At 69.7% G+C, this 112,382-nt stretch carries 107 protein-coding genes (1 of these 107 running past the window's edge); 64 read left to right on the forward strand and 43 right to left on the reverse strand.

The genetic code is table 11. The annotated features are described in order from the left end of the window. The first annotated feature begins 120 nt into the window (after positions 1–120). The 11 genes from ACFWDI_RS17970 (at position 121) to ACFWDI_RS18020 (ending at position 11,331) form a co-directional block, all read left to right on the forward strand. Positions 121–1,047 (forward strand): ABC transporter permease, encoded by a 927-nt coding sequence (locus ACFWDI_RS17970; protein WP_385305055.1) that lies wholly within the window; start codon positions 121–123, stop codon positions 1,045–1,047. After that, a complete protein-coding gene (locus ACFWDI_RS17975) occupies positions 1,040–2,008 on the forward strand; it encodes an ABC transporter permease (protein ID WP_385305056.1) in 969 nt (322 codons plus the stop codon). Before ACFWDI_RS17970 ends, ACFWDI_RS17975 begins: the two co-directional genes overlap by 8 nt. A gap of 11 nt (positions 2,009–2,019) precedes the next feature. Continuing rightward, on the forward strand, positions 2,020–3,078 hold the full coding sequence (locus ACFWDI_RS17980; protein WP_362686772.1) for an ABC transporter ATP-binding protein: 1,059 nt from the start codon (positions 2,020–2,022) through the stop codon (positions 3,076–3,078). Then, positions 3,071–4,219: a dipeptide ABC transporter ATP-binding protein gene (locus ACFWDI_RS17985; RefSeq protein ID WP_327325866.1), complete on the forward strand. Its 1,149-nt coding sequence runs from the start codon at positions 3,071–3,073 to the stop codon at positions 4,217–4,219. The genes ACFWDI_RS17980 and ACFWDI_RS17985 overlap by 8 nt, the downstream gene beginning before the upstream one ends. A gap of 158 nt (positions 4,220–4,377) precedes the next feature. Continuing rightward, a complete protein-coding gene (locus tag ACFWDI_RS17990) occupies positions 4,378–4,890 on the forward strand; it encodes a SigE family RNA polymerase sigma factor (RefSeq protein WP_385305059.1) in 513 nt (170 codons plus the stop codon). Beyond that, on the forward strand, positions 4,883–5,548 hold the full coding sequence (locus tag ACFWDI_RS17995; RefSeq protein ID WP_385305061.1) for a hypothetical protein: 666 nt from the start codon (positions 4,883–4,885) through the stop codon (positions 5,546–5,548). Before ACFWDI_RS17990 ends, ACFWDI_RS17995 begins: the two co-directional genes overlap by 8 nt. Positions 5,549–5,685: 137 nt before the next feature. Continuing rightward, complete coding sequence (locus ACFWDI_RS18000) at positions 5,686–7,314, forward strand: ABC transporter substrate-binding protein (protein WP_385305063.1); 1,629 nt, start codon at positions 5,686–5,688, stop codon at positions 7,312–7,314. Positions 7,315–7,410: 96 nt separating this feature from the next. Next, positions 7,411–8,334: an ABC transporter permease gene (locus tag ACFWDI_RS18005; RefSeq protein WP_385305065.1), complete on the forward strand. Its 924-nt coding sequence runs from the start codon at positions 7,411–7,413 to the stop codon at positions 8,332–8,334. Further along, on the forward strand, positions 8,327–9,307 hold the full coding sequence (locus tag ACFWDI_RS18010; protein ID WP_385305066.1) for an ABC transporter permease: 981 nt from the start codon (positions 8,327–8,329) through the stop codon (positions 9,305–9,307). Before ACFWDI_RS18005 ends, ACFWDI_RS18010 begins: the two co-directional genes overlap by 8 nt. Positions 9,308–9,317: 10 nt before the next feature. Then, entirely contained in the window at positions 9,318–10,292 is a 975-nt protein-coding gene (locus ACFWDI_RS18015; RefSeq protein WP_385305068.1) for an ABC transporter ATP-binding protein, read from the forward strand. Continuing rightward, complete coding sequence (locus ACFWDI_RS18020; RefSeq protein WP_385305069.1) at positions 10,285–11,331, forward strand: ABC transporter ATP-binding protein; 1,047 nt, start codon at positions 10,285–10,287, stop codon at positions 11,329–11,331. Before ACFWDI_RS18015 ends, ACFWDI_RS18020 begins: the two co-directional genes overlap by 8 nt. A 69-nt stretch (positions 11,332–11,400) precedes the next feature. Here the strand turns inward: ACFWDI_RS18020 and ACFWDI_RS18025 are convergent, their stop codons facing one another. The 5 genes from ACFWDI_RS18025 to ACFWDI_RS18045 form a co-directional block, all read right to left on the reverse strand. After that, positions 11,401–12,516 carry a dipeptide ABC transporter ATP-binding protein gene (locus ACFWDI_RS18025; RefSeq protein ID WP_327325872.1) on the reverse strand — a complete coding sequence of 372 codons (1,116 nt, stop codon included), beginning with the start codon at positions 12,514–12,516 and terminating at the stop codon, positions 11,401–11,403. A 13-nt stretch (positions 12,517–12,529) separates the two neighbouring features. Further along, positions 12,530–13,591 carry an ABC transporter ATP-binding protein gene (locus ACFWDI_RS18030; protein WP_385305071.1) on the reverse strand — a complete coding sequence of 354 codons (1,062 nt, stop codon included), beginning with the start codon at positions 13,589–13,591 and terminating at the stop codon, positions 12,530–12,532. Between the two features lie 14 nt (positions 13,592–13,605). Further along, positions 13,606–14,583, reverse strand: coding sequence for an ABC transporter permease (locus tag ACFWDI_RS18035; protein WP_385305073.1), 978 nt, complete (start codon positions 14,581–14,583; stop codon positions 13,606–13,608). A gap of 81 nt (positions 14,584–14,664) precedes the next feature. Further along, complete coding sequence (locus tag ACFWDI_RS18040; RefSeq protein WP_385305075.1) at positions 14,665–16,455, reverse strand: ABC transporter substrate-binding protein; 1,791 nt, start codon at positions 16,453–16,455, stop codon at positions 14,665–14,667. Positions 16,456–16,509: 54 nt separating this feature from the next. After that, positions 16,510–17,550: an ABC transporter permease gene (locus ACFWDI_RS18045; RefSeq protein WP_385305077.1), complete on the reverse strand. Its 1,041-nt coding sequence runs from the start codon at positions 17,548–17,550 to the stop codon at positions 16,510–16,512. Positions 17,551–17,970: 420 nt separating this feature from the next. On the opposite strand from ACFWDI_RS18045, the gene ACFWDI_RS18050 reads away from it, so the two are divergent. Then, the gene (locus ACFWDI_RS18050; RefSeq protein WP_385305079.1) at positions 17,971–19,053 is read left to right on the forward strand and encodes a hypothetical protein; all 1,083 of its coding nucleotides are present in this window, start codon (positions 17,971–17,973) and stop codon (positions 19,051–19,053) included. 84 nt (positions 19,054–19,137) lie between these two features. On the opposite strand, the gene ACFWDI_RS18055 is transcribed toward ACFWDI_RS18050, so the two are convergent. Beyond that, the gene (locus ACFWDI_RS18055) at positions 19,138–21,276 is read right to left on the reverse strand and encodes an alpha/beta fold hydrolase (protein ID WP_385305080.1); all 2,139 of its coding nucleotides are present in this window, start codon (positions 21,274–21,276) and stop codon (positions 19,138–19,140) included. 156 nt (positions 21,277–21,432) lie between these two features. Here ACFWDI_RS18055 and ACFWDI_RS18060 point away from each other — a divergent pair, with 156 nt between their 5' ends. From ACFWDI_RS18060 to ACFWDI_RS18075, 4 genes are all read left to right on the forward strand, one after another. After that, positions 21,433–21,627, forward strand: coding sequence for a hypothetical protein (locus ACFWDI_RS18060; RefSeq protein ID WP_327325878.1), 195 nt, complete (start codon positions 21,433–21,435; stop codon positions 21,625–21,627). 32 nt (positions 21,628–21,659) lie between these two features. Further along, a complete protein-coding gene (mshB, locus tag ACFWDI_RS18065) occupies positions 21,660–22,550 on the forward strand; it encodes an N-acetyl-1-D-myo-inositol-2-amino-2-deoxy-alpha-D-glucopyranoside deacetylase (protein WP_385305082.1) in 891 nt (296 codons plus the stop codon). Next, positions 22,547–22,969, forward strand: coding sequence for a DUF6113 family protein (locus ACFWDI_RS18070; protein ID WP_385305084.1), 423 nt, complete (start codon positions 22,547–22,549; stop codon positions 22,967–22,969). Before mshB ends, ACFWDI_RS18070 begins: the two co-directional genes overlap by 4 nt. Positions 22,970–23,282: 313 nt before the next feature. Continuing rightward, positions 23,283–25,472 carry a hypothetical protein gene (locus tag ACFWDI_RS18075; RefSeq protein WP_385305085.1) on the forward strand — a complete coding sequence of 730 codons (2,190 nt, stop codon included), beginning with the start codon at positions 23,283–23,285 and terminating at the stop codon, positions 25,470–25,472. 106 nt (positions 25,473–25,578) lie between these two features. On the opposite strand, the gene ACFWDI_RS18080 is transcribed toward ACFWDI_RS18075, so the two are convergent. After that, complete coding sequence (locus ACFWDI_RS18080; protein ID WP_385305087.1) at positions 25,579–26,442, reverse strand: hypothetical protein; 864 nt, start codon at positions 26,440–26,442, stop codon at positions 25,579–25,581. Between the two features lie 249 nt (positions 26,443–26,691). Further along, the gene (locus tag ACFWDI_RS18085; RefSeq protein WP_385305089.1) at positions 26,692–26,916 is read right to left on the reverse strand and encodes a hypothetical protein; all 225 of its coding nucleotides are present in this window, start codon (positions 26,914–26,916) and stop codon (positions 26,692–26,694) included. A 116-nt stretch (positions 26,917–27,032) separates the two neighbouring features. Between ACFWDI_RS18085 and ACFWDI_RS18090 the strand changes: the two genes are divergently transcribed. Continuing rightward, positions 27,033–27,857 carry a Scr1 family TA system antitoxin-like transcriptional regulator gene (locus ACFWDI_RS18090; RefSeq protein WP_385305091.1) on the forward strand — a complete coding sequence of 275 codons (825 nt, stop codon included), beginning with the start codon at positions 27,033–27,035 and terminating at the stop codon, positions 27,855–27,857. After that, the gene (locus tag ACFWDI_RS18095; protein WP_385305093.1) at positions 27,844–28,047 is read left to right on the forward strand and encodes a DUF397 domain-containing protein; all 204 of its coding nucleotides are present in this window, start codon (positions 27,844–27,846) and stop codon (positions 28,045–28,047) included. The genes ACFWDI_RS18090 and ACFWDI_RS18095 overlap by 14 nt, the downstream gene beginning before the upstream one ends. Here the strand turns inward: ACFWDI_RS18095 and ACFWDI_RS18100 are convergent. From ACFWDI_RS18100 to ACFWDI_RS18135, 8 genes are all read right to left on the reverse strand, one after another. Then, on the reverse strand, positions 28,040–28,393 hold the full coding sequence (locus tag ACFWDI_RS18100) for a DUF6193 family natural product biosynthesis protein (RefSeq protein WP_385305095.1): 354 nt from the start codon (positions 28,391–28,393) through the stop codon (positions 28,040–28,042). The genes ACFWDI_RS18095 and ACFWDI_RS18100 overlap by 8 nt on opposite strands. Continuing rightward, entirely contained in the window at positions 28,390–28,743 is a 354-nt protein-coding gene (locus ACFWDI_RS18105) for a DUF6193 family natural product biosynthesis protein (protein WP_385305097.1), read from the reverse strand. The genes ACFWDI_RS18100 and ACFWDI_RS18105 overlap by 4 nt, the downstream gene beginning before the upstream one ends. Beyond that, positions 28,740–29,111, reverse strand: a complete 372-nt coding sequence (locus tag ACFWDI_RS18110; RefSeq protein ID WP_385305099.1) for a DUF6193 family natural product biosynthesis protein — start codon at positions 29,109–29,111, stop codon at positions 28,740–28,742. Before ACFWDI_RS18110 ends, ACFWDI_RS18105 begins: the two co-directional genes overlap by 4 nt. Positions 29,112–29,229: 118 nt before the next feature. Continuing rightward, on the reverse strand, positions 29,230–29,724 hold the full coding sequence (locus tag ACFWDI_RS18115; protein ID WP_385305101.1) for a hypothetical protein: 495 nt from the start codon (positions 29,722–29,724) through the stop codon (positions 29,230–29,232). Between the two features lie 9 nt (positions 29,725–29,733). After that, the gene (locus ACFWDI_RS18120) at positions 29,734–30,750 is read right to left on the reverse strand and encodes a hypothetical protein (RefSeq protein WP_385305103.1); all 1,017 of its coding nucleotides are present in this window, start codon (positions 30,748–30,750) and stop codon (positions 29,734–29,736) included. Positions 30,751–30,855: 105 nt separating this feature from the next. After that, the gene (locus tag ACFWDI_RS18125; protein ID WP_385305104.1) at positions 30,856–31,227 is read right to left on the reverse strand and encodes a DUF6193 family natural product biosynthesis protein; all 372 of its coding nucleotides are present in this window, start codon (positions 31,225–31,227) and stop codon (positions 30,856–30,858) included. Positions 31,228–31,345: 118 nt separating this feature from the next. Further along, a complete protein-coding gene (locus tag ACFWDI_RS18130; protein ID WP_385305106.1) occupies positions 31,346–32,200 on the reverse strand; it encodes a tetratricopeptide repeat protein in 855 nt (284 codons plus the stop codon). 17 nt (positions 32,201–32,217) lie between these two features. Beyond that, the gene (locus ACFWDI_RS18135) at positions 32,218–33,213 is read right to left on the reverse strand and encodes a GNAT family N-acetyltransferase (protein ID WP_385305108.1); all 996 of its coding nucleotides are present in this window, start codon (positions 33,211–33,213) and stop codon (positions 32,218–32,220) included. Between the two features lie 114 nt (positions 33,214–33,327). On the opposite strand from ACFWDI_RS18135, the gene fdxA reads away from it, so the two are divergent. Then, positions 33,328–33,648 carry a ferredoxin gene (fdxA, locus tag ACFWDI_RS18140; RefSeq protein WP_018089397.1) on the forward strand — a complete coding sequence of 107 codons (321 nt, stop codon included), beginning with the start codon at positions 33,328–33,330 and terminating at the stop codon, positions 33,646–33,648. Between the two features lie 115 nt (positions 33,649–33,763). After that, the gene (locus ACFWDI_RS18145) at positions 33,764–34,870 is read left to right on the forward strand and encodes a bifunctional succinyldiaminopimelate transaminase/glutamate-prephenate aminotransferase (protein WP_385305110.1); all 1,107 of its coding nucleotides are present in this window, start codon (positions 33,764–33,766) and stop codon (positions 34,868–34,870) included. Positions 34,871–34,972: 102 nt separating this feature from the next. Here ACFWDI_RS18145 and ACFWDI_RS18150 read toward each other — a convergent pair whose 3' ends face one another. Both ACFWDI_RS18150 and ACFWDI_RS18155 read right to left on the reverse strand, forming a co-directional pair. Further along, a complete protein-coding gene (locus tag ACFWDI_RS18150; RefSeq protein ID WP_385305112.1) occupies positions 34,973–35,419 on the reverse strand; it encodes an ATP-binding protein in 447 nt (148 codons plus the stop codon). 321 nt (positions 35,420–35,740) lie between these two features. Beyond that, a complete protein-coding gene (locus ACFWDI_RS18155) occupies positions 35,741–36,709 on the reverse strand; it encodes a hypothetical protein (protein WP_385305114.1) in 969 nt (322 codons plus the stop codon). 39 nt (positions 36,710–36,748) lie between these two features. Between ACFWDI_RS18155 and dapE the strand changes: the two genes are divergently transcribed. Both dapE and ACFWDI_RS18165 read left to right on the forward strand, forming a co-directional pair. Then, positions 36,749–37,828 carry a succinyl-diaminopimelate desuccinylase gene (gene dapE, locus ACFWDI_RS18160; RefSeq protein ID WP_385305116.1) on the forward strand — a complete coding sequence of 360 codons (1,080 nt, stop codon included), beginning with the start codon at positions 36,749–36,751 and terminating at the stop codon, positions 37,826–37,828. A gap of 79 nt (positions 37,829–37,907) precedes the next feature. Next, positions 37,908–38,675: a TIGR00730 family Rossman fold protein gene (locus ACFWDI_RS18165; protein WP_327325891.1), complete on the forward strand. Its 768-nt coding sequence runs from the start codon at positions 37,908–37,910 to the stop codon at positions 38,673–38,675. 229 nt (positions 38,676–38,904) lie between these two features. Here ACFWDI_RS18165 and folP read toward each other — a convergent pair whose 3' ends face one another. Next, entirely contained in the window at positions 38,905–39,765 is an 861-nt protein-coding gene (gene folP, locus ACFWDI_RS18170; protein ID WP_385305119.1) for a dihydropteroate synthase, read from the reverse strand. Between the two features lie 100 nt (positions 39,766–39,865). Between folP and ACFWDI_RS18175 the strand changes: the two genes are divergently transcribed. Further along, positions 39,866–40,219 carry a DivIVA domain-containing protein gene (locus ACFWDI_RS18175; RefSeq protein ID WP_327325893.1) on the forward strand — a complete coding sequence of 118 codons (354 nt, stop codon included), beginning with the start codon at positions 39,866–39,868 and terminating at the stop codon, positions 40,217–40,219. After that, complete coding sequence (locus tag ACFWDI_RS18180) at positions 40,216–40,818, forward strand: DNA-3-methyladenine glycosylase I (protein ID WP_385305121.1); 603 nt, start codon at positions 40,216–40,218, stop codon at positions 40,816–40,818. The genes ACFWDI_RS18175 and ACFWDI_RS18180 overlap by 4 nt, the downstream gene beginning before the upstream one ends. 16 nt (positions 40,819–40,834) lie before the next feature. On the opposite strand, the gene ACFWDI_RS18185 is transcribed toward ACFWDI_RS18180, so the two are convergent. After that, positions 40,835–41,635: an enoyl-CoA hydratase/isomerase family protein gene (locus ACFWDI_RS18185; RefSeq protein ID WP_385305122.1), complete on the reverse strand. Its 801-nt coding sequence runs from the start codon at positions 41,633–41,635 to the stop codon at positions 40,835–40,837. 300 nt (positions 41,636–41,935) lie between these two features. Between ACFWDI_RS18185 and ACFWDI_RS18190 the strand changes: the two genes are divergently transcribed. Beyond that, positions 41,936–42,103, forward strand: a complete 168-nt coding sequence (locus ACFWDI_RS18190) for a DUF3117 domain-containing protein (protein ID WP_003966491.1) — start codon at positions 41,936–41,938, stop codon at positions 42,101–42,103. A gap of 106 nt (positions 42,104–42,209) precedes the next feature. On the opposite strand, the gene ACFWDI_RS18195 is transcribed toward ACFWDI_RS18190, so the two are convergent. Then, a complete protein-coding gene (locus ACFWDI_RS18195; protein WP_362686687.1) occupies positions 42,210–42,896 on the reverse strand; it encodes an O-methyltransferase in 687 nt (228 codons plus the stop codon). A gap of 121 nt (positions 42,897–43,017) precedes the next feature. Between ACFWDI_RS18195 and sigE the strand changes: the two genes are divergently transcribed. The 5 genes from sigE (at position 43,018) to ACFWDI_RS18220 (ending at position 47,943) form a co-directional block, all read left to right on the forward strand. After that, complete coding sequence (gene sigE, locus ACFWDI_RS18200) at positions 43,018–43,785, forward strand: RNA polymerase sigma factor SigE (RefSeq protein ID WP_385305124.1); 768 nt, start codon at positions 43,018–43,020, stop codon at positions 43,783–43,785. Then, positions 43,782–44,759 carry an anti-sigma factor family protein gene (locus ACFWDI_RS18205; RefSeq protein WP_385305125.1) on the forward strand — a complete coding sequence of 326 codons (978 nt, stop codon included), beginning with the start codon at positions 43,782–43,784 and terminating at the stop codon, positions 44,757–44,759. Before sigE ends, ACFWDI_RS18205 begins: the two co-directional genes overlap by 4 nt. Before the next feature lie 94 nt (positions 44,760–44,853). Beyond that, on the forward strand, positions 44,854–46,548 hold the full coding sequence (locus ACFWDI_RS18210) for a trypsin-like peptidase domain-containing protein (RefSeq protein WP_385305127.1): 1,695 nt from the start codon (positions 44,854–44,856) through the stop codon (positions 46,546–46,548). 139 nt (positions 46,549–46,687) lie between these two features. Continuing rightward, complete coding sequence (locus ACFWDI_RS18215; RefSeq protein ID WP_385305128.1) at positions 46,688–47,134, forward strand: sec-independent translocase; 447 nt, start codon at positions 46,688–46,690, stop codon at positions 47,132–47,134. Between the two features lie 119 nt (positions 47,135–47,253). Next, positions 47,254–47,943, forward strand: coding sequence for a hypothetical protein (locus ACFWDI_RS18220; protein WP_385305129.1), 690 nt, complete (start codon positions 47,254–47,256; stop codon positions 47,941–47,943). A gap of 155 nt (positions 47,944–48,098) precedes the next feature. On the opposite strand, the gene ACFWDI_RS18225 is transcribed toward ACFWDI_RS18220, so the two are convergent. The 3 genes from ACFWDI_RS18225 to ACFWDI_RS18235 are packed head-to-tail and all read right to left on the reverse strand — an operon-like array spanning position 48,099 to position 51,137. Next, on the reverse strand, positions 48,099–49,232 hold the full coding sequence (locus tag ACFWDI_RS18225) for an Mrp/NBP35 family ATP-binding protein (RefSeq protein ID WP_385305131.1): 1,134 nt from the start codon (positions 49,230–49,232) through the stop codon (positions 48,099–48,101). Positions 49,233–49,276: 44 nt separating this feature from the next. Next, positions 49,277–49,816, reverse strand: a complete 540-nt coding sequence (locus ACFWDI_RS18230; protein WP_327328487.1) for a DUF1003 domain-containing protein — start codon at positions 49,814–49,816, stop codon at positions 49,277–49,279. Between the two features lie 43 nt (positions 49,817–49,859). Beyond that, positions 49,860–51,137, reverse strand: a complete 1,278-nt coding sequence (locus ACFWDI_RS18235; RefSeq protein WP_385305132.1) for a magnesium transporter MgtE N-terminal domain-containing protein — start codon at positions 51,135–51,137, stop codon at positions 49,860–49,862. Positions 51,138–51,317: 180 nt separating this feature from the next. Between ACFWDI_RS18235 and ACFWDI_RS18240 the strand changes: the two genes are divergently transcribed. Beyond that, positions 51,318–52,085 carry a hypothetical protein gene (locus ACFWDI_RS18240; RefSeq protein ID WP_385305134.1) on the forward strand — a complete coding sequence of 256 codons (768 nt, stop codon included), beginning with the start codon at positions 51,318–51,320 and terminating at the stop codon, positions 52,083–52,085. A gap of 69 nt (positions 52,086–52,154) precedes the next feature. Here the strand turns inward: ACFWDI_RS18240 and ACFWDI_RS18245 are convergent, their stop codons facing one another. Together ACFWDI_RS18245 and ACFWDI_RS18250 are read right to left on the reverse strand one after the other, a co-directional pair. After that, positions 52,155–52,694, reverse strand: a complete 540-nt coding sequence (locus tag ACFWDI_RS18245; RefSeq protein ID WP_385305135.1) for a hypothetical protein — start codon at positions 52,692–52,694, stop codon at positions 52,155–52,157. Positions 52,695–52,707: 13 nt separating this feature from the next. After that, positions 52,708–53,823: a magnesium and cobalt transport protein CorA gene (locus ACFWDI_RS18250; RefSeq protein WP_385305137.1), complete on the reverse strand. Its 1,116-nt coding sequence runs from the start codon at positions 53,821–53,823 to the stop codon at positions 52,708–52,710. 413 nt (positions 53,824–54,236) lie between these two features. On the opposite strand from ACFWDI_RS18250, the gene ACFWDI_RS18255 reads away from it, so the two are divergent. Then, the gene (locus ACFWDI_RS18255) at positions 54,237–54,833 is read left to right on the forward strand and encodes a suppressor of fused domain protein (protein WP_327325905.1); all 597 of its coding nucleotides are present in this window, start codon (positions 54,237–54,239) and stop codon (positions 54,831–54,833) included. Positions 54,834–54,840: 7 nt separating this feature from the next. Here the strand turns inward: ACFWDI_RS18255 and ACFWDI_RS18260 are convergent, their stop codons facing one another. Next, positions 54,841–56,073 (reverse strand): MFS transporter, encoded by a 1,233-nt coding sequence (locus ACFWDI_RS18260; protein WP_385305139.1) that lies wholly within the window; start codon positions 56,071–56,073, stop codon positions 54,841–54,843. Positions 56,074–56,242: 169 nt separating this feature from the next. On the opposite strand from ACFWDI_RS18260, the gene ACFWDI_RS18265 reads away from it, so the two are divergent. The 3 genes from ACFWDI_RS18265 to ACFWDI_RS18275 all read left to right on the forward strand — a co-directional run bounded on the left by ACFWDI_RS18265 (position 56,243) and on the right by ACFWDI_RS18275 (position 58,524). After that, positions 56,243–56,881 (forward strand): DUF6758 family protein, encoded by a 639-nt coding sequence (locus tag ACFWDI_RS18265; protein WP_327325907.1) that lies wholly within the window; start codon positions 56,243–56,245, stop codon positions 56,879–56,881. 122 nt (positions 56,882–57,003) lie between these two features. Further along, the gene (locus ACFWDI_RS18270) at positions 57,004–57,867 is read left to right on the forward strand and encodes a PHP domain-containing protein (protein ID WP_385305141.1); all 864 of its coding nucleotides are present in this window, start codon (positions 57,004–57,006) and stop codon (positions 57,865–57,867) included. Between the two features lie 51 nt (positions 57,868–57,918). Next, positions 57,919–58,524 (forward strand): MarC family protein, encoded by a 606-nt coding sequence (locus ACFWDI_RS18275; RefSeq protein ID WP_327325909.1) that lies wholly within the window; start codon positions 57,919–57,921, stop codon positions 58,522–58,524. Positions 58,525–58,607: 83 nt separating this feature from the next. On the opposite strand, the gene ACFWDI_RS18280 is transcribed toward ACFWDI_RS18275, so the two are convergent. After that, positions 58,608–58,760 (reverse strand): hypothetical protein, encoded by a 153-nt coding sequence (locus ACFWDI_RS18280; RefSeq protein WP_327325910.1) that lies wholly within the window; start codon positions 58,758–58,760, stop codon positions 58,608–58,610. Positions 58,761–58,933: 173 nt separating this feature from the next. Between ACFWDI_RS18280 and ACFWDI_RS18285 the strand changes: the two genes are divergently transcribed. Beyond that, complete coding sequence (locus tag ACFWDI_RS18285; protein ID WP_385305144.1) at positions 58,934–59,848, forward strand: NYN domain-containing protein; 915 nt, start codon at positions 58,934–58,936, stop codon at positions 59,846–59,848. Here ACFWDI_RS18285 and ACFWDI_RS18290 read toward each other — a convergent pair. Both ACFWDI_RS18290 and ACFWDI_RS18295 read right to left on the reverse strand, forming a co-directional pair. Continuing rightward, positions 59,839–60,678: an alpha/beta fold hydrolase gene (locus ACFWDI_RS18290; protein WP_385305145.1), complete on the reverse strand. Its 840-nt coding sequence runs from the start codon at positions 60,676–60,678 to the stop codon at positions 59,839–59,841. The two genes, ACFWDI_RS18285 and ACFWDI_RS18290, sit on opposite strands and share 10 nt — an antisense overlap. A gap of 121 nt (positions 60,679–60,799) precedes the next feature. Continuing rightward, on the reverse strand, positions 60,800–62,734 hold the full coding sequence (locus ACFWDI_RS18295) for a DEAD/DEAH box helicase (protein WP_385305147.1): 1,935 nt from the start codon (positions 62,732–62,734) through the stop codon (positions 60,800–60,802). A gap of 525 nt (positions 62,735–63,259) precedes the next feature. Here ACFWDI_RS18295 and ACFWDI_RS18300 point away from each other — a divergent pair. Beyond that, positions 63,260–63,985, forward strand: coding sequence for a ferritin-like fold-containing protein (locus tag ACFWDI_RS18300; protein WP_327325914.1), 726 nt, complete (start codon positions 63,260–63,262; stop codon positions 63,983–63,985). A 50-nt stretch (positions 63,986–64,035) separates the two neighbouring features. Here the strand turns inward: ACFWDI_RS18300 and ACFWDI_RS18305 are convergent, their stop codons facing one another. The 4 genes from ACFWDI_RS18305 to ACFWDI_RS18320 form a co-directional block, all read right to left on the reverse strand. Continuing rightward, positions 64,036–64,305, reverse strand: coding sequence for a hypothetical protein (locus tag ACFWDI_RS18305; RefSeq protein WP_327325915.1), 270 nt, complete (start codon positions 64,303–64,305; stop codon positions 64,036–64,038). 155 nt (positions 64,306–64,460) lie between these two features. After that, positions 64,461–64,688 carry a DUF3107 domain-containing protein gene (locus ACFWDI_RS18310; RefSeq protein ID WP_215095436.1) on the reverse strand — a complete coding sequence of 76 codons (228 nt, stop codon included), beginning with the start codon at positions 64,686–64,688 and terminating at the stop codon, positions 64,461–64,463. Positions 64,689–64,818: 130 nt separating this feature from the next. Further along, the gene (locus ACFWDI_RS18315; protein WP_362686631.1) at positions 64,819–65,460 is read right to left on the reverse strand and encodes a TetR/AcrR family transcriptional regulator; all 642 of its coding nucleotides are present in this window, start codon (positions 65,458–65,460) and stop codon (positions 64,819–64,821) included. Between the two features lie 147 nt (positions 65,461–65,607). Continuing rightward, positions 65,608–65,829, reverse strand: coding sequence for a hypothetical protein (locus ACFWDI_RS18320; protein WP_385305150.1), 222 nt, complete (start codon positions 65,827–65,829; stop codon positions 65,608–65,610). A gap of 124 nt (positions 65,830–65,953) precedes the next feature. Between ACFWDI_RS18320 and ACFWDI_RS18325 the strand changes: the two genes are divergently transcribed. From ACFWDI_RS18325 to moeZ, 7 genes are all read left to right on the forward strand, one after another. Continuing rightward, positions 65,954–66,919 (forward strand): alpha/beta fold hydrolase, encoded by a 966-nt coding sequence (locus tag ACFWDI_RS18325; protein ID WP_385305151.1) that lies wholly within the window; start codon positions 65,954–65,956, stop codon positions 66,917–66,919. Between the two features lie 7 nt (positions 66,920–66,926). Then, on the forward strand, positions 66,927–68,240 hold the full coding sequence (locus ACFWDI_RS18330; protein ID WP_385305153.1) for a DUF3152 domain-containing protein: 1,314 nt from the start codon (positions 66,927–66,929) through the stop codon (positions 68,238–68,240). 262 nt (positions 68,241–68,502) lie between these two features. Continuing rightward, on the forward strand, positions 68,503–70,206 hold the full coding sequence (locus ACFWDI_RS18335; protein WP_385305154.1) for a DUF3492 domain-containing protein: 1,704 nt from the start codon (positions 68,503–68,505) through the stop codon (positions 70,204–70,206). Next, entirely contained in the window at positions 70,203–71,501 is a 1,299-nt protein-coding gene (locus ACFWDI_RS18340) for a hypothetical protein (RefSeq protein ID WP_385305155.1), read from the forward strand. Before ACFWDI_RS18335 ends, ACFWDI_RS18340 begins: the two co-directional genes overlap by 4 nt. A gap of 157 nt (positions 71,502–71,658) precedes the next feature. Beyond that, positions 71,659–72,618: an NAD-dependent epimerase/dehydratase family protein gene (locus ACFWDI_RS18345; RefSeq protein WP_385305157.1), complete on the forward strand. Its 960-nt coding sequence runs from the start codon at positions 71,659–71,661 to the stop codon at positions 72,616–72,618. Next, positions 72,606–73,391, forward strand: coding sequence for a spherulation-specific family 4 protein (locus ACFWDI_RS18350; protein ID WP_385305159.1), 786 nt, complete (start codon positions 72,606–72,608; stop codon positions 73,389–73,391). Before ACFWDI_RS18345 ends, ACFWDI_RS18350 begins: the two co-directional genes overlap by 13 nt. A 63-nt stretch (positions 73,392–73,454) precedes the next feature. Beyond that, positions 73,455–74,633 (forward strand): adenylyltransferase/sulfurtransferase MoeZ, encoded by a 1,179-nt coding sequence (gene moeZ, locus ACFWDI_RS18355; protein WP_385305161.1) that lies wholly within the window; start codon positions 73,455–73,457, stop codon positions 74,631–74,633. Between the two features lie 67 nt (positions 74,634–74,700). Here moeZ and ACFWDI_RS18360 read toward each other — a convergent pair whose 3' ends face one another. The 3 genes from ACFWDI_RS18360 to ACFWDI_RS18370 form a co-directional block, all read right to left on the reverse strand. Further along, the gene (locus ACFWDI_RS18360) at positions 74,701–76,296 is read right to left on the reverse strand and encodes an alpha/beta hydrolase (RefSeq protein WP_385305163.1); all 1,596 of its coding nucleotides are present in this window, start codon (positions 76,294–76,296) and stop codon (positions 74,701–74,703) included. Between the two features lie 47 nt (positions 76,297–76,343). Continuing rightward, positions 76,344–77,906, reverse strand: coding sequence for an alpha/beta hydrolase (locus ACFWDI_RS18365; protein WP_385305165.1), 1,563 nt, complete (start codon positions 77,904–77,906; stop codon positions 76,344–76,346). 148 nt (positions 77,907–78,054) lie between these two features. After that, positions 78,055–80,652 (reverse strand): lysylphosphatidylglycerol synthase domain-containing protein, encoded by a 2,598-nt coding sequence (locus ACFWDI_RS18370; protein WP_385305166.1) that lies wholly within the window; start codon positions 80,650–80,652, stop codon positions 78,055–78,057. 449 nt (positions 80,653–81,101) lie between these two features. Between ACFWDI_RS18370 and ACFWDI_RS18375 the strand changes: the two genes are divergently transcribed. The 6 genes from ACFWDI_RS18375 to nudC all read left to right on the forward strand — a co-directional run bounded on the left by ACFWDI_RS18375 (position 81,102) and on the right by nudC (position 92,155). Beyond that, a complete protein-coding gene (locus tag ACFWDI_RS18375; RefSeq protein WP_385305306.1) occupies positions 81,102–81,461 on the forward strand; it encodes an MGMT family protein in 360 nt (119 codons plus the stop codon). Positions 81,462–81,664: 203 nt separating this feature from the next. After that, positions 81,665–85,132, forward strand: coding sequence for an ATP-dependent helicase (locus tag ACFWDI_RS18380; protein WP_385305168.1), 3,468 nt, complete (start codon positions 81,665–81,667; stop codon positions 85,130–85,132). A gap of 121 nt (positions 85,133–85,253) precedes the next feature. Further along, the gene (locus ACFWDI_RS18385) at positions 85,254–86,078 is read left to right on the forward strand and encodes a hypothetical protein (RefSeq protein WP_385305170.1); all 825 of its coding nucleotides are present in this window, start codon (positions 85,254–85,256) and stop codon (positions 86,076–86,078) included. 57 nt (positions 86,079–86,135) lie between these two features. Further along, positions 86,136–89,762 (forward strand): UvrD-helicase domain-containing protein, encoded by a 3,627-nt coding sequence (locus ACFWDI_RS18390; protein WP_385305172.1) that lies wholly within the window; start codon positions 86,136–86,138, stop codon positions 89,760–89,762. Positions 89,763–89,772: 10 nt separating this feature from the next. Continuing rightward, complete coding sequence (locus ACFWDI_RS18395; protein ID WP_385305174.1) at positions 89,773–91,170, forward strand: dipeptidase; 1,398 nt, start codon at positions 89,773–89,775, stop codon at positions 91,168–91,170. A gap of 37 nt (positions 91,171–91,207) precedes the next feature. After that, positions 91,208–92,155: an NAD(+) diphosphatase gene (gene nudC, locus ACFWDI_RS18400; protein ID WP_385305176.1), complete on the forward strand. Its 948-nt coding sequence runs from the start codon at positions 91,208–91,210 to the stop codon at positions 92,153–92,155. Positions 92,156–92,201: 46 nt separating this feature from the next. On the opposite strand, the gene ACFWDI_RS18405 is transcribed toward nudC, so the two are convergent. Further along, complete coding sequence (locus ACFWDI_RS18405; protein ID WP_327325938.1) at positions 92,202–92,444, reverse strand: mycoredoxin; 243 nt, start codon at positions 92,442–92,444, stop codon at positions 92,202–92,204. 120 nt (positions 92,445–92,564) lie between these two features. On the opposite strand from ACFWDI_RS18405, the gene ACFWDI_RS18410 reads away from it, so the two are divergent. From ACFWDI_RS18410 to ACFWDI_RS18430, 5 genes are all read left to right on the forward strand, one after another. After that, on the forward strand, positions 92,565–94,796 hold the full coding sequence (locus tag ACFWDI_RS18410; protein WP_385305178.1) for an ATP-dependent DNA helicase UvrD2: 2,232 nt from the start codon (positions 92,565–92,567) through the stop codon (positions 94,794–94,796). 166 nt (positions 94,797–94,962) lie between these two features. Next, entirely contained in the window at positions 94,963–95,304 is a 342-nt protein-coding gene (locus ACFWDI_RS18415; RefSeq protein ID WP_385305180.1) for a hypothetical protein, read from the forward strand. A gap of 173 nt (positions 95,305–95,477) precedes the next feature. Continuing rightward, entirely contained in the window at positions 95,478–95,846 is a 369-nt protein-coding gene (locus tag ACFWDI_RS18420) for a WhiB family transcriptional regulator (protein WP_327325941.1), read from the forward strand. Next, entirely contained in the window at positions 95,843–96,166 is a 324-nt protein-coding gene (locus ACFWDI_RS18425; protein ID WP_362686554.1) for a hypothetical protein, read from the forward strand. The genes ACFWDI_RS18420 and ACFWDI_RS18425 overlap by 4 nt, the downstream gene beginning before the upstream one ends. Positions 96,167–96,279: 113 nt before the next feature. Next, positions 96,280–96,480: a hypothetical protein gene (locus tag ACFWDI_RS18430; RefSeq protein WP_385305183.1), complete on the forward strand. Its 201-nt coding sequence runs from the start codon at positions 96,280–96,282 to the stop codon at positions 96,478–96,480. 36 nt (positions 96,481–96,516) lie between these two features. Here ACFWDI_RS18430 and ACFWDI_RS18435 read toward each other — a convergent pair whose 3' ends face one another. Continuing rightward, positions 96,517–97,881: an ABC1 kinase family protein gene (locus ACFWDI_RS18435; RefSeq protein WP_385305185.1), complete on the reverse strand. Its 1,365-nt coding sequence runs from the start codon at positions 97,879–97,881 to the stop codon at positions 96,517–96,519. A gap of 65 nt (positions 97,882–97,946) precedes the next feature. Then, a complete protein-coding gene (locus ACFWDI_RS18440) occupies positions 97,947–99,092 on the reverse strand; it encodes a ThiF family adenylyltransferase (protein ID WP_385305187.1) in 1,146 nt (381 codons plus the stop codon). 197 nt (positions 99,093–99,289) lie between these two features. Between ACFWDI_RS18440 and ACFWDI_RS18445 the strand changes: the two genes are divergently transcribed. From ACFWDI_RS18445 to ACFWDI_RS18460, 4 genes are all read left to right on the forward strand, one after another. Then, positions 99,290–99,913, forward strand: coding sequence for a M48 family metallopeptidase (locus tag ACFWDI_RS18445; protein WP_385305189.1), 624 nt, complete (start codon positions 99,290–99,292; stop codon positions 99,911–99,913). Positions 99,914–100,034: 121 nt separating this feature from the next. Next, positions 100,035–101,693, forward strand: coding sequence for a TerD family protein (locus ACFWDI_RS18450; RefSeq protein ID WP_385305190.1), 1,659 nt, complete (start codon positions 100,035–100,037; stop codon positions 101,691–101,693). A 13-nt stretch (positions 101,694–101,706) separates the two neighbouring features. Continuing rightward, the gene (locus ACFWDI_RS18455; RefSeq protein ID WP_385305191.1) at positions 101,707–102,387 is read left to right on the forward strand and encodes an AIM24 family protein; all 681 of its coding nucleotides are present in this window, start codon (positions 101,707–101,709) and stop codon (positions 102,385–102,387) included. Positions 102,388–102,405: 18 nt separating this feature from the next. Next, positions 102,406–103,161 (forward strand): AIM24 family protein, encoded by a 756-nt coding sequence (locus ACFWDI_RS18460; RefSeq protein WP_327325949.1) that lies wholly within the window; start codon positions 102,406–102,408, stop codon positions 103,159–103,161. A 79-nt stretch (positions 103,162–103,240) separates the two neighbouring features. Here ACFWDI_RS18460 and ACFWDI_RS18465 read toward each other — a convergent pair whose 3' ends face one another. After that, a complete protein-coding gene (locus tag ACFWDI_RS18465) occupies positions 103,241–103,789 on the reverse strand; it encodes an NUDIX hydrolase (RefSeq protein WP_385305193.1) in 549 nt (182 codons plus the stop codon). Beyond that, a complete protein-coding gene (locus tag ACFWDI_RS18470) occupies positions 103,786–105,240 on the reverse strand; it encodes a zinc-dependent metalloprotease (protein WP_385305195.1) in 1,455 nt (484 codons plus the stop codon). The genes ACFWDI_RS18465 and ACFWDI_RS18470 overlap by 4 nt, the downstream gene beginning before the upstream one ends. Positions 105,241–105,431: 191 nt before the next feature. Between ACFWDI_RS18470 and ACFWDI_RS18475 the strand changes: the two genes are divergently transcribed. The 4 genes from ACFWDI_RS18475 to ACFWDI_RS18490 all read left to right on the forward strand — a co-directional run bounded on the left by ACFWDI_RS18475 (position 105,432) and on the right by ACFWDI_RS18490 (position 108,639). Further along, a complete protein-coding gene (locus ACFWDI_RS18475) occupies positions 105,432–106,559 on the forward strand; it encodes an SDR family oxidoreductase (protein ID WP_385305197.1) in 1,128 nt (375 codons plus the stop codon). A 134-nt stretch (positions 106,560–106,693) separates the two neighbouring features. Next, complete coding sequence (locus ACFWDI_RS18480) at positions 106,694–107,155, forward strand: molybdenum cofactor biosynthesis protein MoaE (RefSeq protein WP_362686521.1); 462 nt, start codon at positions 106,694–106,696, stop codon at positions 107,153–107,155. A 123-nt stretch (positions 107,156–107,278) separates the two neighbouring features. Further along, complete coding sequence (locus ACFWDI_RS18485; RefSeq protein ID WP_327325954.1) at positions 107,279–107,449, forward strand: hypothetical protein; 171 nt, start codon at positions 107,279–107,281, stop codon at positions 107,447–107,449. A gap of 101 nt (positions 107,450–107,550) precedes the next feature. Next, entirely contained in the window at positions 107,551–108,639 is a 1,089-nt protein-coding gene (locus ACFWDI_RS18490; RefSeq protein ID WP_385305200.1) for a PDZ domain-containing protein, read from the forward strand. A gap of 203 nt (positions 108,640–108,842) precedes the next feature. On the opposite strand, the gene ACFWDI_RS18495 is transcribed toward ACFWDI_RS18490, so the two are convergent. After that, a complete protein-coding gene (locus ACFWDI_RS18495; RefSeq protein WP_385305202.1) occupies positions 108,843–109,400 on the reverse strand; it encodes a PPA1309 family protein in 558 nt (185 codons plus the stop codon). A gap of 137 nt (positions 109,401–109,537) precedes the next feature. Between ACFWDI_RS18495 and ACFWDI_RS18500 the strand changes: the two genes are divergently transcribed. After that, on the forward strand, positions 109,538–112,382 hold the 5' portion of the coding sequence (locus tag ACFWDI_RS18500; RefSeq protein ID WP_385305308.1) for a UPF0182 family protein. The gene runs 62 nt beyond the window's last position; the window shows 2,845 of its 2,907 coding nt (coding positions 1–2,845); its start codon is at positions 109,538–109,540; the stop codon falls past the right edge of the window.

The raw sequence follows: 112,382 nt of genomic DNA on the forward strand, positions 1-112,382 counted from the left end.
CAGTCCGAGAGGAGCGGCGGCACCGGCCCTCCGGCGTAGGCCCGGGGCTCTCCCCCCACACCCCGAGGCGGAGATCACTCTGACACGGCCATCGCCGACCCCTCACGGCATGGAGGCATGATGGGGCGTTACGTCGCAAGGCGACTGCTCCAGATGATCCCGGTATTCATCGGGACCACTCTGTTGATTTTCCTCATGGTCCACATTCTTCCGGGTGACCCCATCCGGGCAATGTGGGGTGACAAGGCGGCAGACCCCGCACAGGTCGCGTCCTTGCGCCATGAGTTCGGGCTCGACCAGCCCATGTGGAAGCAGTACATCGACTACATGGGCAACCTTTTCCAGGGCGACTTCGGCAAGACATTCGGCGGCCGGCCTGTCCTCGACGAGATGTCGCGGGCCTTCCCGGTCACGCTCCGGCTGACCGTCGTGGCGCTCGCCATCGAGATGATCGTCGGCCTCGGCCTCGGCGCCTGGGCCGGTCTGAAGGCCGGCAAGGCCCCGGACACCGGTGTGCTGATCTTCACCCTGATCGTCATCTCGATCCCGGTGTTCATCCTCGGCTACATGGCGCGGTTCCTCTTCGCCGACACTCTCGGCTGGGTGGCACCGAACGTCCAGGACTCCGCGGACGTCACGCAGTTGTTCCTGCCGGGCTTCGTCCTGGCGATGCTCTCCATGGCGTATATCGCACGGCTGACGCGTACGACCTTCGCGGAGAACCTGCGGGCGGACTACATGCGTACCGCTCTCGCCAAGGGTCTGCCGCGGCGCCGCATCGTCGGCGTACATCTGCTGCGGAACTCGCTGATCCCTGTGATCACGTTCCTCGGTACGGACGTCGGAGGCTTCATCGGCGGCGCGGTCGTCACTGAGGGCATCTTCAACGTCCAGGGTGTGGGCAACCTGCTCTACCAGGCGCTCGGACAGCGCGAGGGCTCCACCATCGTCGGTGTCGTCACCGTGTTCGTCCTGGTGATTCTGCTGATCAACCTGCTCGTCGACCTGCTGTACGCGGTCCTGGACCCGAGGATCCGGTATGCCTGACGTGACCAAGGCCGAGGCCGTCGACGCGAGGGTCGACGCCATCGCTCCCCCCAAGGCCGACGCGGCACCCGAGCAGGCCCCCAAGGAATCGCAGGGCAAGCCCCGCGGACTGTGGGGCGACGCCTGGTACGACCTGCGGCACCGGCCCATGTTCTGGCTCTCGGCGACGCTGCTGGTCCTGCTGCTGGTGATCTCGGCCTTCCCGGGCCTGTTCACCAGCGCCGACCCGCGGGCCGGCGATCTGACGCACCACTATCTGACCAAGCCCGAGCTGGGCAAGGTCTTCAGCCCCGAGTGGTTCGGCTACGACATCCAGGGCCGCTCGATCTATGCGCGTGTCGTCTACGGCACCCGCGCCTCGATCCTCGTCGGCCTGGGCGTCACGTTGGCGATCACGGTCTTCGGCGGTCTGATGGGCCTGCTCTCGGGCTACTTCGGTGGCTGGCTCGACTCGATCATCTCCCGTGTCACGGACATCTTCTTCGGTATCCCCTTCCTGCTCGGCGCGATGGTCGTGCTGAACTCGTTCACCGAGCGCAAGGTGTACGTCGTGATCCTGGCGCTGGCCTTCCTCGGCTGGACCTCGATCTGCCGAGTGGCCCGAAGTTCCGTGATCACGGCCAAGCAGGCGGACTATGTGACGGCGGCGCGCGCTCTCGGCGCGGGCACCAGCCGGATGCTGTTCCGCCATGTGCTGCCCAACGCGATCGCTCCCACCATCGTTGTCGCCACCATCTCGCTCGGTGGCTTCATCTCGGCCGAGGCGACCCTGTCCTACCTGGGACTCGGTCTCGCCGACCCGACGATTTCGTGGGGCATCGACATCGCGTCGGGCAGTGAGGAGATCCGTAACAACCCGCATGTGCTGCTCTTCCCGGCCGGCATGCTGAGCCTCACGGTCTTCGCGTTCATCATGCTCGGCGACGCGGTCCGCGACGCCCTCGACCCGAAGTTGCGCTGAGGAGGGCGTACGTGACCATCATCGAAGAAACATCAAGTGTCCCGGCGCCCCGGTCGGGCGACTCGGACGGCACTCCGCTGCTCGAAGTCCGCGATCTGCACGTGGAGTTCCACACCCGCGACGGAGTCGCCAAGGCCGTCAACGGCGTCAACTACAGCGTTGACTCCGGCGAGACCCTGGCCGTACTGGGTGAGTCCGGCTCCGGAAAGTCCGTGACCGCGCAGGCGATCATGGGCATTCTGGACATGCCGCCCGGCAAGATCCCGCAGGGCCAGATCCTGTACCGCGGGCAGGACATGCTCACCATGGGCTACGAGGAGCGGCGGAAGATCCGCGGCCGGAAGATCGCGATGATCTTCCAGGACGCGCTCTCCTCCCTCAACCCCGTGCTCACCGTGGGCTATCAGCTCGGCGAGATGTACCGCGTCCACCAGGGCCTCTCCAAGAAGGAGGCCAAGGCCAAGTCCATCGAGCTGATGGAGCGGGTGAAGATCCCGGCCGCCAGGGCGCGGGTCAACGACTACCCGCACCAGTTCTCCGGCGGTATGCGCCAGCGCATCATGATCGCCATGGCGCTGGCCCTGGAGCCGGACCTGATCATCGCGGACGAGCCGACGACCGCGCTGGACGTCACCGTCCAGGCCCAGGTCATGGATCTGCTCGCGGAGCTGCAGCGCGAGTACAACATGGGCCTGATCCTGATCACCCACGACCTCGGCGTCGTCGCCGACGTCGCGGACAAGATCGCGGTCATGTACGCGGGACGGATCGTCGAGACCGCCCCGGTGAGCGAGCTCTACAAGCGGCCCGCCCACCCGTACACGCGTGGTCTGCTGGACTCGATCCCGCGCCTGGACCAGAAGGGCCAGGAGCTGTACGCGATCAAGGGGCTGCCGCCCAACCTGCTCAAGATTCCGGCCGGTTGTGCGTTCAACCCCCGCTGCCCCAAGGCGGACGACATCTGCCGTACGGAGGTTCCGGCTCTGGTGCCGGTGACCGAGCAGGACGGCAGTGAGCTGCCCGGCCGCGGAAGCGCGTGCCACTTCTGGAAGGAGACGATCCATGGCTGAGTTCAAGAAGACCGACGAGCCCATGGACGCCACCCCGAACGTCACCGAGGTCGAGACCGTCGACGCGCCCACCGAGACGGCGGCCGTGGCGGCGATCGAGGCACCGGTCGAGCGCGGTGAGCCGATCCTTCAGGTGCGCAACCTGGTCAAGCACTTCCCGCTGACCCAGGGCATTCTGTTCAAGCGCCAGGTCGGCGCGGTCAAGGCCGTGGACGGGGTCTCCTTCGACCTCTACCAGGGTGAGACGCTCGGCATCGTCGGCGAGTCCGGCTGTGGCAAGTCCACCGTCGCCAAACTGCTGATGACGCTGGAGACGGCGACCGCCGGCGAGGTCTTCTTCAAGGGCCAGGACATCACCAAGCTGTCCGGGCGCGCGCTGAAGGCGGTCCGCCGGAACATCCAGATGGTGTTCCAGGACCCGTACACCTCGCTGAATCCGCGTATGACGGTCGGCGACATCATCGGTGAGCCCTTCGACATCCACCCCGAGGTGGCTCCGAAGGGCGACCGTCGCAAGAAGGTGCAGGACCTGCTCGACGTCGTCGGGCTCAACCCGGAGTACATCCACCGGTATCCGCACCAGTTCTCCGGCGGTCAGCGCCAGCGCATCGGTATCGCTCGCGGTCTTGCCCTCAACCCCGAGGTCATCATCTGCGACGAGCCGGTCTCGGCCCTGGACGTCTCGGTCCAGGCGCAGGTCATCAACCTGATGGAGAAGCTGCAGGACGAGTTCAACCTCTCCTACATCTTCATCGCCCACGACCTGTCGATCGTCCGGCACATCTCCGACCGGGTCGGCGTGATGTACCTCGGCAAGATGGCCGAGATCGGTACGGACACGCAGATCTACGACCACCCGACGCACCCCTACACCCAGGCGTTGCTGTCGGCGGTCCCGGTCCCGGACCCGGAGCTCAGCAGCGGTCGCGAGCGGATCATTCTCACCGGCGACGTCCCGTCCCCGGCGAACCCGCCGTCCGGCTGCCGTTTCCGCACCCGTTGCTGGAAGGCCGAGGACAAGTGCGCCCAGGAGGTCCCGCTGCTGGCGATCCCCGAGCGTTTCAAGGGTGCTGACACCCCGGCGGCACACGAGTCCGCGTGCCACTTCGCCGAGGAGAAGGACGTCGTCCACGCGGTGTGACGCAGAAGTAAGTGAATGAGGGCGCCCGGACCGGCTGGTCCGGGCGCCCTCTTCTGTGTACGCACGAAAAGTCGTGCGTAACATTCCCCGGACCCCAGACGTGTTCCTTGCAGAAGAGGGAAACGAACGGACCAGCTGACGAGGGACCGGGGGGGAAGATGCCGACGCAGTCGGAGGAGTTTGACGCGTTCTACGTCGCCACGGCCAAGCGCGTGGTCGCGACGGTCTATGCCATGACCGGCGATCTCGCGGAGGCCGAGGACGCCGTGCAGGAGGCGTATGTGCGGGCCTGGCAGCGGTGGGACCGGCTGATGCGTGAGGGGGATCCGCTGCCTTGGGTGCGCACGGTCGCCGTGCGGCTGGCGATCAGCACCTGGCGCAGGACCCGCAACCGCATGCTGGCGCACTTCAGACATGGGCCACAGGCGGATCTTCCCGGGCTGTCGGCGGACCGGGTGGCGTTGATCGGTGCCCTGCGCGAACTGACCGCGGAGCAACGGCAAGTGGTGGTCCTGCACCATCTCCTCGACCTGCCGGTGGAGCAGGTCGCCCGCGAGACGGGCGCCTCAAGCGGCGCCGTACGCACCCGGCTCAGCCGGGCCCGGAAGATCCTCGGCGAGCGGCTCGCCGAGGCCACCGTCCCGTCGGAAAGGGTTGCCAGCCATGGCTGAGGTCGAAGAACTGCTGGACGACGTGACGGTGCGGATGCCGAGCGCCGCGGAGGTACGCGCCCGTGGCGACCGGCGTCGCGTGCGGCTGCGGGCGGGCACGGGTGCGGTCGCCGTGGCGATGGTGGCGGGTATGTCGTGGGCCCTGTTGCCGGGCGGCGGGGGGCCGCAGGAGGTGCGGCCTGCGGGGCCGCCCGCCGCCACGTCGGTCGCCGAGCCGAACCCGTACAAGACGGGAAACGAGTTCAATGGGCTGGCGGATAGTGATGTGCCGCTGTTCACGAAGTGGCACTGGAGGCTGAGCGACGAGCCAGGCAAGGAAGCCGTGCGACTCCCACGCCTGGGCTTCGACGACGCCTGCCCGCAGACGCCGGACACCTCACAGGACAGGCTCGACCAGGTCTCGTACACCGCGCTCTACGAGGGGGACGGCAAGTCCATCGCCCGCCACCGCTATGTCGACTACGCAAACGCCGCCCAGGCGGCCGACGGGCTGCGGCAGCTGACGGACGCGCTCGCCGCATGCGGTCTGGAGCCCCGGGGCAAGGGTGCGGACATGTACTACGCGGGCGACAGTGCAGGCGGTCCATGGCTGCGGGTCGATGTCGATCACGGCAGGGCCTGGATCTCGGTGATCGAAGTGCAGGCCGCCAAGGAGTGACCAGCAAGGACTGACCAGGGGGATTGAGAACCAGAGACTGAGGAGCGGCAAACCCGGAAAGCGGCCATAAAAGTGCGCTGCATACCTACATGGGGTGTATTGGTGCTAAGTCGTACTCAGGACACGGGAGGCACCCCATGCGTGGAGTCACGCACGCCAAAGGGGCCGTATGCGCGGTGGCCGTAGCCCTCGCGGCGGTGGCGTGCGGCGGAGGCAGCAGCGGCGGCGGTGGTGGCGCCGACGGGATCGTGAGCTCCTCCTGGGGCGACCCCCAGAACCCGCTGGAGCCCGCGAACACCAATGAGGTGCAGGGCGGCAAGGTGCTCGACATGCTCTTCCGCGGTCTCAAGAGGTACGACCCGAAGACCGGCGAGGCCAAGGACATGCTCGCCGAGAAGATCGCCACCACGGACTCGGTCAACTTCACCGTCACCGTCAAAGGCGGCTGGACCTTCAGCAACGGTGAGAAGGTCACCGCCAAGTCCTTCGTGGACGCCTGGAACTACGGCGCCAACCTGAAGAACAACCAGAAGAACGCCTACTTCTTCGGCTATATCGACGGCTACGCACAGGTCCACCCGGACAAGGGCACGCCCACCGCCACGACCCTCTCCGGCCTCAAGGTCGTCAACGACACAACCTTCACGGTCAAGCTCTCCCAGAAGTTCTCCACCTGGCCCGACACCCTCGGTTACGCTGCCTTCTCCCCGCTGCCCCAGGCGTTCTTCGACAGCCACGACGCCTGGTTGTCCAAGCCCATCGGCAACGGCCCGTACACCGTCGACTCGTACGCCAAGGGCTCGAAGCTGGCCATGCGCAGATGGGACGGTTACCCGGGCACCGACAAGGCGCAGAACGGCGGCGTCGACCTGAATGTGTACACGGACAACAACACCGCCTACACCGACCTGACCGCGGGCAATCTCGACCTCGTCGACGATGTGCCGGCCTCGCAGCTCAAGAATGTGCAGGCGGACCTCGGCGGCCGGTACATCAACACTCCCGCCGGGATCATCCAGACTCTTGCCTTCCCGTACTACGACAAGGCCTGGAACACCCCGAACGCCGTGAAGGTCCGCCAGGGACTGTCCAGGGCGATCAACCGCCGGCAGATCACCGACACGATCTTCCAGAAGACGCGTACGCCCGCGAAGGACTGGACCTCGCCGGTGCTCGGCGCGGAGGGCGGCTTCAGCGACACCCTGTGCGGTGACGCCTGCGAGTACAACGCGGCCGAGGCGAAGAAGCTGATCACGGAGGGCGGCGGCATCCCCGGCGGCCAGGTGAAGATCTCGTACAACGCGGACAGCGGCTCGCACAAGGAGTGGGTCGACGCCGTCTGCAACAGCATCAACAACGCGCTGGGCAACGACAGGGCATGTGTCGGCAACCCGGTCGGTACGTTCGCCGACTTCCGCAACCAGATCGGGCAGCACAAGATGCCCGGCCCGTTCCGGGCCGGCTGGCAGATGGATTACCCGCTGATCCAGAACTTCCTGCAGCCGCTCTACTACACCAATGCCTCGTCCAACGACGGTCTGTGGAGCAACGCGGAGTTCGACAAGCTCGTCGACGAGGCCAACGCGGAGAGCGACGCGAAGAAGGCCGTGGAGACCTTCCAGAAGGCCGAGGGGGTCGTACGGGACCAGATGGCGGCCATCCCGCTCTGGTACCAGAACGGCAGCGCCGGCTACTCCGAACGTGTCTCGAACGTGGCGCTCAACCCGTTCAGCGTCCCGGTCTACAACGAGATCAAGGTCAAGTGACGGCGAAGGCATCCGGCACGGCGTGCCCGACCGCGCCGGTCCGGCAGCTGTACCGATCTTCCCCGCATTGCGCGACCACGACCCCCGGAGCCCTTCATGGGACGTTATGTGATCCGGCGTCTGCTGCAGATGATCCCGGTCTTCTTCGGTGCCACGCTGCTGATCTTCCTCATGGTGAACGTGATGGGGGACCCCATCGCAGGACTCTGCGGCGAGCGGCAGTGCGACCCGGCGACCGCCGCCCAGCTGCGCAAGGAGTTCGGCCTCGACAAGCCGGTGTGGCAGCAATACCTGACGTACATGGGGAATGTCTTCACCGGCGACTTCGGCACCGCCTTCAACGGACAGCCGGTCACCGAGCTGATGGGCGAGGCCTTCCCGGTCACCATCCGGCTCACAATCGTCGCGATCGTCTTCGAGATGCTGATCGGCATCACGCTCGGTGTGATCACGGGCCTGAAGCGCGGCCGCCCCGTCGACACCGGCGTGCTGCTGCTCACCCTGGTCGTCATCTCCGTCCCGACCTTCGTCACCGGTCTCCTCCTCCAGCTGCTGCTCGGTGTCGAGTGGGGCATCATCAAGCCCGCCGTCTCACCGGAGGCGCCGATCAATGAGCTGATCATCCCCGGTCTTGTGCTCGCTTCGGTCTCGCTCGCCTATGTCACCCGGCTGACCCGGACCTCGATCGCCGAGAACGCCCGCTCCGACTATGTCCGCACCGCGAAGGCGAAGGGTCTGCCCAGGCGCCGGGTGATCAGCCGTCATCTGCTGCGCAACTCACTGATCCCGGTGATCACCTTCATCGGCACCGATGTCGGCGCACTGATGGGCGGCGCGATCGTCACTGAGCGCATCTTCAACATCCATGGCGTCGGCTACCAGCTCTACCAGGGCATCCTGCGCCAGAACACCCAGACCGTCGTGGGCTTCGTGACCGTGCTCGTCATCGTCTTCCTGGAGGCGAATCTGCTGGTCGACCTTCTGTACGCCGTTCTCGACCCGAGGATCCGGTATGCCTGAGCCTCAGTACGACAACGGGGGAGCCATCGCCTCCACCGGCGCCGGCGGTGCGATGGACCTCGCGACCACCGAGGGGGCGACCCTCGAGAAGCTCCCCGGCGGGCCGGAGGGCACCGGGCCTGCCGAGAAGCCGCGCAGCCTCTGGTCCGACGCCTGGCGCGATCTGCGTCGCAACCCCGTCTTCATCATCTCGGGCCTGATCATCCTCTTCCTGGTCTTCATCGCGATCTGGCCCCAGTCGATCGCCACCCAGAATCCGCTCCAGTGCGACCTCGCCAAGGCCCAGCAGGGCTCCCAGCCCGGCCATCCCTTCGGCTTCAACGGGCAGGGCTGCGACGTCTATACGCGTACCGTCTACGGCGCTCGGACCTCGGTCACCGTCGGCGTCTGCGCCACTCTCGGTGTGGCGCTGCTCGGTTCCGCCCTCGGCGGTCTGGCCGGCTTCTTCGGCGGGGCGTCGGACGCGGTCCTCTCCCGGGCCACCGATATCTTCTTCGGCATCCCCGTCGTCCTCGGCGGTCTGGTCCTGCTGTCCGTCGTCACCAGCACCACGGTCTGGCCCGTCATCGGCTTCATGGTGCTGCTGGGCTGGCCGCAGCTCTCCCGTATCGCACGCGGCTCGGTCATCACCGCCAAACAGAACGACTACGTCCAGGCGGCCCGGGCGCTCGGTGCGTCCAACTCCCGGATCCTGCTGCGGCACATCAGCCCCAACGCCATCGCGCCGGTGATCGTCGTGGCGACCATCGCGCTCGGTACCTTCATCGCCCTGGAGGCGACGCTCTCCTACCTCGGGGTGGGGCTGAAGCCGCCGACCGTGTCCTGGGGCATCGATATCTCCTCCGCGTCCCCGTACATCCGCAACGCGCCGCACATGCTGCTCTGGCCGGCCGGCGCGCTGGCGGTCACGGTGCTCGCGTTCATCATGCTCGGCGACGCGGTGCGCGACGCCCTCGACCCCAAGCTGCGCTGAGGAGCCCGCCATGCTGCTCGAAGTGCGTGATCTGCACGTGGAGTTCCGTACCAGGGACGGCGTGGCCAAGGCCGTCAACGGCGTCAACTACACGGTGGACGAAGGCGAGACGCTCGCCGTGCTGGGTGAGTCCGGGTCCGGCAAGTCCGTCACCGCGCAGGCGATCATGGGAATCCTGGACACGCCTCCGGGGAAGATCGCCGGCGGCGAGATCCTCTTCCGGGGGCAGGATCTGCTGCGGCTCAAGGAAGAGGAGCGGCGGAAGATCCGCGGGGCCGGGATGGCCATGATCTTCCAGGACGCTCTCTCGTCCTTGAACCCGGTGCTGAGCGTCGGCGACCAGCTCGGCGAGATGTTCACCGTCCACCGCAAGATGTCGCGCAGGGACGCGCGGGCCACGGCCGTCGAGCTGATGGAGCGGGTGGGCATCCCGGGGGCGAAGGAGCGGGTCGGGCAGTATCCGCACCAGTTCAGCGGCGGTATGCGCCAGCGCATCATGATCGCCATGGCGCTGTCCCTGGAGCCGGACCTGATCATCGCGGACGAGCCGACGACAGCGCTGGACGTCACCGTCCAGGCCCAGGTGATGGATCTGCTGGCCCAGCTCCAGAGCGAGCTGAACATGGGGCTCATCCTGATCACCCACGACCTGGGCGTGGTCGCCGACGTCGCCGACAAGATCGCGGTGATGTACGCGGGCCGGATCGTCGAGACGGCTCCTGTCCACGACATCTACAAGGCCCCGGCCCACCCGTACACCAAGGGCCTGCTGGAGTCGATCCCGCGGCTGGACCAGAAGGGCCGGGAGCTGTACGCGATCAAGGGCCTGCCGCCGAACCTGATGAACATCCCGCCCGGCTGCGCCTTCAACCCGCGCTGTCCGATGGCCCAGGACGTGTGCCGGACCGATGTGCCGCCGCTGTACGAGGTGTCGCAGGACCGCAGGAGCGCCTGCCACTTCTGGCAGGAGACACTCAATGGCTGAGGCGATCCTGGAGGTCCGCGGTCTGGTCAAGCACTATCCGCTCACCCGGGGCATCCTCTTCAAGAAGCAGGTCGGCGCGGTCAGGGCGGTGGACGGCGTCGATCTCGACCTGGTGGCGGGCGAGACGCTCGGCATCGTGGGGGAGTCGGGCTGCGGCAAGTCGACGCTCGCCAGGATGCTGGTGCACCTGGAGCGGCCCACGGCCGGCGCGATCCGGTACCGGGGCGACGACATCACCAAGCTGTCCGGGCGCGCGCTGAAGGCGGTCCGCCGCAACATCCAGATGGTGTTCCAGGACCCGTACACCTCGCTCAATCCACGGATGACGGTCGGCGACATCATCGGTGAGCCGTACGAGATCCATCCCGAGGTGGCGCCCAAGGGGGACCGGCGCCGCAAGGTGCAGGACCTCCTCGATGTCGTCGGGCTCAACCCCGAGTACATCAACCGCTACCCGCACCAGTTCAGCGGCGGCCAGCGGCAGCGCATCGGCATCGCGCGCGGGCTGGCTCTCCAGCCGGAGATCATCGTGGCCGACGAGCCGGTCTCCGCGCTGGACGTCTCCGTGCAGGCGCAGGTCATCAATCTGCTGGACAAGCTGCAGAGCGAATTCAGCCTCAGCTATGTCTTCATCGCACACGACCTGTCGATCGTCCGGCACATCTCGGACCGGGTGGGCGTGATGTATCTGGGGCGGATCGTGGAGATCGGCAAGGACGCGGAGATCTACGACCACCCGACGCATCCCTACACCCAGGCGTTGCTGTCGGCGGTTCCGGTGCCGGACCCGGAGGCGCGTGAGCGCCGGGAGCGGATCATTCTGCACGGCGATGTCCCGTCGCCGGCCCACATCCCGTCGGGCTGCCGTTTCCGTACGCGCTGCTGGAAGGCGCAGGAGCGGTGCGCGCTGGAGGTGCCGCTGCTGGAGGTGCCGGCGGTGTTCCGGCCGGCGAGCGGGCCGACGCGGCATCCGTCGGCCTGCCACTTCGCGGAGGAGAAGCACGTGGTGCCGACGGAGGAGGAGCCGGGCGCCGAGTGACCCGCCCGGGGCCCCGCCTCGTGCGGCTCCGCACCGGCCCCCGCTCCTCGAACGCCTCAGGGCTGAATCTCAGCCCCCGTCCGCCTCCAGGTCCCGCAGCGCCGGGTCCAGGATCACGTCTTCCTCCCGCACTCGCGTCGGCTCCTCCGGGAAGTGGCACGCCGTCAGGTGCCCCTGGTGGTTCCCCTCGATCCGCACCAGCGGCGGCACCTGGGTCGCGCACTGCGTCTGCGCCTTCCAGCAGCGCGTACGGAACCGGCAGCCCGACGGCGGATCGATCGGCGACGGCACGTCGCCCGCCAGCCGGATGCGTTCATGCGCCCGCGCATCCGCCTCGTCGCTCAGCGCCGCCTCCGGGACGGCGGAGAGCAGTGCGTGGGTGTACGGATGCCGTGGTCGGTGGTAGATCGAATCGCGGTCGCCGACCTCCACCACCTTGCCCAGGTACATCACCGCGACCCGTTGCGAGAAGTGCCGTACCACCGCCAGGTCGTGGGCGATGAAGAGGAAGGCGATGCCCAGCTCCCGCTGGAGCTCCTGCAGCAGATTGACGACCTGCGCCTGGATCGAGACATCGAGCGCGGAGACCGGTTCGTCCGCGACGATCAGCTTCGGCTCCAGCGCCAAGGCCCGTGCTACGCCGATGCGTTGGCGCTGGCCGCCGGAGAACTCGTGCGGGAAGCGGTTGTAGTGCTCGGGGTTGAGGCCGACGATCTCCAGCAGCTCGCGGACCCGGCTCTCGCGCCCGCCCTCCGGCCGAACGTTGTTGATCTCCATCGGCCCGGAGATGATCTTTCCGACCGTCTGCCGCGGGTTCAGTGACGAGTAGGGATCCTGGAAGATCATCTGGATCTCGGGGCGTATCGGCGCCAGCTGCTTGCGGTCGGCGTGGCTGATGTCCTGGCCCCGGTAGGTGATCTTCCCCGCGGTTGGTTCAAGGAGACGGGTCAGCAGCCGGCCCGTCGTCGACTTGCCGCAGCCCGACTCGCCGACAAGTCCGAAGCTCTCGCCCGCGTACAGCGTGAGATCGATGCCGTCGACCGCTTGAACCGCCCCGATACGCCGTTTGAACGGAAAACCGGCCATGATCGGGAAGTGCTTCGTCAGCCCTTCCGCCGTCATCAGGACCTCGCCGTCGGAGACAGCCCGGTCACGCGGGGCGGGGATGGTGGCTTCGTGCGCCATGTCGCGTCTCTCCCTACCCCAGCCGGGGCTTGATCTGCTCGATGAAGACGGTTCGCTTCTGCTCGGCCGTGAGGTGGCAGGCGGAGCCCCGCCCCTCGGGCAGCTCCGGCCGTACGTCCTCGCAGGTTGTGCCGCCGACCATGGACGGGAAGCCGCAGCGCGGATGGAACGGGCAGCCCGACGGCGGCGCGAGCAGACTCGGCGGGGCCCCCGGGATCGGCGTCAGCGGCTCCGAGACGTCCGAGCCGAGCCGTGGCATCGACCCCAGCAGGCCCCAGGTGTACGGGTGCTGGGGATCCCGCAGAATCTCGCGTACCGAACCGCGCTCCACCGCCCGGCCGGCGTACATCACCAGCAGATCGTCGGCGATACTGGCGACCACGCCCAGGTCATGGGTGATCAGGATGATCGCCGAGCCGAACTCCTGCTGGAGGTCGCGCAGCAGATCCAGGATCTGCGCCTGCACGGTGACGTCCAGCGCGGTCGTCGGTTCGTCCGCGATCAGCAGCTCCGGATTGCACACCAGCGACATCGCGATCATCGCGCGCTGCCGCATACCTCCGCTGAACTGGTGCGGGTAGTCGTGCGCCCGCAGCTTCGGCTGCGGAATGCCGACCTTCTCCAGCATCTGAACCGCCCGCGCCCACGCCTCCCGCTTGGATGCCCCGGTGTGCTTGCGGTACGGCTCGGAGATCTGCCGGCCGATCGTGTAGTACGGCGAGAGCGCGGTCAGCGAGTCCTGGAAGATCATCGCCGCCTTGTTGCCGCGCAGCCGCTCCAGCGTCCGCTCCCCGGCCCCCGTCATCTCCTGGCCGTCCAGCACGATCTCGCCCCGGGTCTCGGTGAACTTGGGGTCGTGCAGACCGAGGATGGAGAGATTCGTGACGGACTTCCCGGAGCCGGACTCGCCGACGATGCCGAGTGTCCTGCCGCGCTCCAGATCGAAGGAGATCCCGTCGACCGCCTTCACCGTCCCGTCCTCGGTGGAGAAGTGGACGTACAGATCGCGTACGGAGAGAAAGGAGCCGTCGGCGGCGGGCCGGGGCGGCTGATCGGTCTTGGTCAGGGTGGTCATGTGGCTCAGGACTCCTAGGCCAGCCGCACGCGCGGATCGAGCAGGGCGTAGACGGCGTCCACAACGATGTTGAAGAAGACGATGGCCGCGGCGCTGATCAGCATCACGCCCATCAGCATGGGCAGATCGGTGAGCTGCACGGACTGCACCGCAAGGCGTCCGATGCCGTGCAGAGTGAAGGTGACCTCGGTGATCATCGCGCCGCCGAGCAGTGAGCCGAGGTCCATGCCGAAGATGGTCAGGACCGGGGCGACCGCGCCTCGCATGGCGTACCGGAAGAAGACGGTCCGGCGGGCGAGGCCCTTGGCGCGGGCCGCGCGGACATGCTCCTCCTCGAGCTGCTCGGCCATCAACGACCGTGCGAGACGGCTGTAGTTGGCGATGAAGATCATCGAGAGAACCAGCCACGGCAGCATCATCCCGGCGAGCCACCCCGCCGGATCCTCGGTGATCGGAACGTATTCGGGCTGATCCAGCCAGCCGAGGTTGGAGACGAACAGCGCGAGGCAGAGCACGCCGACGAAGTAGATCTGAAGTGACGAGCCGAGCAGCGACAACGAGCTGAAGAACTTGTCGACCCAGGTGCCGCGGCGCGCGGCGGCCAGCAGGCCGATGCCCACTCCGACGAGGAGAAAGACGACCGCGCCGCCGAAGGCCAGCGAGAGTGTGGTCGGGAAGCGGTCGAGGATCGTGCCCCATACCGGTTCCTGATTGACGAACGAGTAGCCGAAGCACGGCGCGTCACAGTGCCCGACGGTGAAGTCACGGCCCGCGAAGATCCCCACCATGAAGTCCCAGTACTGCACCGGGACCGGCTTGTCGAGGCCGAGGTTGCTGTTGATGAGCGCGAGAGCGGCCGGATCGCAGTTCTTCCCGCAGGCCAGCCGGGCGGGCTCGGCGGGCAGCGCGAAGAACAGGAAGAAGGTGACCGCGCTGATCACCAGAAGAATGACGAGAGCGCCGAGCGAGCGGCGGACGAGGAATCTCAGCATGGCTTCGCGGGCTTCCGGGAGAGGGACCGGAGGAGGCTCCCCGCCCGTCGGGGACGGGGAGCCGATCCGATGCGCCGGTGATTACTTGACGTACACGGCGGTCGGGTCCACGGAGCCGTACGGCTCGTGGAACTTCACGCCGCCGATGCCCGAACCCCAGAGCGTGAACAGCCGGTTGTAGAAGATCGGCACCTGCGGCACCTCGTCGGTCAGGATCTTCTGGCTGATCTTGACCCACTCGCTGCCGGCCTGGTCGATGTCGCCGATCTTCTCCGCCTTGGCGATATCACCGTTGACGGCGGGAGAGTTGAGGTGCGAGTAGTTCGCCGAGTCGTCGTAGATGTTCTTGCCGTCGTACAGCGGCGGCACGACCGTCGACGCGGACGGCCAGTCGGCGCCCCACGAGGAGCGGTAGGCGTCGTACTGGTTCTTCACCTTGCCGATCTGCGTGTAGTACGTCGAGGAGTCGAGCTCCTTCTTCTCCACCTTGAAGCCGGCCTTCTCCAGAGCCCGCTCCACGACCACCGCGGAGTTCTGGGCGGGGCCGGTGTTGGCGTAGGCGTAGACGATCGTCCTGCCCTCCGCGCCCGCCTCCTTCAGCAGTGCCTTGGCCTTCTCGGGGTTGCCCGCCGGGTACTTCTTCTTCTCGAACGGGTCGACCGGCTGGTAGCCCTTGAGGGTCGGACCGACCAGCGAGCCCGCGACTTCGCCGGCCTTGACACCGCCGTACTGCTGCAGCACCTGACCCGAGGGCCAGGCCCAGGCCAGTGCCTCACGGACCCGCTTGTCCTTGATGCGGTCCATGTTGAAGCTGACCACGTCGACGTACGGCTGGGTCTTGGTGAGCGACCTCGCCATCGCCTCCTTGTTCTTCAGGACCGTCGAGATCAGCGACGGGTCGACCGCGTTGGTGAAGGTCATACCGGTCTTGTCGGCGCCCTGCTGGGCGACGAGCCGACGGGTGGAGTCCACCCACTGGTGGCCGAAGGTGACCGAGAACTTGTCCACGTACTGGTGGCGTACGGCGTCCGACTTCGGGTCCCAGTTGGTGTTCTTGACGAACTCGACGCTCTTGTCCGGCTTGAAGTTCTGGATCTTGTACGGTCCCGACGCGACCGGCGCCTTGTCGTACTTCTCCTGGGTGTCCTTGGCCGCCGGAACTGCCGTGATGTTCGGCATGGCGACCGCGAACGGCACCTCGGCGCGCGGCTGGGCGAAGTGGAAGACGATGGTCTTGTCGTCCGGCGTCGCCAGCACGCTGTCCGGTAGATGCTTGCCCTTGTACGGGCCGTCCGGCAGCGCCTTCCGGAAGGTCTGGCCGGCTCCGGAGAGCCACTGCTGCAGATACGTCGGGCCGCTCACCTGGTACTTGGCGTACAGCCGCTCGACGCCGTGCCGCACGTCCTTCGAGGTGATCGGCGTACCGTCCTCGAACTTCAGCCCGTCCTTGAGGGTGTACGCCCAGGTCTTGCCACCGTCGGAGGACTTGCCGGTGTCCGTGGCGAGGTCGCCGACCAGCGTCACCTTGCCGGTCTTGTCGTCGATCTTGTACGTGGTGAGCGTCCGGTTGAACAGCGTCTGCATGATCAGCTCGTCGCTGACATAGATCTGGCCGGGGTCCAGATGCTCGAAGGCGTCACGCTGCAGCACGGTGACCGTGCCGCCCGGCTTGGCGCCCGGCAGGTCCGGGGCGGGTCCGGTGGAGTCCTGGGCGGTGCCGATGGTGATGGACTGCTGCTTGAGCTCGGGTTCCTTGGACTGTTTGTCCTTGCTGTCGCCTCCGCCGCCGCTGCTGCACGCGGACAGCACTAGCGCGCCGGCGGCGACCGCGATGGCCGAAATCCGCACTCTTCGCTGAATGGTGGACGTCATGGTCTCCATGCACCTGCCTCGTCGGACGGAACACTCAGTGCCTTGCGACGTGCGTCAACGCTTGGTCTTCGGGTCGATGGCGTCCCGGACCGAGTCCCCGAGCAGGTTGAAGGCGACCACGAAGATCACCATGGCGATGCCCGGGAAGAACATGTACGTGATGTCGCCCTCGTAGAAGTCGGCACCCTTGGCGAACATCCGGCCCCAGTCGGGCGTCGGCTCCACCAGACCCACCCCGAGGAAGGAGAGACCGGCCTCGAGGGTCACGAAGTTGGGCAGCATCAGCGTGGACTGCACCAGGATCGGCGTCGTCACATTCGGCAGCAGCTCCCGGCGGATGATGCGCCACGGCGGAGCGCCGGTGACCTTGGCGGCTTCGATGAACTCCCGTTCGCGCAGGCTCAGTACCGAGGATCTCAGCAACCGCGCCAGCGTCATCCAGCCCAGCAGCCACAGGACGAGCACCAGCGCCGTGACCCGGAAGTAGGTCGGGGTCTCCTTCTGCGGGCTCACGAAGAGCGCGGTGACCACCGGCATGAAGGCGACGAAGAAGAGCTGCTGCGGGAAGGAGAGCAGCAGATCGATGAAGCGGCCCAGGAAGTAGTCGGTACGGCCGCCCATGTATCCGGCCGTCACCCCGACGAGGATTCCCGTGATGGTGGAGAGAACGGTGGCCGCCAGGCCGATCAGCAGCGAGGTCCTGATTCCGTACACCAACTGCATCAGAACGTCGCGGCCCAGCCTCGGCTCGATTCCGAACCAGAATTCACCGTCGGTGCCGCCGTTCGGTTTCATCGGATAGCTGGTGATCGGATCGAGCAGTTCCGGGCGATCGAGGCCGTAGGTGGTGTAAGGGTCCTTTCCGTACAGCCAGCCGATCACCGGGGCGAGCGCCGCCACGAGGAAGAAGAACAGCACGATGTACGCGGAAAGTACGCCCGTACGGTCGCGTTTGAAGCGCCGCCATGCCAACTGGCCCGGGGACCGGCCGACAAGCGTCTGCTCCTCCTTGCTCAGAGCGACAGGGGGCGGTCCGGTCTCGGCGGCCGGGCCGATGGCCGGGTCGGCCGACTCGGCACGGGATGGAATCGTCACGTCTCTTCTCGCCCCCGCAATTCATGACTCACGGTTCATGACTCACGTACCGGCCGCGGACGTTGGTGGACGCCGCTGGTTGAGCGGACTGTGGCAATCGCGGTCTGTGTCAGTCAAGGGCCTGGCGGCGGAAGCTGTGTTGTCCGTGCGCTTCTTGAGCGAAGGTTTTGCAGATCGATCTGCCTACGTGCTTGACGGGTCTTCGGAGTGAGCGACATAGCTCTATAAATGCCCATCAACTTCGTTAACACACAGGCAACTTGACTGTCGCAACTCCGATATACGAACGCGTCACCCTGAACAGCGTACGGCCGTGCGGGTGCCGTAGGCCGGCCGGGGCTCGCCATGTAGTCCCGGCCGGCCGCACGCGCGCCGCGCGGGCCCTTGTTCAAGGGTGCACAGCGATGCAGGATCGCACGTGTGACTCTTACGCGGGGAGCCCGGATCACCGGAGCGGTGCTCTGCGCCGCGCTCGCGCTCATTGTGGCTGCCTGGATCGTCCGGGACCTCACCACGGCCGCCGATCCGCTCGATCTCTGGCGGTACTGGACCGGCAGCCGCCGCAGCGCCGCCTCCACCCCGCTGACGACCACGCTCCAGGACCTGCTGCTGTTCGCGGTGTACGTCACCGTGGCCCTCGCCGCCCTGCGCTCGCCCGTCGCGGCCGCGGCCCTGGTGGCCGCCGGAGTGATCACCCTCGCCGTACGGCTGCCGGGGCTGTGGGTGCTCAGCTCCTCCTGGATGGATCTGCGCTCCGCCGATGAACTGCGCACCCGGGCCCTGTACTGCGCCTTCGCGGCGCTCGGGCTCGGCATCGGACTGATCATCACGGCCGCCGCGGGCCGACGTGCGCCCGGCGCCCCCAACGACTTGTACGCCCGCGACCCGTATGCCCGCGACCCGTATGCCCATGATCCGTACGCCCGAGGCGCATACGCCCACGAGCGGACGCCGACCCGGCCCACCCAGGGTGTCTCGGTGCTCGCCTTTCTGCTGCTGGGCGGATCGGCGGGCGTACTCGCGGCCTGGGAGATCTACACGGCGACCGACTACGCGGGTACGCGCTATCTCGACCGCTTCACCGGCAGCACGTCCGTCCGGCTGCCGCCGCTCGGGACTCCGCCGGGCTGGCTGACCGCGGCGATCGTGGTGCTCGCCCTGGTGGCGGCGGTCGGCGCGCTCTTCCACGCCGTCTTCTCACGGCCGCTGGGGCTGGTCGTCGCGGTGTTCCTGGTGGGCATGGGCGGGACCGGTCTCGACTTCGCCGTACGGAACGAGTTGATGTCTCATCTCGGTGATGTGGGACTCCGGGAGCAACTGCTCGTCGGTTCTTGGCTGTTCGAGCTGGCGGCGGGGGCTGTGCTGCTGCCGGCGCTTGCGCGGCGGGGGGAGGGGGACGCGTCGGGCGGGGGTGCGCCGGCATGGCAGCCGCAGCCGGGTCACGGCCACCCGCAGCCGGGTTACGGCCCACCGCCTCCGCAGACCCCGCCGCCCGGCTGGTAAGCGCAGGCCGGCCCCCGCACCTCAATCGCCGTCGAGGCGTGTCTCGGCCTCCGCCCCGGACCCCGGGGGACAGCCCACCGGCCCCTACCCCTGCGGCCTCAACGACCGCTTGAGGAAGTCCACTTGGAGCAGCAGCAGATTCTCCGCGATCTGCTCCTGCGGCGTCATATGGGTCACTCCGGTCAGCGGCAGTACTTCATGCGGACGGCCCGCCGCCAGCAGCGCCGAGGAGAGCCGCAGGCTGTGTGCCATCACCACATTGTCGTCCGCCAGACCATGGATGATCATCAACGGCCGTGGTGGGTTCTCCGGGGTCGTCAACCCGTCGTCCGTGACGAGTGAGTTGGCCGCGTACACCTCGGGATGCGTCCCCGGATCGCCGAGATAGCGCTCGGTGTAGTGGGTGTCGTACAGCCGGAAATCGGTCACCGGCGCGCCCGCGACCGCCGCATGGAAGACATCCGGGCGGCGCAGCACCGCGAGCGCGGCCAGATAGCCGCCGTACGACCAGCCGCGGATCGCCACCCGGCCGAGATCCAGCGGGAAGGTCCCGGCCAGCGAGTGCAGCGCCTCGATCTGGTCGTCGAGAGTGAGCGGGAAGTTGTCCTTGACCGCCTTCTCCCAGCGCGGGGAGCGTCCCGGAGCGCCCCGGCCGTCCGCGACGATCACCGCGAAGCCCTGGTCGGCGAACCACTGGGAGGTGAGATACGGATTCTGTGCCGCGTACACCCGCTGACCGTGCGGTCCCCCATAGGGGTCCAGCAGGACCGGAAGCGGGCCGTCCGACTCCTGATAGCCGGAGGGGAGCAGGACGGCGCACGGAATCCGGTGGGCGCCCGCCTCGCAGAGCCGCACCCGGGCCTTCAGCACCGGCTGCTCCGCATACGACGGGACGACCGCGACCGGCTTTCCGTCCCGCAGCACCTGCACGGACGCGCCACTCACCTCCGTACGGGACGAAGCCAGCACCGTCACCCCGCCGGAGCGCACCGCCGAGTGCACTCCCGCACCGTCCGAGATCCGCTCGATCCCCAGCTCATTGACCCGGTACACATGGATCTCGCCGGTCTCCGGCTCCGCGGCCTCCTCGCCCGCCGCCGCCGACACCAGGACATCGTTCTCGCCGATGTCCAGCACCGCCCGCAGCTGCAACTGCGCTCCGGTCAGCGCCCGGTCGCCGACCGCGAGCACCCGCGCCCCGCCCTCGTCCGCGATCCGCACCAGACGCCCGTCCGGCGCCCAGGCCGGCACCCCGGGGAAGAGATCGAGCCACACCGGGTCCTCGTCGACATGCACCGTCCGAGTGGCGCCCGACTCCGCGTCCACGGCCAGATACAGCTGGGTCCGCTGGTCCCGGGACTGGACGAGCAGCAGCGGTGCGCCCGCGGACGACCAGTGCACCCGCGCCAGATACGGATAGCGGGTCCGGTCCCAGCTCACCTCCGTACGCTCTCCGTCCAGCGTGAGCAGGAACAGCCGCACCTCGGCGTTGGGCGTCCCCGCCGCCGGATAGGCGACCCGCTCCGGCTCCCGGTCCGGATGCGCGGGATCGGAGATCCACCAGCGCCGTACGTCCCGCTCGTCGACCCGGGCGACCAGCAGCCGGTCCGACTCCGGCGCCCACCAGAAGCCGCGCGAGCGGTCCATCTCCTCGGCCGCGATGAACTCCGCGAGACCGTACGTGGTGTGCTCGTCCTCCGGCTCGGCCAGCGCCCGGTCACCTTCCCCCTCCGCACCGGTCACCCGCAGCGCGCCGCCCGCCACATACGCGATGTGCCGGCCGTCGGGAGACGGCCGAGGGTCGATCACCGGCCCCGGCACCCGCAGTTCGCGCGCGGTCCCGGCCCGCAGCTCAGCCGTGTACAGCCGCCCCGACAGCGCGAACGCCGCCAACTCGACCGCCTGGTCCACCGCATAGCCGACGATGCCCGCCGACCCCTCCCGGCTGCGCTCGCGCCGGGCCCGCTCCTTCGCCGACAGCTTCTCCGCGGCACCGGCGAGCAGCGCGTCCGGATCGGCGGCCAGGCGCTCCTGCGCCTGGCGCCCGTCCGGGTCGAGATCCAGCACCCAGAGCCGCCCCGCCCGGTCGGTCCCGGAGGCCGAACGGAGGAACACCACCCGGGAGCCGTCCGGGGACACGGTGAACGCGCGCGGTGCGCCCAGCGTGAAGCGCTGGGTCCTGGCGTACTGACGCGGGAAGGAGAGCTGCTGCCTCGAGGTCATGTGACCGAACCTAGCGTTCGTGCGCCCCCGTGTGCTGCTGTGCACCGATCGATGCGTTGGTGTGGATAGTTATGATCCGCGGCGCAAGGTGGGTATGAACGTCCTGGCACATGCAACCTGCCCGTCCCGACCGAATATCCGTGGAGGTGAACCGCCGTGGCACTCTCGATTTCGGCGGTGGTGCTGCTGGCGATCGTCGTCTTCCTGCTGGTCCGGAAGTCCGGGCTGAAGGGTGGGCATGCGGCGGTCTGCGTGTTGCTCGGGTTCTATCTCGCAAGCTCGTCCATTGCCCCCACCATCAACGAACTCACCACAAATGTGGCCGGAGTGATCGGTGGTCTCAAGTTCTAGCGCAGCGGGTCCGGCCTCGTAGGCTGTCCCGTATGAAGGATCTTCCCGCCCGTCGTCTGCTCCTGGTGCACGCGCACCCGGACGACGAGTCGATCAACAACGGCGCGACGATGGCCCTGTACGCGGCCGCCGGCGCCCAGGTCACCCTGGTGACCTGCACCCTTGGTGAGGAGGGCGAGGTCATCCCGCCTGACCTCGCCCATCTCGCGCCCGACCGGGAGGACCGGCTGGGCGCTCATCGCGTCGGCGAACTGGCCGCCGCGATGAAGGAGCTGGGCGTCACCGACCACCGCTTCCTGGGTGGTCCCGGCCGGTTCCGCGACTCCGGGATGATGGGCCTGGAGCAGAACCACCGCGAGGGCGCGTTCTGGAACACCGACCCGGACGACGCGGCCCCGTACCTCGTCGGGGTGATCCGTTCCGTGCGTCCGCAGGTGCTGGTGACGTACGACCCGAATGGCGGGTACGGACATCCCGACCACATCCAGGCGCACCGGGTCGCGATGCGCGCCGCCGAGCTGGCCGCCGATCCCGCCTTCCGGCACGACCTCGGCGAGGCGCACACGATCGCCAAGATCTACTGGAACCGGGTGCCGCGCTCGGTGGCCGAGGAGGGCTTCGCCCGGCTCCGCGCTGCCGGCGGGGCGGACTTCCCGGGCATTGCGGCCCTCGACGACATTCCGGGCGTCGTGGACGACTCCGAGATCACCACCGCAATTGACGCCACGGCGTACGCGGAGGAGAAGGCGGCAGCGATGCGGGCCCATGCCACCCAAATCGCCGTGGACGGCCCCTTCTTCGCACTCTCCAACGATCTGGGACAGCCGATCTTCGCGACCGAGTACTACCAGTTGGTGCAGGGCGAGTCCGGCGCACCGCCCGGCGCGCGTGAACACGATCTCTTTGCGGGGGTGCCGGTATGAGTGGATCCGCAGCAGGACGGGACGCACCGGGGGCCTGGCTCGCCCAGTCGCCGAAGCCCGGCCGGATCGCCGCCTACCTCGGACTCGCCGTGCTCGGGGCGCTGGTCGGCATCGCCGGTTCGCTGGTCCAAGGGGCCTGGTTCCCCGGCGGGTTGGTGCTGGCTCTGCTCGCCACGACGAGTCTGTTCTACGGCTCGCTGCGGGCCACCGGGACGCAGCTCGGCGTGCTGGCGCCGGCTGTGGGCTGGCTGCTCGCGATCGTGCTGCTCAGCATCGGCCGCCCGGAGGGCGACGGGGTGTTCTCCGCGGGAGTCGGGCCGCTCGTCTTCATGCTGGGCGGAATGGCGTTGGCTGTGATGTGTGCCACGATGTCGCGGCCCGCGCGACCGGATGGCGGGTCCGGCCGACTCGGTAAGTGAGGGCCCGGCGGAGCAACTCTTCCCGGGTTGTCTGCCTTTCCGGCGTGTACGAGGTCAATGTGCGGTACACCGCGCTCACCTCGGGTGGGACCCCCGGCACGCACCCTGTGCGGCGGGCCCCTATGGTGGGTCGCCCCAAGGGGTGGGAAGCCACTGAACTGACCATGCCCGTACGGTCGGCGGAAATGTCGCTTTCCACAGTCCCGGGGTGTCTGTCGGCAGCGGCCAGTAAGGTGGTGCGCGCCGCCGAGCCGCCCGCAGCAGTTGCTATCCAGTAAGAAACGGGCGGCGAAGCCAACCGGGAGAACCTGCTTTGAGTCGTGAAACTGACAGTTCGTCCTCCGGCCCCCAGGGGCGCGGTGGAGCCGCGTACCCCTCGGGGACACCGCCGTACGGATCCCGCCAGTATCCGTCGCTGCATCCTCCGCAGGACGCTCCGGACGATGCCGCGGAGGTGGCTCCCGAGCCGCAGCCGGACGAGCCCAAGACCGAGACCACGCTGACCACGCGTATCCGGATCAACATCCCGGGTTCGCGGCCGATCCCGCCGGTCGTCATGCGTACGCCGATGAGCGACGTGGACGCCGCCTCGGCCAGACAGGACAGCGAGCGCACGGGCAGCACGCGGCGGCCCGACGTGGCGGAGGAGCCTGCCGCGCCTGCGGCGGAGCCGCCGGCCGAGGAGAAGGCGCCGACCAGCGACTGGTTCGCGCCCCGCAAATCGAGTCCGGCTCCGGGCGCGAACGGGACGGGCACGAATGGGGCGGGTCTGGCGGCATCGGCCGCGCAGCCGTCCGCTCCCGCTTCGCCCGCGGGCCCGGGCGCCGGCGCGAACGGCGGCGGTCCAGGTACCGGTCTCCCGTACTTCTCGGACGGCCAGCAGGGCGGTCCCGGTCAGAGCCGTCCCGGTGTGAACATTCCCGGTCAGGGTGGACCGGCAAGCGGAGGGCCCGGCAGCGGCGGACCCGGAGCGCCGCGCAGTGGCGGCTCGCTCAGCGATCTGGCCGCGAACGCCGACGGCCCGGCCACCGGCCCGAACGGCTTCGCTCCCGGGAGCAGCACGCCTCCGCTGGGCGTACGTTCGCCCGGCGCATCCCTCGGACCCACCGGGCCGACAACGGGACCGGTCACCGGCAGCATGCCGCTCGGCCGGCGCCCCGGCGGTCCGGGCGCTCCCGGTTCCGGCGGTCCCGGTTCCGGTCCCGGTGGCGCGCCCCGGATGTCCGACGACACCGCCGTGCTCACCCCGCAGCAGCCCGCCCCCGAGTTCAGCGGCGGCCATGTCTCGGGTGACACGCTGACCAGCGGCATCCCCGTGGTCCCCGGCGACCACCGCTCGCCGTTCCCACCGCTCGGCAGCCCGCTCTCCGGCCCCGGCACCGGCCCGAACCCGCTGGCGCCCCACAGCGCCGGCCAGCAGGGCTTCGACGAGGGGGACTTCTCCGCACCGGAGTTCCCGGGCGGTCCCGGCGGTGGACCCGGCGGCCCCGCCGGTCCTGTCGTGCCCGCACCCGCCGCCGCCAGGCCCGCTCCCAGCCCCAGGCCCGCGCCCGCCAAGAAGGGCCGCTCCAAACTGGTGCTCGCCGGAGCCGGCGCGGTCGGGCTGCTCGGTATCGCCTACGGCGCCGGCCTGCTGCTCAACCACTCCGACGTACCCAAGAGCACCACGGTGCTCGGCGTCGACATCGGCGGCGGCACCAAGGAAGAGGCGGTCAACAAGCTCGACGCCGCCCTCGGCAAGCGCGCCGCCGGCTCGCTCCAGCTCACAGTGGGCGGCAAGAAGGAGCAGCTCGCCCCGGACAAGGCCGGACTCTCCCTGGACAGTCAGGCCACCGTTCGCGCCGCCGCAGGCAGCGACTACAACCCGGTCTCGGTGATCGGCTCCCTCCTCGGCGCCGAGCGTGTCGCCGAACCGGTGATCCTGGTCGACGAGGAGAAGCTGGGCGTCGCGCTCACCGACCTGGCGGGCGTCTCCGGCTCGGCCACCGAGGGCACGATCAAGTTCGAGCCGGGCAAGGCCGTCGCCGTACCCGGCAAGGCGGGCCAGACGCTGGACGTCGGCCGCTCGATGATCTCGGTCAAGGACGCCTACCGCGCGCAGGTCGAGACCGGCAGGCCGAACGTCGTCCCGCTCCCCGTCGCCACCCGCGAGCCGACCATCACGAAGACCGAGCTCGACCGGGCGATGAAGGACTTCGCCGAGCCCGCGATGTCCGACCTGATCACCATCAAGGCGGGCGGCAAGCAGATCCAGTTCGGACCGGCGAAGTCGCTGCCCAAGATCCTTTCCATGAAGGCGATCGACGGCAAGCTCGTCGAGGTCTACGACAAGAAGGCGATCGAAGACCTCCTGGACGGTGTCTTCGACGGCGTCATGATCACCAAGGGCGACGGCAAGAAGCACCAGCTCTCCGCGGACGACGTCGCCCAGGCCATGGGCACGGCGCTGCGCGGCAAGTCGCCGGCCGAGCGTGTCAGCGAGATAGCGCTCGACCCGAGCTAGCGCGGTCCTCGATCGCCGGACGGCTCAGTCCGAGCCCGTCCGGCGATCGAGGGCGAACCGGCGACACGGGCGACCCGGGGTCCCGGCGCGGGTGGCATCCGCCCGCTCACGGCGTCCACGCCCCTGTCATCGCCGCACGGGCGAGCGCCGCGCCGCGCGTCGCTGGGAGCGGGGCCGCCGGTGTCTCGGCCCGCCCCTGTCGGCACTCGGGGCACAGCTCCTCGTCCGCGACCGGACGGAACAGCCGTGGCTGAGTGTGCTCGCCCCCGCACTCCCGCATCCGCGCGACCCTCGGTTCCGGGGTTACGTCGACGGGCGGCACGTCTCGCAGGACGTACCGCAGCAGGCCACCGGGCCGAGGGATGGGCGTACCCGGCGCGGGCAGGCTGCGTCTGACCCCGGCCCGCAGTGTCTCGGCCGTGTGGCCGCAGGCCAGCCACTGCGCGGCGAGGGCCGCGAGCTCCGGCAGCATTGCCCGGGGTACGCGCAGCCTCCGGTCCAACTCCTGAATCTGCTCCACGACGTGGTGGGCTTCCGTCGGCGCGGCGGGAGGGTTGGAGGTGTTTCCCGGGGGGATCTTCTCTGGGTGACGGCCGACAGCCCGAGCGATCGGCTCACCGGCGGCCGGTTCCCGTACCGTCGGTGAGCCGTCTCGCGCGTGGGCGGCCTCCTCGGCGCTGAGCGGCACGTTGGAGACGAGCTGCCGGGTCCGCCAGCGCCCCCGGTCGGCCTGTTCCCGCCACTCGTGCAGAAAGCCTTCCGCCTTGAGCTGCTGCTTGGCCCGCAGAAAGGCGATCTTCTTGATACCGGCGCGCTCGGCGGTCTTCGACAGCGGCTCGTCGGCGTCCTTCGGCAGCGACAGCTGCCAGGTCAGGAGCCGTACGGCGTCGGAGGACAGGCGCGGATGGCGGATGATCTCGTTCGGTACCTGCGAGAAGAAACGCGCAGGCGCGATAACATGCCGAAGCATTTCGGGTGCCTCCTAGTGGCACTCGTGGTGTAGGCCCTCGTAGCTGGGTGCGAACCAGCGACGGGGGCCGTCTTGCGCTCACCGTACATCAACATCCGTACACGTACGGTCACTTCGAGTGAGTGCATCGAGGGCAGGCGCACGGCGGCCACCGGAGGGCCGAATTGACCGGCGCCGCACCGGGCTTGGGCCGGTACGTGATGCCCGGCCCCCAGGTGCGGCCGCTGTCGCGCGGGATGCGCATGGACATCACCAGTGCCCTCCGTACCGCTCCTGCTTCTGCCGGAGCCACGAGCTGACCTGCGCGGTTTCGTCGTCGGACGCGGCACGCAGATCGGCGGCGCGGATGGTGGCGACGAAGTACACAAACCTGACGCGTCTGTGTTCGCCGTCCACCCCGATGACTTTGCCGGGCCCGTAGACGTCCGTGCCTGTGTGAGCGACGAAGGCTCCTACCGTGTGTGCCGCACCCATAATCTCGCCGATTCCTTAGCTCTCCGTGTCGAATCGCTCACAGGCTGACGCAGGCGGCATTACGCTCGGTAGGGGTTTGCACGTGACAACGCAAGCGTCACAAGGGGGAGTTGCCGATGGCGATCGAGGACAACCCGCAGTCCCGTACGAGGTACGGCGAGGAGCTGAAGCGGCGGCGGGAGGCGGCGGACCTCACCCAGGAGGAGTTGAGCGAACGCGCGGTCATGTCCCGCACGCACATCGCCCACATCGAGGCGGGCCGCCGTAGACCGGACGTGGCGGACGCCCGTCGCCTCGACCAGGTTCTGAAGACGGGCGGCTTCTTCGAGCGGTTTCTCCCGGCGCTGGACGGCAGGGCGGTGGCGGAACACTTCGCGGAGGCCCTGGAGTTCGAGCAGCAGGCGACGGTGATCCGGGAGTACGCGCCCAAGTTGGTGCCGGGCATCCTTCAGACGGAGGCGTACGCGCGAGAGGTTCTGGGTTCTGGCCACCCGCCCAAGAACGCGGAGGAACGTGACAGGCTCCTCGTCACGCGGCTCGAACGCGCCCGCATACTCGACAACTTCGACTCACCTGTGGTGTGGACGATGCTCGACGAGGCGGTGCTGAGACGTCCCGTCGGTGGCCCGGCGGTGATGTGCGAACAGCTCCGTCACATTCTGGCGCTGGGGGACAGCCGCCGCGTCCGCGTGCACGTACTCCCCTTCTCCGTGGGCGCGCACGCCATGCTGGAGGGTTTCGTCTCGCTGATGTGGTTCGACGACCTCCCGCCCATCGCCTACGTGGAGGGCTTGAAGTCGGGCCGGGTCTGGGAAGTGCCGTCCGTGGTGCGGCAATGCCAGGAGGTCTACGATCATGCCCTGGGTGACGCCCTGTCGCACCGCAAGTCCCTGGCCTTGATCAGATCCGTCGCGGAGGAGTACGAGCATGAAGCGCAGTGATCACGCTCCGGCTTGGCGCAAGTCCAGCTACAGCGGCGGGAGCAGTGGCGAATGCCTGGAAGTCGACGACGCCCACCCGACGGCGGTCCCGGTCCGCGACAGCAAGCGCCCCACCGCCCCACCGGTCGCCTTCGGCCACGCTGCCTGGGCCTCCTTCGCCGCCGCTGTCCGGACGGGCGCCCTCAACTAGCGACGTCGCGCGCCGTCCCGACAATTGCCGGACCGCAGCCTTCGGGGAGGTTCGCGACGACGAGCGCGAACGCCTCCTCGACGGTGTTCACCTCACCAAGGCTGCCTATGGATCGGGCCGTTACCTGGTAGCCGCCCCGGACCATGCGATACACCACGGGCACAAAGGACCCCGGATAGTCGGTGCACCGGCTGAGGTACAAGGTGCCGTGGCTGACCATGGGGTACAGCTCCCGCAGCCGGGGCTGTGCGTACGCGGCGCGGACCATGGCCGGGTCGACGAGGCCCTCGTCTTCCTCGAGGTGATACCGCCACTCGGCGGCCACGATCTCCGCGGCGGAGGTCACAGGTCGTCCGCCGTGCCGTCAATGGCAGGGCCACAGCCTTCGGGGAGGTTGGCTGCGATCAGGTCTATCGCCTCCTGCACTGTCTCCGTCTCGCCGAGAACCGTCTTGTCGGACTCGCGGCGCACGCGGTAGCCGCCGACGACCAATTTGCGCATCGTGCCGATGTCGTCGGTCCAGGGGAAGCGGGTGCACCGGCTGAGGTACAAAGTGCCGTGGCTGACCATGGGGAACAGCCCCCGTAGTCGCGGACTCGCGTATGCGGTCCGAGGCACGACGGGGTCGATCAGGTCTTCGTCGTACGTCAGGATGCTCTGCCACTCGGCGGCCACGATCTCTGCGGCGGAGGTCACAGGTCGTCCGCCGTGCCGATGACGGCCGGGCCGCAGCCCTCCGGGAGGCTCGCCACGACCAGCGCGAACGCCTCTTCGAGGGTGGCTGGCTCACCCAGGTTGACTCCGTCGGACTCGCCCACGACCTGGAAGCCGCCGCCAGACAGGCGGTACACCACGGGCACGTCCGCAGGCGCCGGGAACCCGGTGCATCGGTTGAGGTACAGAACGCCATGGCTGACTACGGGGAACAGCACCCGCAGCCGAGGGTGTGCGTATGCGGCGCGGGGCATGGCGGAGTCGATCAGGCCGTCGTCGTATGACAGAACGCTCTGCCACTTGTCGGCCACGATTTCTGCGGCATCCTGGGACGCTTCCTCGTTCGTCATGTGGGGTCACCTCTTGTTCGGCTTGGCGGGGGCAAGTTCCGGGATGTCCGGCATACCGCTGACCGCGAGGGCGCCGCTGCGCACCCCATAGTTTCGCTACATCTTCCCTGAATCCGGTTCAGCCGCTGTTTTCGTAGCGGTAGTCGTAATAGCTTTCGCCTCCGACAAGGACGGAGGTGACATACAGCGGAAGTCCGTCGGAATCACGGGGGACCTCTTGTGAGGTCTGCCGGGTGAATCCCAGCGAGACGCCTGGGATGAGTGGATATTCGACCTGCGACTCGTCGACCGTCCAGCCGCGCTCGACCGCGCGCCGGAAGATTTCGGCGGCGGGCGTCTGGAATACGTCGTCGCCGTCCAGGAGTACTCGCGTACTCGATTCCTTGCCTTCACCCGGCGACCACAGCTCGATGGCCGTGACGCGGTTCCCGTCCTCCAGGAGTACTTGGAAGCCGATTCCGCCGCAGGACGTGGAGATGTTCATGGAGGGCCGGTTCCGACGGCTCCGCACCTTGGGCTCGCCCCAGGGGGACACCGCCGCGAGCGCCTCGTCGAGCGTCATCCTGAGCTGCACGGGCGCCACTCCGCGCGGCGGATCCACGATCAGGTCCATGACCATCACTCACTTCTCGGTCTGCCAGCGGGAAACCTGGTCCTTCGCGACCGTGAGCCATGTGCCGTCACCCAGCGGCAGCGGAGGCAGATCGACCGGCATCGGGTAACGCAATTCGGCCAGCGGACGCAGGGTCCGGGCATCGAGGATGAAGTGCCGTGATTCCTCACCCCACGGGTCTTCCGCTGCCGCAGCAAGAATCCGGTGGTGGTCGAGGAATCCGGGAAGGCCGGCGAAGACCAGTCCGTCGGGGAGCACGGCCTCGGCCTCCGCCGTGACCGGTGCCTGGCTGCCGGGCCGATAGCGGGCCAGGTAGTCCCCGGCGATCGCCATCTTGAGGAAGTCGTCCGCGGCGATGCTGTTGCCGGTGAAGGGTTCGTCCGGTATCCCGACGCCCGTCACGTGCAGCATTCCTTTCTGGAGCGCGACGAGGAAGGAATGTGCGTCGTCCTGGCCCTGGCCCACCGTCAGGAACACCTCGGCTTGGGGCGCGAGGGACTGTTGGAACTCGTACATGGCCGAAGAGGAAGGGAGAACGGTCTCTGCCAGCGGCTTCCCGGTCGCGAGGTCCAGAGCGACGCACAGGTCCCCGGGGTACGTTCTGCCGGGCTCCACGGTGGCCGCGATCGTGGCCAACAGATGGCTACCGGAGGGGTCCGGCGTACACGCCCCGTATCCCATGTTGCGCTCGCTCCAGGCCGCGTGCTCGTACACCCAGCGCACGCCGCCGTCCGCGTCGCACACGGTGATGCGGTGGCGGCCGCTGACCGCCAGGCCCCCGCCGGGGACGGGAGAGCAGTATGCGTGTTCCTCCTCCGGATCGGGTGCGGGCCAGCTTCGCTGCCAGGCGAAGACGGTGTCAGGACCGTCAGCGATCCGGGCGACGCGAATCGCCGCCTCCACCTGCGTGACCAGCCAGTTCGCCCCTTCTCGCACCGACCAGCGGTCGAGCCGACCCTGCGAGGCGCCGAGTCCGGGCAGGTCGTCGCTCGCGGTGAGCTCGGCGGACACTGCTGCGTACTCCATGGTTTCGCTACTTCTTCCTGAGGTAGTTGTCGATCCGGCGGAACCATAGGTAGTGGCTGTCGGGCTCGTAGAGGGCGATCAGCCGGCCGTTGCCTACGGCCGAGATCACAGGTCGTTCGCCGTACCGACGATGGCGGGCCCGCAGCCCTCGGGGAGGTTCGCCACGATCAGTTCTACCGCTTCCTCGACGGTCTCTGTCTCGCCCAGGGTGACTCCGTCCGACAAGCGGATCACCGTGAACCCCCCTCCCGCGCGCGGATATAGCGCCGGGACGTCCCTTGTCCACGGACGCTGGGTGCACCGGCTGAAGTGCAGTGAGCCGTGGGTGATGAGCGGGAAGAGCGTACGTAGTTCGGGCCGGGCGAAAGCGATCCGCGCGAATTCCGGACTAACGAGCTGCTTGTCCTCGGCCAGCACGTGCTGCCACTCGAATGCGACTGTTTCCGCGGCGCTTGAGGCGGAATCATTCTGTGTCATCTGCCGATCCTGCCCTGTCCGATCGCCCGTCTCCGCGTGGACGTCGTACGCGAAGGTCGACGACAGGTAGCCGTCCGGGCCGATCGTGCGGACGACTGGCCCTCAGGACGTCCGGGACTCAGTTCAGCATCGCCCGCGCCACCCGCGCCTTCCGTCTGACCGCCTCCGCCGTCGCCGGATCGACCGCCGCCACCACCTCCGCGTACGCGTCCATCTCCGCCGCCCCTGTCGCGAACTCACCCCGTTCCACGAGCAGTTGGGCCCGTTCGTAGCGCAGCCTCGCCGGATGTGAAGGGAGCAGCAGCGACAGTTCAACCGCCCAGAGTGCGACGTCCGAGCGTTCCGGGCGGACCGCGGCCCAGGCGCGGATGTTGTTCAGGATGCGCACGACCACGTCGACCGGGTCCGCGGGCATCAGCATCGACGGGTCCAGGGGCGCTCCCGTCGCGCCCGCCACCAGCAGTTCCGCGTCCGGGCCGGTCAGCACGCGGCCGCCCGCGAAGGGGTCCGCGAGCACCTGCTCGTGCGGGTCGCCGAAGCCCACCACGAAGTGGCCCGGCAGCGCGACCCCGTACACCGGCGCGCCCGCCCGGCGGGCGACCTCGATCCAGACCACCGAGAGGAGGATCGGCAGGCCCCTGCGGCGGCGCAGTACCTCGTGCAGCAGCGAGGACTCCAGGCGCTGGTAGTCGGCAGGCGAGCCGCCGAAGCCACAGCGGCCGCCCAGGAGCTCCGCCAGCGCCGCAGCCCACGCGCGGGGGCCGACCAGGCCGAAGGGGAGCATGCCGGCGAGCCGGTCCAGTTCGATCTGCGCAGCGTCCAGAACGGCCTCGTCCACGAATGGGTCCGCCTCCGCGCCGACGAGCAGGCACATCAGCGCGAGGTCCGCCCGCTCCGAGCGGGCCTCCTCGGCGAACTGCTGACGCCAGTCGGACGGCCGGCCGGCGGGCCTGCCGGCGGATTTGTCGTGCATACGCGACTCGTACCCGTCTACGCGGATCGGAAGTGGTGGTAGCGGTGATGGGTCGCGAACCCCATCGTTTCGTACAGCGCGCGCGCCCCGCCATTCTCCGTCTCCACCTGCAGCCACGCCGCCGACGCGCCCTCCTCCAGCGCACGCCGCGCCAGCGCGGTCATCACCGTGGTCGCCAGGCCCTGGCGCCGGTACGCCGGGTTCACCTCCACCGCCATGAAGCCCGCCCAGCGGCCGTCGATCACACACCTGCCGATCGCCGCCGGAACCGTCCCCTCACCGGCCACCGTGGCGAACCACACCGACGGGCCGCTGCCCAGCACCCTCAGCACATGTGGTCCGGGCACACCGAAGCGGTGATAGCGCTGCAGCCACGCCTCGTCGAAGGTGCGCGCCAGCCGGACCCGCGCCACATCCGCGTCCAGGTCGCCGATCGGGGCGAGGGCCCCGATCCGTACCTCCGTCGAGACCTCGCGCCGCCAGCCGCGCGCCTCCAGCTCCGCGCAGAGCTCTTCCTGAGCGCCCGCCGCTCCGGTCGCAGCCTGTACATACGCGGGCAGATCCCGCTCCTCGTACCACGCACGCACCCGCGCCAGCGCCTCGTCGAGCGGCAGCCCGGGGTCACCGAGCGCCAGTACAGAATTCGCGCGCCGGGTGAATCCGGCGGACGCCCGCAGTTCCCACTCGCCGAGCCGCTCGCTCTCCATCGGCTGCCAGGCGCGCGCCATGACCCGGGCAAGCTCCTCGAAGTCCGCCGCGGGGCCGCGGCGGCGGGCCGGCGCGGCGGGCACCACCTTGCCCGCGACCAGGGACGATTCCGGGATTCGGACAGTCTCTCCGGTTCGTCGTGTGATCAGCAGCACGCCGTTGTCCCATGATGTGAGAACGCCGACCGTGTCGGTGAACTTCTCGGCCCCGGCCCCGGGGTCGATCAGGCACCTCACGGACACTCGTTTACCCACGTCAACGGGTGTAATACGGACCTCGAGCCGTCCGCCGCCAGTGAATTCCACAGGTCTGCGAGCCCCTCCTGTTCGGATCGTGCCCAGGAACGGAGATACTAGGGGCGGGCATCGACGACGCCGCGCTCCCGCGCAATGCCAGCCCTACCGAGGAGGAACGACAGCGTGACCTACGTCATCGCGCAGCCTTGTGTCGACGTCAAGGACAAGGCGTGCATCGAGGAGTGCCCCGTCGACTGCATCTACGAGGGCTCCAGGTCCTTGTACATCCACCCGGACGAATGCGTCGACTGTGGGGCTTGTGAGCCGGTCTGCCCGGTTGAGGCGATCTTCTACGAGGACGACACCCCGGAGGAGTGGAAGGACTACTACAAGGCGAACGTCGAGTTCTTCGACGAGCTCGGTTCGCCCGGCGGTGCCTCCAAGCTCGGCCTGATCGAGCGCGACCATCCCTTCATCGCAGCGCTGCCGCCGCAGAACCAGTAGTCCGCGGCCCGCTGGTGCGTCGCCCCCGGTCCCGTACGGTTCGTCGTCCGTACGGGACCGAGGTGTTTGACGCCCTCCGCACGAGCCACGCACGAGTACGAGAAAGAGAAGTCCTGTGTCCGCAGCCTCCTCGCGAGTCTCTTCGCGCCTTCCCGTCTTCCCGTGGGACAAGCTCGAGCCGTACAAGGCGACGGCCGCGGCCCACCCCGACGGCATTGTGGACCTCTCCGTCGGCACGCCCGTCGACCCCGTTCCCGAGCTGATCCAGAAGGCGCTCGTCGAGGCCTCCGACTCGCCCGGCTATCCGACGGTGTGGGGGACGGCCGGGCTGCGTGACGCGCTCACCGGCTGGGTCGAGCGGCGGCTCGGCGCGGTCGATGTCGCGCATACGAACGTTCTGCCCGTCGTCGGCTCCAAGGAGCTGGTGGCCTGGCTGCCGACCCAGCTCGGTCTCGGCCCCGGCGACAAGGTCGCCCACCCGCGGCTCGCCTACCCGACGTACGAGGTCGGCGCCCGGCTGGCGCGCGCGGAGGCCGTGGTCTACGACGACCCGACCCAGCTCGACCCCACCGGCCTGAAGCTGCTCTGGCTCAACTCGCCGTCCAACCCCACCGGCCGGGTGCTGGCCAAGGACGAGCTGATCCGTATCGTCGCGTGGGCGCGCGAGCACGGCGTGCTGGTCTTCAGCGACGAGTGCTACCTGGAGCTGGGCTGGGAGGCGGAGCCGGTCTCGGTCCTGCACCCGGACGTCTGCGGCGGTACGTACGAGGGCGTCGTCGCCGTCCACTCGCTCTCCAAGCGCTCCAACCTGGCCGGGTACCGCGCCGCCTTCATCGCGGGCGACGAGAGCGTGCTCGGTGAGCTGCTCCAGATCCGTAAGCACGGCGGGATGATGACCCCGGCGCCGGTGCAGGCCGCCACGGTCGCGGCACTCGGCGACGACACGCATGTCTCGGAGCAGCGGGCGCGGTACGCGGCCCGGCGCGCCGCGCTGCGTACGGCCCTGGAGGCGCACGGCTTCCGGATCGAGCACAGCGAGGCCAGCCTCTATCTGTGGGCGACGCGCGACGAGCCGTGCTGGGAGACGGTGGCGCACCTGGCGGAGCTGGGGATCCTGGTCGCGCCCGGCGACTTCTACGGAACGGCGGGCGAGCGCTTCGTACGCGTGGCGTTCACCGCGACGGACGAGCGGGTCGAGGCCGCGGTCAAGCGCCTCGGCTGAACACCTCTCGGCCGAACGATTCGCGGCTGCGGATGCCTCGGCCGGACATGGGGAAGGGCCCCGGGAGTTCGTACTCCCGGGGCCCTTCCCGTGTGCTGATCGTCAGCCGAGCGGCAGGGACTCCACCGGCAGCTGCTCGGTGGGCAGGCCGCCACCGAGCGAGTCGGTCTGCAGGCTGCTGCCGGCGAGCCGTCCGGTCGCGGTGCCGGCGGCCTTGCCGACGGCGTCACCCGCGCTGCCCGCGGCGTCACCGGCGGCCTTCTGGGCGACGGGGGCCGCCGCCTTGCCCGCCTTGTCGACAGCCTTGCCGGCGGCCGGGACGGTCTGCTCGACCGCGTCGCCACCGGTGTTGCCCGCCAGGTCGGAGGTCTTCTGCGCGGCACCGTCGACAGTGCTGCTGACGCCGTCCGCGTCGAACGCGGTCAGGCCCACGGGGGCCTGCGGAAGGTCCGCGGCGCTTGCGGAGCCGACCGCACCGACCACGGGGGCTGCACCCGCCGCGATGAGCAGCGCGACACGGGCGATCCGACGGGTCAGGGGGAGGGACATGATGCTCCTTGAGGCGAGATGTACGTCTGGAATGGTGCCTGTCCGGTGCTGGTCCAGCAGTGCCGTTCCGGCCTTCGGACGCAGTGACAACTGCTTGGAGGGCGGGAGAAGTTGCGGTGGACCAAGGCAAAGAGTTGGCAATGTGTCGCATTATCGGCTTCGGGTAAAGGTGGGCAAACATTCCATTGCGCAATGGTCTGCCGAATCGTCACTTCCCTTTTGCCGCAAGGGGTTTGAGGGGCTGATCGCTACTGGCGCGAACGCCGGGCCGACACCTTGTCCGGAGGTGACCGGAGTGCCTCGTTCGAGGGATGGCGCGGACTACTGCGCGAGGCGAATTCGGACTTCGCCGGTACGGTAATCCGCGCCGGAAGCCTTGCGGGAGTCCGCCCGGGAACCCGCCGCGCCCGTCTCGGCCGAGGTGGCGCCCGCCGCTCGCCAGCCCTTCCCGGACTCCTTGGCGCTCCACACCCGACCCGCGTACGAGACCTCATCTATGCGCAGCCCGTCCGCCCGCGCCACCGCCCAGTGCGCCAGCTCCCAGCCCCGCTGCGCCGCCCCGCCGCCGTCCGTCCCGATCGTGGACTGCACCGGTACGGACACCTCGCGCGGTGCCGGGGCGCCGCTCCGGCCCGAAGTACCGGCCTTCGGCAGCACCTCGGGACCGAACGCGCGCACCAGCTCGGCCCGCACCTTCGACGCGTCGCCCGCCTCGTTGCCCCCGCCCGTCTCGCAGGTCAGGGCCTGGGTCGCGCGGCCGGTCAGCGCAGCCGCCAGCAGCGTGGCGTCCGGCTCGTGCTTCGCGTACGCCTGCGGGAAGCCGCTGCGCTGCACACGCTGTGCCGCGACAGTCAGCGGCAGCCGCGAGTAGCCGGGGACCTCGGCGAGGTGCTCGTAGAACTTCCCGGAGGCGTAGACGGGGTCGAGGATCTGCCCGGCCGTGCCCCACCCCTTCGACGGACGCTGCTGGAAGAGCCCGAGCGAGTCACGGTCGCCGTGTTCGATATTGCGCAGGCCCGACTCCTGGAGTGCGGTCGCGAGCGCGATGGTGACCGCGCGCTCCGGCATGCCGCGTGTGGTGCCGACCGCGGAGATCGTCGCGGCGTTCGCGGCCTGTTCGGCGCTGAGCTCGTACGTGGAGCCCGCGTCCGTACGCACCGTGCAGCGCGGAGCGCCGCCGCCGGTGACGTACTGCACAACGACATAGCCGATGAGTGCCAGCAGCACGGCGAACGCGGCCGCGATGCGCAGGAGGCGGCCGCGCCGGAGGGGGGAGGCGGTCTCAGGCACGCTGCCCACCGTACTGGAGCCCGCGTTAAGGTCGGAGTCATGCCCGAAACCGTGCTTGACCTCACTCTTGATGCTCCGGCGCTCACCGCCCGCCTGGTCGACTTCCGATCGGTCAGCGGCGAGGAGAAGCCTCTCGCCGACGCGATCGAGCAGGTGCTGCGCGGCCTGCCGCACCTCACCGTCGACCGGTACGGCAACAATGTCGTGGCCCGGACGAACCTCGGGCGCGCCGAGCGGGTCGTGCTGGCCGGGCACATCGACACGGTTCCGATCGCCGACAACGTGCCGTCCCGGCTCGACGAGAACGGCGTGCTGTGGGGCTGCGGAACGAGCGACATGAAGTCGGGCGTGGCCGTACAGCTGCGGATCGCCGCGACCGTCCCCGAGCCGAATCGCGACCTCACCTTCGTCTTCTACGACAACGAAGAGGTCGCCGCACACCTCAACGGTCTGGGGCATGTGGCCGATGCCCATGCCGACTGGCTGGAGGGTGACTTCGCCGTACTGCTCGAGCCGTCCGACGCCCAGGTCGAGGGCGGCTGTCAGGGCACGCTGCGGGTCTTTCTCCGTACGACGGGGGAGCGGGCACACTCCGCGCGCAGCTGGATGGGGTCCAACGCCATTCATGCGGCCGCGCCGATTCTGGCGAAGCTCGCCGCGTACGAGCCGCGCCGGCCGGTGATCGACGGTCTTGAGTACCGGGAGGGGCTCAACGCGGTACGGATCGAGGCGGGCGTCGCCAACAACGTCATCCCCGACGAGTGCACCGTGGTGGTCAACTACCGCTACGCGCCCGACCGGAGCATGGCGGAGGCGGAGGACCATGTCCGCGAGGTCTTCGCCGACTGCGGGGTCGCGGAGTTCATCGTGGACGATCACACGGGCGGCGCGCTGCCCGGCCTCTCGCACCCGGCGGCTGCCGCCTTCATGGCAGCTGTCGGCGGGACGGCTCAGCCCAAGTTCGGCTGGACGGACGTCTCACGCTTCAGCGCGCTCGGCGTGCCCGCGGTCAACTACGGACCCGGCGACGCGCTCTTCGCCCACAAGCGGGACGAGCATGTCGCGGTGGAGAAGATCACCCATTGCGAGAACCGGCTCCGGGACTGGCTCACTGCCTGACCGCCCCGATTTCACCTTTCGTAACGTTCTCCGACCTACCCTGACTCAAAGCAACGATGTGCGGCGGAGGGAGCAGGCCATGGGCGACCCCGAGGGAACCGAGGGAACCGAGGGATTGCGGGCGCTGGGGGAGCAGCGACTGGGACCGGTGCTGCGCCGTAGGGAACAGGTGCAGCCCGGCACCACTGATCAGCGGCTGCTGGACACGGAGGGCGACTCCGAGTGGGTGCATACCGATCCCTGGCGGGTCATGCGCATCCAGTCGGAGTTCGTGGAAGGCTTCGGCGCGCTTGCCGAACTGCCCAGCGCCATCAGCGTGTTCGGCTCGGCCCGTACGGGGCCGGGTACCCCCGAGTACGACGCGGGCGTCCGGATCGGCAGGGCGCTGGTCGACGCCGGCTTCGCGGTGATCACGGGCGGCGGCCCGGGCGCGATGGAGGCGGCGAACAGGGGTGCGCGGGAGGCTCACGGCATCTCGGTGGGCCTCGGCATCGAGCTCCCCTTCGAGCAGGGGCTCAACCAGCACGTCGACATCGGCGTGAACTTCCGCTACTTCTTCGTCCGCAAGACGATGTTCGTGAAGTACGCGCAGGGCTTCGTGGTCCTGCCGGGCGGACTGGGCACGCTGGACGAGCTGTTCGAGGCGCTGACCCTCGTCCAGACCCGCAAGGTCACGCGCTTCCCGATCGTGCTGTTCGGCACGGAGTACTGGAGCGGGCTGGTGGACTGGCTGCGGAACACGGTGGTGGCGCAGGGCAAGGCGTCCGAGAGGGACCTGCTTCTCTTCCACGTGACGGACGACGTGGAGGAGGCGGTGGCGATGGTCACGAAGGAGACGGGGCACTAGGCGCGGCCGCTGCGCGGGGCTGTTCCCCGACCCGCCCCTTGCCGTGCGGCTCCGCCGTGCGGGGAGCGCCGCCGCCCCGGGCCCCGGGCCTCAATCGCCGGACGGGCCGGGACGGGCTTGGGTTCGGGGCGCCGCCCCGCGGACCACGCGCCTCAAGCGCCGGCGGGGCTGAATTTTTCAGCCCCGCCTTGGGCAGCGGGCCTGCAACCCCACCCGCGGCCAACACTCCTTACGCCAGCCCCCGCCTCGCCACCGTCGGTGCCCGGTGGCCCGCGATCGTCGACACCATGTCCAGGACCTGCTTCGTCTCCGCCACCTCATGGACGCGGTAGACCTGCGCGCCCAGCCACGCCGACACCGCCGTCGTCGCCAGCGTGCCGATCACGCGCTCCTTCACCGGCTTGTCGAGCGTCTCGCCGACGAAGTCCTTGTTCGACAGGGAGACCAGCACCGGCCAGCCCGTCTCCGTCATCTCCCCGAGCCTGCGTGTCGCTTCCAGGCTGTGCCTGGTGTTCTTCCCGAAGTCATGGCCCGGGTCGATCATGATCCCGTCCCTGCGGACGCCCAGCTCAACCGCCCGCTCCGCCAGCGAGACCGTCACTCGCAGAATGTCCGCCATCACATCGTCGTACGCGATCCGGTGCGGCCGTGTCCGCGGCTCCGCGCCGCCCGCGTGCGTGCACACCAGACCCGCTCCGTACCGCGCGGCGACCTCCGCCAGCTTCGGGTCCACCCCGCCCCACGCGTCGTTCAGCACATCCGCGCCCGCCTCGCAGACCGCCTCACCCACGTCGTGCCGCCAGGTGTCGACGCTGATGACGACATCCGGATGCCGTCTGCGCACCTCGGCCACGAATCCGACCGTGCGCCGCGCCTCCTCCTCGGCCGTCACCTCCTCGCCGGGACCGGCCTTCACCCCGCCGATGTCGATGATGGCAGCACCCTCTGACACCGCCTGCTCGACGCGGGCGAGCGCGGGCTCGTCCCGGAACGTGGCGCCCTGGTCGTAGAAGGAGTCCGGCGTCCGGTTCACGATCGCCATGATCACCGGCTCGTGCGCGTCGAATTCGCGCCGTCCCAGCCGCAGCATCAGCGGTTTCCTCCTCAGGTCCGTCGCCTGCGACCCTAACTCTCAGACTGTCGTGGCACGATCAGCACCGGACAGTTTCCGCTTGGGGAGAGGCTCGCTCGTGTTCTTGTTCTTGCTGATCGCGATGGTCGTGGTCGTCGCCGCGGTCACCCTCGCCGTGGTCGGCGGCGGCGACAGTGCGGCCCTGCCCGAGGTGGCCCCGGAGCAGCTGGTGGACCCGCTGCCGGTCAGCCGCCCGGTCGGCCGTGCGGACGTCGAGGCGGTCCGGCTGCCGGTCTCGCCCCGCGGCTACCGGATGGCGGACGTGGACGAGGTGCTGAGCCGCCTCGGTGCGGAGCTCGCCGAGCGGGACGCCCGTATCGCCGAGCTGGAGTCGGCGCTGGCCGGCGCGCAGGCCCGTGCGGTGGGCGGCCCCGACCTGTTCACCAAGCCGGGCGAGGAGCGCGACCAGTGACCGGCGAGGCCGTACCCGGGCCCGACGGGAAGCTGCGCTGCCCGTGGGGCCTGTCCACGGCCGACTACGTCACGTACCACGACGAGGAGTGGGGCCGTCCGGTCCACGGCGACGACGCACTGTTCGAACGCCTCTGCCTGGAGGCCTTCCAGTCCGGCCTGTCCTGGATCACCATCCTGCGCCGCCGCGAGGGTTTCCGTGCCGCCTTCGACGACTTCAAGATCGCATCCGTGGCGGCGTACACCGACGCCGACGAGGAGCGACTCCTCGCCGACGCCGGGATCATCCGCAACCGCGCCAAGATCGAGGCGACGCTCGCCAACGCGCGCGTGCTCGCCGACTGGCCGGCCGGTGAGCTGGACACGCTGATCTGGTCGTACGCCCCGGATCCCGCGAAGCGACCGGCCCCGCGCACGATCGCCGACGTCCCCGCGGTCACCGACCAGTCCACGGCGCTGGCGAAGGCCCTCAAGAAGCGCGGCCTGCGCTTCATCGGACCCACCACGGCGTACGCGCTGATGCAGGCATGCGGTCTCGTCGACGACCACCTGAGCGGCTGTGTCGTCCGCGGAGCCGGCTCCCGGGGCTCCCGGCCCTAGGCGCCCCCAGGGGCGCCTAGCGGCCGAGGTACTTCGGCTTCTCCTTGGCGATGAACGCCTGGACAGCGATCGTGTGGTCCTCCGACGCGCCCGCCCTCGCCTGGAGCTCGTCCTCCTTGCCCAGCGTCTCGCTGAGCGTGTGACCCGCGCCGTACGCCAGGGACTCCTTGAGCGCCGCGTACGCCACGGTCGGGCCCTCGGCCAGCGCACGGGCCACCGCGACGGCCTCGGCGGCCAGGTCGGCGGCGGGGACCAGCTTGTTCGCGATGCCCAGCTCGTACGCCTCCTGCGCGGAGAACGAGCGAGGGAACAGCAGCAGGTCGGCGGCGCGGCTCTGGCCGATCAGCCGGGGCAGCGTCCACGAGACCCCGGAGTCGGCGGTCAGCGCGACACCCGCGAAGGAGGTCGTGAACTTGGCGTTGTCGGCGACGACGCGGTAGTCCGCGGCGAGGGCGAAGCCGAGGCCCGCGCCTGCCGCCACGCCGTTGACCCCGGCCACGACCGGCTTGGGCATCTCGGTGAGCGCCCGCACGATGGGGTTGTAGTGCTCCCGCACGGTGTTCATGGTGCGGCCGGTGCCGTGCTCCCGGTCCTCCGCGAGCAGGGAGATGTGCTCCTTGAGGTCCTGGCCCACGCAGAAGGCGCGCCCGGACGCGGTGAGCAGTACCGCGCGTACGGCGGGATCTGCGGCGGCTGCCTGGGCCGAGTCCCGGAGAGCGACCTTGGCCTCGGTGTTCATCGCGTTCATGGCCTCGGGCCGATTGATCGTGATCGTCGCGAGTCCGTCGCTCACCTCGTACAGCACGGAGTCGGCCATGGCAGGTCCCCTTTACGGCTCAAGAGTGGTGTTCAGGCTCAGCATGGCGGAGATCGTCGGGGGCGAACATGTGACCTGCGTCAAACAATCTTCCGCTTCGGGCCCGTGGGCGGCGGCGAAGTATCGCAGGCGGATCGCCGCTTTGAGTGGTTTTGAGAGAGCGCGTTGCACAAGCGATGCCGACTGATGTTGGTCATCGGGTCCCGCCATGCGGGATAATGACCTGGAAGCAATGTGTTCGATGCCGGTGACACCTGGGTTGTCGGCTGCGATGAGCTGGTTTCAGGAAGGGGAACGAGCATGGCGGCCATGAAGCCGCGGACGGGCGACGGCCCGCTCGAGGTGACCAAGGAGGGGCGGGGCATCGTCATGCGCGTTCCGCTCGAAGGCGGCGGTCGGCTTGTGGTCGAGCTGACTCCGGACGAAGCCGATGCCCTCGGCGACGCCCTGAAGAAGGTCGTCGGCTGACGCGGGAAGCGCACACACTTTTCACTGCCCCGGCACTCATGGTGCCGGGGCAGTGCTGTGTTCGGGGGCTCGGTTCGCATGGCCCGGCCTGCCGGGGCGGGGCCGGTCAGCCGCGGCGGACCGCGCAGAGCAGGCCGTCGCCCACCGGCAGCAGCGAGGGCAGCAGCTCCTGGCTCTCCCGCACCGCGCGCAGCAGCTCGCGAAGTCGTACGACTTCCGCCGGCTGCGCCGCCGAGTCCACCGTGCGACCGTCCGCGAAAACGCCCTCGAAGCAGACAAGACCGCCTGGTCGCAGCAGGCGCAACGATTCAGCGAGATAGTCCAGCGACTCCATGCGGTCGCCGTCGCAGAAGACGAGGTCGTAGCCGCCGTCCGCGAGCCGCGGCAGTACGTCGAGGGCGCGGCCGGGGATGAAACGCGCCCGGTTCCCGGCAAAGCCGGCCGCGCGGAAGGCCTGCTTGGCGAACTGCTGCCGGTCCGGCTCCGGATCCACCGTCGTCAGTACGCCGTCGGGCCGCATGCCCTGCAACAGATAGATCCCGGAGACACCGGTCCCGGTACCGATTTCGGCCACCGCTTTCGCGTCAGCCGTGGCAGCGAGCAGTCGCAGCGCTGCGCCGGTGCCTGGTGACACCGAGGGGAGCCCCGACTCGCGGGCCCGGTCGCGGGCCCAGCGGAGCGTGTCGTCCTCGGCGACAAAGGCGTCGGCGAACGCCCAGCTCGTCTGCCGGTTGGCGGTAATGACCCTCTCCTGTCCCCGTAGTTGGCGCGACGCTGACTGTATCCGCTGCACCGGGAACCCGCAGATGGGACCAGGCGTTATGGGAGACAGGGGGAAGCGCATGGATCAGGGCCGGAAGCAGGACCCAAATTCGCGTAAAGATTCTTATCCGGAGCTAACGGGCGAGGTGGCTATGGTAGGGGCTCCGCTGGACACCACCAGAGCCGACAGGGGAGGTGCGGCTGCACCTGCGGATCGGAGAGGAGTGCTGAGGCGCTTTCTCAGGTCAACGGGTGAGCCGAGATCCGTGACCTACATTGCTGACCGTTCCCGCTCCACCGACTCCGCAGCTACCGCGACCTTCGCATCGGATGCGGAATCGCAGGCGTGGACGCCTCCCACCTGGGAGGAGATCGTCAGCACGCACAGCGGCCGGGTCTACCGCCTCGCCTACCGGCTGACGGGCAACCAGCACGACGCCGAGGACCTCACGCAGGAAGTCTTCGTCCGCGTCTTCCGCTCGCTGTCGACGTACACGCCCGGCACCTTTGAGGGCTGGCTGCACCGCATCACCACGAACCTCTTCCTGGACATGGTCCGCCGTAAGCAGCGCATCCGTTTCGACGCGCTCGGCGACGACGCGGCAGAGCGGCTGCCCAGCCGCGAGCCGTCTCCGCAGCAGGTCTTCAACGACACCCACTTCGACGCGGATGTGCAGCAGGCGCTGGACACCCTCGCGCCGGAGTTCCGCGCCGCCGTGGTGCTCTGTGACATCGAGGGGCTCTCGTACGAGGAGATCGCCGCGACGCTGGGCGTGAAGCTCGGCACGGTCCGCAGCCGGATCCACCGCGGCCGGTCGCATCTGCGCAAGGCCCTGCAGCACCGTTCCCCGGAGGCTCGTGCCGAGCAGCGCACGCTGGCGGGTGCGGTCGGCCTGGCAGGAGAGGGCGGACCGGCGTGAGTGGCTCGAGTCCCACCCCCGCGGAGCAGCACCTGGGGGACCGGCTGGCCGCGCTGATCGACGGCGAGCTGAAACACGATGCCCGCGACCGGGTGCTGGCCCATCTGGCGACCTGTCCCAAGTGCAAGGCCGAGGCCGACGCCCACCGCCGGCTGAAGAACGTCTTCGCGCAAACCGCTCCGCCGCCGCCCTCCGAAGGGCTGCTCGCGCGGCTCCAAGGACTGCCCGCAGGACCCGGAGGTGACGACGACCGCTCGGGGGGACCTTTCGACGGGGGGCGGCTCGCCAATGGCGTCTTCAACGCGCTGAATCCCTCCGCGAAGCCCGGACGCGACTCCCGCACGTCCCGGACGGAGACCTTCGGCTACGTACCGGCGGGCGCGCACGCGACCGTGCTTCCCGGCTCCGGCGGCGGCTTCCGGATCCATGACGTGGGTCGTACGGACGCGGAGCGCTCACCCTGGCTCGGCCGGAGGTTCGTCTTCGCGGCGGCCAGCGCGGTGTCTTTCGCTGCGATCGCCCTCGGCGGAGCGATTCCGCTGGACGCCTCGGTGCAGGCAGGTCCCAGGGGCGAGGGCGCGGGGAACAACGTCACACCGCTGCGCGCCGTGACCCCGACCACGGGCAACACCGGAGTGAACAGCGGAACGAACAACGGCGCGGGCACCAGGGCGACCCCCAGGGGCACGGAGGCCGACCGCCGGCGCAGCGGTGGCAACGGCCTGGCCAGGTCGGACAACCGGCCGGTCATCGCCGCGGCACCCAGCCTGCTGGCCCCGGCGGCGCCGCTGAACCACCCGTTTTCCGCCTCGATACTGACCGGTACCTCGTCCTCCCTGTCCCCGCTGATACGTCCCACGGGCTCGGCGTTCCAGCTCGCCACCGCTCCCGGGTTCAACCCGTCGACCACGCCTGTCCCCACCCATCTCGCCGCACCGACCCAGCCTTCTCGGCCCCTCTCGTCCCGGCGCTGACCAGGTCCCTGCACGGTGATTCGCAAACCTGGTTGAATCCTCTGAGGGGTGCCCCAGGAGGGTGCCGCAGTGGTCGGCAGTTTGCGGGGAGAGCATGGACGACGGGAAGCCCACCGGGCCGAAGGCGAAGTGGTGGAGCCGGCCCAGTGCGGGACGTACGACTCACTCCGAGCCGGAGGCGCCGGCACCGGCGCACCAGGAGACCGAGGTGACGACGGAACTGTCTCCGGTGCAGACCTCGGTGCAGGCCCCCGTGCCCGTGCCGCGGGACGCCGAGACGGCCGTCGACCCGGTGCCCGCGGCCCAGCCCGCAGCGGAACAGAGTCGGCCGCAGCCCCTGCACGCGCCCGATGCGTACAGCACCCCGCCCTACGGCGGGCCCGGGCCATGGGCGCCGGCCCCTCCCGTACAGCGGCCGATGCCGACTCCGGCGCAGGGCACACCCGTACCGCCGGCGTACCCCGCGCAGAACGGAACACCGGCCGGTGGGGGCACCGGCGGCGGATATGCGCCGCCGCCCCAGGCCCCGTCCCCCCAGCAGCCGCACGCCCAGCCTCAGCCGCACCCCCACCCCCAGCCCCAGGAGCGGCCGCAGCCGCTGCCCTCGCTGTGGCTGCAGTACGACCCGTGGAGCACCCCCGGGCAGCCGCTGACCCACGTCGGTGAGCCCGTCAAGAAGAAGCGCCGACGCGGATCGCTGCTGGTCGGGGCGGTCCTGCTCGCGCTCGTCGCCGGTGTTGTCGGCGGCGGCATAGGCGCGTACATCGAGCGCAACGGCGGCATCACCAGCGTCGAACTCCCGCAGGCCGCCAAGGGCAACGGCAACCGCGCGCCCGACAGCGTTGCCGGTATCGCCGCCAGCGCCCTGCCGAGCGTTGTCACCCTCCATGTCAGCGGCGGCGGCGAACAGGGCACCGGCACCGGATTCGTACTCGACCAGCAGGGCCACATCCTCACCAACAACCATGTCGTCGACCCGGCAGGCTCCTCGGGTGAGATCTCGGTCACCTTCAGCGGCGGTGAGACCGCCAGGGCGACGCTCGTCGGCAAGGACAGTGGCTACGACCTCGCCGTCGTCAAGGTCTCCGGTGTCTCCGGCCTCAAGCCGCTGCCCCTCGGCAACTCCGACAACGTCCAGGTGGGTGACCCGGTCGTCGCCATCGGCGCGCCGTTCGATCTCCAGAACACCGTGACCTCCGGCATCATCAGCGCCAAGGAGCGCCCCATCACCGCGGGCGGCGAGAAGGGCGACGGCAGTGATGTCAGCTATGTCGACGCGCTGCAGACCGACGCCCCGATAAACCCCGGCAACTCCGGCGGCCCGCTGGTGGACACCAAGGCCCGTGTCATCGGCATCAACAGCGCGATCCGGGCCGCGGACAGCGGCACGGACACCCAAGGAGGCCAGGCCGGTTCGATCGGACTCGGCTTCGCGATCCCCATCAACCAGGGCAAGCGCGTCGCCGAAGAGCTGATCAACACCGGTAAGGCCACCCACCCGGTGATCGGCGTCAGCCTTGACATGAAGTACACCGGCGACGGCGCACGCGTCGGCGACAAGGGCAAGGACGGCTCCGCGTCGGTCAGCAAGAACGGCCCCGGCGCCAAGGCGGGCATCAAGGCGGGCGACATCATCACCAAGATCGACGGCCAGCGGGTGCACAGCGGCGAGGAGCTGATCGTCAAGATCCGCGCCCACCGCCCCGGTGACCGGCTGGAGCTGACGGTGGTTCGCGCCGGTCGTGAACGGAAGATGACGCTGACACTCGGCTCCGCGGACGGCACATGACGGCCGGTCGAACGGCCGCCGGACGGCGCGGCGCAGCGCCCATCGGAAGGTACCGCGCAGACAGTTTCGGCGGGTAACGTGGATCGGGCCCGGACCCCATCCGACCTGGCGGGCCGCAGAGAACACGAGGAGCAGCAGGGTGTTCAACGACATAGGCGCACTGGAGCTGGTGGCGCTCGTGGTGCTCGCCGTGCTCATCTTCGGCCCCGACAAGCTGCCGAAGGTCATCCAGGACGCCTCACGGTTCATCCGGAAGGTCCGCGAGTTCTCCGAAAGCGCAAAGCAGGACATTCGTAGCGAACTGGGGCCGGAGTTCAAGGACTTCGAGTTCGAGGACCTCAATCCCAAGACGTTCATCCGCAAGCAGCTGGACGAGAACGAGGATCTGAAGGACCTCAAGGAGCTGCGCAGCAGCTTCGACCTCAAGAAAGAGATGAACGAGGTCGCGGACGCGGTGCACGGCAACGAATCCGCGGCCTCGGTCCCGGCCGCCGTCAACGGCTCGCCCGGCACCCCCGACCTGCTCAAGAAGCGCGAAAACGTCGATCGGGACGAGCGACCGCCCTTCGACGCAGACGCGACCTGAGTACCGTCAATCCCTGCGAGCCGGGACAGGGTGGTTATTCTCCATCTGTCCGGACGTGAGGACGCCCGAGGGGGGCGGGTCCGCTCCGGGCCTCGGAGACAGAGGAGGCGGCCGGGTAGATGGAGACGACAAGTCGGCTAGCGGCGCAAGGAACGGTCAGCGATTCTCCTGCGCCCGGCGGGGAGAACCCGCTCACGACGCAGCGGGTGACAGCGGCTCAGCGTGTGGTCGACGGATTTCTGCGTGCGACCTTCCCCTGGTACGGACTGGACGAGGCCTTCACCGGCCCGCGCCGGCTGATGCAGGTGGGTACCGCGGCGGACGGCACGGTCCAGCACGGCTCCATGGGCCACGGCGACGAGCCGTCGATACGGTCGGACGCGGGCGGCCCGGACAAGGAGCGCTTCGCTGTCGTCGTCACCGTGGCTGCCAGCCCGGTACGGCACACCGGCGACGGCACGGGCGTACTGGACGCCACCACGGTCTCCTCCGCGGCCTGGCTGGCCGGCTCGGGGCTGCTGGCCCACACCTGGCCCGGTCAGCTCGACCACTCGCTGCGCGACAACTGGCTGGACCAGCAGACCGAGACCGCCTTCGAGCTCGCCGACGATCTGGCGGGACCGGCCTGGTTGATGCTCTCGCTGCCCGTCGACGGTGTGCCGACGCCCTTCCACTACCGCGAGTCGGAGTTCGGCTGGGTGCTCGCCGGCTCGACCGGGGCCGGGGTGCACGTCGGCGCGTACGGGCGCGGCATGAGCGCGTACGGGCTGGGCTTCTCGGCGGTCCAGAACCTCGGCGCGTACGTCTAGAGCGTCGGGCTGGAAGGTCGGGCTGGAAGGTCGGGCCTACGCCGAAGGGGCGCCGCTCATGAGCGGCGCCCCTTCGCACTGCGCGTACCGTGCGGGCCGGAGGTCGGGTTGTGCGCACCCGTTCCGCTGAGCGGAACGAATGCCCACGACCTTCCTCAGAACTTATTGCGCGGGGTGATCCCCAGCGACATGCCCGACAGCCCGCGCGCGCGTCCGCCGAGCTTCCCCGCGATCGTGCGCAGCGCGGCGCCCGCCGGTGAGTCCGGGTCGGTGATCACGATGGGCTTGCCCTCGTCGCCGCCCTCCCGCAGCCGTACGTCGATCGGGATGGAGCCCAGCACCGGCACATTGGCGCCGGTCGTCTTCGTCAGGCCCTCGGCGACCCGCTGGCCACCGCCGCTGCCGAAGACGTCGACCATTTCGTCGCAGTGCGGGCACGGCAGGCCCGACATGTTCTCGACGACGCCCACGATCTTCTGGTGGGTCTGTACGGCGATCGAGCCGGCCCGCTCGGCGACCTCGGCCGCGGCCTGCTGCGGGGTGGTCACCACGAGGATCTCTGCGTTCGGTACCAGCTGCGCCACCGAGATGGCGATGTCACCGGTCCCCGGCGGCAGGTCGAGCAGCAGCACGTCCAGGTCGCCCCAGTACACATCCGCGAGGAACTGCTGCAGTGCGCGGTGCAGCATCGGGCCGCGCCACACCACCGGCGCGTTGCCCGGGGTGAACATCCCGATCGAGATGACCTTCACGCCGTTCGCCGACGGCGGCATGATCATGTTCTCGACCTGGGTCGGACGGCCGTCCACACCCAGCATCCGCGGCACGCTGTGTCCGTAGATGTCGGCGTCGACGACACCGACCTTCAGTCCGTCGGCGGCCATCGCCGCCGCCAGGTTCACGGTGACGGAGGACTTGCCGACGCCGCCCTTGCCCGACGCCACCGCGTACACCCTGGTCAGCGAGCCGGGCTTGGCGAAGGGCACCTCGCGCTCGGCGGTGCCGCCGCGCAGCGAGCTCGCGAGCTCCTTCCGCTGTTCGTCGCTCATCACATCCAGCGTGACGTCGACGCGCGTGACGCCCTCGAGGCGCGCGACCGCGTCGGTCACATTCTTGGTGATCGTCTCGCGCATTGGACAGCCGGAGACGGTGAGATACACCGTGACGGCGACCGTGCCGTCCGCCCCGATCCCGACCGATTTGACCATGCCGAGTTCGGTGATCGGTCGGTTGATCTCGGGGTCGTTCACCGTCGCCAGTGCTTCAAGCACCGCGTCTTCCGTAGCCATACGGACGATGGTACGGCGCCGACTCCCACCCCCGGAAAGAGCGATCAGCGGTCGCCTTCGTCACTCTCGCGCGCGGGCTCCTGCGGGAATAGGCGCCGCTCGTCCAGATCCTTGATCAGATCCTGGAATTCGGAGCGGATCCAGTCGCGGGTGGCGACCTCGCCGAGCCCCATCCGAAGCGCCGCGATCTCCCGTGTGAGGTATTCGGTGTCCGCGATCGACCGCTCGTTCTGCTTGCGCTCCTGCTCACGAGTGACCCGGTCCCGGTCGTCCTGCCGGTTCTGCGCCAGCAGGATCAGCGGGGCTGCGTACGAGGCCTGGAGCGACAGCATCAGCGTCAGAAAGATGAACGGGTACGGGTCGAAACGCAGATCCCCGGGGGCGGAGATGTTCCAGACGACCCACATGATGATGATCAGCGTCATCCAGACCAGGAACCGGCCGGTTCCCAGGAAGCGCGCGATCCGCTCCGAGAACCGGCCGAAGGCCTCGGGGTCGTACTCCGGCAGCAGACTGCGCCGTGGCGCGCGGGGCTGATCGAGCCGGACCCGGTGGCGCGGCGCCGCACTCGCCCCGGCGGGCATGCGCTCCTTCTGCTCGCTGCGATCGGTCAGCCCGTCGCTGCCGCTACCCATGGGCGGACTCCTCGTGGGCGGCCTCCTCGAACTCCGTCTCCCGCCAGTCCTCCGGCAGCAGATGGTCGAGTACGTCGTCGACGGTGACCGCCCCCAGCAGCGAACCGCTCTCGTCGACGACCGGCGCCGCCACCATGTTGTACGCGGCGAGATAGCTGGTGACCGCGGGCAGCGCGGTGCCCGGCGCGAGCGGCGGCAGATCGCTCTCCACGATCGAGCTGACCAGCGTGAACGGCGGGTCCCGCAGCAGCCGCTGGAAGTGCACCGTGCCCAGGTACTTGCCGGTCGGCGTCTCGTCCGGCGGCCGGCAGACGTACACCTGCGCGGCGAGCGCGGGGGACAGGTCCTGCTGGCGTACGCGCGCCAAGGCGTCCGCGACCGTCGCGTCGGGTCGCAGCACGATCGGCTCGGTGGTCATCAGGCCGCCCGCCGTCCGCTCCTCGTACGACAGCAGCCGCCGTACGTCCGCCGCGTCGTCGGGCCGCATCAGCGCCAGCAGCCGCTCCTTGTCCTCCTCCGGCAGCTCGGACAGCAGGTCGGCCGCGTCGTCCGGGTCCATGGCCTCCAGGACGTCCGCCGCGCGCTCCTCCTTGAGCTTGCCGAGGATCTCCACCTGGTCGTCGTCCGGCAGCTCCTCCAGTACGTCCGCGAGCCGGTCGTCGTCGAGGGCCGCGGCCACCTCGGCGCGCCGCTTCGGCGAGAGGTGGTGCAGCACATTGGCGAGGTCGGCGGGGCGCAGCTGCTCGAAGGTCGCGAGCAGGCTCTCGGCGCCCTGCCCGTGCTCCTCCAGCGAGAAGCCGGTGACCGCCGACCACTCGACGGTCAGTGTCTCGCCCTTGCGGCGCAGCGCCCCCGGCTTGCCCTTCCGTACGAAGACCTTGTCGATCTCCCAGTCACGACGGGCCGGCAGCTGCTGGATGGAGACATCGAGGACCGTGGCCTCCTCGCCGCTCTCCACCAGTCGCACGCGCCGGTCCAGCAGCTCGCCGAGCACCAGCCGCTCGGTCGGGCGCTGCTCGAAGCGCCGCATGTTGAGTACGCCCGTGGTGATGACCTGGCCCGACTCGACGCCGGTGACCCGGGTCATCGGGAGGAAGATCCGGCGGCGGCTGAGTACCTCGACGACCATGCCGAGCAGCCGCGGCGGACGGCGGCCGACGCGCAGCATCGCCACCAGATCGCGGACGCGGCCCACCTGGTCGCCCTGGGGGTCGAAGACGGGCACGCCGGCGAGGTGCGAGACAAAGATCCGAGGGGCGCCTGCTGCCATGTTGCGCGCCTCCTTTTTGCCCGCGAATGCTGCCGTTCAGGGGCTTCAGGCTAGCCCGTGCCGTTCCGTGGCGCCCTGGCTGGCGTCCGTACGGCTCTCTGAGGATCGATGTGCTCAGCACAGGTACGCTGCGGTCTGCCAGCCATGACTCACGACTCGCAGATGAGAGGCAGTGCGCTTGTGACTCCCCTCCCCCTGGCCGCCCGAGCCCGCCGGGCCGCGCTCTCGGTGGCGCTCTGCGCCGGGCTGACCGCGGCGCTCACGGCATGCAGCGGCGAGGATCCGGACGCGGGGACCAACGGCGTCGGAAAGCTGTCCGCGACCGAGATCGAGACGAAGGCACGCGACGCCTCGCACGCGGCGGCGTCGGTACGGCTCTCGGGCACGCTGGTCAGCAAGGGCGGCACGTACAAGCTGAACATGCGGCTCAAGCACGACGGCGGCACCGGCTCCGTCACGTCGAAGGACAACACCTTCGAACTGCTGCGGGTCGGCGACGCGCTCTTCCTGAAGGCCGACGCGGGCTTCTGGAGCCATGCGGACGCCAAGGACAAGGAGAAGCCGAGCAAGACCGACACGGAGGCGGCGGGCAAGCTCGACGACATGTACGTGAAGGTGCCGGAGGGCGACCCGGCGTACAAGCAGTTCCGCGTCTTCACGGACATGGATGTGCTGCTCGAGGGCCTGCTGGGGATGCAGGGCAAGCTCAGCAAAGGCGACCGGACCGAGGTGGGCGGTGTACGAACCATCAAGGTCATCGGCGGCGAGGGTGAGGGCGGCACGCTGGATGTCTCGCTGGAGGGCAAGCCGTATCCTCTGCAGTTCGCACGGGCGGGCGGCGCGGGTGTGCTGACGCTGGCGGACTGGGACAGGGACTTCACGCTGGCGGCGCCGGAGAAGGACGAGATGGTCGACTACGGCGGCCAGCTGCCGAAGACCAGCGACTAGCTGTTTCCCGGGGTTCCGCCGCGGACCCCGGTCCTCAATCGCCGGACGGGCTGGATTTTCCAGCCCGTCCTAACCGCGCCTCTTCTTGCGCTTCAGGAGCAGACGCGGCAACGCCGCCGGTGCGGGCTGACGCGTCGTCGCCGACGTCGGCAGCGGTACGGCCGCCCCCGAAGTGTCCGGCAGGTCCGTGATCGCGTTCTGCGGCTCGAGGCGCAGCACCCGGCACTCGCGGGCCCAGCGCTCCGTCATCTGCTCCGCGTCCGGCGCGTTCAGGCGCTTGCCCTTGAGTTCGGCGACAGCCCCCTCCCACTCCTCGGAGTGCGGGACGAGTTCGCTCACCGACGCCGTCCAGACGACCAGCCGGCCGCCCTTGTCCTTGCTGCGGACGGTGACCTCGGCCGTTCCGCCGGCCGTCAGCTGCGGCAGTGGCTGCTCGCCGGGGCCGTCGCCGACGATATGCGCGGCACCTTCGTGCCACACGTGCCACAGCGCCCGTTGGGGGCCCTCGCCGCGCACCCAGATGAGGCCGGACTTCTTGGTGGCCTCCTCGACGAGCGCCTGGCCGAGCAGTGGGGTCTCCCCAGCGAAGCGAGCGGAACTGTCTGTCATGCCCGCAGCCTATCTACAGCCAGCCGTTGCGCTTCAGGGTGCGGTGGATCGCGAGACAGACGCCGATGATGCCGGTGAGCACCATGGGGTAGCCGTACTTCCAGTGCAGCTCGGGCATGTGGTCGAAGTTCATGCCGTACACGCCGCACACCGCCGTCGGCACGGCGATGATCGCCGCCCAGGAGGTGATCTTGCGCATGTCCTCGTTCTGCGCGACCGTCGCCTGCGCCAGATTCGCCTGGAGGATGGAGTTCAGCAGCTCGTCGAAGCCGATGACCTCCTCCTGTACCCGGGCGAGGTGGTCGGCGACATCGCGGAAGTACTTCTGGATGTCCGGGTCGACCAGCCGCATCGGACGCTCGCTCAGCAGCTGCATCGGCCGCAGCAGCGGGGACACGGCCCGCTTGAACTCCAGCACCTCGCGCTTGAGCTGGTAGATCCGGCCGGCGTCGCTGCCGCGCGGGCTGCCTTTCGCGGGCGCGGAGAAGACATCGATCTCCACCTCGTCGATGTCGTCCTGCACGGCCGCGGCCACCGCGATGTACCCGTCGACCACATGGTCGGCGATGGAGTGCAGCACCGCGGACGGCCCTTTGGCGAGCAGCTCGGTGTCCTCCTCCAGCCGGTGCCGGAGTGCCCGCAGCGAGCCCTTGCCGCCGTGCCGCACCGTGATGACGAAGTCCCGGCCGGTGAAGCACATCACCTCGCCGGTCTCGACGACCTCGCTGGTCGCGGTGAGCTCGGCGTGCTCCACGTAGTGGATCGTCTTGAAGACGGTGAACAGCGTGTCGTCGTACCGCTCCAGCTTGGGCCGCTGGTGGGCGTGGACTGCGTCCTCGACGGCCAGCGGGTGCAGCCCGAACTCCGCTGCGATACCGGCGAATTCGGCCTCCGTCGGCTCATGCAGCCCGATCCATGCGAAGCCGCCGCTGTCACGCACCCGCAGCATGGCCTCGTGCGGCGTCTGGCAGGTCGCGTTCTCCAGCCGCTTTCCGTCGCGGTAGACCGCGCAGTCGACGACTGCGCTGGAGGCGGACGGATCACGAGTGGTGTCGTACGTGCTGTACGGGGCATTGCTCTTGCGCAGGGACGGACGGACCGCTGCACGCAGGTCACGGATCATCGACATGGCTGGCTCCTTCACGGAGAGGCCGTCGGCGAGTGGCGTGGCACAGCCCGGAATGAGGACGTGATGCATACGTCCGCAAAGCGGGCGGCACCGCGGGATCGCGGTGACGGCGTTCGCTACAGACAGGCAAAAACGAAGTGCTCTTCCGTCGTGCGAAATGCCGTGGGCCCCGTGCGGGAAGGCCTCAGATCACAGAGGAATGGTGCCGTGCGGAAGAGCGGTTGGTACTGACCGGTCGACTTCGATCCACCGCAGCCCCACCTCCTCCTGCCGGTCCCCCGTAGGGGATGACGTGTCGTCGGGACTTGAGAGCAACGCTTCTGCGTGCCGTCCCGACCAGCGGCCAAGACTATCAGCCGACTGGGGGCCAATCCCTTCGTTTGCCCATTCCTTACGCGCTTTATGCTCGCGACATGGAAGAAGTTCTTGCTCTGGTCGAGGCCAGGCTGCGCACGGCACTTGGCGAACCGGACGCGCGCGCCGCGGTGACATTCCTCGGTACGGACCGCATCGAGGTGCTCCGCTTCCTGGACCGGGACGGTGACGGGGCCATCGTGCGCTACGCCACCCTCGGCATGTCCGCGCATCCGATGACGGACCCCACCGCGGCCCTCGCCGACCCGGTGAAGGGCCCGCGCGCGGAGCTGGTCCTGTCCGTACGGGCCGGGGTCGCCGACACCGACAAGGTGCTCCGTACGCTCGCTGTACTGGCCGCGTCACCGCAGGTCGAGGGCGTGGTCGTGGCACCGGGCGCCTCGCTGGACGTCGGTGATCCGCTCTGGCCGTCCGCACCGTTCAGCTCGGTGCTCGTCGCGGAGCCGGGCGGTCTGGTTGCGGACCTGGAGCTGGACGAGCCGATGGATCCGGTGCACTTCCTGCCGCTGTTGCCGATGACGTCCAACGAGGCCGCGTGGAAGCGGGTGCACGGCGCGCAGGAACTCCAGGAGCGGTGGCTGACGCACGGTACGGACCTGCGCGATCCGCTGCGCAGGTCCGTAACTCTCGACTGAGGCCAGGCTAGTTGGCGAAGGCCGTCACGCCGTCCTGGGTGGCGTGGACGGGCTGGAGCTGCTCCGCCTCGCGGCGCAGCGAGGCGCGCCGTACCCGGACGATGCCCGCGCCGATCACGGCCGCGACCGCCGCGACCACAAACGGGATGTGGATGTTGCTCCACTCCTCGATCTTCGGTGCGAAGTAGGGCGCGGCGGCCGCGGCGAACCAGCGGACGAAGTTGTAGCCCGCGCTGGCCACCGGCCGCGGCGCGTCCGAGACGCCCAGCGCCAGCTCGGTGAACACGGTGTTGTTCAGGCCGATGAAGGCGCCGGAGACGACCGTTCCGACGACGGCCACGGTGTGGTTCCCGTATCCGATGACCAGCAGGTCGACGGCGAGCAGCAGCAGCGAGCCGCCGAGCACCTTGAGCGACCCGAAGCGCGCCTGCAGCCGTGGCGCCACCAGTACGGAGAAGACCGCGAGCAGCACACCCCAGGCGAAGAACACCGCGCCCGACGTGTACGGCGTCATGTTCAGCACGAACGGCGTGAAGGCCAGCACGGTGAAGAACGCGTAGTTGTAGAAGAAGGCCGAGGCGGCTGCGGAGGCCAGGCCGCCGTGTCCGAGCGCCCTCACCGGGTCGAGCAGCGAGGTCTTGCGCGCGGGCTTCGGCTGCTCCTTGAGGAAGGCGGTGATGCACAGGATGCCGATCGCCATCAGGGCTGCGGTGCCGAAGAAGGGGTACCGCCAACTGGCGTTGCCGAGCAGCGCGCCGAGCAGCGGTCCGCATGCCATGCCGAGGCCGAGCGCCGACTCGTAGAGCAGGATCGCCGCGGCGCTCCCGCCGGCCGCCGCGCCGACGATGACGGCGAGCGAGGTCGAGACGAAGAGTGCGTTGCCAAGGCCCCAGCCGGCCCGGAAGCCGACGAGTTCGCCGACGGAGCCGGAGGTGCCGGAGAGCGCGGCGAAGACGATGACGAGCGCGAGCCCGGCGAGCAGGGTCTTCCTGCCGCCGATACGGCTGGAGACGAAGCCGGTGACGAGCATCGCGACCGCGGTGATCAGGAAGTACGAGGTGAACAGCAGCGAGACCTGACTGGGCGTCGCGTCCAGGCCCTTGGCGATGGACGGCAGGATCGGGTCCACCAGGCCGATCCCCATGAAGGCGACGACGGACGCGCCAGCCGTGGCCCAGACGGCCTTCGGCTGACGCAGGATGCTGGTGGCTCCCTCGTCGAACGGATCCTCTCCGCGCATGGACGACTCCTCTGTTTCTCTGCTTCTCCGATGGGTCGTTGCGATATACAAACAATAAATTAGAGAGACTAACGAATGCAAGCTACATCTACTTTTGGCTGATGAGGGCACACGCCGGACGGGTGATCGTCCTTGACGCGGCGACGGCCGGAGAGGACCGTTGGGCGCTATGAGGGGCGAACCCAGTTGCCCGAAGTGCGGTGGCCGGGTGAGGGCGCCCGGTCTCTTTGCCGACTCGTGGCAGTGCGATGTGCACGGAGCCGTGCACCCGCTGCAGCCGGTGATCCCGCCAAGCGTCGAGGCCCTCGGTGTGGTCGTGCACCGCGCGAAAGTCCCCGTATGGATGCCCTGGCCGCTACCCGTCGGCTGGCTCTTCACCGGTGTCGCGTACGCGGGGGACGACCGCAGTGGAGGCCGCGCCACGGCCGTGGCCTGCTCGGGGCCCGGCCCGCTCGGCGGAATCGGTGAGCTGCTGCTGGTCGCCGAGGAGCTGGGCGTCGGCCTCGGCGCGCGCTACGCCGGGATCGACGGACCCGATCCGGGCCCGCACATCTGCGTCGACAAACCACCGCAGGCCAAGCTCCTCGCCGCCGGCCGCCCCACCCCCCTGTGGCATGTGTCCGACGCTCCCGAGGACCGCGCGGTGTTCGCGGGCGAGGCGCGCGGGCTGTGGCTGTGGGCGATCGTCTGGCCGGAGCAGTCCGGGCTGTTGATGTACGACGAGCTGGTGCTGACGGATCTGCGGGACTTGGGCGCCGAGATGGAACTGCTGCCCTGCGGGGCGCTGTCGCCGCGGCTTCTCTCGTAGGCCGCTCTCCCAGTGCGCTCTCGTAGTCCACGGGTGCGGCTTCTGCCGTGAACCAGGGCTGTTCGGATCCCCGATACACTTGACCGTCCCCTGTCCGTCTGCCGTCCCTGGAGTCACGCGTCGTGCGCATCGATCTGCACACCCACTCCACGGCATCGGACGGTACGGACACCCCCGCCGAGCTGGTGCGCAACGCCGCCGCGGCCGGGCTGGACGTCGTCGCACTCACCGACCACGACACCACGCGCGGTCACGCCGAGGCGATCGCCGCGCTCCCGGAGAGCGTGACTCTGGTCACCGGTGCCGAACTCTCCTGCCGTATCGACGGCGTGAGCCTGCATCTGCTGGCGTACCTCTTCGACGCCGACGAACCCGAGCTGCTGCGCGAGCGTGAGCTCGTACGGGACGACCGGGTGCCGCGCGCCCGGGCGATGGTGGCCAAGCTCCAGGAGCTGGGCGTTCCCATCGAGTGGTCCCAGGTGGCCCGTATCGCCGGAGACGGCTCGGTCGGCCGCCCGCACATCGCCTCGGCGCTCGTCGAACTCGGCGTCGTACCCACCGTCTCCGACGCCTTCACGCCCGAGTGGATCGCCGACGGCGGCCGTGCGCACATCACCAAGCACGAACTCGACCCCTTCACGGCGGTCCGCCTGGTCAAGGCCGCCGGTGGTGTCACCGTTTTCGCGCACCCGCTCGCCGTCCAGCGCGGCCGCACGGTGCCCGAGTCCGCAATAGCCGAACTCGCCGCGTGCGGCCTCGACGGCATCGAGGTCGACCACATGGACCATGACGCCCCGACGCGTGTCCGGCTGCGCGGCCTCGCCGCCGACCTGGGTCTGCTGGCCACCGGATCCAGCGACTACCACGGCAGCCGCAAGACCTGTGTGCTCGGCGAGTACACCACCGACCCGGAGATCTACGGCGAGATCACGCGCCGCGCGACCGGCGCCTTCCCGGTGCCGGGCGCCGGCGGAAGCCGCTCGTAGCTCCTCGACCACACCCCTCTGTACGACCCCTCTTCGCGCTAGGCCCTCACTGTGTTCGACGCTGCCATTTTCGGCTCTCTCTTCCTCACTCTTTTTGTGATCATGGATCCCCCGGGGATCACCCCGATCTTTCTCGCGCTCACCTCGGGCCGCCCTGCCAAGGTGCAGCGCCGCATGGCCTGGCAGGCGGTGGCCGTCGCCTTCGGCGTGATCACCGTCTTCGGCATTCTCGGTCAGCAGATCCTGGACTATCTGCATGTCTCCGTGCCCGCGCTGATGATCGCGGGCGGTCTGCTCCTGCTGCTCATCGCGCTCGACCTGCTGACCGGCAAGAACGACGAGCCCAAGCAGACCAAGGACGTCAATGTCGCGCTGGTGCCGCTGGGCATGCCGCTGCTGGCCGGTCCCGGTGCGATCGTTTCGGTGATCCTGGCCGTGCAGCACGCGGACGGCGTCACGCAGCAGGTCTCGGTATGGGCGGCGATCGTCGCGATGCATGCGGTGCTCTGGCTGACGATGCGCTACTCGCTGCTGATCATCCGCCTGATCAAGGACGGCGGTGTGGTGCTGGTGACCCGGCTCGCGGGCATGATGCTCTCCGCGATCGCCGTGCAGCAGATCATCAACGGCATCACCCAGGTCATCCAGGGAGCCTGAGCGCCTGGTGCCGAACGCACTGCGCCCCCGTACGGATCATCCGTACGGGGGCGCAGTGCGTCACATCACAACGTCGTCAAGCGTTACGAGGCCGTGGAATCGGCCGGTCGGATATAGATGCGCTGGCCGATCGAAGCGGCCTGCTGCACGATCCTGTTGACGGAGGCGGCGTCTACGACGGTGCTGTCCACGGCGGTGCCGTCGACGTCGTCGAGTCGCATGATCTCGAAGCGCATGGCTTCTCCCTTCGTCTGATCCTCCTGCTGGAGAACTGATGGCGACGGATGCCCGTCTGTGTTCTGTACGTGTTCAACGGTATGCACCCTGCAAACATTCCCTACGCTAAGGAAATTTTTTGGATGCCTAACTACTGGCGGGTAGTGGCTCGGCCACGGAGAATGAGCACCGTATGAATGAGCACCGTGTAGATGACGCAGAGACCACTGACATCAGGGCCCGCCTGGAGCGCACCAATGAGCTCCTGCAGCGGATGCTCGCCGAGGTCGCGAAGACCCCTTCTACCCATGCCATCTTCGTGGACGCAGGTTACGTCTATGCTGCGGCCGGGTTGCTTGTCGCGGGCACCGAGGACCGGCGCTCCTTCGACCTGGACGCGGAGGGGCTGATCGAGGCCTTCATCGACAAGGCCCGCACGATCTTCGCGGACAGCAGGCTGCTGCGGGTCTACTGGTACGACGGGGCCCGGCGCCGTATCCACACCCCCGAGCAGCAGTCCATAGCGGAACTGCCCGACGTCAAGGTGCGCCTCGGCAACCTCAACGCGAACAACCAGCAGAAGGGCGTCGACTCACTCATACGCACGGATCTGGAGTCGCTCGCCCGGCACCGCGCGATCAGCGACGCGGCGCTCGTCGGCGGTGACGAGGACCTGGTCTCGGCGGTCGAGGCGGCCCAGGGGTACGGGGCGCGGGTCCATCTGTGGGGCATCGAGGCCTCCGAGGGGCGCAATCAGGCGGAGCCGCTGCTGTGGGAGGTGGACAGCCAGCGGACGTTCGACCTGGACTTCTGCCGGCCGTACATCACGCGCCGCCCGGTCACGACGTACGAGAACGAGGGCGCGCCGCCGCCGTCACGGGACGAGGTGCGCTTCGTGGGCGCGCAGATCGCTGCGACATGGCTGGCGGAACGGGGCCGGGAGGCGATGGCGGAGCTGCTGCCGGGTCACCCGTATCTGCCGGGCCCGGTGGACCAGGACCTGCTGATCGAGGCCGAGAAGGTGCTGCAGCGGTCGCTGCGGGGGCATGCGGTGCTGCGGCGGGCGCTGCGGGACGGTTTCTGGCAGCACCTTCAGGCTCAGTACTGATCCCAGAAGCCGGCGATGGCTGCGGCTGTCTCGAGGGGGCGGTCGGTGTTCGGTGAGTGCTCGGCGCCCGTGATGACCGTCCGGTGGGCGCCCAGGCGCTGCGCCATCGCGTCGAGAAGTGGCACGGGCCAGGTGTCGTCCCGTTCGCCGGACATCACATGCTTGGGCAGCGGCTGTACGGCGGCGAGCTCGGCGACCCTGTCCGGTTCGACGGTCAGCAGGCGGCCGGTGGCGATCAGTTGGGCCGGATTGTGGCGCAGCCAGCGGCGGCGGAGATCCTCGCCGTCGGTCTCGGCGTCCTCCGGCGGATCGAGCGCCTTCATCGCCTCCCAGACCTGGTCCATCCCCATCACCGAGAGAGCGTCGCTCAGCAGCTTGACCTTCTGCTGCTGGGCCGGGGCGATCTGGGCGGGGCCGGAGGACAGGAGCGTGAGTGTGGTGAACGGGGCGGCGTCGAGGAGAACGGCGGCGCGCGCGATCTGACCGCCGAGGGAGTGCCCGAGGAGATGCACGGGCCCGCCGACGGCTTCGGCCTGGGCGAGTACGTCCTGGGCCAACTCGCCCTGGGCGTACGCCTGTTGGTCGTCGGATCCATCGGTCTCGTACTGTCCGCGCCCGTCGACGGCGACACTGCGGTAGCCGGCCTCGGCGAGAGGCTCCAGCAGCGCGATGAAGTCCTCCTTGCTCCCGGTGAACCCGGGCAGGAGCAGGGCGGTGCCCAAGACGTCACCGACGGGCTGCGCGTCGAGCACGGCGAAGGTGCCGCGTGCGGTGGCGAGCGCGCGGGGGCGGGCGCAGGGGGGCGGGGTGAAGGTGGGCGGCCGGCTCATGCGACGAGGCTAACGGGGGCGGGTCGGTTGCGGCGCTCCGGGCGCGGGTTACGGGGTTGTTCCAAGACGCCGATGGCCCGGCTCCCCTAGTGGGGGCCGGGCCATCTGGGCTGCTGGTGCGTCAGCTTTCGGGCTGGGCAGCCTTCGTCGTGCGGGTGCGGCGGCGGGGCTTGGTCTCCGGCTCGGCCTCGACCTCGGTCGCCACTGCCTCGACGGTGTCCACGGCCTTCGCAGCGCGCGTCCGGCGGCGGGGCTTCGCCTCGGCCTCCGTGCCGACAGCCTCGACCGTGTCGACGGCCTTGGCCACGCGGGTGCGGCGGCGGGGCTTGGTCTCCGGCTCGGCCTCGACCTCGGTCGCCACTGCCTCGACGGTGTCCACGCCCTTCGCAGCGCGCGTCCGGCGGCGGGGCTTCGCCTCGGCCTCCGTGCCGACAGCCTCGACCGTGTCGACGGCCTTCGCGGCACGGGTGCGGCGACGCGGCTTGGTCTCCGGCTCGGCCTCGACCTCGGTAGCGACCTCAGCCGCCTCAACCGTGTCGACCGCCTTCGCGGCACGGGTGCGGCGACGAGGCTTCGGCTCCTCCGGGACCTCGACATCGGTGAACTCGACGGTCTCCACGACAGCCGTCGCCTCGGCCGCGGCCGGCGCTCCCACTCGGGTGCGGCGGCGACGGCGCGGGGTACGCGGCTCCGTCGAAGGCTCCGCGGACTCCGGCGCGGCCGTGTCCGTCACCGTCGTCGTCGGCTCGACGCCGTCCGGCGTCGACCCGCCGCGCGTGCGGCGGCGCTGGCGCGGCGTGCGGGTACGGGCAGGGCGCTCCTCGTGAACCGGGGCCGACGACGCCGACTTGCGGCCGCGGCCGCCCGTCTCGCCCAGGTCCTCGACCTCCTCGGCGCGCAGACCCGCACGGGTCCGCTCGGCACGGGGCAGTACGCCCTTCGTGCCGGCCGGGATGTTCAGCTGCTCGTACAGGTGCGGCGACGTGGAGTACGTCTCGACCGGGTCGGGGAATTTCAGGTCCAGCGCCTTGTTGATCAGCTGCCAGCGCGGGATGTCGTCCCAGTCGACCAGCGTGATCGCGATGCCCTTGGCGCCCGCGCGGCCGGTGCGGCCGACACGGTGGAGGAACGTCTTCTCGTCCTCGGGCGACTGGTAGTTGATGACGTGCGTGACGCCTTCGACGTCGATACCACGCGCCGCGACGTCCGTGCAGACGAGGACGTCGACCTTGCCGTTGCGGAAGGCCCGCAGCGCCTGCTCACGCGCGCCCTGGCCCAGGTCGCCGTGGACCGCGCCGGAGGCGAAGCCGCGACGCTCGAGCTGCTCGGCGATGTCCGCCGCAGTCCGCTTCGTACGGCAGAAGATCATCGCGAGCCCGCGGCCTTCGGCCTGCAGTATGCGCGAGACCAGCTCCGGCTTGTCCATGGAGTGGGCCCGGAAGACGTGCTGCGTGGTGTTGGCGACGGTCGCGCCCTCGTCGTCCGGCGAGGTGGCGCGGATATGCGTCGGCTGCGACATGTAGCGACGGGCGAGGCCGATGACCGCACCCGGCATGGTCGCCGAGAACAGCATGGTCTGGCGCTTGGCCGGCAGCATGTTGATGATCTTCTCGACGTCGGGCAGGAAGCCCAGGTCGAGCATCTCGTCGGCCTCGTCGAGGACGAGCGCGCGCACATGCGAGAGGTCGAGCTTGCGCTGGCCGGCCAGGTCGAGCAGACGGCCGGGGGTGCCGACGATCACATCGACGCCCTTGCGGAGCGCTTCGACCTGGGGCTCGTACGCACGGCCGCCGTAGATCGCGAGAACGCGGACGTTACGGACCTTGCCGGCGGTCAGCAGGTCATTGGTGACCTGCTGGCACAGCTCGCGGGTGGGGACGACCACCAGCGCCTGCGGGGCGTCGGTCAGCTGCTCGGGCTGCGCCCGGCCGGCCTCGACGTCCGCGGGGACGGTGACACGCTCCAGCAGCGGCAGACCGAAACCGAGCGTCTTGCCGGTGCCGGTCTTGGCCTGGCCGATGACATCGGTGCCGGAGAGCGCGACGGGGAGCGTCATCTCCTGGATGGGGAACGGGGTAAGGATGCCGACGGCTTCGAGGGCCTCGGCGGTCTCGGGAAGGATCCCAAGATCCCGGAAAGTCGTGGGCTGCGTAGTCAGGGTGTTGCCTCTTCTGTGAGACGCGGCATGAGGCGAACGAATGGGGGTCGTACCGCACCTGGGTACTGGGCCGGCCGTGGATTGGCCGGATGGCGCGGGACCACTGCCTTCGCTCGAGCGCTCGTGCCGCTGAGGGGGCCCCTCATCTGCGGTCGTACGCAACTGTGCGCACGGTCCGCGCGGAGGGCGGTCGGGGCGGAGCCGATCGGGCCACCGACCGGGCATCCTCAAGGGGGCTCTGGGGGAGCAAATCCCCCAGTCATACACTGGGATCGCCCGCCGAGTAGCTAAAACGCTCGACAGGCGCATTACCACTGTACCCCGGAATCGCGCATGTGTGTTGGGTGAATTCGTAGGAACCGCGCTGCGGACGTGGCTGACCAGGCCCTTCCGCCTCACGATGAGCGGGCTATTGTGCGCTTCATGGAGACGCCTGACAACGCCACTGAACCCACCGGAATCGCCGCCCAGGACTGGGCCACGGCGTCCGCAGACCCCCAGTACCGCGCCGCCGTCGTGGATCTGCTGGGCGCGCTTGCCTACGGCGAGCTGGCAGCCTTCGAGCGGCTCGCCGAGGACGCCAAGCTCGCGCCGACGCTGGGCGACAAGGCCGAGCTGGCAAAGATGGCCTCCGCCGAGTTCCACCACTTCGAGCAGCTGCGCGACCGCCTCACCTCCATCGACGCCGAGCCGACCGCCGCGATGGAGCCGTTCGCCCAGGCCCTGGACGACTTCCACCGCCAGACCGCGCCGTCCGACTGGCTGGAGGGCCTGGTCAAGGCCTACGTCGGCGACTCGATCGCCAGCGACTTCTACCGTGAGGTCGCGGCCCGGCTGGACACCGACACCCGCGCCCTGGTGCTTGCGGTGCTCGACGACACAGGTCACGGCAACTTCGCGGTCGAGAAGGTCCGAGCCGCGATCGAGGCCGAGCCGCGGGTCGGCGGACGGCTGGCGCTGTGGGCACGCCGCCTGATGGGCGAGGCGCTCTCGCAGGCGCAGCGGGTGGTGGCGGACCGCGACGCGCTCTCCACGATGCTGGTGGGCGGTGTGGCGGGCGGCTTCGACCTCGCGGAGGTGGGCCGGATGTTCTCCCGGATCACCGAGGCGCACACCAAGCGGATGGCGGCCCTGGGCCTCGCGGCCTAGCCTCCGCCCCTACGGTTTCCCCGGCGGCGTCGGCGGCCGGTCGTGCGGACTCAGAAAGGGAACGCGCGACGGAGCCGCCGCGTTGACGGCCGGATCAGCAGCGAGAGCAGTACGGCTCCGATCGCCACCGCGCCCACCAGCGTCGCCAGTGTGTGGCCGGGACCGAGCGCGGCATGCGTCACATAGCCGCCGAAGAGGGCGCCGAGCGTGCCTGTGGCGAAGACCACACGGCGTGCCGGGAGACGTTCGGACAGGTGACGGGCAGCGGCCCAGGCGAGGGCGAGTCCGAGCAGGACTGAACCGAGCGTTTCCAAGAGCACTGCTGATCACCTCACGGACGCCGGTGCAGGCAAAACGGTCGTAGCCCGTATTACCCGGCGCCCGTGGAAAACAACCCTCCCGGGACAGCGGAAGAGGGCCCGGCGGGGGATTTCCCGCCGGGCCCTCTTCTCACGCTCCAGTCGCTTGCGACGCCCTACAGTGCGCCGAAGCCCACGCGCCGCGTCGCCGGCTCGCCGATCTCGACGTACGCGATCCGGTCGGCCGGTACGAGGACCTTGCGGCCCTTGTCGTCCGAGAGACTGAGCAGCTGCGCCTTGCCGGCCAGCGCATCGCCGACCGCGCGCTCGACCTCCTCGGCGGACTGCCCGCTCTCCAGAACGATCTCCCGGGGCGCGTGCTGCACGCCGATCTTGACCTCCACGGCTATGTCCCTCCGAACGGTCAGGGTGTTGCGCGGTCAGCCGCGCTGTACGCAGCACACATTAGCCCGGCGAGGGGACGCGGCAGGCGTCCCCGGGAAACGCCAGGAGCGAACACTCCCCGGTCCCCGGTCAGTGCTGCTCGGTGCCGTGCAGCGGGAAGCCCGCGATGCCCCGCCACGCCAGCGACGTCAGCAGCTGCACCGCCGTGTCCCGCGGGATGCCGGAGCTGCTGGAGAGCCAGTAGCGGGCGACCACCTGGGAGACGCCGCCGAGGCCGACGGCCAGCAGCATGGACTCTTCCTTGGACAGGCCCGTGTCCTCGGCGATGACGTCGGAGATCGCCTCCGCGCACTGCAGCGAGACCCGGTCCACGCGCTCGCGCACCGCGGGCTCGTTCGTCAGGTCCGACTCGAAGACCAGCCGGAAGGCCCCGCCCTCGTCCTCGACGTACGCGAAATAGGCGTCCATCGTCGCGGCGACGCGCAGTTTGTTGTCGGTCGTCGACGCAAGCGCCGTACGGACCGAGAGCAGCAGCGACTCGCAGTGCTGGTCGAGCAGCGCCAGATAGAGCTCGAGTTTGCCCGGGAAGTGCTGGTAGAGCACGGGCTTGCTGACGCCGGCCCGCTCGGCGATGTCGTCCATGGCGGCCGCGTGATAGCCCTGAGCCACGAAAACTTCCTGGGCAGCGCCCAGAAGCTGGTTCCTGCGGGCTCGGCGTGGCAGGCGCGTGCCCCGCGGGCGCGCTGCCTCTGTCTGCTCGATGGCTGTCACGCCGCCTCCCAAAAAATTGTTCCTTGCGCGCTGTGCGCCGCGCCGCCATCGTACTTTTGGGTAACCCGGCTGTGCGTGGTGCGGACGCAGAATTTCACGGACCGGACAGTCGCGGTAGCTCCCGATTCAGGGGCAAAGAGGGGCAGGTCACCGGTAGTCGTCCTCGTCGAGGGCGACGATGCGGGCCTGTTCCGCGGCATCGGCCTCATTTGCGGAGTCCAGGTCGACGATGTCCACATGGTCGTCGTCGTCGTCGGGCAGCACATCCGCGAGCTGCTCGGCCGCGTCGGCTTCGGGAACCTCTTCGTCGAGCACTGCCTCCTGGTCGTTTGCATCGAAGGTATCCGGGTCTGTGGGGTCGACAGACATGCGGCACCGCTTTCCATGGATAGTGCCCTTCCTACGAGCGTAGGAGGTACTCATTCATGACGCTACGCGGTGTGTGACGCCGAACACACGATCCAGTGTGTGATCGTCTCGTAACATTGCCCGCATGTCTTCGACCGAGCTGCCGGGAGTACGCGCCGTCAACGCCGCCGTGGCCCCCAAGGTCGCGACCGTCCGGGTCGCGGAGGGCGAGGAGCTGCGCTCCGCGACGCTGCCCGGACTGACGCTCACCGTCAGATCCAGGCCGCCGACGCGCTCCGGCCTCGCGCCCGCGCTGTATGTGCACGGGCTCGGCGGCTCCTCGCTGAACTGGTCGGCGCTGATGCCGCTGCTCGAAGACATCCTGGACGGTGAGGCGATCGACCTGCCCGGTTTCGGGGACTCCCCGCCGCCGGACGACGGCAACTACTCCCTCACCGCCCACGCCAGAGCGGTGATCCGCTATCTGGACGCCCGGGGCCGCGGCCCCGTACATCTCCTCGGAAACTCCCTGGGCGGAGCGGTCTCCACCCGTGTCGCGGCCGTCCGGCCCGATCTGGTGCGCACGCTCACGCTCGTCTCGCCCGCGCTGCCGGAGCTCCGCGTGCAGCGCTCCGCCGTGCCCACCGCGCTGATGGCACTGCCCGGGTGCGCCTCGCTGTTCGGCAGACTGACCAAGGACTGGACGGCCGAGCAGCGCACCAAAGGCGTGATGGCGCTCTGCTACGGGGACCCCTCGCGGGTCGACGACGAAGGGCTGCGCAACGCTGTGGAGGAGATGGAGCGGCGTATGCGCCTCCCGTACTTCTGGGATGCGACGACTCGTTCCGCGCGCGGCATTGTCGACGCGTACACCTTGGGTGGACAGCACGGGCTGTGGCGGCAGGCGGAGCGGGTGCTCGCGCCGACGCTGCTTGTTTACGGGGGGCGGGATCAGCTCGTCTCGTACCGTATGGCGCGCAAGGCAGCGGCGGCCTTCCGGGATTCCCGGCTGTTGACGCTCCCGGACGCCGGACATGTTGCCATGATGGAGTACCCGGAAACGGTCGCTCAGGCTTTCCGGGAACTGCTGAACGACTGCGACAGGAGCTGATCCGGGGGTGGGACGACACAGCCGCAAAGGCCCCGCGCCCAAGGGCTCCGACTCCGGAAGCGGCGCCGGTATACCCGGCCCCGGAGTATCCGGCACCGGCGAGTGGGAAGCCGTGGGTTCGAGCCCCGGCAGTGGACGGCGCAGACGCAACGCCGCGCCCGGTGCTGAACAGCATGGCTCCTCCGGCTACGGCATGCCGCAGGCCCGCGGCGGACACCCCGAGCAGCATGAAGCGGGCGGTGGCTGGGGCGTACCGCAGCAACGGTACGGGGACCGGCAGGGCGGCGGCCGGCAGCGGGTGCAGACGCCGGTGCCGCCGCCGCGGACGACCGCCTCGGGAGCGGCCCGGATACCGGGCCCGCGACGGGAGTTCGTCGAGGCCTTCGAACAGCCCCGGCCCGCAACCGGCCAGGAGCCCGCCCCGTACGCCTCCGTCACCGAACGGGGCGACGAGCCGGATCAGGCCACCGGAGCCGCGACCGAAGCGAGCGAGGAGAGGCCGGCCAAGGGCGGCAAGGGGCGCGCCTTCACCGGCATCGCGGCCGCCGCGGTGACCACGGTGCTCGCGGTCGTCGTGGCCGGCCACGTCACCTCGGACGGTCCGGAGAAGCCGAGCGCACAGGCCGCGGGCAAGGACCGTGCGGGGGCGGAGAGCCCGGCATCCCGCTCGAACGGTCGGCAGGCGCCGCCCGACGGCGCGGTGAAACCCGCGGTCCCTGCCGCGTACGAGCAGCTGATGGCCGCCCGGTTCCCGATCAACCCCAAACTGACGGCGACGGGTGACTTCGAGGCGGTGCCCGGCTTCGACAAGGCGCCGGGCAAGGGTCGCAGGATCCGCTACCGGGTGGATGTCGAAAAGGGCCTCGGTCTGGACGGCGCGCTGTTCGCCAAGGCGGTCCAGCAGACCCTGAACGACGACCGGAGCTGGGCGCACGGCGGGGAGATGACCTTCGAGCGGATCTCGTCGGGGGAGCCGGAATTCGTGATCACGCTCGCCAGTCCCGGGACCACGGCGACCTGGTGCGCCAAATCCGGTCTGGACACGAGCGTCGACAACGTCAGTTGTGATTCGGCGTCGACCGACCGCGTGATGATCAATGCGTACCGGTGGGCTCAGGGCTCGGCGACATACGGCGACGAGGCGATGTTCACCTACCGGCAGATGCTCATCAACCACGAGGTCGGGCACCGGCTCGGGCACGGTCATGTGAACTGCCGCACGCCGGGCTCGCTCGCGCCTGTCATGCAGCAGCAGACCAAATCCCTCGACATCGACGGGATCAAGTGCCGGCCCAACCCCTGGGTGCATCCCGGCGGTTGAGCCCGGAGTGCGAGACGGGCGTCTCGTATCCGGCCCGCGCCACCGCACGTCAAGGAGCTGGCCGCAGCCTGACACTCCGTAACTGAATCGCCCCGTAGCGCGACTGAACGCTACCGGGGTGGGAAAGTTACGTGCATTCACCCCTTCCGGTGGCGTGATGGACAACCGTCCGTCGCGTCACTGGCGTATCCGCTTACCGTCGTCCCGCTGTGAGCCGCCGGACCAACGGCGGCCGCCCACAAGGGAGATCGGGGGTGCGCTGGTGCGGATCGGACTGCTTACGGACGGTGGTTATCCATATGCGACGGGTGAGTCCAGGCTGTGGTGCGACCGGCTTGTGCGCGGGCTCGCGCAGCACGAGTTCGACGTCTACGCGCTGAGCCGCAGCGCCCAGCAGGAGGACCACGGCTGGATCCAGCTCCCGCCGCAGGTGCAGCGGGTGCGCACGGCCCCGCTGTGGGCGCCCGAGGACGACGGACATACATACGGACGGCGCGAACGACGCCGCTTCGTCGGCCATTTCAAGGAGCTCGCCACCGCCGTCTGCGCGGAGGGCGAGGGGCAGGGCGAAGGATTCGCCGACGCGCTGTACGGACTCGCCGAACTGGCGCGTGAACGCGGCGGGCTCTACGCCGCACTCCGCTCCGAACTCGCCGTGCGTGTCCTCGAATCCGCCTGCCGCGCCCCCGGCGCGCGCCGCACCGTGCACGCCGCCACCGTCCCCGACTACCTCGCCTTCGTCGACCAGCTGGAGCGCGCTCTGCGCCCGCTCTCGCTCGACTGGTACGGCGCTGACTGCCTCGGCGCGGTCGACCTGTGCCACGCCGCGTCCGGCGGCTCCGCCGCCCTGCCCGGCCTGCTGGCCAAACGCTTCTTCGGCGTCCCACTGCTGGTCACCGAGTACGGCGTACAACTGCGCGCGCACTACCTCGCCGCGAGGGACGGCGAGCTGACCGCGCCCGTACGGGCCCTGCTCGCGGCCTTCCAGGGCCGACTGGCCGCCGAGGTGTACCGGCAGGCGTCCGTCATCACGCCCGGCAATACGCATGCGCGCCGCTGGCAGGAGAAGTGCGGCGCCGACCGAGCCAAGTTGCGGACCGTCTACCCCGGCATGGAGGTGGACCGTTTCGCGGCGGTCGGGGAACCGGTGGGGGAGGCCGCGGGGGAGGGCGACGGCAGCAGCGACCCGCACACCCTCGTCTGGGTCGGCCGGATCGAGCCCGCCAAGGACCTCATCGCACTGCTGCATGCTTTCGCGGAAGTGCGCAAGGAGGAGCCTCAGGCACGGTTGCGGCTCTTCGGCGCGCCGGTGCAGGGGCCGGAGGCCAGGACCTATCTCGCCCACTGCAAGGCGCTGGCCGCCCAGCTCTTCCCCGACGAGGCGGCCGACGCGCACGCCGTCGGCGACAACCCGGTCTCCTTCGAGGAGATCGGCGGACCCGAGGCGCCCGAGCTGGCCGACGCGTACGCCTCCGGCGGAGTCGTCGTCCTGTCCAGTGTCGTCGAGGGCTTCCCGATCAGCCTGGTCGAGGCGATGTTCTGCGGCCGCGCGACGGTCTCCACGGACGTCGGCGCGGTCGTCGAAGTCATCGGCGGTACAGGGCTTGTGGTGCCCCCGCGCAATCCGAGGGCCCTCGCGGAAGCCTGCCTCGCGCTGCTGCGCGACCCCGAGCGCCGTGAACGGCTCGGCGCGGCCGCCCGGGCCCGCGCGCTCGAGCTCTTCACGATCGAGCAGAACCTGACGGCATTTCGCGGCATTTACCTGGAGCTGCTCTCGCACTCCCCGGTACAGCGGGAGGCGGTGAACGCGGACGGTGAGCCGCTGCCCTTCGCCCGTCCCGCCGAGGCGTATGTGCCGTGTCACTGGACGGGCGGCGGCACCGCGTCGGGCGCCCGCACCCCGCGCTGGGCGGACCGGCCGCGGCTCGTCGGCGCGCTGACCACCGCGAAGGAGGCACGCGCATGAGTACGTCCCGAAGTACGTCCCGAAGTACGCCACCCGGTGCGTCCCGCAGTGCGTTCCGTATCGCCGCGGGCGCAGCCGCCGACGAACGCGGATCACCCGTCGGTGCGAGCGGCTGGGACACCCACTCGGCGGCCCACTCGGACAACCAACAGGAGACCCTGCTCGCCGAAGTCCGGGCGGACGGGCCCGCGAAGACGCGCAAGCCCGCAGCCCGCCGCGGCCCCGCCGACCCCGTCAAGGCGCTCATGCACCGCCACCGGGAGCTGTGCGAACGGGCCGTCGACCCCCTGGAGATCGCCGCCGGTCTCGAGGCGCACGGCGTCACCGACCGGACCGCCGCCCGCTTCCGCCACCGGGACGTCTTCTCGCTCGCCGAGGAGCTGTACGCGCGCGTGCCGCGCGGAGGGGAATCGACACAGGCCGCCGAACGTCCGGCGCGCGCCGCCGGTCCGAGCGCCGGACGACGGCCCGGCCGCGCCGGACACGCACTCCTCACACTGCTGCCGGGCGCCGTCTGCGCCCTCGCCGTCGCCATGCAGTCCATGGAGCCCATAGAGGTTGCGGAAGGCACGGTCCGGCTCGCGGCAGGGGCAGTGGGCGTGTCCGGAGTCGCCGTCGCCCTCGCGCTCTGCCTGCGCCGCGGACCGCTGCGCGCCGAGGGACGCACCGTCCCCGCCGTACGCCTGTGGACACTCTGGCTGCTCGGGTACGCGGTGTACGGCGAAGGGGTGCAGGCCCAGCTCATCGGCGGCGGTCCCGACGCTTCCTGGCCCATGACCACGGCCCCGCTCGTCGGACTCGCACTCGCCGTCGCCCCCGCGGCCTGGTGCGCGCACCTCTTCTCCGTACAGGCGCGGCGCAGGCTCGACGGCAGCCGTGGACTCGAGGAGTTCGCCTCCGGCGCGCGTCCGCTGCTCCTCGGCGTCGTCGCGCTGTACGTCTGTGCCCTGACCACGCTCCTCGTGCTCACCGGCCTCGTCCTCCCTCACAAGGCCCTCGTCCCCGCCGTCGCCCTCGGCACCCTGCTCTTCCTCGCGCGTCTGCTCATCGTCCACGGCTTCCCCGATTCCGCCGCCGCCGGACTCGCCGCCGCCTGCGCCGTCGAAGTCGCCGCCCCCGCCCTCCTGCTGGCCGGACGCCTCCCTGGCTGCGGCTTCCTGGCGAGGCCGGTCGAGGCGGTAGTCGGAGCCTGGGGCACCGGAGCCGTACCCGCTCTCGCCTGCGGCGCCGCCGCCCTCGGACTGCTGGCCCACGCCACCGCGGCGCTGTCCCGGGCCTCGGCGCACAGCGTCTGAACCTGCTGCGGGGCCGACATCGCGTGCGTACCCGACATCGCGGGCCCACCCGATTCCAGCACCCAGTACTGCATTGACAGCAACATCCCTAAGGAGAAAGCGACATGACCCCCCTACCCCCAGCTCCGGCCCGTCGGCACCGAGGGGCGGCCGCGCGATGAGGGTGCTACTGCTCGGTGCCAATGGATTCCTCGGCCGCTTCGTCGCCGACCGGCTGCTCGCCGACCCTGCCGTGCACCTCACGGCCCTCGGGCGCGGCGACGACGCCGACGTACGCTTCGACCTCGCCGGCGGCAGCCCGGGCGCGCTCACCCGCTTCCTCGGCGCCGTCCACCCCGGGGTCGTCATCAACTGCGCCGGCGCCACCCGCGGCGGCGCCCGCGAACTGACCCGCCACAACACCGTCGCCGTCGCCACCGTCTGCGAGGCCCTGCGCCGCAGCGGTTGCGGCGCCCGGCTCGTCCAGCTCGGCTGCGCCGCGGAGTACGGGCCGTCCCAACAGGGATCGTCGACGGCGGAGGACGCGATCCCGCGTCCCGGCGGCCCGTACGGAGTGAGCAAGCTCGCCGCCACCGAGCTGGTGCTCGGGGCCGGCCTGGACGCCGTCGTACTCCGCGTCTTCTCGCCCATCGGCCCCGGCACCCCGGCAGGATCCCCGCTCGGCCGCCTCGCCGAGGCGATGCGCCGCGCCATGCAGTCCGGCGACGGCGAGCTGAAGCTCAGCGGCCTCGGTGTGCAGCGCGACTTCGTCGACGTACGGGACGTGGCGCGCGCCGTGCACGCCGCCTCGCTCTCCGCCGCGCAGGGCGTGGTCAACATCGGTACGGGACGTGCCGTACGGCTGAGGGACGCGGCCGCCGTCCTCGCCCGGGTCGCCGGCTACGCCGGTGGACTGCACGAGCTGGACGCGCCGTCGGGCCGGCCCCCCATCGGCGCCCCGCGCACCGAATCCGTACTGGACCACCTGTCCGTGCCCCCGGCGCCGTACCCCGACGGCTGTGGCGGCTGGCAGCAGGCGGATGTGCGCACCGCCCGCGACCGGCTCGGCTGGCGACCCCGTATCAACCTCGAGGAGTCCCTCGCCGACATCTGGATGGAGGCGGCATGCCGCATCTGACCAGCACGGACGCCCAGCTCACGACCGCAGCGAGGGAGGTCCCCCCGGACGAAGTCTGGGGGAGGCTCGGCTTCGGCATCCCCGGCTACGCCCACCCGCTGCTCGCCCCCGTCGAATGGGCCGGACTGACCCGGCCGGGAACGCCGTTGCACTGGGTGGTCCTCAATGTCGACGACGGCCCCGGAGACCGTCCCGACCCGCACTGTCTGGAGGCCGCGGGCAGGCTGCGCAACGCGGGCGTACGCGTCCTCGGCCATCTCGACCTGGCACACGGCTCGCGATCATTCGGCGATCTCGTCTCCGACGCGCACCGCTTTCTCGAGTGGTACCAGGTCGACGGCTTCCTGCTGGACCGCTGCCCGACGGGCCGTGCAGACCTGCACGCGGTGCGGCGTACGACGGCGACGCTCGAGGCGGTCCTCGACGGCGGGCATCTGGTGCTCGGGCACGGCTCGCACCCGTATCCCGGCTACGCGGAGGTCGCCGACCAGCTGGTCACCTTCTCCGGGCCATGGACCGACTACCGCTGGTCGCAGGTGGCGGAGTGGACGGCGGACCACCCGCCGGAGCGCTTTGTGCACTTCGTCCACGGCGTGCCGCGGACCCGCCTGGAGGAGGCCACGCGTATCGCCCGCTGGCAGGGCGCCGGGACGATCTTCTTCACCGACCGTACCGGCGGCAAGGGCCGAAGTGAACATAACGGAGCATTCGAGGCGCTGCCCGGCTACTGGGACGAAATCGTCTCGCAGATCGGACCGGGTGTCTCGGAATGAGAGGGGGCGTGGCAGTGTTACGGGGAGAACCACCGTACTGACTTACCGACCAACGGAGTCCCCGTGTCGCTGCCACCCCTGGTCGAGCCAGCTGCTGAGCTCACCGTCGACGAGGTCCGCAGGTACTCCCGCCACCTGATCATCCCCGATGTCGGGATGGACGGGCAGAAGCGGCTGAAGAACGCCAAGGTGCTCGCCGTCGGCGCGGGCGGTCTGGGCTCGCCTGCCCTCATGTACCTGGCCGCCGCCGGTGTCGGCACGCTCGGCATCGTGGAGTTCGACGAGGTCGACGAGTCGAACCTGCAGCGCCAGATCATCCACAGCCAGGCCGACATCGGCCGCTCCAAGGCCGAGTCCGCCAGGGACTCGGTGCTCGGCATCAACCCGTACGTGAATGTGATCCTCCACGAAGAGCGGCTCGAGGCCGAGAACGTGATGGAGATCTTCAGCCAGTACGACCTGATCGTCGACGGCACGGACAACTTCGCGACCCGTTACCTGGTCAATGACGCGTGCGTGCTGCTGAACAAGCCGTACGTCTGGGGCTCGATCTACCGCTTCGACGGCCAGGCCTCCGTCTTCTGGTCCGAGCACGGGCCCTGCTACCGCTGCCTCTACCCGGAGCCCCCGCCGCCGGGCATGGTCCCGAGCTGCGCCGAGGGCGGCGTACTCGGTGTGCTCTGCGCGTCCATCGGCTCCATCCAGGTCACCGAGGCGATCAAGGTCCTGACCGGGGTCGGCGACCCGCTGGTCGGCCGGCTGATGATCTACGACGCCCTGGAGATGCAGTACCGCCAGGTCAAGGTCCGCAAGGACCCGGACTGCGCGGTCTGCGGCGAGAACCCCACCGTCACCGAGCTCATCGACTACGAGGCCTTCTGCGGCGTCGTGTCCGAGGAGGCCCAGGAGGCGGCGCTCGGTTCGACGATCACTCCCAAGCAGCTCAAGGAGTGGATCGACGACGGCGAGAACATCGACATCATCGATGTCCGCGAGGTCAACGAGTACGAGATCGTCTCGATCCCCGGCGCCAGGCTGATCCCCAAGAACGAGTTCCTGATGGGCACCGCCCTCCAGGACCTTCCGCAGGACAAGCGCATCGTCCTGCACTGCAAGACGGGTGTCCGCAGTGCGGAGGTCCTCGCGGTGCTCAAGTCCGCGGGCTTCGCGGACGCGGTGCACGTCGGCGGCGGCGTCATCGGCTGGGTCAACCAGATCGAGCCGGACAAGCCGATCTACTGAGGCTCGCAGCTGTGCGGGAGGGCCCTGGACCGGAGTGCCGGTCCGGGGCCCTTCGCGGTGCCGGCTGCTACGAGCAGGTCTTGCCGTTCGCCGGGACCTTGCCGTCCAGGAGATACGCGTCCACTGTGCCGGTCACGCAGGCGCCATTGCCGTACGCGCCGTGCCCCTCGCCCTTGTTGGTGAGCAGCACCCCGACGCCCGCGCCCAGCTCGTCCACCATCCGCTTCGCGCCCTCGTACGGGGTCGCGGGGTCGCCCGTGGTGCCGACGACCAGGATCGGAGCCGCGCCCTCGGCGGCTGCCTCGGGAGTGTCCGACTCGCCCGGCACCGGCCAGTCCGCGCACCATCCCGCCAGGTCCCAGGCCAGATACGGGCCGAAGACCGGCGACACCTTGGTGAACTCGGCCAGATGACGCGATGTGACCTCGGCGGCGGTCACCCGGCCCTTGGTGTCCGCGCAGGATATGGCGCGCTGTGAGTGGTCCTGGGTGCTGTAGTGGCCTTTCTCGTCACGGCTGTTGTAGGCCTCCGCCATCAGCAGAAGACGGGTGCCGTCACCGTTCTCCGCCTCGTTCAGCCCCCTGGTGAGGTATTCCCAGTTGTCCTTGGAGTACAGCGGGAAGACGATCCCGGTGAGCGCCAGGCTCTGGGTGAGCGTGCGCCCCTTGTCGGTGGGCAGCGGCTTGCGGTCCAGCTTGCCGAGCAGTTTGACCACGCGCGCGGTGCCGTCCTGCGCGCTGATGCCGCGGCTCTTGAAGTAGTTCTCCAGGGCGCGCTGGAAGCCCTGCGCCTGGCCTCGCGAATGCGCGGCGTAGTCGGCGGTGGGATCGACCACCGCGTCCAGGACGAGTCGTCCGACGTTCTTCGGGAACAAGTGGGCGTAGGTGCCGCCCAGTTCGGTGCCGTAGGAGAAGCCGAGGTAGTTCAGCTTGTCGTCGCCGAGGACCTGGCGCATCAGGTCCATGTCGCGGGCGGCGTTGGCCGTGCCGACATGCGGCAGCACCCGCCCGGACTTCTTGGCGCAGCCCGCGCCGAAGGCCTTGGCGTCGTCGAGGTACGCCTTCTCCTCCGCGGGTGTGTCGGGGGTGAAGTCCAGCCTGTGCGCTGCCTCGATCTCCTGGTCGCCCCGGCAGGTCACCTCGGAGCTCTCCGCCACGCCGCGCGGATCGAAGCTGACCAGGTCGTAACGGCTGTGCAGCTTCTTGAACTGATCGGCCGAGCCGGGCAGTCCGGAGACACCCGAGCCTCCGGGACCGCCGAAGTTGAAGAGGAGTGAACCGATCCGCTTGGACCGGTCCTCGGCCTTCGAGCGGATCAGAGCGATCCCGATCGTCTCGCCCGTCGGCTTCTTGTAGTCGAGCGGGGCCTTGAGCCGGGCGCACTGCCACTCATTGCCCGGCGCCTTCGCGTAGCTGCCCTCCGCCTTCACGGGCGCCGCGCAGCGCTGCCAGTCGAGCTTCTGGCCGGTGAGGGTGGCGGGCAGGACCGGCTCGCCCGGCCTGCCCGGGGCGGCCTTGCCCGGGGCGGTCCGGGAGGCCGAGGGCTTGGCGGTGTTCTTGCCGTCGGCCCCTGCCGCGTCCGTACCGCTGTCACAGCCGGTGATGGCGCCGGCCGCCAGCACCGCCGCAGCGGCCAGCGCCCCCGCCCGTACCCGCGTCGTCATGGATGCCCCCCCGGGCTTCGAAGATAGTTTCGACATCCTATGCGGGCCTACTGACACACCGTTCCGGCGGCGGGAGCCTTGCCGTCCAGGAGGTAGGTGTTCACTGCCTTCTGCACACACTTGTTGCCGCTGTTGTACGCGCCGTGGCCCTCGCCCTTGTACGTGAGCTCGATGCCGACGCCCTTGCCGAGCGCCTCGGCCATCGCCTTCGTGCCCGGGTACGGCGTGGCCGGGTCACCGGTGTTGCCGACGAGGACGATGGGGGCAGAGCCCGGGGCGGAGACATCCGGCGTGCTCCACATGCCGGGCACCGGCCACTCACTGCAGCCCATCAGGCCCCAGCCCATGGTGTCGCCGAAGACCGGCGACGCCTCGCGGAACTGAGGCAGCTTCGCCCTGGCCTGCTCCAGGGTGAAGCGGTCCTTGTAGTCGACACAGTTGATGGCCGAGTTGGCCGCCTGGATATTGCTGTAGTCGCCGTTCTCGCTGCGTCCGTTCAAGGCGTCGGACAGTGCGAGCAGCAGCGCGCCGTTGCCTCCGTCGGCCTCGTCGAGACCCTGCTCCAGCAACGGCCAGTACTCCGTGGAGTAGAGGGTCTGCGCGATGCCGTTGGTGGCTTCGGTCTGGGTCAGCTTGCGGTCGCCGCTGCCGGTGATCGGCTGCTTGTCGAGCTTCTTGAGGAGGGCGATGATCCATTCCTGGATCTCCTGCGGTGTCGAGCCGGGGATGGGGCACTTGTCGCCGCGGGCCACGCAGTCCTTGGCCCAGTCGGTGAGGGCCAGTTGGAAGCCCTTGGCCTGGCCCAGCGCGCTCTGCTCCGAGGTCGCGGTCGGGTCGACGACGGCGTCGAGAACGGCTCGGCCCACGTTCTTCGGATACAAGTGCGCGTACACGCCGCCGAGTTCGGTGCCGTACGAGATCCCGAAGTAGGAGAGCTTCTTGTCACCGAGGACCTGGCGCATCAGGTCCATGTCGCGGGCGGCATTGGTGGTGCCCACATACGGGAGCTCGTTGCCGGAGTTCTTCTTGCAGGCGCCCGCGAAGGACTTCAGATTCTCGACGAGGGTCTTCTCCTCGGCGGCGTCGTCGGGGGTCCAGTCCTGAGCGAAGTACGCGTCGAGCTGTCGGTCGTCCTCGCACTCCACGCCGACGCTGCGACCGACCCCGCGCGGGTCGAAGCTCACCAGGTCGTAGCGGGTGCGCAGGGTCTCGAAGTCCGCGGCGACGGAGGGCAGCGTGCTGACCCCGGAGCCGCCGGGACCACCGAAGTTGAAGATGAGGGAGCCGATCCGCTTGCTTTTGTCGAGCGCCTCGGCGCGGATCAGGGCCAGCTCGATGGTCTCGCCGTCCGGCTCGGCGTAGTCGAGCGGGACGTCCATGAAGGAGCACTCCCAGGTGGTGCCGCCGGGCAGCGGCGAGGGCTGGGTCCCGCCGCCCTCGGCCTCCGAGGGGGGCGGGCACTTCTGCCAGTCCAGCGTCTGTGAGGCGAGATCCTCCGTCCGGTCCTGCTCCGTCTTCTTGTCGCTGCTGTCGGAACAGCCGGCGGCCAGCAGTACGGTGGCGGAGGCGGCGAGTGCGACAGCGCGCAAGGCGGCGGAAGTGGTCGGCATGCCGTCATCGTCCGCCGCGAGCGCCCCGGCCGCGCGGGACGGCGGTCCATGCGGGTGGCGACGGAGCGTAGCCGCGGCAGGGCGGCCATGTGGGTGGCGACGGAGGGTTCGCGCGGCGGGTCGGCCGTGCGCGGACCGCCCGGCCCGGCTAGAGCGCGCCCTTGCGGGTGAGGTGGTTGAAGGCGAACCACCCCGGCAGCACGGGCAGCCAGAGCGTCATCATCCGGTACAGCAGGACCGCCGGCGCCGCGACCTCCTTCGGCACACCGGCCAGGACCAGACCGAAGGTCAGCGCGCCCTCGACCGCGCCCACACCGCCCGGCGTCGGTGCCGCCGAGCCCAGTGCGTTGCCCGCCAGGAACACCACGGCGATGCTGGCGTAGCTCAGCGGCTGGTGGCCGTTGTCGAAGGCCCGGATCGACGCGTCCAGACACATCACGAACACACCGGTCAGCAGCAGCATCCCGCCGATGCCGGTGAGCAGCTTCCCCGGCCGCTGCAGTACGTCGAGCATGCGCGGCACCACACCGGCGAACAGCGAGCGCAGCCGCGTCGAGACGAACTTCCGCAGGAACGGGATCGCGGTCACCACCAGCACCAGCACGGCGACCGTCAGCAGACCCGCGATCACCGTCCTCGACGGCGTGAACGACGCCGTTCGCTCCGTACCGGTCAGATAGCCGAAGGAGAGCAGCAGCAGGATGTGTGCGCCGAGGCCGAAGAGCTGTGAGGCGCCGACACTGGCCACGGCGAGACCGGGCCGTACGCCCGAGCGCTGGAGGAAGCGGGTGTTCAGCGCGACGCCGCCGACCGCCGCCGGGGCGACGATCTTGACGAAGGACCCGGCGACCTGCGCGACCACGGTCCGCAGGAAGCCGACCCGCTCCGGCACGAAGCCCAGCAGGCTCATCGCCGCCGCGAAGTAGCTGACCGCGGAGAAGGCGACGGCCACCACCACCCAGCGCCAGTCGGCCTGCCGGAAGACCGTGCCGAAGTCGATGCCGGCGAGCTGCGAGAGCAGGAAGTACGCGGCGACCGCGCCGGCGATGAAGCTGATGAGCGTACGCGGCCTGATCCGCTCGAGACGGACCGGCTCGACCGGTGCCTGCGGTCTGATCAGCAGCACCTGCCGACGGATCTGGGAGAGCAGATCCTCCTCGCGCGCCTCGTCCATGGCTTCGTCCATGGCCTTCTTGTCGGCCTGCTTCTCCGCCCGTTCCGACTTGCGTGCGGCCTTGCGGTCGTCGGCCGACGCTTCCTCCGCCGCCTCTTCCGTACGAGCCCGTTTGGTGGCGGCGGACGCCTCGAGCACCGCATCCCGCTCACGCTGCGACCGCTCGCGGGCCAGCTTGCGCAGTGTCGCCCGGGTGGAGCGGCTCAGCGCGATCGGCTGGAGCAGCGGCAGACAGTCGGCGATCGCGTCCGGACCGAGCACCTCGACCGCGGTGGCCACCGCACGCGCGGCACCCACCCGCAGCCCGATCGTGGTGAGCAGCTGCGCGATGTCCATGCGCAGCACCACATCGCCCGCCGCGATCTCGCCGCCGCGCAGATCCGTCAGGATCACCTTGCCGGAACGATCCACCAGAATCGCGTCGCCGGTCAGCCTCCGGTGCGCGATACGCCGCGACTGGAGCGCCTTCACCTGCCGCCAGGCCCCGCGCACCACATCGTCGGTGATCTCGTCGTCCGTCAGGGAGTCCAGGGAACGCCCGCCCAGGTGCTCGTACACCAGCATCACGGCGTCCGGACCGAGTTCCGAGGTGGCGATCAGCTTGGGGGCATTGGCTCCGGCGGCGATCGCCGCGTACGCCAGCAGCGCCTCCTGCTCCAGCGCCTGGCGCAGCGACTGGATGGAGCGGCGGGTGGTGATGGAGCGCAGCGTCAGTCGTCGCCACACCCGGTAGAAGAAGCCCTGCGCCTGCTGCTCGCGGTCGACGACGGTGACATCGAGCGGCGCGCCCTCCTCCAGCGTGACCAGATAGCGGCGGCCGCGGTCGCCCTGCTCGGCGGAGTCGGGAACGTCCTCGGAGCGCATCGCGGTGACCGGGCGGAAACCGACATGGCGCAGACCGGCCAGCAGGGTCTGGCCGGTGGGCCGTACGTTCGGCGAGCCGACGGTGTACAGCGTGCCGTACGCGACGGTCCAGCCGAGCAGCACGGTGAGGATGATCGAGAACGGGGTGGTGTATCCGGCGACCAGCATCGCGAAGGCGTCGAGCAGCAGCACCACCCACAGCACCACTCGCCAGCGCGGCCGCCGGGCCATCCCCACGGCCGTCATATAGGCGATCACGGGCGCGAGATAGCCATGCACCGGATCGGTCAGCCCGCCGCCGCTCTGCGCCTGGGTCAGCGCGTCCTGGAGTGTGCCGGGCGCGGCCTTGGCGACCCAGAGATCGGTGGCGAGGGTGACGCCGTGCGCGAGGACGGCGGCGAGGACGCCGTCCGCGATCCGCAGCCCGTCCCGTTTGACCAGCCGCTCGATCGCGAAGGCGACGGGGACGAGCAGTACGGCGATGCTGGACGCCAGCCCGGCGATCTTGACCAGCAGGTCAGGGGCCTGCCCGGTGCCCTTGTTGATGTCCTGCTCGAGACCGGAGGTGGTGCCGTGGGCGAAGGCGGCGACGGCGAGCACCACGGCGATCGCCAGGATGCCGATGAGCAGCCGCAGCAGATCGGAGGGGCGGTGGACGCGGGCGGCGAGCAGTGGTTCGTCCCCGGATACCCGGTCGACGCTGGTCACGTCCGTGACGTCGGTCGCCCTGGTCGAACCGGTCGCCCCTTTCGCCCCGGTGGAATCGACGGATCCTTTCGCCCCGGTCGAATCGACGGATCCTTTCGCCCCGGTGGAATCGACGGATCCTTTCGCCCCGGTCGAATCGGCCGATCCTTTCGCCCCGGTCGGATCGCTCGCGTCGCCCTGCGGAGCGGGCGCTTCCGGGTACGACTCGGACTCAGGGGTGCTTGCCGCCTTCGGAGGCTGCACGCCCTGCTCCTTCGCCGTCTCGGTCTCTTCTTGATCTCGTATCACCAGTCACCGCCCGCATGATGGTGGCACGACCGGACGGCAGAGGGGGGCATCAGGGTGCATCGCGGGGACTTGAGGCACGTGAGATACGCCCCTCTGCCTCTCCGGTCCCACTCCCTCCACTGTGCCTGCTGTCGGAGGCGTTGTCGGTGGCGTGCGGCAGGATGGGCCGGATGGACGAGCTGCCGGAGTACGCGGAGCGGGTGCTTGAGGTCGCCGAGCTGATCCCGCCCGGCCGGGTGATGACGTACGGAGATGTCGCGGAGTGGCTCGGGCAGGGCGGGCCGCGCCAGGTGGGCCGGGTGATGGCGCTGTACGGAGGCGCCGTGCCCTGGTGGCGCGTGGTGCGCTCGGACGGCACGCTGCTGCCCGGGCACGAGCTGCGCGCCCTGGCGCGGTACCGCACGGAGGGCACGCCGCTGCGCGAGGCCTCGCGAAGTGCAGAAGGCCATGTGCCACGGCTCGACATGAAGCGCGCGCGATGGGACGGCGAAGGTGGTGCGGGCGGCAGCGCTCACATATGACAGCTTCGGCCGATCGGTGGCACCAGGGGCGCGCCGGGGGCTGTACGGCGTACGAAGACCGTACGGAGCCCCGGTGCGCGGCTGACTCACTGCGTCCCCGCCCCGCGCTGGCGTAGCGTCGTCGGCGCGCGGCACGAACCGCTCCACCCGCGGCACGAACCGCTCCATCACCACCAGCACACCCACCAGGACCGGCGATCCACGTGAGCTCCTCCTCCACCACCGGGCGTACGACGTACCAGCAACAGGTACGGCGGCGGACCTCGGGCGCGTACCGACTGGTGCGTACCCCGCCGGGCCCGGTGCATCCCCCTCTCCTGGACGCAACTCAGCGCGCGGTGGTTGACCACGGTCACGGTCCGTTGCTCGTTCTGGCAGGCCCGGGCACCGGCAAGACGACGACGCTGGTGGAGGCGGTGGCCGCGCGGGTCGCGAAGGGGGTGGATCCGGAGCGGATCCTGGTCCTCACCTTCAGCCGCAAGGCGGCGGTGGAGCTGCGGGACCGGATGGCGCTGCGGCTGGGTGGTGCGCAGGGGCCGCAGGCGACGACCTTCCACTCCTTCTGCTACGCACTGGTCCGCGCCCACCAGGACGCGGATCTGTTCTCCGAGCCGCTGCGGCTGCTGTCGGGTCCCGAGCAGGACGTCGCCGTACGCGAACTGCTGGCGGGCCAGCTCGGCCTGGAGGCCGAGGGGCTGGTGCGCAATCACTGGCCGGACGAGCTGCGGGCGTGCCTCACGACGCGTGGTTTCGCGGACGAGGTACGGGCGGTGCTGGCCCGGAGCCGGGAACTGGGCCTCGGCCCCGACTCCCTGGCCCGCTTCGCGGCCCGCACCGGCCGTCCCGACTGGGGGGCGGCCGCGTCTTTCCTCGCGGAGTATCTGGACGTCCTGGACATGCAAGGGGTCCTCGACTACGCGGAACTGGTGCACCGCGCGGTCCTGCTGGCCGAACGGACCGGGTCCCCGTACGACGTGCCGCACCCCTCGTCCCTCTTCCCGTACGACGCGGTGTTCGTGGACGAGTACCAGGACACGGACCCGGCCCAGGTGCGGCTGCTCCAGGCGCTGGCCGGCCAGGGCCGGACGCTGGTGGCCTTCGGCGACCCGGACCAGTCGATCTACGCCTTCCGCGGCGCGGACGTGAACGGCATCCTCGACTTCCCGGACGCCTTCCGGCACGCGGACGGCAGACCCTCTCAGGTGTCGGTCCTGACCACGTCGCGTCGCAGCGGGTCGGGTCTGCTGGCGGCGACCCGGCTGCTGACCCGGCGGATGCCACTGCCCCGCCTCCCGTCGGAGAAGGCCCGCGCCCACCGGGAGCCGGCGCCGGTCCGCGAGGGCGGGCAGGTGGAGACGTACACCTTCCCGACGGCGTCGACGGAACTCGACAACATCGCCGACATCCTGCGCCGCGCCCATCTGGAGGAGGGCGTCCCGTGGAACGACATGGCGGTCCTGGTCCGCGCGGGTGGCCGCACCATCCCCTCGGTCCGCCGCGCGCTGACGTCGGCGGGCGTCCCGCTGGAGATCGACGGCGACGACGTCCCACTGCGCCACGAACCGGCCGTATCGCCGCTACTGACGGCCCTGCGCACGGCGGCAACGGCCGCGCTGCGGGGCCCGGCGGGACCGCGGGAGGGGACTGCGGAGGCCTCCGGTTCCGCCGGGGCACCACCGGCGGATGCGGATGCGGATGCGGACGCGGCGCCGGATGCGGGTTCGACACCGGATGCGGATGCGGATGCGGCGCCGGGTGCCGAGGCGTTCGAAACTGAGCCCCCCGCCCCCTGGCTCACCACCGAGACCGCTCTCACCCTGCTCACCTCGCCCCTCGGCGGGATGGACGCCGCCGACCTCCGGCGGCTCGGCCGCGCCCTCCGTGACGAGGAGCGCGCCGGTGGCAACCGCGTGCCACCGCCCTCCGACCAGCTCCTCGCCCGCGCACTTGCCGAGCCCGAGCGCCTCGTCGCGCACGACCCCGCGTACGCCCGCGGCGCCCAGCGGATCGGCGCACTCCTGCGCAAGGCGCGCGAGCTCCTCGAAGGCGGCGGCACCGCCGAAGAGGCCCTCTGGGAGCTCTGGGACGGCACCCCCTGGCCGCAGCGACTCGAGCGCGCAGCTCTCCGCGGCGGCGCGGCCGGCCGTAACGCCGACCGCGACCTCGACGCCGTCTGCGCCCTCTTCGACACCGCGGCCCGCGCAGAGGAGCGCACCGGCGGCCGCGGCGCCCTCAACTTCCTCGAAGAGGTCGAGGCCCAGGACATCGCCGCCGACACCCTCGCCAAGAGAAGCGTGCGCCCCGATGCCGTACGCCTGATGACCGCCCACCGTTCCAAGGGCCTCGAGTGGAGCCTGGTCGTCGTCGCCGGTGTGCAGGAGGGCCTGTGGCCGGACCTCCGCCGCCGCGGCTCGCTCCTCGAGGCCGACCGCATCGGTCACGACGGCCTCGCCGAGCCGCTCACCCCCGGCGCCCTCCTCGCCGAGGAGCGCCGGCTCTTCTACGTCGCCGCCACCCGCGCCCGCGACCGCCTCGTCGTCACTGCCGTCAAGGCCCCCGCCGACGACGGCGACCAGCCCTCCCGCTTCCTCACCGAGCTGGGCGTGGAGCCCAAGGACATCACCGGCCGCCCGCGCCGCCCCCTCGCCGTCGCCGCGCTCGTTGCCGAACTGCGCGCCACCACCGTCGACCCGCAGGCGACGGACGCGCTGCGGGACGCCGCCGCCCGCCGCCTCGCCCGCCTCGCCGCGCTCACCGACGACGAGGGCCAGCCGCTCGTACCGGCCGCGCACCCCTACCGCTGGTGGGGCCTGTACGAGCCGACGCAGAGCCAGATCCCGCTCCGGGACCGGAACCAGCCCGTCACCCTCTCCGGCAGCGCACTGGACCAGCTCGCCAACACCTGCGCGCTCCAGTGGTTCCTCGGGCGCGAGGTCAAGGCTGACGCACCCGCCACCGCCGCCCAGGGCTTCGGCAACGTCGTCCACGTACTCGCGGACGAGGTCGCCTCCGGACAGACCCCCGCCGACCTCGCCGTTCTCATGGAGCGCCTCGACTCGGTCTGGAACGCGCTCGTCTTCGACGCTCCCTGGAAGTCGCAGCAGGAGAAGGAGCACGCGCGCGTGGCGCTCGAACGCTTCCTGCGCTGGCACGTCATGGACCGCGGCGGTCGCGGCGGCCGCGCCCCCGCCGCCACCGAGCACGACTTCGACGTGACGCTCGAGGCGGGGGAGTACGAGGTACGGATCCGGGGCTCCATGGACCGCGTCGAGGAGGACGCCGAAGGACGCGCGTATGTCGTCGACTTCAAGACCGGCAAGCAGACACCCACCAGGGACGAGGTCGCTGCCCACCCCCAACTCGCCGTCTACCAGCTCGCGGTGCGCGAAGGGGCGCTCGACGAGGCCTTCGACGGCCGTCGCCCGGAACCCGGCGGCGCCGAACTCGTACAGCTGCGCCAGCCCGCCGCCAAGAAGGACGGCGGAGACGGCCTCCCCAAGATCCAGGCCCAGGAACCCCTGAGCGGCGCATGGGTCGGTGATCTGCTCGCCACCGCCGCCGGACGCGTACTCGACGAGCGCTTCACCCCGTCCACCGGGCAGCACTGCACCCACTGCACCTTCCGCGCCTCGTGCAGCGCACAGCCGGAGGGACGCCAAATCGTCGAGTGACCGCCGCCGACGTTCGGTGTGGTGGTCCATGTGGTCCATCTCACGTCGGCTCCCTGCATCCAAATGAGGTCCGCGACAGTCGCATAAAGGTGCGATAAGCAGGATCTACAGGGAGAGACACATGGCAGCCAATCGGAAGTTCCTGGTTTCGGCGATGGTCTGTGCGACCGCGATCGCCGGACTGGCGGGCTGCTCCAAGGACACCAAGGCCAAGGGCGACTCCGAGGAGAAGGCGAAGGAGCCGGCGGCCGCCACGACCTCGAAGGCTCCGGTGGACCCGTTCGCCGGCCTCACCGCCGACCAGATCGGCGACAAGGCCCTCACGGCCACGAAGGCCGCCCAGTCCATCCGGATGGCGGGCCGGATCAAGAGCGACGGCGAGCAGCTGACCGTCGACTTCGCGGTCGACACCAAGGGCGCCTGTACGGGCAAGATGGGCGTGAAGGCCGGCAAGGCCGAGCTCCTCCAGGCCAACAAGGTCATGTACATGAAGGGCGACGAGAAGTTCTGGCGCGCCTCGATGAGCGAGGACGGCTCGTCCGGCAAGGAGACCGACAGCGTCGTCGAGCTGATGAAGGGCCGCTGGATGAAGATGCCGGCGGGCAGCTCCGGCGACATGGACGGTGTCTGCGACCTCAAAGCCATGATCGCCGACATGGACAAGGACAAGTCGGAGCGCAAGGGCATGACCAAGGGCCCCGACGCCGAGGTCGACGGTCAGGCCACGGCGACCGTGGTGAAGAAGGCGGCCAACGGCGAGACGACGACCATGTACGTGGCCAAGGAGGGCGAGCCCTACCTGCTCAAGGTCGTCAAGGTCGGCGGCGACGAGCCCGGCACGATGGTCTTCAGCGACTACAACAAGCCGGTGAATGCCGTGGCTCCGCCGGCCGACCAGGTCGTCGACCTGGAGAAGCTGGGCGCGGGCTCCGGCAACGGAGCCTGACGCGGTTGAGGCCGAGGGGGACCACCGCTGTCAGTGGTCCCCATTAGCCTCTCTGAGGTGACCCCACGCATCACCGACCCCGAGCAGCTCAAAGAGCTCCTCGGTATCCCCTTCACCCCGGAGCAGACGGCCTGCATCACCGCGCCGCCCGCCCCGCAGGTCATCGTGGCCGGAGCCGGTTCGGGGAAGACAACGGTGATGGCGGCGCGGGTGGTGTGGCTCGTCGGGACCGGCCAGGTCGCGCCGGAGCAGGTCCTCGGCCTCACCTTCACCAACAAGGCCGCGGGCGAGCTCGCCGAGCGCGTCCGCAAAGCTCTCGTACGGGCCGGGGTGACGGACCCCGACGCCATCGACCCCGACAATCCGCCGGGCGAGCCCCGAATCTCCACGTACCACGCCTTCGCCGGACAGCTCCTCACCGACCACGGACTGCGCATAGGCCTGGAGCCGACCGCGCGTCTGCTCGCCGACGCCACCCGCTACCAGCTCGCCGCGCGTGTGCTGCGCGAGGCGCCGGGGCCGTACCCCTCGCTGACCAAGTCCTTCCCGTCCCTGGTCAGCGACCTGCTGGCACTCGACGCGGAGCTCGCGGAGCATCTCGTACGGCCCGAGCAGCTCGGCGCGTACGACGCCGAGCTGCTGAGCACGCTGGAGAGCGCCCGGCTCAGCAACGCCGAGCTGCGCAAGGTCCCCGAGGCGGCCGCCGCACGCCGTGAGCTGCTCGAACTGACCGTCCGCTACCGCGAGGCCAAACGAGCCCGCGACCTCCTCGACTTCGGCGACCAGATCGCCCTCTCGGCCGAGCTCGCGCTCACCAGGCCCGAGGTCGGCACCATCCTGCGGGACGAATTCCGGGTCGTCCTCCTCGATGAGTACCAGGACACGTCCGTGGCTCAACGGCTGCTGCTGTCCGGCCTGTTCGGGCAGGGCACCGGCCATGCCGTGACCGCGGTCGGCGACCCCTGCCAGGCGATCTACGGCTGGCGCGGCGCCTCCGTGGCCAACCTGGACGACTTCCCTGCGCACTTCGCGTACGCCGACGGCCGCCCCGCCACCCGCTTCTCGCTCAGCGAGAACCGCCGCAGCGGCGGCCGCCTCCTCGACCTCGCCAACGGCCTCGCCGAGCCTCTGCGCGCCATGCACGAAGGCGTCGAGGCGCTGCGGCCCGCCCCCGGCGCCGAGCGCGACGGCATCGTCCGCTGCGCCCTGCTGTCCACGCACGCGGAAGAGATCGAGTGGCTCGCCGACTCCATCGCCCACCTCGTGCGTACGGGCAAGGAGCCCGGCGAGATCGCCGTCCTGTGCCGTACGGCGGGCGACTTCGCCGAGATCCAGGGCGCGCTGGTTGCCAGGGACGTCCCGGTCGAGGTCGTCGGCCTGTCCGGGCTGCTGCACCTCCCCGAGGTCGCCGACCTGGTCGCGATGTGCGAGGTCCTGCAGGATCCGGGCGCCAACGCCTCTCTCGTACGTCTGCTCACCGGACCGCGCTGGCGGATCGGCCCGCGCGACCTGGCGCTGCTGGGCCGCCGGGCCCGGCTGCTGGTCCACCGCACCTCGTCCGACGAGAAGGACCCGGACGAGCGACTGGCCGCCGCCGTCGAGGGCACCGACCCGGCCGAGGTCATCTCGCTCGCCGACGCGCTCGACACATTCCTGGAGTCGGCCGGCGGGGAGGACGACGGCCTGCCCTTCTCCACGGAGGCCCGGGTCCGCTTCGCCCGCCTCGCCGCCGAACTGCGCGACCTGCGCCGTTCGCTCGCCGACCCCTTGATGGACGTACTGCACCGGGTCCTGACCACCACCGGCCTCGAGGTCGAACTCTCCGCCTCACCGCACGCCCTGGCCGCCCGCCGCCGCGAGACTCTGGCCAACTTCCTTGACACGGCGGCCGGATTCGCGGCGCTGGACGGGGAGGCGACGCTGCTCGCCTTCCTCGCCTTCCTGCGTACCGCCGCGCAGTACGAGAAGGGCCTGGACAACGCCCTGCCGGGAGGCGAGAACACGGTCAAGGTCCTGACGGCCCACAAGTCCAAGGGCCTGGAGTGGGATGTCGTGGCGGTCCCGGGCCTGGTCGCCAAACACTTCCCGAACGACCAGGCGCGCGAGGCCTGGACCTCCCAGTCCAAGGTCCTCCCGCATGCGCTGCGGGGCGACGCGACGACCCTCCCGGACGTCCCGTCCTGGGATGCGAAGGGGCTCAGGTCCTTCAAGGAGTCGATGAAGGACCACCAGCACACCGAGGAACTGCGCCTCGGCTACGTCACGTTCACCCGCCCCCGCTCGCTGCTCCTCGGCTCGGCCCACTGGTGGGGTCCGACCCAGAAGCGCCGACGCGGCCCTTCGGCGTTCCTCCAGGCGCTGTACGACCACTGCGCGGAGGGCTTCGGCGAGATCGAGGTCTGGGCGGACGAGCCCGAGGAAGACGCGGAGAACCCGGCGCTGCACGCGACGACGGCGTCGCAGGCCTGGCCGCTCCCTCTGGACGCCGCATCCCTGACCCGCCGCCGCGCCGCAGCGGACACGGTGCTCTCCTATCTGGCCAATGCGTCGGCGGATGCCTTTGAGGAACCCCCGCCGCCGGACGGGCCCCTGGACGAGCCCTTGGACGGGCCCCTGGACCGCGACCCCGTGGATCTGCCGGACTGGGACGACTGGGAGCCGGAGCCGGAGCCGGAGCCGTTCCGGGAGGGCGACGACGACCACGGTCATGAGCCGGACCCGTGGCACGACACCGTTGTCCCGGCTCAGAGGGGCCACCGCGAAGCCGGCGCCGGGGGTGTGGGGGCGTCAGTTCCCCTGTCCACCACCCCTGGGGGGCCTGGAGGCCTGCCCCCGGTTTTGGGAAGGGGCGGGGTGGGGGACATCCCCCCGCACCCCGAAGACGCCCGCACCATCGCCTCCTGGGACCGGGACCTCGACGCCCTCGCCGGCGAGCTCCGCCGCACCCGCGCCACCGTCCGTGACGTCCTCGTACCGCACTCCCTCTCCGCCTCGCAGCTGCTGCGCATCGCCGCCGACCCCGACGGCTTCGCCCAGGAGCTGGCCCGCCCCATGCCGCGCCCCCCGCAGCCCGCCGCCCGCCGCGGCACAAGGTTCCACGCCTGGGTGGAGTCGCGGTTCGAGGAGCTCCCGCTGCCGATGCTCGGCCCCGACGAGCTTCCCGGCGGCGACGCGGACGACCCCGAGATCGCGGACGAGCACGACCTCGCCGCGCTCAAGGAGGCCTTCGAGCGCACCCCGTACGCCCACCGCACCCCGTACCGCGTCGAGGCTCCGTTCCAGCTCACTCTCGCCGGCCGTGTCATCCGGGGCCGTATCGACGCCGTCTACCGAACCGACCCGGGCGACGGCGACGGCAAGGGAAACGGCAACGGCGTCGACGGCGAACCGTACATAGGCGAACCGCACATATACGGCAAGACGCACAGGGACGGCGTGCCGCACACGTACGAAATCGTCGACTGGAAAACCAGCCGCACCCGCACCGCCGACCCTCTCCAGCTCGCCGTCTACCGCCTCGCCTGGGCCGAGCAGCACGACCTCCCCCTCGAAGCCGTCAACGCCGCGTTCGTCTACGTACGCAGCGGAGAGATCGTCCGCCCCGGCGCCCTCCCCGGCCGAGCCGAGCTGGAGCGCATCCTGCTGGGCGAGACGGCCGGTGGGACAGCCACCGGAGCCCGTTAGGCTCGAGTGCATGAGCGACACCCCGGACAGCGCCGTCCGTACGTACATCAATCAGCACAGCGCCGCCTTCCTCGACGACCTCGCCGACTGGCTGCGCATCCCGTCCGTATCGGCCCAGCCCGACCACGACGCGGACGTACGGCGCAGCGCCGACTGGCTCGCGGCCAAACTCAAGGAGACCGGCTTCCCGGTCGTCGAGGTCTGGCCCACGCCCGGCGCCCCCGCGGTCTTCGCCGAGTGGCCGTCCGGCGAACCGGACGCGCCCACCGTCCTGGTCTACGGCCACCACGACGTCCAGCCCGCCGCCCGCGAGGACGGCTGGCACACCGACCCGTTCGAGCCGCAGATCGTCGACGGCCGGATGTACGGCCGCGGCGCGGCGGACGACAAGGGCCAGGTCTTCTTCCACACCCTGGGCGTACGGGCCCATCTCGCCGCTACCGGCCGCACCGCCCCCGCGGTCAATCTCAAGCTGCTGATCGAGGGCGAGGAGGAGTCCGGCTCCCCGAACTTCCGCGCTCTCGTCGAGACCGCCGCCGCCCGCCTCGCCGCCGACGCGGTGATCGTGTCCGACACCGGTATGTGGTCCGAGACGACCCCCACCGTCTGCACCGGCATGCGTGGCCTCGCGGACTGCGAGATCGCGCTGTACGGCCCCGACCAGGACATCCACTCCGGTTCGTTCGGCGGCGCCGTGCCCAATCCGGCCACCGTCGCCGCCCGCCTCGTCGCCGCACTGCACGACGATGACGAACACGTCACGATCCCCGGCTTCTACGACGGCATCGCGCCGCTCACCGACGCGGAGCGCGAACTCTTCGCCGAGCTCCCCTTCGACGAGGCGTCGTGGCTGAACACCGCCAAGTCGCGCGGCACCCTCGGCGAGGCCGGCTACTCCACCCTGGAGCGCATCTGGGCCCGCCCGACCGCCGAACTCAACGGCATCGGCGGCGGTTACCAAGGCCCCGGCGGCAAGACGATCATTCCGTCCTCCGCCCGGCTGAAGCTCACGTTCCGCCTTGTCGCGGGCCAGGAACCGGAGAAGGTGGAGCAGGCCATCGGTGACTGGGTCGCGTCCCGCGTCCCGGCGGGCATCCGCCATGAGGTCACCTTCGCGGCGTCGACCCGCCCCTGTCTGACCCCGCTGGACCACCCCGCGCTCCAGTCGGTCGTACGAGCCATGGGCCGCGCCTTCGACGGACAGAAGATCCGCTTCACCCGCGAGGGCGGCTCCGGCCCCGCAGCCGACCTCCAGGACGTGCTGGACGCTCCCGTCCTCTTCCTGGGCATCTCCGTACCGTCCGACGGCTGGCACGCGCCCAACGAAAAGGTCGAACTGGACCTGCTCCTCAAGGGCGTGGAGACGACCGCCCACCTGTGGGGCGATCTCGCCGCCGCACTCCGCTGACCTGAACCCAATCCACCCGGGGGAGTTGGAAATAACTGTGAGCACCATCAGTAACGGCACCACGCACCGCTCGATCGGACTCACCGCGCCGAGCGGTATCGACCGCGAGGCGCACCACCGCCTCGACGAGGCCTGGCTGGCGGCAGCGTGGAGCCACCCGTCGACCCGGGTCTTCGTGGTCTCCGGCGGTCAGGCGCTGATCGACGACACCCCCGACGGCCGCACCGAACTCGTCATGACGCCCGCTTTCGAGGCTCCTGTCACCGAGACCCACCGCTACTTCCTGGGGACGGACGAGGAGGGGGTGCGCTACTTCGCGCTCCAGAAGGACGCCCTGCCGGGACGCATGGACCAGTCGGCCCGCCCGGCCGGACTGCGCGAAGCCGGACTGCTGCTCTCGCAGCGCGACGCGGGCCTGCTGGTACATGCGGTCGCGCTGGAGAACTGGCAGCGGCTGCACCGTTTCTGCTCACGCTGCGGCGAGCGCACGGTCATCGCGGCCGCGGGCCACATCCGGCGCTGCCAGGCTTGCGGAGCGGAGCACTACCCCCGTACCGACCCTGCTGTGATCATGCTCGTCACCGACGAGGAGGACCGCGCGCTGCTGGGCCGGCAGGTGCACTGGCCGGAGGGTCGCTTCTCGACGCTCGCCGGCTTCGTGGAGCCCGGCGAGTCGATCGAGCAGTCCGTGCGCCGCGAGGTCTGGGAGGAGGCGGGCGTCACGGTCGGCGAGGTCGAGTACATCGCCAGCCAGCCCTGGCCGTTCCCGTCCAGCCTGATGCTGGGCTTCATGGCGCGGGCGACGTCCTCCGAGATCAATGTGGACGGCGAAGAGATCCACGAGGCGCGCTGGTTCTCACGGGAAGACCTGCGGGCCGCATTCGAGTCCGGGGAGGTGCTGCCTCCCTACGGGATCTCGATTGCGGCCCGTCTCATCGAGCTCTGGTACGGCAAGCCGCTGCCGAAGCCCGGAGATGTCGCCTAGCCGACCGGCCGGGCTCTGTGTCCACCTGCTCGGACGGTCTGTCTGCTCAGACGCTGATCTTCTGCTTGACCTGGGCCAGCGAGGGGTTGGTCAGCGTCGAACCGTCCGCGAAGAGCACGGTCGGAACGGTCTGGTTACCCCCGTTGGCCTTCTCGACGAAGGCCGCGGAGTGCGGGTCCTGCTCGATGTTGATCTCGGTGTACGCGATGCCCTCGCGGTCCATCTGGCTCTTCAGCCGACGGCAGTAGCCGCACCACGTCGTGCTGTACATCGTCACAGTCCCCTGCATCGTCCCTGCGCTCCTCTGTTCGTCCCGCCAGATCTCGCCGGCTCTCGCTCGATGCGTGTTCGCACCGCGTAAGTGAACGTACGTGACCTGGCCACCATTCCCGCATTAGTACGACTGCTCTTGCCCCCCTGTGGACAACGGCCGCACCCATCTCCGCCGACCTGGCAGCATGGCGGTGTGACAGCAGCAACGCACTCCTCTCTTTTCCCACAGGTCCCCGAGTCGGCGGACGCGGTGCTCGACGGGCTCGACCCCGAGCAGCGCGAGGTCGCGACGGCCCTGCACGGTCCGGTGTGCGTGCTGGCAGGAGCCGGCACGGGCAAGACGCGCGCGATCACCCACCGCATCGCGTACGGCGTCCGCGCGGGGATACTCCAGCCCGCCAGTGTGCTGGCCGTCACTTTCACCAACCGCGCCGCGGGCGAGATGCGTGGGCGGCTGCGGCAGCTCGGCGCGGGCGGCGTCCAGGCGCGTACGTTCCACTCCGCCGCGCTGCGCCAGCTCCAGTACTTCTGGCCGAAAGTCGTCGGTGGCGAGCTGCCCCGCCTCCTCGAGCGCAAGATCCAGCTGGTCGCCGAGGCCGCCGCCCGTTGCCGTATCCGGCTCGACCGCAATGAGCTGCGCGACGTCACGAGCGAGATCGAGTGGGCCAAGGTCACCCAGACCGTGCCCGCCGACTACCCGGCCGCGGTCGCCAAGTCGCACCGCGACGCCCCGCGCGATCCGGCCGAGATCAGCCAGGTCTACGGGATGTACGAGCAGCTCAAGCGCGACCGCTCGGTGATCGACTTCGAGGATGTGCTGCTGCTCACGGTCGGCATCCTCCAGGACCGGCATGACATCGCCGACCAGATCCGCCGCCAGTACCACCACTTCGTGGTGGACGAGTACCAGGACGTCAGTCCGCTCCAGCAGAGGCTCCTCGACCTGTGGCTCGGGGACCGCGACAGCCTCTGCGTCGTCGGCGACGCCAGCCAGACGATCTACTCCTTCACCGGCGCCACCCCCGACCATCTGCTGAACTTCCGCACCCGCCACCCCGGCGCGACCATGGTCAAGCTGGTCCGCGACTACCGCTCCACGCCCCAGGTCGTCCATCTGGCCAACGGTCTGCTCAGCCAGGCGCGCGGCCGGGCCGCCGAGCACCGCCTCGAACTGATCTCTCAGCGCGAGGCCGGCCCCGATCCCGCCTACACGGAGTACGCGGACGAGCCGGCCGAGGCCGAGGGCACCGCCCGCCGTATCCGCGATCTCATCGCCTCGGGCGTCCCGGCCGGCGAGATCGCCGTGCTCTACCGGATCAACGCCCAGTCGGAGGTCTACGAGCAGGCGCTGGCCGACGCCGGAGTGCCCTACCAGCTGCGCGGCGCCGAGCGCTTCTTCGACCGGCCCGAGGTACGGGAAGCGGGAGTGGCCCTGCGCGGTGCCGCCCGCGCCGGTGGCAACGACTCGCTGCTCGACGACGCCGAGGGCCTGCCCGCTCAGGTCCGGGCAGTGCTCTCCACCAAGGGCTGGACCACCGAGCCACCTGCCGGATCGGGAGCGGTGCGCGACCGCTGGGAGTCCCTGGCCGCGCTGGTCCGCCTCGCCGAGGACTATGTACGGGTCAAGCCCGAGGCGACCCTCGCCGATCTGGTGGCCGAGCTGGACGAGCGCGCCGCTGCCCAGCACGCCCCCACCGTCCAGGGCGTCACTCTTGCCTCGCTCCACTCGGCGAAGGGCCTGGAGTGGGACGCCGTGTTCCTGGTCGGTCTCACCGAGGGCATGATGCCCATCACCTACGCCAAGACGGACGAGCAGGTCGAGGAGGAGCGCCGACTGCTCTACGTCGGCGTCACCCGTGCCCGTCTCCATCTCTCCCTGTCCTGGGCGCTGTCCCGCTCGCCCGGGGGCCGCGCCTCGCGCCGCCCCACCCGGTTCCTGAACGGGATGCGTCCCGGCTCGGCGGCCCCCGGTGCCCGCGGCGCGGGCGGTGCCGGTGGCATCGAGCGCGGCAGCGGCAGTCGGCGCAAGCGGCGCGGGCCCGTCCTGTGTCGCGTCTGCGGCAAGACGCTCACCGACGCGGGCGAGATGAAACTGATGCGTTGTGAGGACTGCCCCTCCGACATGGACGAGGCGCTGTACGAGCGCTTGCGCGAGTGGCGCTCGGAGCAGGCGAAGGAGCTGGGCCAGCCCGCGTACTGCGTGTTCACCGACAAGACGCTGATGGCGATCGCCGAGGCCGTGCCGGACAGTGAGGGCGAGCTGGCCGGGATCTCCGGGGTCGGCGGTCGCAAGCTCGAGCGCTTCGGAGCCGATGTGCTGACCATCTGCGCAGGTCAGGAAGTTGGAGGAGACGACGAGGAGGACTGATACAAACTCGTCGAAAAAATAGTTTGCGCCCGCCCCAGCAATCCCCATAGGTTCTTAACCACGGGAACAGCGAGCTTCTCTGAAGCCCTGTCCTCGTGCTGTACTTATACGAATACGCGCGATCGGCCCCGGCCGGTCCTCTAGACGCCGAGAGGAGGCGATTCCAGTGATCAGCATCAAGACCAGCTTCGTCAGCACCGCCAAAATGACCGATCGCTCGGTCGCCTCCGCCTGCTCGCTCGGCTTCTCCGCGGCGTTCAACGGCACCGGTGTGTCCGGCATTTCTGCCGCGCTTCCTGTGGCCGGCCTGGGCGGTCTCCCCGTCCTGGAGCGCAATGAGCGACCGACCAAGGCACTGGAAGCAGGAGTAGCAGCGGCAAAGGCTCGGGCCTATGCCTCTGCGGCGGCCAGTGCCGAAACCCAGAAGCAGACGAAGCAGCACCGCACGACGCAGCACCACACGATGTGGGCCTTCCGTGGGCTCGAACCCTGGAGTGATCCAGCCTGATTCAGAATCAGGCCGGCGCCTTCAGGGCCGCGGAACCCCACCCGGGATCCGCGGCCCTTCTGTTTTCCCTAAAGCGGGACGACAGGGCGAAGGGGCCTCGGGGCACGCAACACCCGGTACCAGCCGCCACCCGGCCAACAGGCCGGAACGACCAGACGAGGAACGACACCACCGTGCAACTCGAAGCGCACGCCCCGTCCGTACCGCCTTCCGAGACGATCCCCCCGCCCGCCCTCACGGAGGACTCCACCTTGACTCCGCTCACTGCGCTCTCCGCGCTCGATGACGCCATCGAGGCCCTCGGCGTACCCGTCCCCTGCCGTTCCTACGACCCGGAGGTCTTCTTCGCCGAGTCGCCGGCTGATGTCGAGTACGCCAAGTCCCTCTGCCGTACCTGCCCGCTGATGGAGGCCTGCCTCGCGGGTGCCAAGGAGCGGCGTGAGCCGTGGGGCGTCTGGGGCGGCGAGCTCTTCGTCCAGGGCGTGGTCGTCGCCCGCAAGCGGCCGCGTGGTCGCCCGCGCAAGAACCCGGTTGCGGCATGAACGCCATCGGAACCATCGACCGCCCCGTCACGCACGATCCCCAGAAGCTGGCCCCAATGACCTCTTCCACGAGCGAGCCGTCAGGCTCCGCCACCCCAGCCGTCACCACCATCGGCGCGAACGCCTCGCGTCAGAACAGGACCCGTGAGATGCAACTCATCCCAGAAGCCATGGCGCGTGCGCATATGCACGAGCGCCTTCGGGAAGCCGACGCGGAACGCCTGGCCGTTCGCCTGGTCGCCGCCCGGCGGATGCAGCGCCGCGCCGAGCGTGTGTCGATGCGCGCCCGCCGCGCACTGGCCATGGCCGTCATGCACTGACCGCACAAGAGCACTGCACGACAGACACTGACCCGCGGGGGCCGGTCCGAACGGACCGGCCCCCGCGGTGCGTTGTCCCGGTGGCCGGTCCCTTACGGGGTTATCGTCACCAGGTGGACCAGCAGCAGACTTCTCATCCTGCACAGCCGGGTTCCGAGAGCATCGTGTGCTCCCACTGCGGCGCGACCGCCGAGGGACCACCGCCCACCTGGACCTGCTCCGTGGAGAACGGCAGCCGTCACTACTTCTGCGACGACTGCGCACGCGCCAACATCAGGGCGATCGAGGGCAGGCTCGACTCAGCCTGGTGGTGACGACCGGGTGCCGCAGTGTGGCGCGGCGGCGGTCGCTCAGGCCTGAGCTCCGACCGCCGTGCTGTCCTCCTCGTCCTGCGGCAGGAACCCGGGCAGCCACGATTCGAGTTCGTCCCGCAGCCGCACGGTCGCGTTCAGCTGGCACAGCACCCCGATCGTGCTCAGCGTCACCCGGTGTATCAGCAGATACGACGGCGGCAGATTGAGCTGCTTGCCCAGCTGATGCGCGGGGGAGCGGATGTCGGCGATCCGGGCTGCCTGGTTGCGCATCCAGCTCCTGGTGAAGGTGAACTCCTCGGCCTCCGCCGGCTCGATGATCGGCAGCAGGTAGTCCAGCACCGAGTCCGGGTCGAGCTCTATGGACTCCTTGACGAAGCCCGCCTCGCACAGCAGCTCGTAGACCGCCTCGGCTTCGCTCTCGAGTGTCATCCGCAGACAGTCGCCGATGGTCTGCGGCAGCCCGCCGGGCAGCCGGTCCACGGTGCCGAAGTCCAGCACGCCGAGCCGCCAGCCCTCGCCGTCCTCCTCCGGGAGCAGCCGGAAGTTCCCCGGGTGCGGATCCGCGTGCAGCAGTCCCGTACGGGCCGGGCCCGAGAAGAGGAAGCGGGCCAGCAACTGCCCCGCGCGGTTCCGCTGCTCGGTCGTGCCGTCGGCGATCACCTCGGCCAGCGGTATCCCGTCGATCCACTCGGTCACCAGCACCTGGTCGCACTGGTGCACCACATCGGGCACCAGCACATCGGGATCGTTCGCGAACTCCGCCGCATGCTCCCGCTGCGCCTGCGCCTCCAGCTCGTAGTCCAGCTCCTCCGACACCCGGTCGCGGAGCTCGGCGATCAGCGGCTTGATGTCCATCCCCGGAATCAGCGGCCCCAGCAGCCGGGCGAACCGGCTGAGCTGCGTCAGGTCGGAGAGCAGCGCATCCCCCGCCCCCGGGTACTGCACCTTCACCGCGACCTCGCGCCCGTCGTGCCACACCGCCCGGTGTACCTGGCCGATGGACGCGGCGGCCGACGGCTTGTCCTCGAACTTCAGGAACAGCTCCCGCCACTCCTCGCCCAGCCGCTCGTCCAGGACCGCGTGGACCGTACGCGTCGGCATCGGGGGCGCCGCGTCCTGAAGCTTGGTCAGGGCCGCGCGATAGGGGCCCGCGATCTCCTCGGGGAGGGCCGACTCGAAGACGGACATGGCCTGCCCGAACTTCATCGCACCGCCCTTGAGCTCGCCGAGCACCTTGAACAGCTGCTCCGCCGTGCGCTGTTGCAGCTCCCGGGCCACGATCTCCGCGGACTTGCCGCCGATCCGCTTACCCAGACCCCAAGTGGCACGGCCCGCGATGCCCAGTGGCAGCGCGGCCAACTTGGCGGTCCGGGTGACCGCCTTCCGGGGAAGATCAGACATGCGCCCCTCCAAATCCCAGACTGCCGTGCCGCGTGTGCCGTACAGCATTGCTTCGTTGACGGCGGTTACCCGGCCATTGTCTCGTGCGGCGGCCCGATCCCCGAGGTGTGCTCCCTCTCACTCTTCCCATCCGCACTGCAGACACAGTCGAGGTGCGGGGTGACCGTCTCTGATCGCCAGTCAAGCAGAGGCAGTGAAGCCTCCCAGCGCGCCCCGGTGCTCGCGGGCAGCTCCCCGTCGAGAAACGACAGCGCGTGCGCCGCCGTCATCCCTGCCACGGCCGTGGCCAGAGCGACATCGCAGGCCGGCACAGCTCTCCGGCGGACCGAGCGCCACTGTGCCAGCAGCCTGGGCCGCGCCGGGTCGCGCTCCGCCCTGCCCAACTCCAGACACCCGGCACAGGCCGTGCCGCCGGGCAGCACCAGCGGACCCACCACACCGGTCCCCTCGACAACTCCCGCATACAGATGGGGTGTCCCGGTGGCGATCCAGTCCTCGGCTGCGGCTGGATCGGGGGCATAGGCCGCCAGGCCGTCCCGTGGCGCGACGATGACCAGGGAGAGACCGGGCTCAGCGCACTCCGCGGCCCCTGCCGACTCGGCCGCGCGCGGCGGACGGTCGGGCGCGGACCGCCGCACCAGCTGCCGGGCCGCCGCGTCCCGCCGCTCACCGACCGCCTTCGTCGGCAGCCCGCCGGGCGCCACGTCCCACGGCTCAGTACATCCGCCGTCCAGCACCTCCACCCGGCCCACACCGGCCGCCGAGAGCACCGCGGCGACCGTCGCACCGACCCGTCCCGCGCCCCGGACCTGGACACGTATGGCCCGCCGCGCTGCCAGGCGCCGTATCCCGCCGCCCGGTTCCGAATGGACCACGGAGAGCGACGCCAGGTCGGGGCGCAGCCGGTCAAGGGCGCCGACCCGTTTCCGTAGCGCATCGGCCGCCGGGCCGCCTGCCGTCGGATCGTCGAGCAGCCCCGCCGCCGTCAACCGGTTCACCAGAGCGTCCAATTGTCCTTCCGGCAGACCTATCGACCGCGCCTCCTGGCGCAGCCACGGCAATCCCCGCGTCCCGTCGAGCAGCTCGATCAGGGCACCTGTCGCGGTGTCCACCGGACCGACCATCACCGCATGCGCGGGTGTCGCCCCGAATTGCACGGTCTGTCGCTCTCGCCATGCCCGCCGCAAGGCAGGCTTCACCGTCGGATGCATATTCGCTTCCCCCGTTGATCCGTCGTCCGGCCTCTCCACTGAACTGTTGTCAGAATGCCCGGCGGCGTCGACGAGTGTGAAAAGTTATCCACAGGTGCGGGCATTAGTCGTTCAAATGGTGCACGCCATGGAGTGGATCAAGCTCGAACCGTCCCGGAGGCGGGACTTCCTCCTCTGGCAGCGGGTAACGTCGGGGCGTGTCCGTCGACCCTTCCCCTCGCCTCGCTGGGGAGACCCCACCGCACAGCGCCGGAAGCCAACAGCGCAGCGCGACAAGCCACCCGCCCCGCGGATCGGGGACGAGTGCGGTCGAGGTCCGCAGGAGCGCCCGGCGCAGCAGAACGGTCTCGGCCTACCGGGAGGGTGACCGGACCATCGTCCTCATCCCCGCCAGGATGTCGGAGGCGGAGGAGCAGCGCTGGGTCAGCGTGATGCTCGACAAGCTCGCAGCGCAGGAGAGCAAGCGGATCCTCGGTGACACCGAACTTGCCGAGCGTGCCGAGCGATTGTCCGCCCAGTACTTCGACGGACGCGCAAGACCGACATCCGTGCGATGGGTGACGAATCAGAACACCCGCTGGGGCTCCTGCACTCCGGCGGAGGGCAGCATCCGCCTGTCACACCGCCTGCAGGGGATGCCGGAGTATGTCGTCGACTACGTGCTCGTCCATGAGCTGGCCCATCTGCTCGTGCCCGGCCACGGCCCGCGGTTCTGGCGGCTGCTGGAGGCGTACCCCCGCACCGAGCGGGCCAAGGGTTATCTCGAAGGCGTCGTCGCAGCCGACCGGCTGCCGCATCTGCCCGCCGCACGCGGAGAGTGACCGGCGGGAGCGACCGCCGACGGTCCTGTACCGAATGTGTACCGGCTTGGCTCAATGTCGGCCCCAGCAGTTAGCCTGGCGCGACGCAGTCACATTTCGGGATGGGGGACGGTCGTTACGCATGGCCAGGGAATTCCAACGCGGCCACAAGGCCAAGATCAGTGATCTCACGCCGGGAACGGATCTGTACGTAGGTGTGCAGATCGCCGCTCCTGGGCTGACCTTCGACATCAGCTGCTTCGGACTCGACGCCAACGAGCAGCTTTCGGACGACCGGTACTTCATTTTCTTCAACCAGCCGAAGTCACCCGAGGAGTCCATCCAGCTGCTCGGCGCGCAGTCCGGTGACACCGAGTCATTTCGCGTCACTCTGGACCGTATCCCGGCGAACATCCACCGACTCTCCTTCACCGCGACCATCGACGGTGCCGGGCAGATGTCTCAGGTCGGCCCCGGGTACATCCGTATCGTCGCGGGCGGCGAGGAGGTCGTCCGGTACGCCTTCAACGGTTCGGAGTTCTCCACCGAGCGCGCCGTGATGCTGGGCGACTTCTACCTGAAGGACGTGTGGCGCTTCGCCGCCGTCGGCCAGGGCTTCGACGGTGGCCTCGACGCGCTGCTGAAGAACTTCGGCGGCGAGGTCGCCGAGGAGCCACCGGCCGCGCAGCCACCGCAGGGTGCCGCGCCCTCGTTCGCGCCGCCCGCGCAGGCCACAGCGCCCGCCCCGGCGTTCGGCGCACCGCAGGCGCCTCAGATACCGCAGGCTCCTCAAGCACCGCAGCCGGCCCCCTCCTTCGGTGCTCCCGCAGTCCAGGCGCCCGCCCCTCAGCAGAACCCGCAGATGCATGCGGCGCCGACCATCGCGGCTCCGATGACCCCGCACGGCGGCACCGTACCCCCGCCGCCGGCTGCCCCGTCCCCGTACGGACAGCTGCCTCAGCAGCCGCAGTACGGCCAGGTCCCGGGGCAGATGCCGGGTCAGGTCCCGGGCCAGGCCCCGCAGCCGGGCGTGCCGTCGCCGTACGGACAGCAGGCCCCGTCCCCGTACGGACAGCAGCCTCCCGGCATGCCCCCCCAGGGCGTCCCGCAGGGCGTTCCCCAGGGAGTCCCGCAGGCCGGCGCCGGCCTGCAGGCCGCCCTCCAGCCCTACCGCGAGACTCCCACCGGCCAGCGCTGGACCCCGCAGAACCAGCAGCTCATGCGGGTCGATCTGACCATGGGTGGCACGCCGGTCCTCGCCCGCCAGGGCAGCATGGTGATGTACCAGGGCAAGGTCGATTTCAGCTACAAGGGTGCTGGTTTCGCCGGCCGGATCGTCGGCAATGCGACCGGCCAGGAGATGCAGCTGATGCGCTGCAGCGGCCGCGGCCAGATCTTCCTCGCCGAGAACGGTTCTCATCTGCACTCCATCGAGCTGCAGGGCGACGGCATCTGCGTCTCCGCGGAGAACGTCCTCGCCTTCGACGAGTCGCTGCAGCACGAGGTCCGCAGGATCGAGGGCCACGGCATCCCCGGCGGCGCCCTGTTCACCATGATGTTCCAGGGCACGGGCACGGTCATCGTGAAGACCCACGGCATCCCCGTGGTCCTGCCGGTCACGCCGACGACGTTCGCCGACTGCAATGCGGTCGTCGCCTGGTCGGCCGCGTCCCAGGTGATCCTCTCCAGCCAGGTCCGGCTGCGCCGCAACGCGTACCCGGGACACAGCGGAGAGACCATCAACCTCCAGTTCCGGGGCGCCCCCGGCAACTTCATCGTCGTCCAGCCGTACGAGGTCTGAGGGAGCCCGAAGAATGAACCAGCAACTCGCGGGCTTCGCCCCGACCCCGATCGCGGCCCGGATGGAGAACCACGGCCGCTCCATGCTCAAGGTCGCCATGGCCACCGGCCAGGACCTGTACGCACGCACCGGCTCGATGGTCGCCTACGAAGGCTTCGTCCAGTACGAGCCGAACCCGCCCGCCGTCCGCCAGATCGCCTCCCAGTGGGTGACCGGCGAGGGCGCGCCCATCATGAAGTGCTCCGGAGACGGACTGCTCTACCTCGCCGACTACGCCGCGGACGTCGTCGTCATCAACCTCAACAACGACTCGCTCTCGGTCAACGGCACCAATCTGCTGGCCTTCGACGCGCACCTGCAGTGGGGCGTCCAGCGGGTCAAGGGCATGGCCAAATTCGCCGGCCAGGGCCTGTGGAACGTCGAGGTCGCGGGCACCGGCTGGGTGGCCCTCACCTCGCGCGGTACGCCGATCGTCGTCGACTGCGGCCGTGGCGAGGACGAGACGTATGTCGACCCGGACGCCCTCGTGGCCTGGTCCCCGAACCTCAAGGTGAAGGGCAAGCGCAGCTTCAAGGCCTCCTCGCTGATCGGGCGGGGCAGCGGAGAGGCCTACCAGATGGGCTTCTCGGGCCAGGGCATCGTCGTCGTACAGCCGAGTGAGGACAGTACCGACCGCCTGCGGATCCGGAACTGAGGGGGAGGAGTACACATCATGCAGAGTCCGCTCTTCAGCTACACCGAACAGCAGTCCCAGGACCGGTACATCGTGCAGAACCCGCAGTTGCTGCGGGTCTCGCTCACCGGCCATGACGACGTCCTCGCCCGCAAGGGCGCCATGGTCGCGTACCAGGGGCTGATGGACTTCGACGGCGAGTACCAGTCGAACAACCAGCGGCGAGCCCGTGCCAACACCGGTGAGGGCCTGGACCTGATGCGCTGCTCCGGGCAGGGCACGGTCTACCTTGCCAACCTCGCGCAGTACATCCATGTCGTGGACGTCGACCAGGACGGCATGACGGTCGACAGCGCCTATGTCCTGGCGCTCGACTCCACGCTGCACACCGAGGTCATCGCGGTGGACAGTCAGTACGGCATCTCCGGCTCCGGGAAGTACCAGCTCAATATCTCCGGCCGGGGCAAGGTCGCGCTGATGACCTCGGGCCAGCCGCTGATGATGCAGGTCACGCCGGACAAGTACGTCAATGTGGACGCCGACGCGATCGTCGCCTGGTCCTCCGCGCTGCGGGTGCAGATGCAGGCGCAGACACACTCCTCCGGCGTACGGCGGAGGCGCGGCAACACCGGCGAGGGCTGGGAGCTCAGCTTCCTCGGCCAGGGCTTCGCCCTGGTGCAGCCCAGTGAGGTCATGCCGCCGCAGAGTGCGGAGATCGGACAGGGCCTGCGCGCCCAGTACGGCATGGGCCAGCAAGGGGCCCACGCTCAGAACCAGAACAACGCCTGGAACTGACACGCACCAGGCACACAGGTAAGGGGCAGCCTCAAAAGAGGCCGCCCCTTACTCATGCCCCCTTACCCAAGCCTCGTACTCATGCCTCGTACTCATGAACTGCTCGCGACAGCGCCGCGCGGGTACGCTCAAGCAGCCGTACGACCGACTCGTCGGCCACACCCGCCACCTCGTCGTACGCGAACCAGCGCAGATCCAGCGACTCCTCGCTGATCTCCTCGACCGCCCCGGCCGGAGCCAGCGCTGCGTACTGCACATCGAGATGCCAGTGACAGGGCGCCGGAATCGCATGCCGGTCCAGCCGCACAGGACCACCGGGCAGCAGGGTCAGCCCCTGGATCCCGGACTCCTCCGTGGCTTCGCGCAGCGCGGCCAGAGCCAGTGTCGCGTCAACCGGTTCGCAGTGGCCGCCCATCTGCAGCCACATGCCGAGCTTCTTGTGCAGGGTCAGCAGCACCCGGCCGCGCTCCGCGTCGATCACCAGCGCGCTCGCCGTGACATGCCCGGCCTCGCAGGCCTTCCACATTCCGTCCGGGTGCGCCGCCAGATGGTCCAGGTAGACCTGGCGCAGCTCCTCCTGGTCCTCGTAGCTCTTCAGTACGAGTACGGCGTCGTCGTGCAGGCTCACTGGTCCTTGTCGTCCTTGTCGCCCTCGTCGTCCTGGGTGCTCTTCTCGACGTCGTCCTTGTCGAGATTCGGCTTGCTGCCACCGCCCGCGGCCTCCCCGAGCATCTTGTCCAGCTCCGAGAAGTCGAGCTGCTCATGGTGGACGAAGCCGTCCGGATCGTCCAGGTCGGTGGCCGTCGGCAGCATGTCAGGGTGCTCCCACAGCCCGTCGCGCCCGTCCACGCCCCGTGCGTCGGTGAGCGAGGCCCACAGCCGCGAGGCGTCCCGGAGTCGGCGCGGACGCAGCTGAAGACCGATCAGCGTCGCGAATGTCTGCTCGGCGGGACCGCCGGAGGCCCGGCGCCTGCGCAGCGTCTCGCGCAGGGCGTCCGCCGACGTCAGACGGGTCGAGGCCGCCTCGTGCACCACCGCGTCGACCCAGCCCTCGACCAGCGCGAGCGCGGTCTCCAGACGGGCCAGCGCCGCCTTCTGCTCCGCGGTGTCCTCCGGCTGGAACATGCCCTGCTGGAGAGCGTCCTGCAGCTGCTCGGGATGCGTCGGGTCGAACTGGCCGACCACGTCCTCCAGCTTGCTGGTGTCGACCTTGATGCCGCGGGCGTAACCCTCGACCGCGCCGAACAGATGCGAGCGCAGCCACGGCACATGGGCGAAGAGCCGCTGGTGGGCGGCCTCGCGCAGGGCCAGATACAGCCGCACCTCTTCCTTCGGCACGCCGAGGTCCTTGCCGAACACCTCGATGTTCAACGGCAGCAGCGCGGCCTTGCCGGCCGGGCCGAGCGGCAGGCCGATATCGGTCGAGCCGACCACCTCGCCCGCGAGCACACCGACGGCCTGCCCGATCTGCTGGCCGAACATCGCGCCGCCCATGGAGCGCATCATTCCGATCAGCGGGCCCGCCATGGCCTGCATCTCCTCGGGCAGCACATCACCCATGGCCAGGCCGACACGCTCGGCGACCGGGTCGACGAGCTGCTGCCACGCCGGGAGCGTCGCCTCGACCCACTCGGCACGGCTCCACGCCACGGCGGTGTTCGCACCGGAGGGCAGCGAGGTCGCTCCGTCCAGCCACAGGTCGGCGAGCCGCACGGCCTCCTCTACCGCGGTGCGCTCGGCCGGGCCCACGCTCTCGTCCTTGGTGCCGTCCGGAGTGCCCTGCGAGACCGTCTGACGCGCGATCTGCTTGGCCATGTCCCAGTTCACGGGACCGCCCTCGTAGCTCAGCATCTGGCCGAGCTGCTGGAAGGCCGCGCCCAGGTCGTTCGGGTTCAGCGAACCGAACATCGCGGCGAACGGATTGTCCCCGCCGCCCTCACCGGTACCGAACCCGAAAGGATTGGGCGGGAACTGCCCGCCGGAGCCCTGGCCACCTCCGGCGGGATCCTTCTTCTTGCCCTCGTCGCCGTTCTCCGGCTCCTCCGGCGGAAGGCCGAATCCGAATGGGGTGTCACTCACGGGTTTCCTCGGCTCGTAGGGCCGCCGGCTTCCTGCCGACGGCGACTGCCCGACAACACCACCCAGCGTAGACATCCGGGCCGCATATGGGCTCGGTGCTCCGCCGACTCTTGGCCTGCGGCAGGATGGACGCCACCTGGTACGCACGCGTCATTCGCGTACGTACTGAAGACAACCGCTGGAGACGCCTGGTGAGTTCCCCAGATCCGCAGGTTCGCGCAGCGCGAAACCACTCAACCCCGGCCTCGGGCCGCGGGTCCAACGGCCGTGGTCCCGTCGTCGCGGTCACCGGCGCCGCCTCGGGCGTCGGCGATCTGCTTGTCCGGCGGCTGGCCGCGTCCGAGGAGATCAAGCAGGTCGTCGCCATCGACGAGCGCCGGGGCGAGGTCTCCGAGGCGCAGTGGCACATCCTCGACGTACGTGACCCGGCCATCGCGGAGAAGCTGCGCGGCGCCGACGTGGTGGTGCACCTGGCCCTCGATCTCGACCTGGAGACCGACTCGGCCGCCCGTACGGCGTACAACGTGCGCGGTACACAGACCGTCCTGACCGCCGCCGCGGCGGCCGGCGTCCACCGGGTCGTCCTGTGCACCTCGGCGATGGTCTACGGGGCGCTGCCTGACAACGACATCCCGCTCTCCGAGGACGCGGAGCTGCGCGCCACCGCCGAGGCCACGGGCGTCGGCGATCTGCTGGAGATCGAGCGCCTGGGCCGCCGGGCACCGCGCGCCCACCCCGGGCTCAACGTCACGGTGGTAAGACCCGCCGTCCTGGTGGGCGGTACTGACACCGCGCTCACCCGCTACTTCGAGTCGCCGCGACTGCTCGTGGTCGCCGGATCGCGTCCCACCTGGCAGTTCTGCCATGTCGAGGACCTGGTGAGCGCGCTCGAGTACGCGGCACTGGAGAAGGTCGACGGGGAGCTCGCGGTCGGCTGCGACGGCTGGCTGGAGCAGGAGGAGGTCGAGGAGCTCAGCGGCATCCGCCGGATGGAGCTGCCCTCGGCGGTCGCCCTGGGTGCCGCGGCCCGGCTCCACCGGATCGGCCTGACCCCGTCCCCGGCGGGGGACCTGGCGTACACCATGCACCCCTGGGTGGTCAGTGTGAGCCGGCTCCACGACGCGGGCTGGCGACCTGAGTGGACCAACGAGGAGGTCCTGGCCGCGCTGCTCGAGGAGGTGGAGGGCCGCCACACCGTCGCGGGCCGCCGCCTGGGCCGCAAGGACGCCACGGCGGCCGGTGCGGCCGGTGCGACGGTCGCGCTGCTCGGCACGGCGGCCCTGGTGCGGCGTGCCCGTAAGGCGCGGCGCCGTATCTAACCACCTGCGGAGCCGCCTGCGAGCCGCCCGCGTGCCGTCTGCGGGCCGTCTGTAGGAGGCTCCAAGGCGGCGCGCCCCCGACCGGTCGAAAGAGCTATTCCGCGTTGTCAGTGCGGTGCGGCACGATGGAAGGCATGGCAAGCACGTACGACCACCCCGGCGAGCAAGCGGCGGAAGACCCCATCCGGCTGCTGGCGATCCGCGACACCCCGCTCTCCGTCGACGAGGTCTTCGCGGCCGTCGGCGACGACGCGACGGGCGGCACCGCGCTGTTCGTCGGCACCGTGCGCAACCACGACAGTGGCGCCGATGTCGACACCCTTGGGTACTCCTGCCATCCCACGGCCGAGGCCGAGATGCGCCGGATCGCGGAGAAGGTCGCGGTGGAATTCCCCGTTCGGGCGCTTGCCGCCGTCCACCGTGTGGGTGACTTGGAGGTCGGAGATCTGGCGGTCGTGGTCGCCGTGTCATGCCCTCATCGCGGGGAAGCCTTCGAGGCCTGCAGGAAGCTGATCGACGACCTCAAGCACGAGGTCCCGATCTGGAAGCACCAGAAGTTCTCCGACGGTACGGAGGAGTGGGTCGGGGCCTGCTGAAACCCTGACGGAGCTCAAGCACCCCGATTTGCGTAACCGCCCCCCTGCCATGAGCGTTGGACTGGCAGATGGCTAATCTGCTGATCACTCAGTTGGGTTTGCTCATGGGGTAGGGAGGTCGTGATGGCAGCACTCGCTTGGTTGCTGATTCCGCTTTTCGCTGCCGTCGGTGCTGCGATATGGGGAAGCTGGGCTTCACGGAACCGGACGACCGGGGATGTGGCCGAGCTTGCCGGATATGCGCGGTTTCGCGACGCGATGGAGAAAACAGACTCCGGTTCTGATGCCGCATGACCCGGGTATGACCCGGCCGCCGACCGTACGCAGTTGCCAAGTCGCCACGTACGGACCGGCCCCGACGGTGGTCTGACAGACCCGTCCCGTACTGTCGTTCCATGCCACGCCGCACCGCGACGATGCTCGCCTCCACCCTCATTTTCATCGCGCTGCTCTGCGCAGGGGTGTTCATCCCAGTGCCGTACTCGGAGTTGTCGCCCGGGCCGACGGTGAACACCCTGGGCGCGGCCGGTGGAGAGCCGGTGCTGCAGATCTCCGGCCGCAAGACATACCCGACCACCGGTCACCTCAACATGACCACGGTCAGGGTCACCGGTGCGGACTACAAGATGAACATCGTCGAGGCGGTCTACGGCTGGCTGGCCCACGACAACGTGGTGGTGCCGCACGACACGCTCTACCCGGACGGGAAGACGGAAGAGCAGTCCACGCAGGAGAACGCCGAGGAATTCACCCAGTCGCAGGAGAGCGCGAAGGTTGCCGCGCTGGAGCAGCTGAAGATCCCGGTGAAGTCGCGGGTCGTGGTCTCCACGGTGCTCAAGAACACGCCTTCGGAGAACCGGCTGCATGCGGGTGACGTCATCCGGGCCGTGGACGGCACGCCGGTGAAGGAGCCGGCCGACGTCGCCAAGCTGGTCGTGAAGCACAAGCCCGGCGAGGACGTCGCCTTCACGATCGTGCCGGCGAAGGATGCGGCCGCGGCGGAGAAGGCCGGGAAGGAGCCCCGGACCACCGAGAAGGTCACGATCACCACGGTGAAGTCGGCCAAGGGCGACCGGGCGATCGTCGGCATCCAGGCCGGGACCGACCACACGTTCCCGTTCACCGTCAACATCAACCTGGCGGATGTGGGCGGCCCGAGTGCGGGCCTGATGTTCGCCCTCGGCATCGTCGACAAACTCACGCCGCAGGATCTGACGGGCGGGAAGTTCGTCGCGGGCACGGGGACGATCGACGACAAGGGCAAGGTCGGGCCGATCGGCGGCATCGAGATGAAACTGGTCGGCGCGCGGAACGCCGGGGCGGAGTACTTCTTGACGCCCGGTGACAACTGCGCGGCGGCGGCGTCGGACATCCCGGACGGACTGACGCTGGTGAAGGTGAACACGATCGCCGATGCGACGACGTCGCTGCAGAAGATCAAGTCGGGGAACACGACGGGGCTGCCGGGCTGCGCGGCGAGCTGAGGCCGGGGGCGCTTCGTCCGGACGCCCCTTCCCGAACCTGCCCCGCCCCTTCCCGAAGCTGGGGGGAAGCCTCCCAGAGCCCCTGAGCGCACGTGCTGCGCCCAGCTCCCGGCCCTGACCCGCGGCCGGGGCCCCGCCCCTGCAGCAGACCGCCGTACCCGATCCCTCACGATCCGGTACGGCGGTGCCATCAACAGTCGTCGTTACGCCTCGAACGTCGCCGCAAGCGCCTCCGCCAGGCCCGGCACCAGGTCCGAGCCCGTCAGGACCTCCGTGGGGGAGTCCTTTTCGCGCAGGCGTACCGCCGACTCGCGGGTGCCGTCGCGCAGGACCGCCACTGTCATGCGGACCTCCTGTCGGTTCGGGTGGGCGGCGACCCACTTGGTGAGGGCTGCTTCGTCGAGGCCGTCCGGGACGGAGGACTCCGCTGACGGTGGGAGCATCAGGCGCTCCACCGTCAGCGCGCAGCCGGCCACGGCCTCCGGCCAGGCGATCGTGGCGAGAAACTCGTCCAGCGCCTTCCCGGCGGGGATTTCGTCCTGCTCGATCGGGGTGAGCGGCGCAGCCGCCTCGTCGCCGTCGAGGCCGAGCTGGGCCGCGAGGCCCGGCTCCTGGGAGCGCAGGTGGGCGGTGTCGACGAGTGCGAAGAGCCTGGCCGGCTGGTCCCAGCCGAGCCCTGATGCGTACTCGTCGATTTCGAGCACGGCGCGGGTGAGCGGGGTCGCGGCCATCGGGGGGCCGGAAGAGGAAACGTTGGACATGGCCAATATCCTGCCTCCTTCCGGGCCCGGGACGGGAACTAGGTAAAGCCTTAGTAAGTTGCATCAGTGGGCTCTACGATCGCGGGGCCCGTTTTCACACGACCGCGAACTTCGAGGTGCGCACGTTGGCTTTCCAGATGCCGGACCGCGGCGGAGGCCCGACCGGGCCACGGATCAGAGTGGGCCGGCCGTCCCGGCGTGTCCGCACCCTGCTCATGACACTGGGCGTGCTGGCCGTGCTGGCCATGGCTTTCGTCATGTTCGCCGGGTTCTGGACCGACTGGCTCTGGTACCGCTCGGTCAACTACTCCTCCGTCTTCACCACCACCCTGTGGACCAAGATCGGGCTGTTCGCGGTCTTCGGGCTGCTGATGGCCACAACCGTCGGCGTGAACATCTGGCTCGCGCACCGGCTGCGGCCGCCGCTGAGCGCCATGTCGCTGGAGCAGCAGAGTCTTGACCGCTACCGGATGGGCATCGCCCCGTACAAGAAGTGGGTGCTCCTCGCGATCACCGCTCTTGTCGGGCTGATCGCCGGAGCCTCCGCCACCGGTCAGTGGCGCACCTGGCTGATGTGGGTCAATGGCGTCTCCTTCGGCCAGAAGGACCCGCAGTTCCATATGGACGTGTCGTTCTACGCGTTCGATCTGCCCTGGTACCGGTTCATGCTCGGCTTCGGCTTCGCGGCCGCCGTGCTCTCGCTGATCGCCGCCGCGCTGACCCACTATCTGTACGGCGGACTGCGCATCACCAGCCCCGGCGCGCGGGCGACGGGCGCGGCCACCGGTCACCTTTCGGTGCTGCTCGGTGTCTTTGTCTCGCTCAAGGCCGTCGCGTACTGGCTCGACCGGTACGGCCTTGCGGTGAAGTCCAGCGACTTCAAGGCCACCGGCAACTGGACGGGTCTGCGCTACGTCGACGCCAACGCCTACCTCCCGGCGAAGACGATCCTCTTCTGCATCGCGGTCATCTGCGCCCTGCTCTTCTTCGCGACGCTCTGGCGCCGGACTTGGCAGCTGCCGGTGATCGGCTTCGGGCTGATGGTCCTGTCGGCGATCCTCATCGGCGGCCTCTACCCGGCGATCGTGCAGAAGTTCCAGGTCCAGCCGAACGAGCAGGCCAAGGAAAGCCCGTACATCAAGAAAAACATCGAGGCCACGCGGCACGCGTACGGAATCGACAACGCCAACCCGGAGGACTACTCCGGCAAGGGCGACCCCAAGCGGAAGGCCCAGCAGCGCGCCGATGCCCCCACGGCGGCCAGCTACCGCCTGGTCGACTCGAACGTCGTCTCGCCCGCCTTCCAGCAGCTCCAGCAGGAGCGCAAGTACTACCAGTTCCCCGCGACTCTGGACGTCGACCGGTACCCCGGAACCGACGGCAAGCCGCAGGACACGGTCATCGGTCTGCGTGAGCTCAACATCAAGGGCATCCAGAAGCGCAACTGGATCAACGACCACTTCACGTACACCCACGGCTACGGCGCGATCGCGGCCAAGGGCACGAACACCATCACGGACCCGGACAAGGGCACCGTGGGCTCGCCCGACTTCACCGAGTCCGGGCTGCCGACCAGCGGCCAGCTCGGCACGTACGAGCAGCGGATCTACTACGGCGAGAAGACCGAGCAGTACTCCATCGTCGGTGGCCCGCAGAAGGAGCTCGACTACGAGAAGAACGGCGAGGAGACCACCAGTTACAAGGGCAAGGGCGGGGTCGACCTCTCCAGCCCGCTGAACCGCGCCGCGTACGCCGTCGCCTTCAGCGAGCCGCAGATCCTCTACTCGGGAGCAGTCGGCGAGGGCTCGCGGATTCTCTACAACCGCACGCCCAAGGAGCGCGTCGAGGCGGTCGCGCCCTGGCTGACCATTGACGGCGACGCCTACCCGGCGGTCGTCGACCACCGCATCCAGTGGATCGTGGACGCGTACACCACGACCAACGGCTATCCCTACGCCTCCCGTACGACGCTGGGGGACACCACCGCCGACTCGCTGACCACCAATCAGCGTGCGGTCGTCGCGCAGCAGAACCAGGTCAACTACATCCGCAACTCGGTGAAGGCCACCGTCGACGCGTACGACGGCACGGTCAACCTGTACCAGTGGGACACCAAGGACCCGGTGCTGAAGACCTGGATGAAGGCGTTCCCCGGCACGGTGAAGGCGAAGGACAAGATCTCGCCCGACCTCAAGGCCCATCTGCGGTACCCGCAGGACATGTTCAAGGTGCAGCGCGAGCTGCTCACCCGGTACCACGTCACCGAGCCCGAGCAGTTCTACAGCGGCAGTGACGCCTGGCAGGTGCCGGACGACCCGACGAACAAGGACACCAGTGCCGTTCCGCCGTACTACCTGAGCCTCAAGATGCCCGGGGACAAGGCGCAGAAGTTCTCTCTGACGACGACGTTCACGCCGGCCGGACGCCCCAACCTGGGTGCGTTCATGGCGGTCGACGCCGATGCCAACAGCGACAAGTACGGCACGATACGGCTGTTGAGAGTCACCGAGACGGTGCAGGGTCCACAACAGGTGCAGAGTGAGCTCAACGGTGTGCCGGAGGTCGCGACCTTCGTCAGGGACCTCAGGGGCACCGACTCCGACATCGAGTACGGCAACCTGCTGACGGTGCCGCTGGACGGCGGTTTCCTCTATATCGAGCCGGTGTACGCACGAGGCGGCAGCGCGAACTATCCGCTGCTGAAGAAGGTCGCTGTCGCCTACGGCGGAGGCAAACCGGTCTTCAAGGACAGCCTCACGGAGGCGCTCAACGCGGTCTTCGAGCAGAACGTCGCCGAGCCACCGACGACGACACCGCCACCGGGCGACACCACCAAGCCGCCGCCGGCGACCGGTGACGCCGCGTTGAAGGCCGCCATCGCGGACGCCCAGAAGGCGTACGACGATGCCCAGGCGGCACTCGACAAGAAGCCGACGGACTGGCAGGCGTACGGCAAGGCGCAGGCTGCCCTGCAGGACGCGC

The organism is Streptomyces sp. NPDC060064, assembly GCF_042736455.1.
Taxonomy (GTDB): Bacteria; Actinomycetota; Actinomycetes; order Streptomycetales; family Streptomycetaceae; genus Streptomyces.

Bases quoted from the DNA above. Each gene is read 5' to 3' on its own strand.
- ACFWDI_RS17970 (WP_385305055.1), top strand. From the start codon at position 121: ATGGGGCGTTACGTCGCAAGGCGACTGCTCCAGATGATCCCGGTATTC.
- ACFWDI_RS17975 (WP_385305056.1), top strand. From the start codon at position 1,040: ATGCCTGACGTGACCAAGGCCGAGGCCGTCGACGCGAGGGTCGACGCC.
- ACFWDI_RS17985 (WP_327325866.1), top strand. From the start codon at position 3,071: ATGGCTGAGTTCAAGAAGACCGACGAGCCCATGGACGCCACCCCGAAC.
- ACFWDI_RS17990 (WP_385305059.1), top strand. From the start codon at position 4,378: ATGCCGACGCAGTCGGAGGAGTTTGACGCGTTCTACGTCGCCACGGCC.
- ACFWDI_RS17995 (WP_385305061.1), top strand. From the start codon at position 4,883: ATGGCTGAGGTCGAAGAACTGCTGGACGACGTGACGGTGCGGATGCCG.
- ACFWDI_RS18000 (WP_385305063.1), top strand. From the start codon at position 5,686: ATGCGTGGAGTCACGCACGCCAAAGGGGCCGTATGCGCGGTGGCCGTA.
- ACFWDI_RS18005 (WP_385305065.1), top strand. From the start codon at position 7,411: ATGGGACGTTATGTGATCCGGCGTCTGCTGCAGATGATCCCGGTCTTC.
- ACFWDI_RS18010 (WP_385305066.1), top strand. From the start codon at position 8,327: ATGCCTGAGCCTCAGTACGACAACGGGGGAGCCATCGCCTCCACCGGC.
- ACFWDI_RS18015 (WP_385305068.1), top strand. From the start codon at position 9,318: ATGCTGCTCGAAGTGCGTGATCTGCACGTGGAGTTCCGTACCAGGGAC.
- ACFWDI_RS18020 (WP_385305069.1), top strand. From the start codon at position 10,285: ATGGCTGAGGCGATCCTGGAGGTCCGCGGTCTGGTCAAGCACTATCCG.
- ACFWDI_RS18025 (WP_327325872.1), bottom strand. From the start codon at position 12,516: ATGGCGCACGAAGCCACCATCCCCGCCCCGCGTGACCGGGCTGTCTCC.
- ACFWDI_RS18030 (WP_385305071.1), bottom strand. From the start codon at position 13,591: ATGACCACCCTGACCAAGACCGATCAGCCGCCCCGGCCCGCCGCCGAC.
- ACFWDI_RS18035 (WP_385305073.1), bottom strand. From the start codon at position 14,583: ATGCTGAGATTCCTCGTCCGCCGCTCGCTCGGCGCTCTCGTCATTCTT.
- ACFWDI_RS18040 (WP_385305075.1), bottom strand. From the start codon at position 16,455: ATGACGTCCACCATTCAGCGAAGAGTGCGGATTTCGGCCATCGCGGTC.
- ACFWDI_RS18055 (WP_385305080.1), bottom strand. From the start codon at position 21,276: ATGACCTCGAGGCAGCAGCTCTCCTTCCCGCGTCAGTACGCCAGGACC.
- mshB (WP_385305082.1), top strand. From the start codon at position 21,660: ATGAAGGATCTTCCCGCCCGTCGTCTGCTCCTGGTGCACGCGCACCCG.
- ACFWDI_RS18070 (WP_385305084.1), top strand. From the start codon at position 22,547: ATGAGTGGATCCGCAGCAGGACGGGACGCACCGGGGGCCTGGCTCGCC.
- ACFWDI_RS18080 (WP_385305087.1), bottom strand. From the start codon at position 26,442: ATGCTTCGGCATGTTATCGCGCCTGCGCGTTTCTTCTCGCAGGTACCG.
- ACFWDI_RS18085 (WP_385305089.1), bottom strand. From the start codon at position 26,916: ATGGGTGCGGCACACACGGTAGGAGCCTTCGTCGCTCACACAGGCACG.
- ACFWDI_RS18090 (WP_385305091.1), top strand. From the start codon at position 27,033: ATGGCGATCGAGGACAACCCGCAGTCCCGTACGAGGTACGGCGAGGAG.
- ACFWDI_RS18095 (WP_385305093.1), top strand. From the start codon at position 27,844: ATGAAGCGCAGTGATCACGCTCCGGCTTGGCGCAAGTCCAGCTACAGC.
- ACFWDI_RS18110 (WP_385305099.1), bottom strand. From the start codon at position 29,111: ATGACGAACGAGGAAGCGTCCCAGGATGCCGCAGAAATCGTGGCCGAC.
- ACFWDI_RS18115 (WP_385305101.1), bottom strand. From the start codon at position 29,724: ATGGACCTGATCGTGGATCCGCCGCGCGGAGTGGCGCCCGTGCAGCTC.
- ACFWDI_RS18120 (WP_385305103.1), bottom strand. From the start codon at position 30,750: ATGGAGTACGCAGCAGTGTCCGCCGAGCTCACCGCGAGCGACGACCTG.
- ACFWDI_RS18125 (WP_385305104.1), bottom strand. From the start codon at position 31,227: ATGACACAGAATGATTCCGCCTCAAGCGCCGCGGAAACAGTCGCATTC.
- ACFWDI_RS18130 (WP_385305106.1), bottom strand. From the start codon at position 32,200: ATGCACGACAAATCCGCCGGCAGGCCCGCCGGCCGGCCGTCCGACTGG.
- ACFWDI_RS18150 (WP_385305112.1), bottom strand. From the start codon at position 35,419: ATGTCCCTCCCCCTGACCCGTCGGATCGCCCGTGTCGCGCTGCTCATC.
- dapE (WP_385305116.1), top strand. From the start codon at position 36,749: ATGCCCGAAACCGTGCTTGACCTCACTCTTGATGCTCCGGCGCTCACC.
- ACFWDI_RS18165 (WP_327325891.1), top strand. From the start codon at position 37,908: ATGGGCGACCCCGAGGGAACCGAGGGAACCGAGGGATTGCGGGCGCTG.
- folP (WP_385305119.1), bottom strand. From the start codon at position 39,765: ATGCTGCGGCTGGGACGGCGCGAATTCGACGCGCACGAGCCGGTGATC.
- ACFWDI_RS18185 (WP_385305122.1), bottom strand. From the start codon at position 41,635: ATGGCCGACTCCGTGCTGTACGAGGTGAGCGACGGACTCGCGACGATC.
- ACFWDI_RS18190 (WP_003966491.1), top strand. From the start codon at position 41,936: ATGGCGGCCATGAAGCCGCGGACGGGCGACGGCCCGCTCGAGGTGACC.
- sigE (WP_385305124.1), top strand. From the start codon at position 43,018: ATGGTAGGGGCTCCGCTGGACACCACCAGAGCCGACAGGGGAGGTGCG.
- ACFWDI_RS18210 (WP_385305127.1), top strand. From the start codon at position 44,854: ATGGACGACGGGAAGCCCACCGGGCCGAAGGCGAAGTGGTGGAGCCGG.
- ACFWDI_RS18220 (WP_385305129.1), top strand. From the start codon at position 47,254: ATGGAGACGACAAGTCGGCTAGCGGCGCAAGGAACGGTCAGCGATTCT.
- ACFWDI_RS18225 (WP_385305131.1), bottom strand. From the start codon at position 49,232: ATGGCTACGGAAGACGCGGTGCTTGAAGCACTGGCGACGGTGAACGAC.
- ACFWDI_RS18230 (WP_327328487.1), bottom strand. From the start codon at position 49,816: ATGCCCGCCGGGGCGAGTGCGGCGCCGCGCCACCGGGTCCGGCTCGAT.
- ACFWDI_RS18235 (WP_385305132.1), bottom strand. From the start codon at position 51,137: ATGGCAGCAGGCGCCCCTCGGATCTTTGTCTCGCACCTCGCCGGCGTG.
- ACFWDI_RS18245 (WP_385305135.1), bottom strand. From the start codon at position 52,694: ATGACAGACAGTTCCGCTCGCTTCGCTGGGGAGACCCCACTGCTCGGC.
- ACFWDI_RS18250 (WP_385305137.1), bottom strand. From the start codon at position 53,823: ATGTCGATGATCCGTGACCTGCGTGCAGCGGTCCGTCCGTCCCTGCGC.
- ACFWDI_RS18255 (WP_327325905.1), top strand. From the start codon at position 54,237: ATGGAAGAAGTTCTTGCTCTGGTCGAGGCCAGGCTGCGCACGGCACTT.
- ACFWDI_RS18260 (WP_385305139.1), bottom strand. From the start codon at position 56,073: ATGCGCGGAGAGGATCCGTTCGACGAGGGAGCCACCAGCATCCTGCGT.
- ACFWDI_RS18265 (WP_327325907.1), top strand. From the start codon at position 56,243: ATGAGGGGCGAACCCAGTTGCCCGAAGTGCGGTGGCCGGGTGAGGGCG.
- ACFWDI_RS18280 (WP_327325910.1), bottom strand. From the start codon at position 58,760: ATGCGCTTCGAGATCATGCGACTCGACGACGTCGACGGCACCGCCGTG.
- ACFWDI_RS18285 (WP_385305144.1), top strand. From the start codon at position 58,934: ATGAATGAGCACCGTGTAGATGACGCAGAGACCACTGACATCAGGGCC.
- ACFWDI_RS18290 (WP_385305145.1), bottom strand. From the start codon at position 60,678: ATGAGCCGGCCGCCCACCTTCACCCCGCCCCCCTGCGCCCGCCCCCGC.
- ACFWDI_RS18295 (WP_385305147.1), bottom strand. From the start codon at position 62,734: ATGACGCTCCCCGTCGCGCTCTCCGGCACCGATGTCATCGGCCAGGCC.
- ACFWDI_RS18300 (WP_327325914.1), top strand. From the start codon at position 63,260: ATGGAGACGCCTGACAACGCCACTGAACCCACCGGAATCGCCGCCCAG.
- ACFWDI_RS18320 (WP_385305150.1), bottom strand. From the start codon at position 65,829: ATGTCTGTCGACCCCACAGACCCGGATACCTTCGATGCAAACGACCAG.
- ACFWDI_RS18325 (WP_385305151.1), top strand. From the start codon at position 65,954: ATGTCTTCGACCGAGCTGCCGGGAGTACGCGCCGTCAACGCCGCCGTG.
- ACFWDI_RS18340 (WP_385305155.1), top strand. From the start codon at position 70,203: ATGAGTACGTCCCGAAGTACGTCCCGAAGTACGCCACCCGGTGCGTCC.
- ACFWDI_RS18345 (WP_385305157.1), top strand. From the start codon at position 71,659: ATGAGGGTGCTACTGCTCGGTGCCAATGGATTCCTCGGCCGCTTCGTC.
- ACFWDI_RS18350 (WP_385305159.1), top strand. From the start codon at position 72,606: ATGCCGCATCTGACCAGCACGGACGCCCAGCTCACGACCGCAGCGAGG.
- ACFWDI_RS18360 (WP_385305163.1), bottom strand. From the start codon at position 76,296: ATGACGACGCGGGTACGGGCGGGGGCGCTGGCCGCTGCGGCGGTGCTG.
- ACFWDI_RS18365 (WP_385305165.1), bottom strand. From the start codon at position 77,906: ATGCCGACCACTTCCGCCGCCTTGCGCGCTGTCGCACTCGCCGCCTCC.
- ACFWDI_RS18375 (WP_385305306.1), top strand. From the start codon at position 81,102: ATGGGCCGGATGGACGAGCTGCCGGAGTACGCGGAGCGGGTGCTTGAG.
- ACFWDI_RS18385 (WP_385305170.1), top strand. From the start codon at position 85,254: ATGGCAGCCAATCGGAAGTTCCTGGTTTCGGCGATGGTCTGTGCGACC.
- ACFWDI_RS18395 (WP_385305174.1), top strand. From the start codon at position 89,773: ATGAGCGACACCCCGGACAGCGCCGTCCGTACGTACATCAATCAGCAC.
- ACFWDI_RS18405 (WP_327325938.1), bottom strand. From the start codon at position 92,444: ATGCAGGGGACTGTGACGATGTACAGCACGACGTGGTGCGGCTACTGC.
- ACFWDI_RS18425 (WP_362686554.1), top strand. From the start codon at position 95,843: ATGAACGCCATCGGAACCATCGACCGCCCCGTCACGCACGATCCCCAG.
- ACFWDI_RS18435 (WP_385305185.1), bottom strand. From the start codon at position 97,881: ATGTCTGATCTTCCCCGGAAGGCGGTCACCCGGACCGCCAAGTTGGCC.
- ACFWDI_RS18440 (WP_385305187.1), bottom strand. From the start codon at position 99,092: ATGCATCCGACGGTGAAGCCTGCCTTGCGGCGGGCATGGCGAGAGCGA.
- ACFWDI_RS18450 (WP_385305190.1), top strand. From the start codon at position 100,035: ATGGCCAGGGAATTCCAACGCGGCCACAAGGCCAAGATCAGTGATCTC.
- ACFWDI_RS18455 (WP_385305191.1), top strand. From the start codon at position 101,707: ATGAACCAGCAACTCGCGGGCTTCGCCCCGACCCCGATCGCGGCCCGG.
- ACFWDI_RS18460 (WP_327325949.1), top strand. From the start codon at position 102,406: ATGCAGAGTCCGCTCTTCAGCTACACCGAACAGCAGTCCCAGGACCGG.
- ACFWDI_RS18480 (WP_362686521.1), top strand. From the start codon at position 106,694: ATGGCAAGCACGTACGACCACCCCGGCGAGCAAGCGGCGGAAGACCCC.
- ACFWDI_RS18485 (WP_327325954.1), top strand. From the start codon at position 107,279: ATGGCAGCACTCGCTTGGTTGCTGATTCCGCTTTTCGCTGCCGTCGGT.
- ACFWDI_RS18490 (WP_385305200.1), top strand. From the start codon at position 107,551: ATGCCACGCCGCACCGCGACGATGCTCGCCTCCACCCTCATTTTCATC.
- ACFWDI_RS18495 (WP_385305202.1), bottom strand. From the start codon at position 109,400: ATGTCCAACGTTTCCTCTTCCGGCCCCCCGATGGCCGCGACCCCGCTC.